Annotated in this window: 101 protein-coding genes and 5 pseudogenes (1 of these 106 only partly in view); 36 read left to right on the forward strand and 70 right to left on the reverse strand. The window is 61.2% G+C overall.

Features of this window, described 5'->3' with window-relative positions; all coding sequences use genetic code 11:
* Positions 1-8 precede the first annotated feature (8 nt).
* Complete coding sequence (locus tag HF257_RS18035; RefSeq protein WP_185712110.1) at positions 9-479, forward strand: DUF1289 domain-containing protein; 471 nt, start codon at positions 9-11, stop codon at positions 477-479.
* 123 nt (positions 480-602) lie between these two features.
* On the opposite strand, the gene HF257_RS18040 is transcribed toward HF257_RS18035, so the two are convergent.
* Positions 603-1466 (reverse strand): universal stress protein, encoded by an 864-nt coding sequence (locus tag HF257_RS18040; RefSeq protein ID WP_185705603.1) that lies wholly within the window; start codon positions 1464-1466, stop codon positions 603-605.
* Positions 1467-1617: 151 nt separating this feature from the next.
* Between HF257_RS18040 and miaE the strand changes: the two genes are divergently transcribed.
* On the forward strand, positions 1618-2220 hold the full coding sequence (miaE, locus tag HF257_RS18045; RefSeq protein ID WP_185705605.1) for a tRNA-(ms[2]io[6]A)-hydroxylase: 603 nt from the start codon (positions 1618-1620) through the stop codon (positions 2218-2220).
* On the opposite strand, the gene HF257_RS18050 is transcribed toward miaE, so the two are convergent.
* Positions 2176-3375: an MFS transporter gene (locus HF257_RS18050; protein WP_185705607.1), complete on the reverse strand. Its 1200-nt coding sequence runs from the start codon at positions 3373-3375 to the stop codon at positions 2176-2178. The two genes, miaE and HF257_RS18050, sit on opposite strands and share 45 nt — an antisense overlap.
* A 156-nt stretch (positions 3376-3531) precedes the next feature.
* Here HF257_RS18050 and HF257_RS18055 point away from each other — a divergent pair, with 156 nt between their 5' ends.
* A complete protein-coding gene (locus tag HF257_RS18055) occupies positions 3532-4239 on the forward strand; it encodes a response regulator (RefSeq protein ID WP_185705609.1) in 708 nt (235 codons plus the stop codon).
* The gene (locus tag HF257_RS18060) at positions 4240-5517 is read left to right on the forward strand and encodes an ATP-binding protein (RefSeq protein WP_185705611.1); all 1278 of its coding nucleotides are present in this window, start codon (positions 4240-4242) and stop codon (positions 5515-5517) included.
* A 36-nt stretch (positions 5518-5553) separates the two neighbouring features.
* Here HF257_RS18060 and HF257_RS18065 read toward each other — a convergent pair whose 3' ends face one another.
* The 4 genes from HF257_RS18065 to ampC form a co-directional block, all read right to left on the reverse strand.
* Positions 5554-6345, reverse strand: a complete 792-nt coding sequence (locus HF257_RS18065; protein WP_185705613.1) for a MipA/OmpV family protein — start codon at positions 6343-6345, stop codon at positions 5554-5556.
* Between the two features lie 17 nt (positions 6346-6362).
* Positions 6363-8186: a serine hydrolase domain-containing protein gene (locus tag HF257_RS18070; RefSeq protein WP_185705615.1), complete on the reverse strand. Its 1824-nt coding sequence runs from the start codon at positions 8184-8186 to the stop codon at positions 6363-6365.
* Positions 8187-8280: 94 nt separating this feature from the next.
* Positions 8281-8769: a GFA family protein gene (locus HF257_RS18075; RefSeq protein ID WP_185705617.1), complete on the reverse strand. Its 489-nt coding sequence runs from the start codon at positions 8767-8769 to the stop codon at positions 8281-8283.
* 102 nt (positions 8770-8871) lie between these two features.
* Positions 8872-10014, reverse strand: a complete 1143-nt coding sequence (gene ampC / locus HF257_RS18080; protein ID WP_185705619.1) for a class C beta-lactamase — start codon at positions 10012-10014, stop codon at positions 8872-8874.
* A 132-nt stretch (positions 10015-10146) separates the two neighbouring features.
* Here ampC and HF257_RS18085 point away from each other — a divergent pair, with 132 nt between their 5' ends.
* Positions 10147-11019, forward strand: a complete 873-nt coding sequence (locus tag HF257_RS18085; RefSeq protein ID WP_185705621.1) for a LysR family transcriptional regulator — start codon at positions 10147-10149, stop codon at positions 11017-11019.
* Positions 11020-11100: 81 nt separating this feature from the next.
* Entirely contained in the window at positions 11101-12285 is a 1185-nt protein-coding gene (locus HF257_RS18090; protein WP_185705623.1) for a DUF2252 family protein, read from the forward strand.
* A gap of 139 nt (positions 12286-12424) precedes the next feature.
* Here the strand turns inward: HF257_RS18090 and yghX are convergent, their stop codons facing one another.
* Positions 12425-13312, reverse strand: coding sequence for a YghX family hydrolase (gene yghX / locus HF257_RS18095; RefSeq protein WP_185705625.1), 888 nt, complete (start codon positions 13310-13312; stop codon positions 12425-12427).
* 44 nt (positions 13313-13356) lie between these two features.
* Positions 13357-13851 (reverse strand): PaaI family thioesterase, encoded by a 495-nt coding sequence (locus HF257_RS18100; RefSeq protein WP_185705627.1) that lies wholly within the window; start codon positions 13849-13851, stop codon positions 13357-13359.
* Positions 13852-13943: 92 nt separating this feature from the next.
* Between HF257_RS18100 and HF257_RS18105 the strand changes: the two genes are divergently transcribed.
* Positions 13944-14510, forward strand: a complete 567-nt coding sequence (locus HF257_RS18105) for a YceI family protein (protein WP_185705629.1) — start codon at positions 13944-13946, stop codon at positions 14508-14510.
* On the opposite strand, the gene HF257_RS18110 is transcribed toward HF257_RS18105, so the two are convergent.
* Positions 14507-15397, reverse strand: a complete 891-nt coding sequence (locus HF257_RS18110) for a DMT family transporter (protein WP_185705631.1) — start codon at positions 15395-15397, stop codon at positions 14507-14509. The genes HF257_RS18105 and HF257_RS18110 overlap by 4 nt on opposite strands.
* Positions 15398-15486: 89 nt before the next feature.
* On the opposite strand from HF257_RS18110, the gene HF257_RS18115 reads away from it, so the two are divergent.
* Complete coding sequence (locus tag HF257_RS18115) at positions 15487-16812, forward strand: aminotransferase-like domain-containing protein (RefSeq protein WP_185705633.1); 1326 nt, start codon at positions 15487-15489, stop codon at positions 16810-16812.
* Positions 16813-16819: 7 nt separating this feature from the next.
* Here HF257_RS18115 and HF257_RS18120 read toward each other — a convergent pair whose 3' ends face one another.
* Complete coding sequence (locus HF257_RS18120) at positions 16820-17251, reverse strand: nuclear transport factor 2 family protein (RefSeq protein WP_185705635.1); 432 nt, start codon at positions 17249-17251, stop codon at positions 16820-16822.
* 244 nt (positions 17252-17495) lie between these two features.
* Here HF257_RS18120 and HF257_RS18125 point away from each other — a divergent pair, with 244 nt between their 5' ends.
* On the forward strand, positions 17496-17723 hold the full coding sequence (locus tag HF257_RS18125) for a DUF6434 domain-containing protein (RefSeq protein ID WP_185705637.1): 228 nt from the start codon (positions 17496-17498) through the stop codon (positions 17721-17723).
* On the forward strand, positions 17720-18457 hold the full coding sequence (locus tag HF257_RS18130; RefSeq protein WP_185705639.1) for a CPBP family intramembrane glutamic endopeptidase: 738 nt from the start codon (positions 17720-17722) through the stop codon (positions 18455-18457). Before HF257_RS18125 ends, HF257_RS18130 begins: the two co-directional genes overlap by 4 nt.
* Before the next feature lie 120 nt (positions 18458-18577).
* Here HF257_RS18130 and HF257_RS18135 read toward each other — a convergent pair whose 3' ends face one another.
* Together HF257_RS18135 and HF257_RS18140 are read right to left on the reverse strand one after the other, a co-directional pair.
* Positions 18578-20287, reverse strand: coding sequence for an amidase (locus HF257_RS18135; protein WP_185705641.1), 1710 nt, complete (start codon positions 20285-20287; stop codon positions 18578-18580).
* A 54-nt stretch (positions 20288-20341) separates the two neighbouring features.
* Positions 20342-21130 (reverse strand): helix-turn-helix domain-containing protein, encoded by a 789-nt coding sequence (locus tag HF257_RS18140; RefSeq protein ID WP_185705643.1) that lies wholly within the window; start codon positions 21128-21130, stop codon positions 20342-20344.
* Positions 21131-21213: 83 nt separating this feature from the next.
* Here HF257_RS18140 and HF257_RS18145 point away from each other — a divergent pair, with 83 nt between their 5' ends.
* On the forward strand, positions 21214-21519 hold the full coding sequence (locus HF257_RS18145; protein ID WP_185705645.1) for a DUF2834 domain-containing protein: 306 nt from the start codon (positions 21214-21216) through the stop codon (positions 21517-21519).
* The gene (locus HF257_RS18150) at positions 21512-21931 is read left to right on the forward strand and encodes an MAPEG family protein (protein ID WP_185705647.1); all 420 of its coding nucleotides are present in this window, start codon (positions 21512-21514) and stop codon (positions 21929-21931) included. Before HF257_RS18145 ends, HF257_RS18150 begins: the two co-directional genes overlap by 8 nt.
* A gap of 48 nt (positions 21932-21979) precedes the next feature.
* Here the strand turns inward: HF257_RS18150 and HF257_RS18155 are convergent, their stop codons facing one another.
* From HF257_RS18155 to HF257_RS18165, 3 genes are read right to left on the reverse strand one after another with little or no spacing between them, the layout of a single operon-like run.
* On the reverse strand, positions 21980-22903 hold the full coding sequence (locus HF257_RS18155) for a sugar ABC transporter substrate-binding protein (RefSeq protein ID WP_185705649.1): 924 nt from the start codon (positions 22901-22903) through the stop codon (positions 21980-21982).
* Between the two features lie 42 nt (positions 22904-22945).
* Positions 22946-24079, reverse strand: a complete 1134-nt coding sequence (locus HF257_RS18160; RefSeq protein WP_185705651.1) for a phytanoyl-CoA dioxygenase family protein — start codon at positions 24077-24079, stop codon at positions 22946-22948.
* Positions 24079-24924: an SDR family oxidoreductase gene (locus HF257_RS18165; RefSeq protein ID WP_185705653.1), complete on the reverse strand. Its 846-nt coding sequence runs from the start codon at positions 24922-24924 to the stop codon at positions 24079-24081. Before HF257_RS18165 ends, HF257_RS18160 begins: the two co-directional genes overlap by 1 nt.
* A gap of 124 nt (positions 24925-25048) precedes the next feature.
* Here HF257_RS18165 and HF257_RS18170 point away from each other — a divergent pair, with 124 nt between their 5' ends.
* Both HF257_RS18170 and iolG read left to right on the forward strand, forming a co-directional pair.
* Entirely contained in the window at positions 25049-26074 is a 1026-nt protein-coding gene (locus HF257_RS18170; protein ID WP_185706318.1) for a LacI family DNA-binding transcriptional regulator, read from the forward strand.
* Positions 26075-26108: 34 nt separating this feature from the next.
* Entirely contained in the window at positions 26109-27113 is a 1005-nt protein-coding gene (gene iolG / locus HF257_RS18175; RefSeq protein WP_185712104.1) for an inositol 2-dehydrogenase, read from the forward strand.
* On the opposite strand, the gene HF257_RS18180 is transcribed toward iolG, so the two are convergent.
* The 3 genes from HF257_RS18180 to HF257_RS18190 all read right to left on the reverse strand — a co-directional run bounded on the left by HF257_RS18180 (position 27110) and on the right by HF257_RS18190 (position 31242).
* The gene (locus HF257_RS18180; RefSeq protein WP_185705657.1) at positions 27110-28276 is read right to left on the reverse strand and encodes a GGDEF domain-containing protein; all 1167 of its coding nucleotides are present in this window, start codon (positions 28274-28276) and stop codon (positions 27110-27112) included. The two genes, iolG and HF257_RS18180, sit on opposite strands and share 4 nt — an antisense overlap.
* Before the next feature lie 87 nt (positions 28277-28363).
* Positions 28364-29494, reverse strand: coding sequence for an ATP-binding protein (locus HF257_RS18185; RefSeq protein ID WP_185705659.1), 1131 nt, complete (start codon positions 29492-29494; stop codon positions 28364-28366).
* Between the two features lie 536 nt (positions 29495-30030).
* Positions 30031-31242 (reverse strand): MFS transporter, encoded by a 1212-nt coding sequence (locus tag HF257_RS18190; RefSeq protein ID WP_185705661.1) that lies wholly within the window; start codon positions 31240-31242, stop codon positions 30031-30033.
* A 97-nt stretch (positions 31243-31339) separates the two neighbouring features.
* On the opposite strand from HF257_RS18190, the gene HF257_RS18195 reads away from it, so the two are divergent.
* Positions 31340-32161, forward strand: a complete 822-nt coding sequence (locus HF257_RS18195; RefSeq protein WP_185705663.1) for an AraC family transcriptional regulator — start codon at positions 31340-31342, stop codon at positions 32159-32161.
* A 160-nt stretch (positions 32162-32321) separates the two neighbouring features.
* On the opposite strand, the gene proP is transcribed toward HF257_RS18195, so the two are convergent.
* Complete coding sequence (gene proP / locus HF257_RS18200; protein ID WP_185705665.1) at positions 32322-33824, reverse strand: glycine betaine/L-proline transporter ProP; 1503 nt, start codon at positions 33822-33824, stop codon at positions 32322-32324.
* A 394-nt stretch (positions 33825-34218) separates the two neighbouring features.
* On the opposite strand from proP, the gene HF257_RS18205 reads away from it, so the two are divergent.
* Entirely contained in the window at positions 34219-35622 is a 1404-nt protein-coding gene (locus tag HF257_RS18205; RefSeq protein ID WP_185705667.1) for an MFS transporter, read from the forward strand.
* Positions 35623-35660: 38 nt separating this feature from the next.
* Here the strand turns inward: HF257_RS18205 and HF257_RS18210 are convergent, their stop codons facing one another.
* From HF257_RS18210 to HF257_RS18220, 3 genes are all read right to left on the reverse strand, one after another.
* Positions 35661-36581: a bifunctional helix-turn-helix transcriptional regulator/GNAT family N-acetyltransferase gene (locus tag HF257_RS18210; protein ID WP_185705669.1), complete on the reverse strand. Its 921-nt coding sequence runs from the start codon at positions 36579-36581 to the stop codon at positions 35661-35663.
* 70 nt (positions 36582-36651) lie between these two features.
* On the reverse strand, positions 36652-37944 hold the full coding sequence (locus HF257_RS18215; protein ID WP_185705671.1) for a PQQ-dependent sugar dehydrogenase: 1293 nt from the start codon (positions 37942-37944) through the stop codon (positions 36652-36654).
* A complete protein-coding gene (locus HF257_RS18220) occupies positions 37941-38354 on the reverse strand; it encodes a DUF2231 domain-containing protein (RefSeq protein WP_185705673.1) in 414 nt (137 codons plus the stop codon). Before HF257_RS18220 ends, HF257_RS18215 begins: the two co-directional genes overlap by 4 nt.
* Positions 38355-38527: 173 nt before the next feature.
* On the opposite strand from HF257_RS18220, the gene uvsE reads away from it, so the two are divergent.
* Positions 38528-39556: a UV DNA damage repair endonuclease UvsE gene (gene uvsE, locus HF257_RS18225; protein ID WP_185705675.1), complete on the forward strand. Its 1029-nt coding sequence runs from the start codon at positions 38528-38530 to the stop codon at positions 39554-39556.
* Positions 39557-39562: 6 nt separating this feature from the next.
* Here uvsE and HF257_RS18230 read toward each other — a convergent pair whose 3' ends face one another.
* Entirely contained in the window at positions 39563-40513 is a 951-nt protein-coding gene (locus HF257_RS18230) for a SphA family protein (RefSeq protein WP_185705677.1), read from the reverse strand.
* A gap of 144 nt (positions 40514-40657) precedes the next feature.
* On the opposite strand from HF257_RS18230, the gene HF257_RS18235 reads away from it, so the two are divergent.
* Entirely contained in the window at positions 40658-41140 is a 483-nt protein-coding gene (locus HF257_RS18235) for an AAA family ATPase (protein ID WP_185705679.1), read from the forward strand.
* Between the two features lie 23 nt (positions 41141-41163).
* Here HF257_RS18235 and HF257_RS33590 read toward each other — a convergent pair whose 3' ends face one another.
* The 3 genes and pseudogenes from HF257_RS33590 to HF257_RS18245 form a co-directional block, all read right to left on the reverse strand.
* Entirely contained in the window at positions 41164-41931 is a 768-nt protein-coding gene (locus HF257_RS33590) for a methyl-accepting chemotaxis protein (RefSeq protein WP_371857077.1), read from the reverse strand.
* Positions 41932-42018: 87 nt separating this feature from the next.
* Positions 42019-43116, reverse strand: a pseudogene (locus tag HF257_RS33595) (cache domain-containing protein); the annotation flags it as partial.
* 125 nt (positions 43117-43241) lie between these two features.
* On the reverse strand, positions 43242-47210 hold the full coding sequence (locus HF257_RS18245) for a molybdopterin-dependent oxidoreductase (protein WP_185712105.1): 3969 nt from the start codon (positions 47208-47210) through the stop codon (positions 43242-43244).
* A gap of 519 nt (positions 47211-47729) precedes the next feature.
* Between HF257_RS18245 and nirB the strand changes: the two genes are divergently transcribed.
* Entirely contained in the window at positions 47730-50270 is a 2541-nt protein-coding gene (nirB, locus tag HF257_RS18250) for a nitrite reductase large subunit NirB (protein WP_185705685.1), read from the forward strand.
* Positions 50270-50605: pseudogene (nirD, locus tag HF257_RS18255) on the forward strand (nitrite reductase small subunit NirD); the annotation flags it as partial. The gene nirB and the pseudogene nirD, both read left to right, overlap by 1 nt.
* 345 nt (positions 50606-50950) lie before the next feature.
* Here nirD and HF257_RS18260 read toward each other — a convergent pair.
* Both HF257_RS18260 and HF257_RS18265 read right to left on the reverse strand, forming a co-directional pair.
* Positions 50951-51520 carry a cysteine hydrolase family protein gene (locus HF257_RS18260; RefSeq protein WP_185705689.1) on the reverse strand — a complete coding sequence of 190 codons (570 nt, stop codon included), beginning with the start codon at positions 51518-51520 and terminating at the stop codon, positions 50951-50953.
* Between the two features lie 130 nt (positions 51521-51650).
* Positions 51651-52280 (reverse strand): TetR family transcriptional regulator, encoded by a 630-nt coding sequence (locus tag HF257_RS18265; protein WP_185705691.1) that lies wholly within the window; start codon positions 52278-52280, stop codon positions 51651-51653.
* Between the two features lie 111 nt (positions 52281-52391).
* On the opposite strand from HF257_RS18265, the gene HF257_RS18270 reads away from it, so the two are divergent.
* Complete coding sequence (locus HF257_RS18270) at positions 52392-53048, forward strand: O-methyltransferase (protein ID WP_185705693.1); 657 nt, start codon at positions 52392-52394, stop codon at positions 53046-53048.
* Positions 53049-53103: 55 nt separating this feature from the next.
* Here the strand turns inward: HF257_RS18270 and HF257_RS18275 are convergent, their stop codons facing one another.
* The 3 genes and pseudogenes from HF257_RS18275 to HF257_RS33785 all read right to left on the reverse strand — a co-directional run.
* Positions 53104-53724, reverse strand: a complete 621-nt coding sequence (locus tag HF257_RS18275) for a LysE family translocator (protein ID WP_185705695.1) — start codon at positions 53722-53724, stop codon at positions 53104-53106.
* An 83-nt stretch (positions 53725-53807) separates the two neighbouring features.
* Positions 53808-54752 (reverse strand): annotated as a pseudogene (locus HF257_RS33780) (methyl-accepting chemotaxis protein); the annotation flags it as partial.
* A 348-nt stretch (positions 54753-55100) separates the two neighbouring features.
* Positions 55101-55373 (reverse strand): annotated as a pseudogene (locus tag HF257_RS33785) (PAS domain-containing protein); the annotation flags it as partial.
* A gap of 162 nt (positions 55374-55535) precedes the next feature.
* Between HF257_RS33785 and HF257_RS18285 the strand changes: the two are divergent.
* Entirely contained in the window at positions 55536-57734 is a 2199-nt protein-coding gene (locus tag HF257_RS18285; protein WP_185705699.1) for an OsmC domain/YcaO domain-containing protein, read from the forward strand.
* A gap of 121 nt (positions 57735-57855) precedes the next feature.
* Here the strand turns inward: HF257_RS18285 and HF257_RS18290 are convergent, their stop codons facing one another.
* The 10 genes from HF257_RS18290 to HF257_RS18335 form a co-directional block, all read right to left on the reverse strand.
* On the reverse strand, positions 57856-59022 hold the full coding sequence (locus HF257_RS18290) for a cystathionine gamma-synthase (RefSeq protein ID WP_185705701.1): 1167 nt from the start codon (positions 59020-59022) through the stop codon (positions 57856-57858).
* A complete protein-coding gene (locus tag HF257_RS18295) occupies positions 59019-60395 on the reverse strand; it encodes a pyridoxal-phosphate dependent enzyme (RefSeq protein WP_185705703.1) in 1377 nt (458 codons plus the stop codon). Before HF257_RS18295 ends, HF257_RS18290 begins: the two co-directional genes overlap by 4 nt.
* Before the next feature lie 128 nt (positions 60396-60523).
* Positions 60524-61471: an alpha/beta hydrolase gene (locus HF257_RS18300; RefSeq protein ID WP_233081305.1), complete on the reverse strand. Its 948-nt coding sequence runs from the start codon at positions 61469-61471 to the stop codon at positions 60524-60526.
* Positions 61472-61630: 159 nt separating this feature from the next.
* Positions 61631-62479, reverse strand: coding sequence for a 4-hydroxy-tetrahydrodipicolinate synthase (dapA, locus tag HF257_RS18305; protein WP_185705705.1), 849 nt, complete (start codon positions 62477-62479; stop codon positions 61631-61633).
* 282 nt (positions 62480-62761) lie between these two features.
* Positions 62762-63739, reverse strand: a complete 978-nt coding sequence (locus HF257_RS18310) for an alpha/beta hydrolase (protein WP_185705707.1) — start codon at positions 63737-63739, stop codon at positions 62762-62764.
* Positions 63740-63816: 77 nt separating this feature from the next.
* Positions 63817-64299 (reverse strand): VOC family protein, encoded by a 483-nt coding sequence (locus HF257_RS18315; RefSeq protein ID WP_185705709.1) that lies wholly within the window; start codon positions 64297-64299, stop codon positions 63817-63819.
* Between the two features lie 33 nt (positions 64300-64332).
* On the reverse strand, positions 64333-64725 hold the full coding sequence (locus tag HF257_RS18320) for an ester cyclase (protein WP_185705711.1): 393 nt from the start codon (positions 64723-64725) through the stop codon (positions 64333-64335).
* A gap of 16 nt (positions 64726-64741) precedes the next feature.
* Positions 64742-65461 (reverse strand): SDR family NAD(P)-dependent oxidoreductase, encoded by a 720-nt coding sequence (locus HF257_RS18325; RefSeq protein WP_185705713.1) that lies wholly within the window; start codon positions 65459-65461, stop codon positions 64742-64744.
* Between the two features lie 155 nt (positions 65462-65616).
* Positions 65617-66066 (reverse strand): GNAT family N-acetyltransferase, encoded by a 450-nt coding sequence (locus HF257_RS18330; protein WP_185705715.1) that lies wholly within the window; start codon positions 66064-66066, stop codon positions 65617-65619.
* Between the two features lie 398 nt (positions 66067-66464).
* Positions 66465-67085 (reverse strand): LysE family translocator, encoded by a 621-nt coding sequence (locus HF257_RS18335; RefSeq protein WP_185705718.1) that lies wholly within the window; start codon positions 67083-67085, stop codon positions 66465-66467.
* A 120-nt stretch (positions 67086-67205) separates the two neighbouring features.
* Between HF257_RS18335 and HF257_RS18340 the strand changes: the two are divergent.
* Positions 67206-67376, forward strand: a pseudogene (locus tag HF257_RS18340) (zinc-binding dehydrogenase); the annotation flags it as partial.
* A 124-nt stretch (positions 67377-67500) separates the two neighbouring features.
* Here the strand turns inward: HF257_RS18340 and HF257_RS18345 are convergent.
* From HF257_RS18345 to HF257_RS18360, 4 genes are all read right to left on the reverse strand, one after another.
* Positions 67501-68091 (reverse strand): hypothetical protein, encoded by a 591-nt coding sequence (locus HF257_RS18345; protein ID WP_185705722.1) that lies wholly within the window; start codon positions 68089-68091, stop codon positions 67501-67503.
* Positions 68092-68153: 62 nt separating this feature from the next.
* Complete coding sequence (locus tag HF257_RS18350; protein ID WP_185705724.1) at positions 68154-68441, reverse strand: hypothetical protein; 288 nt, start codon at positions 68439-68441, stop codon at positions 68154-68156.
* A 26-nt stretch (positions 68442-68467) separates the two neighbouring features.
* Complete coding sequence (locus tag HF257_RS18355) at positions 68468-69010, reverse strand: ATP-binding protein (protein WP_185705726.1); 543 nt, start codon at positions 69008-69010, stop codon at positions 68468-68470.
* A gap of 18 nt (positions 69011-69028) precedes the next feature.
* Complete coding sequence (locus HF257_RS18360; RefSeq protein ID WP_185705728.1) at positions 69029-69862, reverse strand: hypothetical protein; 834 nt, start codon at positions 69860-69862, stop codon at positions 69029-69031.
* Positions 69863-70078: 216 nt separating this feature from the next.
* On the opposite strand from HF257_RS18360, the gene HF257_RS18365 reads away from it, so the two are divergent.
* From HF257_RS18365 to HF257_RS18385, 5 genes are all read left to right on the forward strand, one after another.
* Positions 70079-70426, forward strand: coding sequence for a metalloregulator ArsR/SmtB family transcription factor (locus tag HF257_RS18365; RefSeq protein WP_185705730.1), 348 nt, complete (start codon positions 70079-70081; stop codon positions 70424-70426).
* Positions 70427-70462: 36 nt separating this feature from the next.
* Positions 70463-70933, forward strand: coding sequence for an arsenate reductase ArsC (locus HF257_RS18370; protein ID WP_185705732.1), 471 nt, complete (start codon positions 70463-70465; stop codon positions 70931-70933).
* A 9-nt stretch (positions 70934-70942) separates the two neighbouring features.
* Positions 70943-71641, forward strand: coding sequence for an arsenical resistance protein ArsH (gene arsH / locus HF257_RS18375; RefSeq protein WP_185705734.1), 699 nt, complete (start codon positions 70943-70945; stop codon positions 71639-71641).
* 147 nt (positions 71642-71788) lie between these two features.
* Positions 71789-72841: an alpha/beta hydrolase gene (locus HF257_RS18380; protein WP_185705735.1), complete on the forward strand. Its 1053-nt coding sequence runs from the start codon at positions 71789-71791 to the stop codon at positions 72839-72841.
* Positions 72842-72858: 17 nt separating this feature from the next.
* Positions 72859-73971, forward strand: a complete 1113-nt coding sequence (locus HF257_RS18385) for a (R)-mandelonitrile lyase (protein ID WP_185705737.1) — start codon at positions 72859-72861, stop codon at positions 73969-73971.
* A gap of 145 nt (positions 73972-74116) precedes the next feature.
* On the opposite strand, the gene HF257_RS18390 is transcribed toward HF257_RS18385, so the two are convergent.
* Together HF257_RS18390 and HF257_RS18395 are read right to left on the reverse strand one after the other, a co-directional pair.
* The gene (locus HF257_RS18390) at positions 74117-75028 is read right to left on the reverse strand and encodes a LysR family transcriptional regulator (protein ID WP_185705739.1); all 912 of its coding nucleotides are present in this window, start codon (positions 75026-75028) and stop codon (positions 74117-74119) included.
* Positions 75029-75104: 76 nt separating this feature from the next.
* Positions 75105-75725, reverse strand: coding sequence for a TetR/AcrR family transcriptional regulator (locus HF257_RS18395; RefSeq protein WP_185705741.1), 621 nt, complete (start codon positions 75723-75725; stop codon positions 75105-75107).
* Positions 75726-75841: 116 nt separating this feature from the next.
* On the opposite strand from HF257_RS18395, the gene HF257_RS18400 reads away from it, so the two are divergent.
* The 8 genes from HF257_RS18400 to HF257_RS18435 all read left to right on the forward strand — a co-directional run bounded on the left by HF257_RS18400 (position 75842) and on the right by HF257_RS18435 (position 85712).
* Complete coding sequence (locus tag HF257_RS18400; protein ID WP_185705743.1) at positions 75842-77629, forward strand: ABC transporter ATP-binding protein; 1788 nt, start codon at positions 75842-75844, stop codon at positions 77627-77629.
* Positions 77623-79350 carry an ABC transporter ATP-binding protein gene (locus HF257_RS18405; RefSeq protein WP_185705745.1) on the forward strand — a complete coding sequence of 576 codons (1728 nt, stop codon included), beginning with the start codon at positions 77623-77625 and terminating at the stop codon, positions 79348-79350. The genes HF257_RS18400 and HF257_RS18405 overlap by 7 nt, the downstream gene beginning before the upstream one ends.
* The gene (locus HF257_RS18410; RefSeq protein WP_185706322.1) at positions 79350-80282 is read left to right on the forward strand and encodes an ABC transporter permease; all 933 of its coding nucleotides are present in this window, start codon (positions 79350-79352) and stop codon (positions 80280-80282) included. Before HF257_RS18405 ends, HF257_RS18410 begins: the two co-directional genes overlap by 1 nt.
* Positions 80279-81211 (forward strand): iron chelate uptake ABC transporter family permease subunit, encoded by a 933-nt coding sequence (locus HF257_RS18415; protein WP_185705747.1) that lies wholly within the window; start codon positions 80279-80281, stop codon positions 81209-81211. The genes HF257_RS18410 and HF257_RS18415 overlap by 4 nt, the downstream gene beginning before the upstream one ends.
* Positions 81208-81972, forward strand: coding sequence for an iron ABC transporter ATP-binding protein (locus HF257_RS18420; protein WP_185705749.1), 765 nt, complete (start codon positions 81208-81210; stop codon positions 81970-81972). Before HF257_RS18415 ends, HF257_RS18420 begins: the two co-directional genes overlap by 4 nt.
* An 8-nt stretch (positions 81973-81980) precedes the next feature.
* Complete coding sequence (locus HF257_RS18425) at positions 81981-82913, forward strand: siderophore ABC transporter substrate-binding protein (protein WP_185705752.1); 933 nt, start codon at positions 81981-81983, stop codon at positions 82911-82913.
* Positions 82914-82980: 67 nt separating this feature from the next.
* Positions 82981-85188 carry a TonB-dependent receptor gene (locus HF257_RS18430; protein WP_185705754.1) on the forward strand — a complete coding sequence of 736 codons (2208 nt, stop codon included), beginning with the start codon at positions 82981-82983 and terminating at the stop codon, positions 85186-85188.
* A 95-nt stretch (positions 85189-85283) separates the two neighbouring features.
* Positions 85284-85712, forward strand: a complete 429-nt coding sequence (locus HF257_RS18435) for a TOBE domain-containing protein (protein ID WP_185705756.1) — start codon at positions 85284-85286, stop codon at positions 85710-85712.
* Between the two features lie 20 nt (positions 85713-85732).
* Here the strand turns inward: HF257_RS18435 and HF257_RS18440 are convergent, their stop codons facing one another.
* The 23 genes from HF257_RS18440 to HF257_RS18550 all read right to left on the reverse strand — a co-directional run.
* Entirely contained in the window at positions 85733-86257 is a 525-nt protein-coding gene (locus HF257_RS18440) for an HPP family protein (protein ID WP_185705758.1), read from the reverse strand.
* Positions 86254-87453: an NAD-dependent formate dehydrogenase gene (locus HF257_RS18445; RefSeq protein ID WP_185705760.1), complete on the reverse strand. Its 1200-nt coding sequence runs from the start codon at positions 87451-87453 to the stop codon at positions 86254-86256. The genes HF257_RS18440 and HF257_RS18445 overlap by 4 nt, the downstream gene beginning before the upstream one ends.
* Positions 87454-87567: 114 nt before the next feature.
* Positions 87568-88479 carry a LysR family transcriptional regulator gene (locus HF257_RS18450; RefSeq protein WP_185706324.1) on the reverse strand — a complete coding sequence of 304 codons (912 nt, stop codon included), beginning with the start codon at positions 88477-88479 and terminating at the stop codon, positions 87568-87570.
* Between the two features lie 76 nt (positions 88480-88555).
* Positions 88556-89584, reverse strand: coding sequence for an alpha/beta fold hydrolase (locus HF257_RS18455; protein WP_185705762.1), 1029 nt, complete (start codon positions 89582-89584; stop codon positions 88556-88558).
* A gap of 138 nt (positions 89585-89722) precedes the next feature.
* Entirely contained in the window at positions 89723-92302 is a 2580-nt protein-coding gene (locus HF257_RS18460) for an autotransporter family protein (RefSeq protein WP_185705764.1), read from the reverse strand.
* Between the two features lie 250 nt (positions 92303-92552).
* Entirely contained in the window at positions 92553-93314 is a 762-nt protein-coding gene (locus HF257_RS18465) for a PIG-L deacetylase family protein (protein WP_185705766.1), read from the reverse strand.
* A 177-nt stretch (positions 93315-93491) separates the two neighbouring features.
* Entirely contained in the window at positions 93492-94151 is a 660-nt protein-coding gene (locus HF257_RS18470) for a glycosyltransferase (protein ID WP_185705769.1), read from the reverse strand.
* On the reverse strand, positions 94148-94747 hold the full coding sequence (locus HF257_RS18475; RefSeq protein ID WP_185705771.1) for an SAM-dependent methyltransferase: 600 nt from the start codon (positions 94745-94747) through the stop codon (positions 94148-94150). Before HF257_RS18475 ends, HF257_RS18470 begins: the two co-directional genes overlap by 4 nt.
* The gene (locus HF257_RS18480; protein WP_185705773.1) at positions 94744-95502 is read right to left on the reverse strand and encodes a PIG-L deacetylase family protein; all 759 of its coding nucleotides are present in this window, start codon (positions 95500-95502) and stop codon (positions 94744-94746) included. The genes HF257_RS18475 and HF257_RS18480 overlap by 4 nt, the downstream gene beginning before the upstream one ends.
* The gene (locus HF257_RS18485) at positions 95499-96497 is read right to left on the reverse strand and encodes an acyl-CoA dehydrogenase family protein (protein WP_185705775.1); all 999 of its coding nucleotides are present in this window, start codon (positions 96495-96497) and stop codon (positions 95499-95501) included. Before HF257_RS18485 ends, HF257_RS18480 begins: the two co-directional genes overlap by 4 nt.
* 1 nt (position 96498) lies before the next feature.
* Positions 96499-98658: a glycogen debranching protein GlgX gene (gene glgX, locus HF257_RS18490; protein WP_185712106.1), complete on the reverse strand. Its 2160-nt coding sequence runs from the start codon at positions 98656-98658 to the stop codon at positions 96499-96501.
* 193 nt (positions 98659-98851) lie between these two features.
* Positions 98852-99094, reverse strand: a complete 243-nt coding sequence (locus HF257_RS18495; protein WP_185705779.1) for a DUF2934 domain-containing protein — start codon at positions 99092-99094, stop codon at positions 98852-98854.
* 23 nt (positions 99095-99117) lie between these two features.
* Positions 99118-101853: a malto-oligosyltrehalose synthase gene (locus HF257_RS18500; protein WP_185705781.1), complete on the reverse strand. Its 2736-nt coding sequence runs from the start codon at positions 101851-101853 to the stop codon at positions 99118-99120.
* Entirely contained in the window at positions 101850-103934 is a 2085-nt protein-coding gene (gene malQ / locus HF257_RS18505) for a 4-alpha-glucanotransferase (protein WP_185705783.1), read from the reverse strand. The genes HF257_RS18500 and malQ overlap by 4 nt, the downstream gene beginning before the upstream one ends.
* Positions 103931-105676 (reverse strand): malto-oligosyltrehalose trehalohydrolase, encoded by a 1746-nt coding sequence (treZ, locus tag HF257_RS18510; protein WP_185705786.1) that lies wholly within the window; start codon positions 105674-105676, stop codon positions 103931-103933. Before treZ ends, malQ begins: the two co-directional genes overlap by 4 nt.
* A gap of 20 nt (positions 105677-105696) precedes the next feature.
* Complete coding sequence (gene glgA / locus HF257_RS18515) at positions 105697-107250, reverse strand: glycogen synthase GlgA (protein ID WP_185705788.1); 1554 nt, start codon at positions 107248-107250, stop codon at positions 105697-105699.
* 504 nt (positions 107251-107754) lie between these two features.
* Positions 107755-108708, reverse strand: a complete 954-nt coding sequence (locus HF257_RS18520; protein ID WP_185705790.1) for a D-2-hydroxyacid dehydrogenase family protein — start codon at positions 108706-108708, stop codon at positions 107755-107757.
* Positions 108709-108734: 26 nt separating this feature from the next.
* Positions 108735-109736 carry an alpha/beta fold hydrolase gene (locus tag HF257_RS18525; protein WP_185705792.1) on the reverse strand — a complete coding sequence of 334 codons (1002 nt, stop codon included), beginning with the start codon at positions 109734-109736 and terminating at the stop codon, positions 108735-108737.
* Positions 109737-109780: 44 nt separating this feature from the next.
* The gene (locus HF257_RS18530; RefSeq protein WP_185705794.1) at positions 109781-110224 is read right to left on the reverse strand and encodes a YqaA family protein; all 444 of its coding nucleotides are present in this window, start codon (positions 110222-110224) and stop codon (positions 109781-109783) included.
* A gap of 3 nt (positions 110225-110227) precedes the next feature.
* Positions 110228-110674 carry a DUF411 domain-containing protein gene (locus tag HF257_RS18535; RefSeq protein ID WP_185705796.1) on the reverse strand — a complete coding sequence of 149 codons (447 nt, stop codon included), beginning with the start codon at positions 110672-110674 and terminating at the stop codon, positions 110228-110230.
* Between the two features lie 100 nt (positions 110675-110774).
* A complete protein-coding gene (locus HF257_RS18540) occupies positions 110775-111233 on the reverse strand; it encodes an SRPBCC family protein (protein WP_185705798.1) in 459 nt (152 codons plus the stop codon).
* Between the two features lie 80 nt (positions 111234-111313).
* Positions 111314-113308, reverse strand: a complete 1995-nt coding sequence (locus HF257_RS33790) for a methyl-accepting chemotaxis protein (RefSeq protein WP_185705800.1) — start codon at positions 113306-113308, stop codon at positions 111314-111316.
* Positions 113309-113442: 134 nt separating this feature from the next.
* Positions 113443-113937 carry the 3' end of an aldo/keto reductase gene (locus HF257_RS18550; protein ID WP_185705802.1) on the reverse strand. It continues 501 nt past the right edge of the window, so 495 of the gene's 996 nt are visible here — the last part of the coding sequence; the start codon falls outside the window, past its right edge; it ends in the stop codon at positions 113443-113445.

The raw sequence follows: 113937 nt of genomic DNA on the forward strand, positions 1-113937 counted from the left end.
CGCTGCCCATGTCCAACCAAACCATCAAAACCCCCTGCGTAGGCCTGTGCTCCACGGTTTACGGCGATCTCGTGTGCCGTGGCTGCAAGCGTTTCCACCACGAAGTGATCCAGTGGAACGGCTACAACGAAGAAGAAAAACGTGCGGTCTGGCTGCGCCTGGAGCAGCTGTTGGTGCAGGTGATGGCCGGTAAAGTGGAGGTTTTCGACCCCAAGACCCTGCGCGGGCAGCTGGAGCAGCGCAAGATTCGCTTCGTGCCGCACCAGTCCGAGTACTGCTGGGCCTATCAGTTGATCGCCCGCGGCGCGCGGGTGATCTCCAATCTGGAAGCGTATGGCATGGTGCTGTTGCCAGAGTTTCGTGATTGGGCGCTGCCGGACCTGCGTGATGCGATTGATCGGGAGTTCTTTATCTTGTCCGAGGCGCATTACCAGCGCTACATCGCGCCGGGGTTTCTTAAGGATGCATTTGGCGCCTGACACCACATAAAACACCTGTGGGAGCGGGCTTGCTCGCGAATGCGGTATTTCAGCCAAAGATGTTTCGACTGATCCACCGCTTTCGCGAGCAAGCCCGCTCCCACATTTTGATCTCCATCACTTTCAGGGTTTGTTGGCCAATTCTTCCAGGTGATCCATCAACGCCTGAGGCTTAAGCACCAACACATCACTCTCCACCGCATCCAGCACCACTTCCGCCGTATTGCCGATCAACGCCCCGGATATCCCGGTACGCGCGACCGTGCCGATAATGGTCACCGCCGCCTCCAGCTGGTGCACCGTATGCGGGATCAACACGTCCGCCGGGCCTTCCATGATGTGCAGGTGCGAGTCGTCCACATCGAATTCGGCCTGGAACGCCTGGCACTGTTCGCGATAACGCGCCTCGATGGTCTCCTTGAGCTGAAAGGTCGGGTCCGCCGCCGACAGCATCGGCGACGGATGGGCGCTGATCACATGCAATTGCGCCTTGGCCAGGCTGGCAATGTCAAAGCCATGGTCGATGATCGAGTTGTGCAGCGAACGGTGGTCACTGTCGCTGTTACCCACGTCGATGGCCGCCAGGATCACCCGGCCAGCCCACGGGGCGGAGGTCTTGACCAGCAGCACCGCCGTCGGGCAGTAGCGCAGCAGCTTCCAGTCCGCCGGGGTCAGCAGGGCTTTTTTCAGCGGGCTGTCGGGGAAGTGCTGTTTGATCACCAGGCCACAGCCCTCGGCCTGCTGCACATCGATGATGGTTTCATGCAGGCTGTCATTCCAGGCCTGCTCGGTGGTCACGCTGTAGCCGTCCTCCTGCAAGCCTGCCTTGAGCAGGCTCAACAGCGCCGAGTGCTCATGTTTCTTGTCGCACACCAGCAAATGCAGGTGCGCGCCCGTGACCCCGGCGATCAGCTTGGCGCGCTTGAGGGCCAGGCTTTCCGAATGCTCGGGCTCGATGACCACCAGGATGCTGCGGATAGCTTGCATAGTCGGGATCTCCAGAAAGTAGGGGCATTGAACAACTATAGTTGCTGCCCGCCAGACGGCATGTTGATGCACATCAAGGGCGGTGGCTGGTGGTCTGCGGCGCGGTCGGTATAATCGGCGCCCTTTTGTGATTCTTTTGCCCGTGAGCCCGATGAACCTGCCAGAAATCCACGAATTCCTCGGTTGCCGCACTCCCGACGCCTGGGTCCAGGCCGCGCTGGCTGATCAGGACACCCTGCTGATCGACCACAAGAACTGTGAATTCAAAGCCGCCAGCACCGCCTTGAGCCTGATCGCCAAGTACTACAGCCACGTTGACCTGATCAATATGATGTCGCGCCTGGCCCGTGAAGAGCTGGTGCACCACGAACAAGTCATGCGCCTGATGAAAAAGCGCAAGGTTGAGCTGCGGCAACTGAACGCCGGGCGTTACGCCTCGGGTTTGCGCAAAGTGGTGCGTACCCATGAGCCCGTCAAGCTGGTGGATACGCTGGTGGTGGGCGCGTTTATCGAAGCGCGCAGTTGCGAGCGTTTCGAAGCGCTGGTGCCGCATTTGGACGAAGAACTCGGCAAGTTCTACTTTGGTCTGCTTAAAAGCGAGGCGCGGCACTATCAGGGTTACCTGAAGCTGGCCTACCAGTACGGTGACGCCAAAGACATCGCCCAAGTGATCGAGCGGGTGAGGGCTGCCGAGCAGGAACTGATCGAGTCACCCGACGTCGAGTTCCGCTTTCACAGTGGCGTGCCAGCCTGACGCCACGGCCACGCCGATCAGCACGGTGATCCCGGTCAGTAGCAGGATCACCGTTTGCGTGCCCAACGGCGCGGCCAGCACTGCAATCACCAAGCCCGCCAGCGGTTGCGGCAAGTTGTTCAGCAACGTGATCACGCCCACCGTCTTGCCGAAGTCCTGCACCGGGATCACCTTTTGACGCACGCTGCGCATGTACACGCTGTACATCTTGTCGAAGCCGATCACCAGCAGGAAACCCAGCGCGTAAACCCACAGGTTGGGGCTGATCGCCATGATCAGCGCGCCGACGGTAATCAACCCATACGACACACCACCGAGCAGCTTCAACGGCAGGGTGGCACGGGCCAGGTAAAACAGAATCACGATAGTCACCAGCGCGCCCGCCGCTTGCAGCAAGGCGTAGGCATCCTTGCCCGCGCTGAATTGGCCTATGACAAGGGCGGCGGAGGTCGCCAGGGTGACGCCGATGATCAGGTTCACGCCCACCGTCAGTGCAATCAAGCGTTTCAACCCGGCCAGGTTGCGAATGTGCCCGAACGCAACCCGTAGCGGTTGCAGCCAGATATCCCGATGTTGCTCATACACCTCCAGATTGACCGTGCAGGTGCGCTGCCATACCCGCATCGCCAGGTCGGCCAGCATAAACAGTCCGGCCACCCCCACGACCACCCAATGCCACGGCCACACTTCCAGTATCAGTGCCGCCGCCAGCGGGCCCAGCACCAAGCCGCTCTGGTCGGCGATCTGCGAATAGGACAGGGTCTTGGCATAGCTGTACTGCTGGAAGACATGCGGCATCAACACTTCGCGGGACATGATGCCCTGGGTAGTCAAGATCCCGCACAGCGCCGAGAGCAGCACGATCCAGTAGACCCCGTCGAACACGCCGTACAGCAACACCGCGATCACGCAAGCCAGTGCACGATAGACCTGGCTGATGTGCAGCACGCGCACCGCAGGGTACTTGTCGCACAATGCGCCGCACACCGGGAACGCCAGGAAGCGTGGCAGCGACTCGACAAAAAAAGCCAAGCCGGCCCAGGAAACACTCTGGGTGGTCTGAAACACGATCAGCGGTACGATAAACAGCAGGATCTGATCCGCCAGCCGCGACAGGAACAGCGAAACGAAGAACGCCAGGTAATCCTTGCGCATACAACTCCCTGTGAATGGCGTTAAAGATTGCAGGCTAATTGTTAAAAACTCTTAAAAGCATGAAGCTTCGTCGGTCGATGCTGGCCAACCGCTTCTGCCAACCAGCTTGCCACCTATAATGCCGGCACTTCAATCTGCGTCGCACACTGAGAACTTATGGAAAACCTGGGGCTGGGCAAGGTGTTGCTCGTTGAGGACGACGAAAAGCTGGCTGGGCTGATCGCGCATTTTCTGTCGCAGCATGGTTTCGAGGTGCGGGTGTGTCATCGGGGTGATGAAGCCTTGGCCGCGTTCGAAGCCTTCAAGCCGAAAATCGTTGTGCTCGACCTGATGCTGCCGGGTCAGAGCGGCCTGCATGTGTGTCGTGGGATTCGTGCGGTGTCCGACACGCCCATCGTGATCCTAACCGCCAAGGAAGACGACCTGGACCACATTCTTGGCTTGGAGTCGGGCGCGGACGATTACGTAATCAAACCTATCAAGCCACCAGTGTTACTCGCACGTCTGCGCGCCTTGCAACGCCGCCAGATGCCCGAGCCGACCGTGCGCGGCTCGCTGGAATTTGGCCGGTTGTCGATAGATCGCAGTTGCCGCGTGGTGAGCCTGGGCGGTGAAAAAATCGACCTCACCACCATGGAGTTCGAACTGCTGTGGTTGCTGGCCAGCAGTTCGGGAAAAATCCTTTCGCGTGACGACATTCTTAATCGCATGCGCGGCATTGCGTTTGATGGCCTCAACCGCAGCGTCGACGTGTATATCAGCAAGCTGCGCGGCAAGCTCAACGACAATCCTCGTGAACCGGTGTGCATCAAGACCATCTGGGGCAAGGGTTACCTGTTTAATCCGTTTGCGTGGGAGGTCTAGATGCTGCGGTTATTTTTGCGCCTGTATGTGATCCTGGCGCTGGGTTTGGCGGGCGCGATCTGGCTGGTCAACTACACCTTTGACGAACTGCTCCCCGAGGCCAACGAAGTCTATAACCGCGAAGCGGTGCGCGGCCCGGCCTATGGCCTGGTTGAGCAATTGCGACCGTTGCAGGGGGAGGCACGCGCCGCACGCCTGGCCGAGTTGCAACCCCATTACGGCTTGCGCTTGCAGTTGGTGCAGCGTGACGCACTGGCGTTGAACCCGCGTGAGCAAAAACTCCTGGCAGACGGCCAACTGGTGGTGCGGGGCGACTTCATGGAGTTCCTGGCCACCATCGATGACGGCCCGCAACTGCTGGAAATCAAACTCCCGGAAGAACCCAAGTGGCTGTACTTGTGGGCTTACGGGTTTCTTGGTGTGAGCTTGGCTATCGTCCTGTACTTCTGGGTGCGCCCGCATTGGCGCGACCTGGAGCATATCCGCCTGGCCGCGCAACGCTTTGGCGACAACGATCTCGGTTCACGCATCCTGTTGCCACGCCGCTCCACCGTGCGTGAACTGGCCGGGCACTTCAACCAGATGGCTGAGCGCATCGAAAGCCTGATCGCCAACCAGCGCGAATTGACCAACGCCGTCTCCCACGAACTGCGCACGCCGATTGCGCGTTTGTCGTTTGAGCTCGACCAGCTCAAGCAACAGGCTGACCCACGCCAAAGCCGCGAGCTGATTTCCGATATGTACGCCGACCTCGGCGAGCTGGAAGAAATGGTTTCCGAACTGCTGACTTACGCCAGCCTGGAGCGCGGCGCGACCCAGGTGACCCGGGAAAGTATCGAGGCCCACAGCTGGCTCGACAGCGTGATTGGCAGTGTGGCGCTGGAAGCCGAGGCCGCCGGCGTGCAGTTGTCGCTGCGCACTTGCGAGGTCGATTTTATCCAGATCGAACCTCGTTTCATGGCGCGCGCCGTCATCAACCTGCTGCGCAATGCCATCCGTTACGCCGAACGCCGTGTGGAAGTGTCGTTGGTCAAATTCGGCAGCGGCTACGAAGTGCGAGTCAATGATGATGGCCCTGGCGTACCGTTGGACGGCCGGGCAAAGATCTTCGAGCCCTTCATGCGCCTGGATGCCAGCCGTGATCGCCGCACAGGTGGTTTTGGCCTGGGCCTGGCGCTGGTGCAGCGCGTCAGTCAGTGGCATGGCGGGCAAGTGGAAGTGTTGGATTCGGAATGGGGCGGGGCGTCGTTTCGCATGACGTGGGCGTATGCCGAATAAAGAATCCCGCGCCAATGGCGCGGGATCAATTAACGATTAGAACGTGTACTCGACCATTCCCATGACCGACGTCTGCAACCGTCGCTCTACAATCGGGCTCTTGCCTGCTTCGTCCGCCAGGTACTGTACATCCAGCAAGGTAGAGAACTGGGTGTGTTCGCTGATCGGCAGGCTCCACACCAGGTTCATGCCATTGCTGATGTTGCCGGCACCGGCCTTGTATTCCTTGAAGCGGCTTTGCGCGGCCTGGCCGGTGGTAACGCCGTACCAGGTCTGCAGGTAGTTGCGGTCGCCAAAATGGCTGGTGAGGCTGGCGTCGATGGACCCGTAGTTGCCTTCATACAGATTAGTGCCCAGGCTCAGTTCGACGTGGGTGAATGCCTTGCCGTTTTCCTTATGGTCATCGTCCTTGAGAGCGTGTTCCAGGGTTGCGCCGACAATCACCCCACCCAAGTTGTAACTGGCATTGACGCCTACCTGTCCGCGCGCCTTGATCTCGCCCATGCCCTTGAGGCGTTTTGAGCCGGCATGCATGCTTTCATTTTTATCCTTGCGTGAACCGCTTACGCCCACGTAGGTGCTGAAGCTCAGCGCGTTGCCTTCGTAGCCCCAGCCCAGTCCTTTGCTGGAGTCGAGGAAAATCCCCCATGGGCTGACAATTTTGCCGCCCAGCAATGGCGCGGTCATGCGTTCGTCGCTACCGCTGTAGCGCGGTGCGTTGCCGACACCGGCCTTGAGGCTGTACTGCCAGTCTTCGGCTAGTGCGCGTTCGGCACTGGCCAACAGGCACAGCGAGGTGAGCGACAGGCAAAGGTTTCTAGAGCGCATGAAGGTGTTCGTCCATTTTAAAAAAACAAAGGTTTGTGGGGGGATTGCGTACGTTTGAAGGAGTAGCCGGAGGCACTGAGCCCATTGACCTGCCGGCTCACGGTGTCGCCCAGGCCATAGCCGTTGCCGGCGAGCACCGCATGAGCGTTATCGACTGGCAGCAGGATGTAGTCGGTCAGCGGCTCATCGTGCAGTTGGCCGCGAATCATCAGGAAGCCGTCCTCCAGGCGCACACTGATGCCGCTCAGCGGCGCATCGGGTTCATGGGTGTTGAGCACTTGATAGGTGCCGATGGTGTCTGCCCAGGCCAGTGGCAGGGTTGGTGGTTCCACGCGTTCGCCGATGGCGATGCGCTGGCCATGGCTGCGGGCGGTGAGCATTTGTCGGCCGTGTACGGTGACCACGTCCAGTTGCACACGGCCCAGTTCGCCGAGGTCCTTGAGCCAGAAGCCGAAGACTTTTTTCTGCGCGCGCAGCCAGCCCTGGTCGTCACGCAGCAATTGGAACTGAAGGCCGGCCAACTCGCCGGATAACCGATCGTCCTCATCCTTGATGCGGAACACGCCCCACGCGGTGGCGTAAAAGCCAGACAGGCGCCGGCGGTCGATCGCAGCGGGCACATGGCGCAGCTTCAGGCCCAGGCTCGGCGCCTGGCAGTCGTCGGCGCACACCTGCTCGCCAGTTTGTGCCTGGAGCATCAGGCGCAGCGCGTCGGTGGACAGCGAGACCACCAGGTCTTCGGCATTACTGTCGTTGGCCATGATGATCACGGCCAGTTGTTGGTCTGGCAGCACGGTCAACTGCGCTGCAAAATCATCGCCACCGCCGCTGTGTTGGTAGGTGCGGATGCCGGGGCCGATTGGCTCGTCGCCACAGGGTGCCAGAAACCAAGCCAGGCCTATCTGGCAGTCGAAGTCCAGGGCATTACCGGTGTTTTGCTGGGTGAACATGTCCTCGATCAACGGGTTACCCAGCACCCGGTTGCCCTTGTAGACCCCGTGGGCGAAGAGCATCTGCACGTAGTGGCTGAGGTCTCTTGGGCTCGTCCATAAACCACTGGCGGCGAGGTCACGCACCTGCGCGTCGGTACTGGCAGCGCCGTCTTCGTAGCCCGTGGCGCGGTAGCCCAGTTCGCTGCTCGTGCCAACAAAGCTCGACTGGGTCATTTCCAGTGGTTGCAGCAGGCTGCGTTGCATCTGGGCTTCGAAGTTTCTGCCGGTGGTGCGCTCAATCGCTGCGCCGACCAAGGCATAGCCCAGATTTGAGTAGGCCACCTGGCTTCCGGGCGCGGTGCTTAGCCAGACCCCAGATACACGCGTCGGCATCTGGCCCATGGCAAAGGTGCTGCGCAGGTCGCGCAGGTGTTCGCTGGGCAAGCCCGATTGATGGCTGAGCAGCCGGCGCAACGTGATATCGCGGTCGGCAGTTGCCTGGTCACTGTGGAAACGCGAGCGCACGTAGAACTCGCGCAGCGTGTATTGGATCGGGGCATCCAGTGCCAGGTCGTGGTCTTCCACCCGTTGCAGCGCCGCCGTGGCGGTCAGCAGCTTGGTGATGCCGCCGGCGCGAAACGCTGTGTTAGGCGTTACCGGCACGCCATGGGCCTTGTCGGCCAGACCGAAGCCTTGGGCCCAGATCAGTTCTTGGCCGTTGACCAAGGCAATGGAAAGCCCGGCGACATTTTGCCGTGCGATCTCTTGGGGAATACGCGCCTGCAGGTAACGGATGATCGCGCCGTAATCACCCTTGGAAATCGGCGGCGGGGCAGACGGTTGAACATGGCAACCGATGCTGCCCAGCAGGCAACCCACTAGCGGAATACCGCGCAATGTACGAAACATGAGGAGCACCCGGAAGGCGATGTGGATGCTCAAATGTTAGGGATGGGGGCCCTGGGGGTCTTTGACAGCTTTGTCGGGAAACTGTCAAAGACTGTTAACGGCTCAGCCCCAGCCGCGCATGCCACTGGGCGATGGACTCTTCGGGGTATTCGTCGAACTGCAAATCGCCCTTGCGTACGCTGACCTCAACCCATGGCGCCTTGGAGCCGAGCATCAAGTGCGTGTGCTCCGGCGGCACCGGCAACGGCGTGTCGATGGCCGAGGCGAACGGGTGAATCAGCTCCGGCCACTCCGGGCTGAACAACCACAAGGCGCTCCCGCACTGGGCGCAGAAGTGTCGCTCGGCGGTACTGGCGTGGGCTCGGCTGGCGCCGTCCGGCTTGAGCCGGGCGTGGTAGATCGAAATCTGTTTGCGCCCACGCACCTTCAAGCTGGCAGTGTCGCCGGCCAGGTTGATCGCATAACCACCCCCGCCCTGAGTCTTGCGGCAGATGGAGCAGTAGCAGCGTTGGTAGGGGTAGGGGTGGGCGCTGGTCAGGCTGAACGTGACGGCGCCGCAGTGGCAGGATCCTTCTAAGAGCATGGCAGTCTCCTCTGGCAAGGTGACTGTTGAGCTTAGGCGCTATCGGGCATCAGGGTGGTCATCAAAGCGGGGCGTTTCACCACCCCGCGGCTCGACGCTTGCTCACTGGCCCAGCGCTTCCAGGATCTTATGGGCGATCTTCACCCGCTCCGCATTCGGGTAATTTTTGTTCGCCAGAATCACCACCCCCATGTCCTTGCTTGGCACATACGCCACATAGGCGCCAAAACCACGGGTTGAGCCGGTTTTGTTATACAGCACGTTGGCCGGTTGCGATTGTGCCGGCGTGAGCCATTGCGCCTTGTGCGGTTCCATCGCCATCGGCGTGGAGTTGCCGTCGATCAACGCTTGCAGCTTGATCGGGTAGGGGTAGTACTCCCAGCCCAGGCCCTGGGTCATGCCGTTCACGCGGTAGTAACCGGTGTGCGTGGTGGCGATGGCTTGTTGCAGGGGGCTCTCCAGGGTTTGCGGGTGCAGGTTGAGCATCACGTAGCGCGCCAGGTCCTGGGGACTGGTCTTGATACCGTAGGCCTCGCTGTCCAGCGCACCGGGGCCCACGCGAACAGGGTTCTGGTCTTTGTCATAGCCTTGGGCGTAGCGGTTGGCCTGGTCGGCGGGCACGCTCAGGTACGTGCTCTTCAAGTCCAGTTTGGGCAGCAGGGTTTGTTCCATGGCTACATTGAACGGCTGGCCCAGGCTTTGCGCGCTGAGGTAGCCAAAGAGGCCGATGCTCGGGTTGGAATAAAGACGTTGTGCGCCGGGTGCGTACGCAGGTTTCCAGTGCTGGAAGTAGTCGAGCATGGTCGCGGCGCTGTCGGCGGCGTCGGGAAATTGCAGCGGCAAGCCTCCCGGTGTGTAGGTAGCCAATTGCAGCAGGCTGATGCGGTCGAAAGCGCTGCCCTTGAGCGCTGATAGGTGCTCACTGGCGATGTCCGACAGCTTGAGCTTGCCGCTCGCCTGGGCGTAGCCACCGAGCGTGGCCGTGAAGGTTTTACTCACCGAGCCGATCTCGAACAGCGTGTCCTGCGTGACGGGCTGCTGGCTGGCCTTGTCGGCGACGCCGTAGTTAAAGTATTGCACCTTGCCCTTGTTTACCACGGCCACCGACAGGCCGGCGATGCCCTGTTGCTGCATCAGCGGTTTGACGTTGGCGTCTACGACCTGGCGCAGGTCGGTGGCAGCCAAACAAGTGCCGGAGCTCATGAATAAAGCAGAAATCAGGATGTTTCTTAGAGTGGGGTTCATGCTTGTTCGCGTCCATGTTGATGTTGCACTGACGATGAGAGCCTGCGCAGGCGCCGCAAATCTAGGTGGATTTTGTGCCTTGGACAAACGATCATATCTCGCACCAGCCATTAGAAAAATTTGGGTAAAAGCATGCTGCGCTCACATTTGCCCTTGAATGCCTTGCGCGCCTTCGAGGCCTCAGCGCGCCATTTGAGCTTTACTCGGGCAGCTATCGAGTTATGCGTCACTCAGGCGGCGGTGAGTCATCAGGTCAAAAGCCTCGAGGCGCAACTGAATGTCAGCTTATTCAAGCGCCTGCCCCGTGGCCTGATGTTGACCCGCGAGGGCGAAACCCTGCTGCCGGTGCTGCGCGAGTCCTTCGACCGCATCGCCCATACCTTGGGCCAGTTCGAGGGTGGGCATTACCGCGAAGTGCTTTCAGTGGGCGCAGTGGGTACGTTCGCGGTGGGTTGGCTGTTGCCACGCCTGGCGGAGTTTCAAAGCCGCTACCCGTTCATCGACCTGCGCTTGTCCACTCACAACAACCGCGTGGACGTGGCTGCCGAAGGCCTGGACTACGCGATCCGCTTCGGCAGCGGCGCCTGGCACGGCACCGACGCCTGTCAACTGCTGGAAGCACCGCTCACCGTACTGTGTGTGCCCTCCATTGCCGAGCAACTGCGCACGCCCGCCGACCTGCTGAAACACACCCTGCTGCGCTCCTACCGCGCTGATGAGTGGAACCTGTGGTTTCAGGCTGCAGGCTTGCCCGCCGATACCCTGGTGCCCCGCAGCATCGTGTTTGATTCGTCATTGGCGATGATGGAAGCGGCGCTGCAAGGCACTGGCGTGGCCCTCGCGCCGCCGATGATGTTCTCGCGGCAATTGGAAGCGGACGTGATACGCCAGCCGTTCGACATCGGCATCACGATCGGCAGTTACTGGCTGACCCGCCTGCAATCGCGGGCCGAGACGTCGGCGATGCTGGCGTTCAAGGGCTGGCTGAAGGAAGCGACAGGGTAGGGCTGATATTTTTATTCTTGAAACAAAATGAAACATTCGCCGCGGGCTACCCTCTACCGTATCCCCCATCCGAGTGCATTCATGAAAAGCCCGCGCCCCTCCGCTCGTATTCCCCACCTCACGCAATTGCGCAACTTGAAAATGGCACGCTCCGCCCACGCCTACGTGCGTGGCAGCACCGTGCAGTTCTACGAATGGCTGCACAGCCTGCCGGGTCGCCGTCTGCCCCATGGCCCGGCGATCTGGATCTGTGGCGACTGCCACGCGGGCAACCTGGGCCCGACGGGTGATACCAAGGGACGTATCGACATGCATATCCGCGACCTGGACCAGACGGTAATCGGCAACCCGGCCCACGACTTGGTGCGCCTGGCGTTGTCTTTGGCCACTGCCGCACGCGGCTCGGATCTGCCTGGGGTGACCACCGCGCGCATGCTTGAAGAAATGATGGTGGGTTACGAGCAGGCCTTTAAAGACAAGCCCGACGCCGCGCCGCCGCGTCCGTCCCAGGTCAAGGCCGGCATGCGCAGCGCGGTGGAGCGCACCTGGAAAAACCTGGCCCGCGAGCGTATCGAAAGCGCGCGCCCGACGATTCCGCTGGGCAAGCATTTCTGGTCGTTGTCGCGGGCCGAGAAAAACGCGCTGGAAACCGTGTGTGCATCGGATGAACTCCATCAGTTGGTCACCTCCCTCAAAGGCCGCCCCAAGGACGCCAAGGTCGAACTGCTGGACTCGGCCTATTGGGTCAAGGGCTGCAGCTCGCTGGGGCTGTTGCGCTATGCCGCCTTGCTGGGCGTGGGCGACAAGGACGATCAGGAGTATTGCTTGATCGATATCAAAGAGGCGGTAGGCGCGGCGGCACCTCGCGCGGCACGGGCGAAGATGCCGAGGGACAACGGCCGCCGGGTGGTGGAAGGCGCACGGCAGCTGTCACCGGGACTGGGCGAGCGCATGGTAGCGACGCGGTTTTTGGATCATGGTTTCTTCATCCGTGAGCTGTTGCCCCAGGACATGAAACTGGAACTCGACGAACTGAGTGAGATCGATGCGATGCATGCCGCCGGTTACCTGGCCCGCGTGGTCGGCATTGCCCATGCCCGGCAGATGGACCGGGATACGCGCAAGGACTGGATGGCGGTGCTGCAGGAGAATCGCTCCAGACAACTGGATGCGCCATCCTGGTTATGGACAAGCGTGGTGCAGTTGGTGGGTAGCCATGAGCAGGGTTACCTCAACCATTGCCGGCGGTATGCGCTGGAGCACTGACCTCAACGTAATGAAGATCAACTGTGGGAGCGGGCTTGCTCGCGAATACGGAGTGTCAGACCCGAATGAATTGGCTGACACACCGCATTCGCGAGCAAGCCCGCTCCCACACACGCCAGCTCCCCCCGTTTGACCGGGGCTAGGCGAGGTATTTGCGAAACCACCCCAACGTACGTTCCCACGCCAGATTCGCCGCCGCCTCGTCATACCTCGGCGTCGAATCATTATGGAAACCATGGTTGGCGCCCTTGTAGATATACGCCTCGTAGGTCGTGCCCGCAGCTTTCAACGCCTGTTCATACGCCGGCCAGCCTTCATTGATCCGCGTGTCCAGCTCGCCGTAATGCAGCATGATCGGTGCCTTGATCCGTGCCACATCCTTGGCCTCTGGCTGGCGACCGTAGAACGACACCGCTGCGCCCAGTTCCGGGTAGGCCACGGCCGCCGCATTGGTCACGCCGCCGCCATAACAAAAACCGGTAATGCCAACCTTGCCGGTGCTGCTGTCGTGGTGCATCAGCCATTCGATGGCGGCGAAAAAGTCGTTCATCAGCTTGGTCGGATCGACTTTCTGTTGCAGTTCCACGCCTTTTTCATCGTTGCCGGGGTAGCCGCCAACGGAGGTCAGGCCGTCTGGCGCCAGGGCGATAAACCCGGCCTTGGCCAAGCGTCGGGCGACGTCTTCGATGTAGGGGTTGAGGCCACGGTTTTCATGCACCACGACCACCGCCGGCAGTTTGCCGCTGGCCTTGGCCGGGCGTACCAGGTAGCCGCGTACGGTGCCGTTGCCTTTGGGCGAGGGGTAGGTGATGTAGTCGGCGACGATGTCCGGATCAGTGAATTTCACTTGCTCGGCCAGCGCGTAATTGGGGCTCAGGGCCGCCAGCAGGGCCGAGGCGGTGAGGCCGCCGAAGGTGAACAGTGCGGCGCGGTCGAGAAATTCACGGCGGTTGATCTTGCCGTGGGCATAGCCGTCATACAGTTCCAGCAATTCGGGAGCAAAGTCTTTCGCGGTGAGACGAGTCATCGGTGCAATCCTCGATTAGCGGTGGCAGACACTGTAGACCAGGTTCAACCCTCGCGACCATGGGCGGCGGCGGCCAATTGGCCAGTGTCGACGCGCACGAACAGTGAGTCGCCGATGGCCGTCAGCACGTCGTCGGCGTATACCTCGCAGACCACGCGGCTTTTGCGCCCTACCTCGCCTTCGACGCGGGCGCGCAGGGTCAGGGTGACACCCATGGGGGTCGGTTTGATGAACTTGATGCCCAGGTTACCTGTGACGCAGTCGATACGCGGCAGGCTGCCGGGCTCACGCTGTTCGGCGCGGTAGTGGTAGGCCATGGCGGTCCAGTTGGAGTGGCAGTCCACCAACATGGCGATCAGGCCGCCGTAGACCAGGTCGGGCCAGCCGCTGTATTGGGCCTCAGGCAGATGCTCGGCGACCAGGTGCACACCGTCAGCGTCCCAACGGCTCTTGATGTGCAGGCCGTGGGGGTTGCTGGCGCCGCAGCCGTAGCAAATGCCTTCCGGCGCGGTGGTGTCCTGCAGAGAAGGGGTGTACATGCAAAGTCCTTGTTGTTCTTGGGCGACTACCCTGTGTAACAGGACATGGGCAAGATGGGAATAATGTGTCCTTACTTCTTGTGGAGCGCTGCATGAACTGTCGAACGTTTCCTCTCGTGCTGCTGGCACTTGTCCTCGGTTTTACATCCGGCGCACGGGCCGTCGAGTACAAGGACGTCAACCGCGCCGCCAGCCAGATCAGCTTCACCTTCCAACAGTTCGGGCAGCGGGTGTATGGCACCTTCAGCGACTTTGAAGGCACCCTGAGTTTCGACACGCAAAGGCCTGAGGCGGCCCATGCGTTGCTCAAGATCCAACTCGCTAGCATCGATGCCGGCAGTGAGGACGCCAATACCCAATTGCAGCTGCCGGCCTGGTTCGATACGCAGGCCTACCCGGTGGGCATGTATGAATCCAGCGGCGCCACCGCGTTGGGTGGCAACCGCTACAAGATCACCGGCAACCTGACGATCAAGGGCATCACGCGGCCGGTGGATATCGACGTGCTGCTCAAGGAACAGGGCGGGATCGGCGTGTTCGACGGTGAGTTTGTGCTCAAGCGCGGCGACTTCAAGATTGGCGATGGCGAGTGGGCGGGCAACAGCGTGGTGTCGGACGACATCCACATTAAATTCAAGATGGTGGCGCCCCAACGCTAGCGCGCAAATTTTTTCGCCCCCGCCACGCAGCCGATCACCGCGACGGTCACCAGCACCATGCCCAGGCTGACCTGCTCATGCAGCAGGCCCGCCGCCAGCGCCAAGCCGAAAAACGGCTGCAGCAATTGCAACTGGCCAACAGCCGCAATGCCACCTTGGGCCAGGCCGCGGTACCAAAATACAAAACCGATCAGCATGCTGAACAACGCTACATAGCCCAGGCTAAGCCAGGCGGGCAGGCTGATGCCGCTGAAAGACGCCGGTGCGAGGGTCACGCTCAGCGGCACCACCAGCGGCATCGACACCACCAGTGCCCAGCAGATCACCTGCCAGCCACCCAGGCTGCGCGAGAGTTTGGCGCCTTCGGCATAACCGAGGCCGCACACCAGCACCGCCAGCAGCATCAACAAGTCTCCGGCAGGGGCGGCGCTCAGGCCTTGGGCAAGCGCGTAACCCATCACCAGTGCACTGCCCAGCATCGAAAGCAGCCAGAACACCGGGCGCGGCCGTTCGCCACCGCGCAGCACGCCAAATAGCGCCGTGGCCAGCGGCAATAAACCGATAAACACGATGGAATGGGCGGAGGTCACGTATTGCAACGCCAGTGCGGTGAGCAGCGGAAAGCCGATCACCACGCCGAGGGACACAATCGCCAGGGGCACCCACTGGTTGCGGGCGGGGCGTTTTTCCTTGAACCACCCCAACAACGCCAGCCCTACAGCAGCGGCGATGGCGGCGCGGATCATGGTGAGGAACACCGGGTCGAACTCCATCACCGCCAAGCGCGTGGCAGGCAATGAACCGCTGAAAATCACCACACCGATAAAGCCGTTGATCCAGCCTTGGGTGCTGTTGTCTAGGGTGTTGAATCGTGAAGTCCGTTCCATGAGGAATGCCCGAAAAAGAAAGATTGCGTGCCGGTCATCCTAGGGTTGAAGATTAAGACAATCAAAAAATTGTCATGGATACATCCAATATGCCGCGCGCTCGTTATAAGTCGCTGGTCGACACCTTTGCCGAAGCCATCCGCAGCGGCAAAATGCCCCCCGGTACACGCCTGCCAACCCACCGGCAACTGGCCGCCGAGCATGGCCTGGCGCTGGTCACCGCGAGCCGGGTGTATGCAGAACTGGAAGCCATGGGCCTGGTCAGCGGCGAAACCGGGCGCGGCACCTTTGTGCGGGAAATTTCATTGCCGCCGGGGCAGGGCAGTGGGCAGATGACGTTGGCGACGGGCATGCTCGACCTCAACTTCAACTACCCCTCGTTGCCGGGGCAGGCGGAGTTATTGCGTAGGGCGTTGCGCCAGTTGGCTCTGTCTGGCGACCTGGAGGCATTGTTGCGCTACCAGCCCCATGCCGGTCGCCTGCATGAGCGTACCGTGGTGGCGCGCCACCTGTTGAGCCGGGGGCTGACGGTAGCGGCCGAGCAAGTGCTGGTGGTCAGCGGTGCCCAGCACGGGTTGGCGATCACCATGATGGCGTTGCTCAAGCCCGGGGATGTGATTGCAGTGGATGCGCTGACGTACTCGGGGTTCAAAGTGTTGGCCGAGACCCTGCATCTGGAAATCGTCGCCATCCCGGCCACCGCCGACGGGCCGGATCTGGATTACCTGCACAGCCTGTGTCGCAAGCGCCCCGTGCGGGCGGTCTATAGCATGCCGACCTTGCACAACCCGTTGGGTTGGGTGATGAGCCTGGCGCAGCGTGAGCAGTTGGTCAGCATCGCCCGCCAGCACAACCTGATGATCATCGAGGACGCGGCCTACGCGTTCTTGGTGGAAAACGCACCGCCGCCCGTGGCCATCCTCGCGCCGGAGCGTACGGTGTATGTGGGCGGGTTGTCGAAAAGCGTCGCCACCGGCCTGCGCGTCGGGTTTGTTGCAGCGCCTGCAGCGTGGATGGGCCAGTTGGAGCGCACCATCATGGCCACCACCTGGAACGTCCCCGGGGTGATGAGTGCGATTGCCGTGGCATGGATCGAGGACGGCACGGTGGCGCGGCTCGAAGCACAAAAGCGCGAGGATGCCCAGGCGCGTCAGGTGTTGGCCGCGCAGGTATTGAGCGGGGTGGACTACATCAGTCACCCCTCGTCGTATTTTTTATGGCTGCCCCTGGCCGAGGACGTGCGCGCCGATCAGGTGGCGATGACCTTGCAGCGTGACCACGTCTGGGTTTCCACTGCCGAGCCGTTCGCTGTCTCGACGCATGTGCCCCACGCGTTGCGGCTGGCGTTGGGCTCGGTGGATACCACCGCACTGCGCGAAGCCTTGGGCAAGGTCCGCCAGGTAGTGTCGTGGTAAGCCGGCCTCAGTACTTGTAAGCCTGACGCCCGATCAGCAGCCACTTGCCTTTCTGTTTCTGCCAGACCTGGAAGTTGTCGATATCGGTAGGCACTTCGACGCCGCTGTTCACCGCCAACGCATGGAAATGGTTGCGCACCAGGGCAGTGTCACCGTTGAGGGTGATGGTCTGGTTTTGCATTTCCAGGGTCTTGAATGCACTGGTGTGGGTTTCCAGGTCGGCAATGAATTGCGCCTTGTCCTGCACCTTGCCGCTGGAGTGGCCGTAGGTCAGCTTGTCGGAGGTCAGGGCATGCAGTTGTTTGAGATCCAGGTGCAGCATGGCTTGGGTCAGTTGGTCGACTGCTTGGGCCACGTCCTTTTCGGCAGGAGCAGGCGCGGCTGCGACGTAGCCGGAGAACAGGCACAGAAAACCGATCAACACTTTGACGTTGGGCATAGGTGTTTCCTTATTGTTGTTGGGTATGTACGACGGTTGTAGTCGTCGTACAACCATGCAATATTTTAAGGTGCCTAGGAAAGTGAAATTTGAAATATCTTGAAAAGATTAGGCATCTAGTCGTTTTAAAGGTCTATTTTTCTTGTATGACGTCCCAACACATCAAGCGTAAATCCGGCTTCTTCCTGCCTAGGTGGCATATCGCTATGCTAGCGCCCAAACAACAAGATGCTTGAGGAACACAATGGTTTTTGATTGGCACAGCGATCTCATCACCCGTAGCACTCCCGTCACGCCAGGCTATAAAAACACCCAGAACGTGCGCCGTTTCATGCTTGAGCACTGCGGCCCAGGGTTCAGGTTCGACCGGCCGTTCATGGCCTGGATTCGCAATGACTTGCCCAAGACGCTGGGCGATGTGGTGGATGAATGGCAGCGCCGCAACCCAGACAGCCAGGCGAGCGGAAGATGATCATCGAAGGCGTGCGGGTGCTGGCCAACTACGCCACTCACCTGACACCCGGCTTATTGCTGTTCGGCCTCTGGTTTGCGCTCACGCCTAGGACGCTGACCGTGATACGCATCGTATTGCTGTTGATGGCATTTGTGCTGATGCGCGATGTGATGACACCGCTCGGCCTGTGGGCGCTGGGCAGCGAGGTGCAGATTGCATTCAGTGAGAACGCCTTGGTGCTGGCAGCACTGGGCGGCTTGTCGGTGCTGACGATAATGTTGCTTGCACGCGTCGCACCGGACCTGTGGTCGCTGATTCGCTGGTTCATCGGCAACCCTGGGATTGGCTTGCTGGTCGGACTGGGCGTTGGGTGCCTGATCGGCGTGCCGTTGCGGGTGTACCAGGGGATCGATACGTCGCAGATTCACGGCTATTGGGTGTGGCTGCCGGGTTTGGTGGTGTTGGCATATGGCGCCAATGCGTTGGAAGAAGTGCTGTTTCGCGGGTTTTTGCAGGGGTACCTGGAACAGCACACAGCGCCGTTGCGTGCAGCGTTGATCAGCGGGGTGGCGTTTGCCGCCTGCCATACCTTCCTGGCGTTGAGCGTGACCCAGCTGGGCTGGCCAATTTTGGTGTTTACCTTGATCGAAGGGTTGGCGTGTGCGCTGGTGCGCATGCGCTATGGCGTTCTGCCAGCGACGATTGCGCATGGCACGGCGATACTGCTCATCTCTGTGCCCCACATGGCTTGATTTGAAAAGCGGACGAAAAATGTGGGAGCGGGCTTGCTCGCGAATGCGGTAGATCAGTCAGCGTCTCTGTCACTGAAAAACCGCATTCGCGAGCAAGCCCACTCCCACAGGGTACCGCGTTTATTCAGTGGGCAATGGCGGCGTTCGCGGCGGTACCTGGCGCTTGTTGCCGGTGGCCTCAAAGGCTGCAGCAAACGTCAGCAGCGCCGAATCATCGTAGGCACGCCCGGCAAACGTCAGCCCCACCGGCATGCCAATATCCGCCATCACGCCCATCGGTACGGTAACGGTCGGTACGCCCAAATGGCGAATCGCAAGGTTGCCGTTGGCTACCCATACACCGTTACTCCACGCGATATCAGCCGAGGCTTCATTCACATCGGCATCCGCCGGGCCTACATCGGCTACGGTCGGGAACAGCACGGCGTCGAGGCCGAGCGTGTCCATCCAATCTTCCAGGTCGATGCGCCGGGTGTGTTCCAGGCCGCGCAGGCCATCGGGCACGGTGCTGATTTCATTCCACGGCGTGATGCCGCGCTGGGCCATGCGCACGTATTCGTCCATGCCGGCGGCCAGGTCGTCCTCGCGGTTGGGCAGGGTGCCAGGGTCGTGGGGGAAGATCTTCGGCCCGTCCACGTCGGCCAGGCGGTTGAGGTTCGGGTCATCGTTGGCACGCAGGAAGTCATCGAAGGCCCACGCCGACAGTTCCCATAACTCATCGTGCAGGAATTGCTTGGACACCAGGCCACGGGTGAACACGGTCGGCGCGCCGGGGCGGTCGCCTTCGCAGTTGGACACCAGTGGGAAATCCACCTCGATCACTTCGGCGCCGTAGGCTTCCAAGGCCCGACGGGCGTCTTGCCACAGGTCGATCACGCTGGCGCGGGTGTTGATCTTTTGCCCGGTCGGGCCGCCGATGCCGGGTTTTTCACTGGTACCAGCCTCGTCGTCGGCGTTGATGTACATGCGCGGTACGCCAAAGCGCTTGCCCGCCAGGGATTCGGCGGTGACCGCCAATTGCGCATAGGCAGTCGGGCGCACCGAGGCGACGCTAGGGATCGGCACCCAAGGCTGCAGGCGCCACAGGTCGCCACGGGTGTGCGGGTCTTCGGCGACCACCACGTCGAGCACTTCCAGCAGGTCGGCCATGGTGCGGGCGTAGGGCACCACCACGTCCATGGTCGGCGTGAGCGGCCAGTTGCCACGCACCGAAATCACACCACGGGAGGGGGTGTAGGCGCATAGGCCATTGTTGGAGGCTGGGCCGCGGCCGCTGGACCAGGTTTCCTCCGCCAGGCCGAAGGCCGAAAAGCTCGCAGCGGTGGCAGTGCCCGCGCCATTGGACGAGCCGGAGGCAAACGGGGCGGTCAGGTAGTTGGCGTTGTACGGGCTTTCGGCACGGCCATACACGCCGCGCTGCATCCCGCCATTGGCCATCGGGGGCATATTGGTCTTGCCCAGGCAAATGGCGCCACCGGCGCGCAGGCGCTCGATGGTGAAGGCGTCACGCTGGGCGACCAGGTTCGCAAACGCCGGGCTGCCGGATGCAGCGGTCAGGCCCTTGACCAGGTAGCTGTCTTTGGCGGTGTAGGGAATGCCATCCAGTGGCCCCAAGGTGGCGCCCTTCGCCCGGCGCGCATCGCTGGCCTCGGCTTCCTTGAGGGCTTCGGGGTTACGCACTACTACGGCGTTCAACGCAGTGGCAGTCTGCGGGCCGTCGTAGGCATCAATGCGTGCCAGGTAAGCCTGGACCAGTTCAACGGCCGTGGTCTGGCCGGATTCAAGCGCCGCGCGCAATTGGGCAATGGAGACTTCGGTAACTTGCATCACGTTTTTTTCGCCGCCTTCAAGTGGGGGTATGGCGGCAGTCTACGTACAGATATTTCACAAAACCAGCGCCGCATAATCGGCATAGGCGCCGCGCATTACTTGCCACGTGTGCGCATCAGCAGGAATCAGATGTTCGATGCGCAGGGAGGCGAGGGTGATGTCCTGGGGCATGCCAAAGGTGGTGAAGGTGGACAGGAAATTCAGCTCGCCTCGCTTTGAGCGCAAACGGGTCATCACCAGCAAAGGCATTTCTACGGGCAGGTCGGTGCAGGTGGGCACAGGCAGTCCTGCCAGCACTGTTGCCAATGCGGGGTTGCCCATTGCTTCGCGAGTCGCCCGTTGCCACGCCAGGGTGCGGATCTCTTCGGCATTGACCAGGTGGTCGCCGAGACCACCGGGTTGCAGCAGGGTGGCCAGCAAATTCACGCCGTTGGCGGCGTCCGGCTGGATGCCGAGCAAATCAAATAGCACGCCGGTGCTGGCATTGGCCGCCAGCACGTGCCACTGGCTGTCCAGCAGAATCGCTGGCGCGGGATTGTGGGCGTGCAGCACATGGTCGACCGCTTCACGAACCGCCTCCATGGCCGGTGCGGCCAGTGGGGTCGCGGCGTAGCGCGGGGCAAAACCGGCGGCAAGGAACACGCGGTTGCGCTGCTCCAGCGGGACCTCCAGCGCACTCAACAAATGATGCAAGGTGGCGGGGCTCGGTTTGGCGCGCCCGGTTTCGAGGCAACTGAGGTGACGCTGCGAAACACCCGTGATCAGCGCCAGCTCGAGCTGGCTGAGTTTGGCGTCCCGGCGCAACTGGCGCAGGTGTTCGCCAGCAGTAGAAGGCGTGTCCATGACGTGTTCATGACCTCCGAGGTCATTGCGAGGGGCAGAACCTTATCACTAACGTAGGCCTTCATCACGCCAAGGAAGCAAGCATGCCAAAGCCCTATTTCGCCCTGATCGGATTGCTCGGATTTTCGTTGTACACCCTGTTCACGCTGCTGACGGCCGAGCAGTCGCTATGGGCATTTGGACGGGAACTGATGTCGCGTCCGGACACGGCGCAGGTGGTCATCGACTTGTATTTGATGGCGGCGCTGGCGTGCGTGTGGATGTACCGCGATACGCGGCGGCGCGGGCATTCGCTGGTTTCGCTGGTGCCGTATGTGGTGCTCACGGCGGTGTTCGTGTCGGTAGGGCCGTTGCTTTATCTCGTTGTGAAGGGGTTTCGGGATGAATGACCTTATGCCTGTCTATGTCGCGTGCGTACTGGTGCTGGGCCTGAAGATGTTTGCGATCTCCTGCTATCAAGGGTTCTTCCGAATCCGGGGCAGGGCGTTCACAAATCAAGAGGATGCCGCTTACTTCAACCGTGCCACGCGCCCAGAAGAATTGCCGCAGGTCGTGAGAGCGACCAAGGCCTGGGCCAATGACCTGGAAAATATTCCACTGTTCTTTGTGTTGGGCGGCCTGTGTGTGGTGCTGGAGGGTTCCAGCGGTGTTATCGCGTGGTTGTTCTGCGCTTTTACCCTGGCGCGGGTGGCGCACACCGTTACCTATTTGATGGGATGGCAGCCCTGGCGCACCGTTGCCTATGCCGTGGGCACGCTCTGCCTGTCAGGACTGGGTGCCACGCTCGCCTACCTGTTGTAGTGAGCGGGCGGTGCGACGATTCGACAAGCCCGCTCACTACAAACACCGTTATGGGTTGAGGAAGGCTTGGTAGTTCGCCTTGGTAATCTGCTGATAAGGAATGGTCAGTTCAGCGTCATACGGCTCCTTCTTCACCATCTTCACCGCCAGGTCGATCGAGCCCACGGCCTGGCCTTTGTTGTCCTGGTAAGCCGTGACCAGCAATTGGCCCTTTTTCACCGCATCCAACCCCGCTGCACCGCCGTCGCTGCCGGCGACCAAAATGTCCTTGCCCGGTTGCATACCCGCCTGGCTGATCGCCATGGCCGCGCCGATGGCCATTTCATCCGCGTTCGCCGCCACCGCGTCGATCTTGGTGCCCGACACGATCCAGTTGTTCATCAGGTCAATCGCCTTGCTGCGCTGCCATTCGGCGCTTTGTTCCTCGACGATCTTGATGCCGGGATAGTCCTTGAGCACGTTCTTCACACCTTGGGTGCGGTTATGGGTCGCGTTGTTGGAGAGCAGCCCCAGCATGATCGCCAGGTTGCCCTTGCCGCCCATTTGCTCGGCCAGGTAGCGCATCTGGATTTCACCAGCCTTGATCTCATCCGAGCCCACATATCCCACGCCCGGCGGTACCTCCTTGAACTCGGGGCGGCGGTTGACGTACACCAGCGGGATCTTGGCCTGCTGGGCATTGACGGTCATTTTTGCCGTGGCGGCGGTGTCCACCGCGTTGACGATAATCGCGTCCATGCCCTGGGCCGTGAAGTTCTGCACCTGGTTGAGCTGGCGCACCACATCGCCCTGGGCGTCTTCGAATTGCAGGGTCACACCGGGCAGTTCCTTGGCATGGGCGGCCATGTAGTCACGCATCTGCGCCAGGAACACATCGTCAACCTGGGCGATGCTCACGCCGATACGCATATCGGCCAGCGCCCAAGGCGTCACAGCGAGGGTAAAGAGTGCCGCAAGGAGTTGCTTCTTCATGGTGTTGCTCCGTTATTTTTGTTGTTGTTAAAACAGAGTGATTCACGCTTGGCGCTTCTCCCGCATCTGCTTGACGGCAGCGGCGAAGTCCGAGAAAGGCCAGCTCTCGTTAAGGGCCTGCACCATCAGTTGTTGCCCGGTTTGTGGCGCCAACCCCTGCAAGGGTGGGTCGGTGTCGAGGTTGGTGGGGAAGGAATAGCCGTCTGCCGTGCAGCCGATCACCGCCTCTACGGCCTGGGCATCCAGTGCGGTGTTGGCCAGCAGCACCGGGTAGATCGCCAGCATCATGCGGTCGCGGTCGAGCGCTTCCATGGGCTTGCCGAACGCCGACGAGATTTGCAGTAGGTTGGCCATGCGCTGCCGGTCTGGCGTGCGGTTGGTGCCGGCGGCATGAAACAGCGCCGGGTTGAAGAACAACAGGTCACCCTTGGTCAGTGGCAATTGCACGGCGTGTTGCTGGAAGTAGTCGATAAACTCCGGGCGCCGCCACGCCAGGTAGCCTAAGGCGTACTGCTGGGAAAACGGCAGCAACTGGGTGGGGCCGGTTTCCAGCGGCATATCGGAATGCGCCACCGCGCCTTGCAACGTCAGGTACTGGGACAGCACGTGCAAGGGCAGGGGAAAGCGCTCCACCACATCATGGGTCTGGAAGCCCAGGTGGTAATCCCGATGCGGCTGCTGCGCCTGGCCGCCGGGGTGCACCACGTTGACTTGGGCGGTTACTTGAAAGCTTGGCCCCAGCCACGCCTCGGCGATCAGCCCGAGCAACGGGTTGGCGTAGTACTCGACAAAGGACTCTGGCGACTGCAACGCCGCCTTCTGCAATGAATTCCAGATACGCCCGTTGCTGCCCGCCTTGGCAAAGTGATCGGCCGCCACGCCTTGGGCGGCCTCATGGGCGAAGATCGCCTCAAACACCTGGCTATGGCGGTCCACCACTTCCAGGTCCTCATAAGCGCGGCGCACCACCATTACCCCCGGTCCATCGCGGAACAGCTGATGCAGTTCATTCATCACGACAAGGCGGTCACTGTGGCGCAAGGTGTGGGCGTCATAGATCACCACATTGCTCACCACCTCGGCGCACAGTGGGTAGTCTTCTGCGTGGGCCTGTTGTGCGCAAAGCCGGCTGAAATCCGCTAGTTGTACGTCATCGCGGGTGACAAACGCCGCCATCACACACCTCCCGGCAGGCTCAGCGCCTGATGCGGCTGCGGGCTACCGCCGTCAGTGCAGCCGACCACGCCTTGTTCCAGGTCGATCACCGAACCGGTCATCATCCCCGACTCGCTGGACAGTAGGAACGCCACGCTGCGGGCCACTTCTTCGGGCTTGAGCAGGCGCCCGAAAGGCTGTGCGGCTTCGGCCTTGGCCAGCCAGCCGTCCTCGGCCCCGTGGTATTGGCGTTGAATGTCATCTTCGTGGGGGGTGTCCATCCAGCCGATATTCAAGCCATTGACGCGGATCCGGTTGCGCAACGCGCTGAATGCCACGTTCTTGGTGAGGATCGCCAGTGCGCCCTTGGAGGCTGCATAAGCGCTGAGGAATGATTGCCCGCCGTGCCCGGTGATGCTTTGGATGTTCACCACGGCGCCTTCCACGCCTTTACTGATCATCAGCTTCAAGGCTTCCTGCATCAGGAAGAACGGTGCCCGCACATTCACCGCAAACAGGCGCTCGAACAGCTCCGGCGAGGTATCCAGGATCGTGCCGCGATCCGACATGCCGGCGCAGTTCACCAGCCCGTGCAAGGTGCCAAAGTGGGTGCGCGCCGCCTCGATGATTGCGCGGCAATCCTCGACCTTCTCAAGATCCGCCTCGACAAAGAATGCCTGGCAATCGAGTTGGGCCAGCTGCCGCACCTGTTCTTCGCCCTGGGCGCGACGACGCCCGCAGATGATCAACCCGGCGGCCCCGCGCTGGGCCAAGGTGTGGGCTACCGCAGCGCCCAGGCCTTGAGTGCTGCCGGTGACGACGAAGTATTGGCCGCTGAAAGTGCTGGCGAGATCGGTGTTCGGCATGGGGTTCTCCTGGATTTTTGTTGTTGTGCATCGCCCGACTCGACGGCGGGCAAAACTGAGACTAGCATTGCGAAACCTCAGTAACGCCTAAAAAACACCTCAAAAAGACATCAGGCCCATGCCCATGCTCGAGCGCGCCAAACACTTCTCCATCAAGCAACTCGCCACCCAGGCCGGCGTCAGCAAAGCCACCGTCGACCGCGTGCTGCACCAGCGCGGCAGCGTGCATGCCCAGACACAGCGGCGTATCGAACAGGCGCTGGATGAGTTGGAGTTACAGGAGAAAAACGGCCTGGCGGTGGGGCGCACGTTCCATGTCGACGTGATCATGCACACGCCCAAGCGTTTCAGTGCGGCGGTGCAGGCGGCGATCACTGCGCAGTTGGCGAGCCTCGCGCCGTTTCGGATTGCCCCGCGCTTTCACCTGTTCGAAGAGATCGAGCCCCAGGCCATGCACGATCAGTTGCTGCGCTGCCTCGACACCGGCAGCCAAGGCGTGGTGCTCAAGGCCGCCGACGAGCCGGCGGTGAACCAGGCGGTCAAGCAACTGATTGCGGCCGGTATCCCGGTGGTGACCCTGGTCACGGATTTGCCGCAAAGCGAGCGCATCGGCTATGTCGGCATGGACAACCGCACCGCAGGCCAAACGGCCGCCTACCTGATGTCGCGCTGGTTGCCCTCAGCGCCGCAGGACGTGGCAGTGGTGATCGGCAGCGAACTGTTCCGTGGCGAAGAAGAGCGCGAGATGGGCTTTCGTGCATGGCTGCGCGGGCGTGCGCCGCATCTACGGGTGCTGGACATCAGCGGTGGCTACGGGGTGTATGACCGCACCTTCGAACGGGTCACCCAGGCGCTGAAACAGCAGCCCGAGCTCAAGGCAGTGTACAGCGTCGGCGGTGGCAACCGGGCGATTGTCGACGCCTTTGCGGCCCAAGGCCGTGCGCTGGACGTGTTTATCGGCCACGACCTCGACGAAGAAAACCGCCAGTTGCTGCTGGAAGAAAAAGTCGCCGCGATCATCGACCACAACCTGCAGATCGATGCGCGCCATGTGTTCCTGCACATCCTGCACTACCACCGGCTGTGGAAGGCCGGGCCGATTGCGCCATCTCAGGTGCAGATTGTTACGCCGTTCAACTTGCCGGACTGAATCTCCCTCAACAACACATCCAGGAGTTTTCACCATGCTACGAATCGCCGTTCTAGGTGCCGGGCGCATTGCCAAGATCCACGCCGCCAACGTCGCCGCCCATCCCAACGCCACGCTGGTGCTGGTCGCCGACCCCTGGCGCGAAGGCGTCGATGCGTTAAGCACCCAATTGGGGTGTGAGGCGGCCTACGATTGCGCCGCCGTGCTCACGCGCAAAAACATCGACGCGGTGGTGATCGGCACACCCACCGACACCCATATCGACCTGCTGCTGGCGGCGGTGGCGGAAGGCAAGGCGGTGCTCTGCGAAAAGCCTATCGACCTCGACATCGCCAAGGCCCGCAGCGCCGCCCAGACGGTCGAGCGCCAAGGCGGCAAGGTGATGCTGGGTTTCAACCGGCGTTTCGACCCCGACATGCTGCGCCTGCGCCAGGCACTCGACGCCGGGCAGATTGGTGTGGTGCGCCAGGTGATCATCACCAGCCGCGACCCCGGCCTGGCGCCGCGTGACTACCTGAAACACTCCGGCGGCATCCTGCGCGACATGACCATCCACGACTTCGACACCGCCCGCCACTTGCTCGGCGAAGAACCGGTGGAAGTGACCGCCATCGCCAGCCGCCTGGTGGACCCCAGCCTTGCCGAGATCGACGACTACGACAGCGTGATGGTCTTGCTGCGCACTGCCTCGGGCAAGCAATGCCATATCAACTGCTGCCGCCAGGCGGTGTATGGCTATGACCAGCGGGTGGAAGTGTCTGGCGCCAGCGGCGTACTGCTGACCGACAACCATCGCCCCAGCACGCTGCGCCACTGGAGTGTCGAGCACACCGAAGCGCTGGAGCCGCTGCAGCACTTTTTCCTGGAGCGCTATGCCGATGCCTACCGCAATGAACTGACCCAGTTCATTGATGCGCTGAACAACGGGCAACCGCTGCCCACCAACGTGCGCGACGGTTTGTACGCGCTGCACTTGGCGGATTGTGCGTTGGAATCGGTGAAGACCGGGCGCAGTGTGGCGGTCAACTACGACCTCTAGCCGTAGGAACTGACCCCGGTTCGATCCACCAGTCGAATGCTGTCGCGGCCACCACGCTTGGTTTCATACAGCGTGGTGTCACCTTGTTCGATCAAGGCGCTCAGGCTGGCGGGTGGTAGGTCGAACAGGTTGGCGCCGATGCTCAAGGTCACCGGCTCCGGGGTGGCAAAGGTTTGCGAGGTGAGTTGAAAAAATTGTTCGCGCAGGCGGCTGCCCAGGTCGACGATCTGCTCGGTCGAGGCGGTGTTGAGCAGGATCACGAATTCGTCACCGCCCAGGCGTGCGGCGAGCGCGCCATGGGGGACCACGGCGCGGATCATTTCGCTCAGGGCGATCAGCAGGCGGTCGCCGGCGGTATGGCCGAACAGGTCGTTGACCGACTTGAAGTTGTCGATATCGATCAACAACAGCGCACCCGGCTGTGCCGGTGACACTTGGGCCAGCAGGCGCGGTGCGCGCAAGTCCAGTGCGCGGCGGTTGTACAGGGCGGTCAGCGGGTCGCGGGCGGCGAGGCGGGCGATTTGCTGCTCGCGGCGGTAACGTTCGGAGCCGGTCATCGACAGGGCAATCAGCATGATCGCCATCGCGCCTTCCACCAGGGACACCTGGATGATTTCGCCCTTGAACGAGGCCAGGTCGATCAAGGTGCCGGGGATCAATACCGACAGCGCCTTGGCCACGTAGAAAGACCCATGGAACAACAGCACATAACGCAGTTGCACCGCGCCGATGCTCAAGGATTTGCCATGTGGCCGCAGCAGGAAACTGGCACGCAGGGTGGGCAGGGCGACGAGCAGCGACTGCACCCCCAGCATGGCCTTGGACCACGGCAGGTCGGTGGGTAGCATCAGCATGCCAAACCAGATAATCACCATCAGGGCCCAAAGCCGCGATACGCGCACCTGGGTAAACCGCGCCACCCCCAGCAGAAACAGGAAGTGCGCGGTCACCAACAAGCCATTGGCGAACCAGATGCCAATCATCAGGAAACCGTTGGTGCGCAGCAGGGCCAGGATTGAGCCGAGGGTGATGGTGGCGAAACCCGCACTCCAGAACAGCAGCGAAGGTTCGCGCACACTGCGCCATTCAATGGCCAGGTACAGGGCCGCAGCGGCGGCGAGCGCCACCGTGAGGGCTAAAATCGTTGGAGGATCGAGCGTCATGTGCTGCCAGGCGTGCGTTGAAAAACGCGATTGTAAGCGTTCACAGAGCGTTTTCGGAGCCTTACTGGCGAACGGCTATCTTTGTTTTCAAGCGGCAGACAACGGCACGCTCACCTGAAACACCGTACCGGTTTCTGCGCAAGACTCCACTTCTATCGAACCCTGGTGGGCCGAGACGATTTCCGAGGCGATAAACAGACCCAGTCCAAGGCCCGCTGTAGGACCATGCTCAATCACCGAGCGCTGGGAAAAGCGCCCCATGGGATTGAAGATAAACGGCAGCACATCGACCGGAATCGGCTCGCCCAGATTGTGAACCGTGAACACCACCGTCTCAGCCGTGGCCGTCAGCTCTACGTTGATCGGTAAGCGAGCGCCGCCGTGTTGCACTGCGTTGCTGATGATGTTGGAAAACACTTGCTCAATGCGCGGGCCGTCAAACAGCCCAAACGCCTGGGTCTTGGTGTGAAGGATGATCTCTGCGTCAGGATGAAACGCCCGGATTTCCTCGACGATGCGCTCGCAGATGGGTGCCAGATCGACGGCCACCCGTTTCACCGGAATGCCGGGGCCCATCTGGCAACGGGTCAAGTCCAACAAATCGCCGACAATCTGACTGGCGCGCTGCACACTCGTGTAGATCTGCGTGGCGACGCGGGTGCCGCGCTCGCCGATGCTCTCTGAGCGCCGGAGCATGTCGGCGCCCAGCAGAATTGCGCCCAGCGGTGTACGCAAATCGTGGCCGAGGATGCCTAGGAATACGTTTCGCGAGGCCTCGACCGCCCGCGAATAACTGGCGATCGACTCGGCCAGGGCCTGATCGATGGCCTCGTGAAAGCGGTTCATGTCGTCGACTTCCAGCGGCGTGCCGTGTTTGACCTGGTCGAGCCACTGGCTGAGCACACTGGTGCGCAACGCGCGGTATTCAGACACCATTTGATCGATGGAAAACCCGGCCATCAAACGCGTCATGGCGTGGGTTTCAGCCGGCGTTTCATCGTCATGCTGAGGGGCCAGACCTTGGGCCTTGTCGATTTGTTCCTGCACGGTCTGGGTGGTACGCAGGTCCAGCACAATAGCGCGCAACATTTGCTCGGCGTGATCGCGCAGGCCCTCGCGGTCCAAATCGGTGCCGGGGGTATGGATGGTGCGGGCAAAGTCTTCCCAGGCCTGCAGGATCGGCTCAAGGTTTTGGAGGATGAAGTCTGGCAGGCGCATGGGGGAAGTCCTTGAGGGGCGGCGAGCACAGACGCTTGCGAAGCTGCCAAACAAGGATTTAAGCATGGATCGGTGTGTTGCATGCTGAGCGGACGTGTGAGACGGAGTCCCGACATAACATTTGGCTAAAAAACCTGCGAACACGCCGCCGTTGCTTTGCTTTGCTTTGGATCTTGATCTTGATCTTAAGCGCCCCGTTAAACACGCTGGCCGAACGCAGGCTTGAATCCGTGGGTAACCCGGCAGGACGCCGGGTTAGCCGTCCTGGGCCAAGGATGGCCCATGACGGCGGCCCACGGATTCAAGCCTGCGTTCGGGCACACCGAGCCTAGGCGAGGTGCCGAGTGTTGGGGCAAGAGCCCTTTTGGTTACTTTTGGGGCTCTTTTCCAAAAGTGACCCGCTGTAAGAGCGGAACCAATAGTAGCCGTCACCGAAACAACGGATATGCACTCCGACCAAAAAACTCCAGCGCCCAACACAAAGCCATCGCAGCGATGCGGCGACCCGGCAAGCCAGCTCCCACAGACGAGTGCGGTCAGATGCCCTTGGTCGAAGGCAGCAAGATCGTCAGGATGCCCACCAACGGCAGGAACGAGCACAGCTGGTATACGTACTCAATGCCGTGGCTATCGGCCAACAAGCCCAGCAACGCCGCGCCAATACCGCCAAAGCCGAACATCAGGCCGAAAAAGATCCCGGCGATCATGCCCACATTCCCCGGCACCAGTTCCTGGGCAAATACCACAATGGCCGAGAACGCCGACGAGAGGATGAAACCGATCATCACGCTCAGCACCGCCGTCCAGAACAGGTCCACGTAGGGCAGGGCCAAGGTGAATGGCGCAGCACCCAGGATGGAGAACCAGATGACCTTTTTACGGCCGATCCTGTCGCCAATCGGCCCGCCCGCAAACGTACCGACGGCCACCGCGCCCAGAAACAGGAACAGGTACATCTGGGAACTGGCGACGGACAGGTGGAATTTTTCAATCAGGTAGAACGTGAAGTAGCTGGTCAGGCTGGTCATGTAGAAGTACTTGGAGAACACCAAGACTGCCAACACCACCAGGGCAAACGTCACGCGGCCTTTGGACAGGCCGTGGGTGGCCTTGCTGCCTTGCTTGAGCTTGAACAGGTTGAGGTGGTTGCGGTACCAGCGGCTCAAGCCGTACAGCACCATGATCGCGAACACTGCGAAAAGCCCGAACCAGGCGATATGGCCTTGGCCGTAGGGAATGATGATCGCTGCCGCCAGCAACGGCCCGAACGCACTGCCGGTGTTACCGCCCACCTGGAAGGTCGATTGCGCCAGGCCATAGCGACCGCCGGAGGCCAGACGCGCAACACGCGAGGTTTCCGGGTGGAAGGTGGATGAACCCACGCCCACCAGGCCTGCCGCCAACAATATCAGCGGGAAGCTGCCGACAAACGCCAGCATCAGGATGCCGATCAAGGTGCACACCATGCCCGCCGGCAGTAGCCAAGGCTTGGGATGACGGTCGGTGTGGTAGCCGATCCACGGCTGTAGCAGCGATGCAGTCAGCTGGAACGTCAGGGTGATCAGGCCGACCTGGGCGAAGCTCAGGCCATAGTTGGCCTTGAGCATCGGATAGATAGACGGCAGCACGGCCTGGATCAGGTCATTGATCATGTGGGCCAAGGCGCAGGCGCCAAGGATGCGCATGACCAAGGGGCTTGTCTGGGGTGTACTGGTTGCAGCAGCGGGTGACGCAGTGAGGGTCGACATGCAGGCATTCCATACAAGGCAGCAAACAAAGATGGCGAGTACTTGAGCCCGCCATCTATTTCAAAATGATTCGGCGTTCATGCTAGATTTGCAGCAAATGCCTGTCTCGCGAAATTCGGGCAGCAATCATCGCAAAAAGGGCGAAATGATCAAATCACTGGATATATTTTTGCAGGAGATCAATGAAGGCGACTGGGCTGTCATCAGTTCGGCCACCGACTACCCCGAAAACTGGGTGATCCCCGACCACAGCCACGAAAAGCACCAACTGCTCTATGCCATTGAAGGCGTGATGGTGGTGTATTCGGCGCTGAACCAATGGACCGTGCCGCCCAATCGCGGCATCTGGATGCCCAGTGGGCAGGTGCATTCTCTGCGCTGCGTGGGCACCCTGAAAATGCGCAGCGTGTTCGTGCGCCCGGACCGCTTCCCGAACATGCCGAGCGAGCCCAAGACAGTGAGTATTTCGCCGCTGTTGAGCGAGCTGATCAAGGCGTCAGTGAGCTTGAAACCGCCGTATGCCGAAGACTCGCGCGACGCTCGGATCATGCACCTGATCCTCGATGAACTGGCCATTCTGCCGGCCTTGCCGCTGTCGTTGCCGCAGCCCGCCGACGCGCGGGTGAACCGCATTTGCCAGGCGTTGCAGCAAGATCCCGGGGATGCCTCCACCGTGGCGGACTGGAGTGAGCGCCTGGGCCTGGACCAGAAAACCATCCAGCGCCTGTTCCGTAAGGAAACCGGCATGACCTTCGGCCAATGGCGCCAACAGGCACGCTTGCTGCTGGCCTTGGAGCGCATTGCGGTGGGGGAGAAGATTATCGACGTGGCCCTGGAGTTGGGCTACGAAAGCCCCAGCGCCTTTACCAGCATGTTCAGGAAACAGTTTGGCAAGACGCCGAGTCATTTCTTCCGCTAGGAGACGTTCTGTAGTGAGCGGGCTTGTCCCGCGCTGGGTGGCGAAGCCGCCCCAACCGAGTCACCGCGGTATTTCAGCAAAACCGAGGTGTCTGGGTTTAGGGCGGCTTTGCCCCCCAGCGCGGGGCAAGCCCGCTCACTACAAGGCTCGTATCAGGGCGTCAGTTAATCCTTGGGTGCTGTTGTACGAGGTTCTTGCGCTTGGCCTCCAACTCGGCAATCTCGGCATCGATGTCTTCGATTTTCTGCTCGATATTGTCGTGATGTTCCTGCAGCAATTCCTTGGCCTCCTCCATGTCCGACGCCGCGGGTGCGGCGCCACGCAGTGGTTTGTTGGCGGTTTCCTTCATGGTCAGGCCAGTGATCAGGCCGACCACGGCAAACACCATCAGGTAGTAAGCGGGCATGTACAGGTCGTTGGTGCTTTCCACCAGCCAGGCCACTGCTGTTGGGGTTACGCCAGCGATCAATACCGAGACGTTGAACGCACTGGCCAGCGCGCTGTAGCGCAGGTGCGTGGGGAACATCGCCGGCAGGGTTGAAGCCATCACGCCGATAAAGAAGTTCAGCACCACGGCCAGGATCAGCAAGCCGGCGAAGATCAGGCCGGTCTTGCCGCTGGTGATCAGCATGAACGCCGGGATAGCCAGGAACAGCAGGCCGATGCTGCCCGCAATGATGAAGGGCTTGCGGCCGATCTTGTCGCTCACAAAACCAATGAATGGCTGTACGAACAGCATGCCGACCATGATCGCGATGATGATCAGCACACCGCTGTTTTCGGCGTAGTGCAGGTTGTGGGACAGGTAGCTCGGCATGTACGTGAGCAGCATGTAATACGTCACGTTGGTGGCGGCGACAATACCGATGCAGGTCAACAGGCTGCGCCAGTGCTTGGTGGCGATCTCCTTGAATGACACTTTTGGACCGTGGCTCAGGCCTTCGCGGTCGCCTTGTTCGAGCTTGTCGACATGCTGTTGGAACGCCGGGGTTTCTTCCAGCGCATGGCGCAGGTACAAGCCGATGATGCCCAGCGGCAGGGCGAGGAAGAACGGCAGGCGCCAGCCCCATGCTTCAAATTCGGCTTCGCCCAGCACACTGGAAATCAGCACCACCACGCCGGCACCCAGCACGAAACCGGCGATGGAGCCGAAATCCAGCCAACTGCCCAGGAAGCCGCGCTTGCGGTCTGGCGCGTATTCAGCGACGAAGATCGAGGCGCCGGTGTATTCACCTCCGACCGAGAAGCCTTGGGCCATTTTGCACAGCAGCAACAGGATCGGTGCCCAGATGCCAATCGACGCATAGCCGGGGATCAAGCCGATGGCAAAGGTGCTCAGGGACATGATCACGATGGTGGCGGCGAGGACTTTTTGCCGCCCGTATTTATCGCCCAGTGCGCCGAAAAACAGGCCGCCCAGGGGACGGATCAGGAAGGGCACGGAGAAGGTCGCCAGTGCGGCGATCATTTGTACGCTGGGGGACGCGTCCGGGAAGAACACCTTGCCGAGGACGTAGGCGACAAAACCATAGACGCCGAAGTCGAACCACTCCATGGCGTTGCCTAGTGCAGCGGCGGTAATTGCCTTGCGCATCTTGGCGTCGTCGACAATCGTGATGTCTTTCAAGCCGATGGGGTTGACGCTTTTCTTACGTGATTTCATGCGGACCACTCTAAATCTGAACAGGGGAGGTGCCATCGCCGCGATGGCACCGCTCTGTCAGTTCAGATACAAGCGGACACGAAATAATTCACCACTCATTTCGATTTTTTGCACCGCACGTTGGAACGGGCCTTTGTAGTGAGCGGGCTTGCCCCGCGCGGCGTCCTTCCTGGTGAAATCCGCGTGACTGTATTGGGGCCGCTTCGCAGCCCAGCGCGGGGCAAGCCCGCTCACTACAATAAGTGGCGTCATCCTACAACTGAGTTTCTTGCCTTCCAACAAAACTGAATCTTTCCGATTGACACCGCTCAGGCGCCTCGATATAAAAGCCATAGTTGTACGACGACATATGACGTTACATATGTCCTACCTAACAAAAATAAAAAGTGATGCCATGAACTTGAACGAGCCCATCAACGCCCATCGCGTTGGCCAAGCTGTAGGCAACTATCGCTGGACCATCTGCGCGATGCTGTTCTTCGCCACCACCGTCAACTACCTCGACCGCCAAGTGCTCAGCCTCCTGGCGCCGCAGCTGTCCACGCAATTTGGCTGGAGCAACACCGACTACGCCAACATTGCCGCGGTGTTCCAGTTCGTCTACGCCATCTCGATGCTGTTCGCCGGGCGCTTTGTCGACAAGATCGGCACCAAGGCCGCCTACGTCGTTGCGATTGGCATCTGGTCCACGGGCGCCATCATGCACGCGTTTTCGGTGCAGATGGGCGAGGGCATTGCTGCCGTGAGTACCGCCGTCGGACTGGCGGTGATCCCGGTGTCGATTGCCGGTTTCATGCTGTCCCGGGCGGTACTGGCGATTGGCGAGGCGGGTAACTTCCCGATTGCGATCAAGGCCACTGCCGAATATTTCCCGAAGAAAGAGCGCTCCCTGGCCACCGGTATTTTCAATTCCGGTGCCAACGTCGGTGCGATCCTGGCGCCGATCTGCGTGCCGCTGATTGCCGGCATGTGGGGCTGGGAAGCGGCCTTTATGGTGATCGGCATGCTGGGCTTCGTGTGGGTCGCAGTGTGGGCGGCCATCTACGAAAAACCGGATCAGCAAAAGCGCCTGTCGGCCGAAGAACTGGCCTACATCCGCAGCGACCAGACCGTACAGCCTTTCACGCCACCGGTTGCAGGGGCGGTGCAGAAAAAGGTGTCCTGGTTCAAGTTGCTCACCTACCGCCAGACTTGGGCCTTCGCCTTCGGCAAGTTCATGACGGACGGCGTGTGGTGGTTCTTTCTGTTCTGGCTGCCCACCTACCTATCGGCGCAATACGGCATGAAAGGCGCCGATATCGTGATGCCGCTGGCGGTGCTGTACAGCATGACCATGGTCGGCAGTATCGGTGGCGGCTGGTTCCCCAGCTATTTCATGGCACGCGGTGACGCTCCGTATGACGGCCGCATGAAAGCCATGCTGGTCATCGCGCTGTTCCCGCTGGTGGTGCTGCTGGCGCAGCCGTTGGGCTATATCAGCTTCTGGGTGCCGGTGTTGCTGATTGGTGTGGGCGCTTCAGCGCACCAGGCGTGGTCGTGCAATATCTTCACCACCGTGTCCGACATGTTCCCGCAGAAAACCGTTGCCTCGGTGGTCGGTATCGGCGGCATGGCCGGTGGCTTGGGCGGGGTGGTAATGACCAAGATCGGTGGTTGGGTGTTTGACTACTACAAGTCCATCAACGATATCCACACCGGCTACATGATCATGTTCGCGATCTGTGCGCTGGCCTACCTGGTGGCGTGGAGCGTGATGAAGACGCTGGTGCCGCGCCACAAGGAAATCACTGACTTGTAAGCAATGCTCTCCCGCGCTGACGGCAGCGCGGGAGACGGTCAGAGGTCACGGGTCCAGGTTTCACTGATCAGCGTCTTGCCGAAGCTCACCGTAGCTTCCTCTTCAACCAGCTCGAACCCGGCTTTTTGGTAGAGCTTGCGCGCATCGGTCAGGATGTTCACCGTCCACAGCATCATGCTTTTGTAGCCCGCCTGCCGGGCAAACCGCAGGCACTCGTCCACCAATCGTTGGCCGATACCCATGCCCCGCGCGCTGGCATCCACATAGAGCATGCGCAACTTGGCGGTGCTGTCGTCATGACGTACCACGAACACCGAGCCCACCACCTCGCCATCCTTTTCGGCGATCCAGCAGCGCTCGCGCGTCGGGTCGAACTCCCTCAAGTACTTGGCGACAATCTCCGCTACCAGCGCTTCGAACTCCCAATTCCACTGGTACTCACGGGCATACAACGCCGATTGCTGTTGCACCACCAGGCCCATGTCCCCCGGCTGCGGATCGCGCAGCAGGTAGCTGGGCGGCGTGCCTTGCAGCAGGGCCTGGATGCGTTGCATGGAGGCAGCCAGTTGTTGCTGCTGCTGTTCGGGCAAGGCTTGTAGCAGGGCGATGACTTCCTGCTGGGTCTGCTGCTCCAACGGGGTCAGTACCGAGCGGCCCAGGTCGCTGAGGTGCAGTTGCACCGCACGCGCATCGGTGACGGAGCGGACTTTCTGGATCAGGCCTTTCTTTTCCAAACCGCCCACCAACCGGCTCAGGTAACCCGCGTCCAGGCTGAGCATCTGGCACAGATCGGCACTGGTCAGGTCGCCCCGTGAAGACAGCTCATACATCACGCGGATTTCCGTCAGGGAGTAATCGCTTTGCAGCAGGTGTTCCTGCAGCACGCCGATCTGATGGGTATAGAAGCGGTTGAAACCGCGCACGATGCCGGCGCGTTCGACAAGCAGAGGAGTGGACATGGGAGATGCTCGGTATGGTTGCCTGAGGCAATTATATTGTTGCCTCAGGCAAGCATGTCAAACATTTTGCTTAGTGGTTCCGCGTCACCCGCCAAATGGTATTGGCCAGGTCATCGGCAATGATCAGCGCGCCTTTCGGGTCCACCGTCACACCCACCGGACGGCCACGGGTCTTGCCATCGTCACCGCGAAAGCCGGTGGCGAAGTCGATGGGTTCGCCGGAGGGCTTACCGTTGCTGAACGGTACGAAGATCACCTTGTAACCCACGGGATTGTCGCGGTTCCAACTGCCGTGCTCGCCGACAAATACGCCATCAGCGAATTTTTCACCCATTTGCGGGATGGAAAAGTCCACCCCCAGCGCCGCCACGTGGGAGCCGAGGCTGTAATCGGGCTTGACCGCCGACGCGACTTTGGCCGGGTTCTGCGGTTGCGCGCGCGGGTCGACGTTCTGGCCCCAATAGCTGTAGGGCCAGCCGTAGAACGCACCTTCACGCACTGACGTCAGGTAGTCCGGCACCAGGTCGGGGCCCAGTTCGTCACGTTCGTTGACCACCGTCCACAGTTGCCCGGAGTCGGGCTGGATAGTCAATGCGGTCGGGTTGCGCAAGCCCGTTGCGTAGGGTTTGTGCGCGCCGGTCGCGGCGTCGATCTGCCAGACCATCGCCCGGTCGATCTCCACTTCCATACCGCGCTCGGTAATGTTGCTGTTGGAGCCGATGCCCACGTAAAGCTGGCTGCCATCGGCGCTGACGGCGAGGGACTTGGTCCAGTGGTGGTTGATTTGCGCTGGCAGGTCGGTGACTTTCGACGGCGGCCCGCTGGCCTTGGTCTGCCCATCGGCGTAGTCGAAGCTCACCAGGGCGTCCTGGTTGGCGACGTACAACTTGCCATTGGCGTAGGCCAGGCCGTAGGGCGCATTGAGGTTGTCGGCGAACACGGTTTTCAGTTCATAGGTGCCGTCGCCGTCCGCATCGCGCAGCAAAGTCAGGCGGTTGCCACTCTTGACCTTGGTATTGCCCTCGGCCTTGATCAGGCTGGCGATCACGTCCTTGGGCTTGAGTTTGGCCGCGCTGCCGCCACGGCCTTCAGCCACCAGAATGTCGCCGTTGGGCAGTACCAGGGTCTGGCGCGGAATCGCCAGGTCGGTGGCGATGGCGGTAACACTGTAGCCCTCCGGAACCTTGGGTTTCTGCTCGCCCCACGGCGCGGGCTCGGCGATTTTCATGCTCGGCAGCAGGCTGCTTTGCTGTTCCGGCAATTTGGGGTCAGGTCCGCGCGACTGGGTCTTGTCGCCTTCGCCACCGCAGGCAGTCAGCAGCAGTGCTGCACTCAATAGGGTCAATGTGCTGGACGTTTTCATTTGGCACCTCCGCTGCGCAGGCCGGTCCATGTGGCCGCCAGTGTCAGCAGCAAGACGATGGCCGACAGCACCAGGCCGCCGGGCATCGCGGCGTAGGCGTCCTTGGCATGTTGGAAGGCATTCACCAGGCCCAATACCCAGGTCACCAGCAACAGCAGGACATAACGAGCCGGTTGCCCGGCCCTGAGTCCGGTGCGGAACAGATTGATCAGTGCAAACAAGAATGCGAACCCTGCAAACACCAGCGCCCCGGCAATTAGCCAGGACGCGAAGTTGGCCCACTGAATCTGGTAGGTCTGGGTGTAGGCAATGTCGCTGAGCAACGCACCGAGAAACAGCGGCACGGTGCCGGCCAGCAAGGTCGTATGCAACGGGCCTGGATGGGTTCGATAAACGGGAAGGGTAGTCATAGGGACGGCGGCTCCTTGTTGTACAACGCCCCTGGGCGGGGCAGCGCATAGGAGATGAACGCACCGCGTGTCAGAAAGTTCAGCATGAATCATGTCGAAATATTATGAACCCCCTGGGGCGGCCCCGGCCTAACGCCGTATCATCCCGCACTTTCCTATCGCCAGGCGCTTCCATGACCCACCCCCGCATCGGCTTCGTGTGCCAATACAAGCATCCCGAGCGCCTGCTCTCGGCCAGCGCCCTCAAATTGATCGAAGGCCCGTTAAACCCGCGCACCACCACCTTGCGCTGGATGGAAGGGGTCACGCCGCAAGTGGCGCGTGACAAGCTGGTTGAAGTGGTCACCCACAACCTGGCGGCGCAAATGCGTCTGCTGGCCTATGTCGCCACGTTGCCTGCCGCGCTGCGCATGCTGCGCCTGAGCAGTGACCTGTTGCCGTTCTACAGCCACCCGAAAGTCGCTGCTGTTTATAAGGACCCGGCCATCGAGCGTCAGTTGGTGGAAGGTTTTGCCGCCATCGGCGAACTGGCACGCGCATCGGATATCCGCCTGTCATTCCATCCCGGCCAGTACTGTGTGCTGGGCTCGGAAAACCCAAGTGTGGTGGAAAACAGCGTGGCCGAATTCGAATACCACGCCGACATGATCCGCATGATGGGGTACGGCCAACGCTTCCAGGACCTCAAATGCAACGTGCACATCGCCGGGCGTCTAGGTGTTGAAGGCACCCGGGCGGTGTGGGCGCGGCTGTCGGAGGTGGCGCGTAACTGCATCACCTTCGAGAACGATGAAAAAACCTACGGCCTCGACGACTGCCTGCAAATCGCTGACCTGGCGCCCGTGGTGCTCGACATCCACCACTGCTGGATCCATGAAAACGACTACATCGACCCTCACTCTGAGCGGGTTGCCCGAGTCATTGACAGCTGGCGCGGCGTGCGCCCGACCTTGCATTACTCCCAGCCCCAGGAAAGCCTGCAAGAGTTGGGCTTTGACGCCGAGCACAAACTGGAAATGGACGCGCTGATGAAGGTGGTGTCCAAGCGCGACCTGTATGGCCACAGTGCGCAAATGTGGAACCGCTGGACCAACGACTACGCGCTGCAGTTTCTTGATCGCTTCGACATCATGCTCGAAGCCAAGGACAAGAACGTCGCGTCCCTGGCGTTTTACGAGCATTGGCAACGGCGTAAGGCATGAGCCCGGCTATTTCTTGCCTTCCAGCGGAATCACCAGGGTTGCCCACAGGTTCCAGCCATCGGGACGGTTTTTTGCGTCGAATTCGTAATAGCCCTTGATGTTGGCGTACCACTGTTCATCGCCCACCTTGAAGAAGTGCCCCACCTGCGGCCCGATCCCCGCCACGCGTGACTTGAAGTCACCCAGTACCGCGCCGCTGCCGCTGTCACCGGTGACTTGCTCGAAGTAATAGCCAACCAGGCCGACCAGGGTCTGCGAGGTCAGGAACCGTGACGCGCTCAGATCAATGTGGGCGTCGATGCCATTTTTATAGTGGGTGTCGGTGTTTTCCCAGTTGTAGGTCATGCCGGCCACGGCGGAGAACTCGTAGGTCTTGTCGAAGTAGGTGTAGCCACCCCCGGCATCCAGGGCCGCATGGCCCAGGCCAATGTTCACCAAACGGTTTGGGTCGTAGGCGCCAATGGGGATGTTGCCCATGGAATAGGCCATGAAGTTGTGCACGCCATGGTTCCACTTCAGGGTGCCGAGCAGGTAGAGATCACTGCCGCCTTTGAGGCTGTCGTTAGTGCTGCCGGAGAATGAACGTCCGCGTGGCCCGGTGATGGTCGCGTCGATACTGGCTTCGGAACGTCCAACGGCGGCGACGGCGGAAATCGCCGCCTGCGCACCGCCCAGCACCGGGGTTTCGAAGGTGTAGGTGGGGCTTGCGAACAACAAGTCGGCCTTGGCGTCCAGGCCAACCACCGTGCGCCCGCCACGGGGTACGACGGCGTTTTTGTTATCGCTGGCGCTGACGTGGTAATACACCAGCGGCAGGCTCCAGCCGGGTGCGACCGGCGCGGCGGCCAGTGCGCCAAACTGTCCGGGCAGCCAAAAGCTGATGCCGCCGTCGTCTGCCTGCGCCATGGCGATGGGGAGCAGGGTAAGCAGGCTCAAAACACGGGTTGTCGTGGTCATAGGACTTCCTATCCAAAGGGCCGAACCGTGCGCTCTGGGGTGGGGCGCCCCACAGGCTGCTTGAGCATAGTCCAGGGATGGCAGAGTGTTGTGTTCTCGAACTTCTGCCTGCATTCTCCCAAGCCCGACACAAGGAACCGTCCCATGCCAACCCTGCATCTGCTGTGCGGCAAAATCGCCTCCGGCAAGTCCACCCTGGCCCAGACCCTCGCTGCACAGCATGGCGCTATTGTGTTCAGCGAAGACCACTGGCTCGCCACGCTCTATCCGGCTGAAATCCGCTCCATCGCCGATTACCTGCGCTGCGCCCAGCGTGTTCGTGGAGTACTGGGGCCATTGGTCATCAAGGTGCTGCAGTCGGGTGTCAACGTAGTACTGGACTTCCCCGCCAACACCCTTGCCAATCGCGAGTGGCTGTTGGGCTTGGCGCACGCAGCCCAGGTTCCCCACTGCCTGCATTACCTCGAGCTGGACGACGCCACCTGCCGTGCGCGGCTGCATGCGCGCAATGCCCAGGGCGAGCATGACTTTGCTGCGACCGATGCCGAGTTCGACCTGATCACCCGCCACTTCAGTGTGCCGGGTGAGGAGGAGGGATTGGTGATTGAGGTGCATCGTCCACAGTGAACGCCGTCAGTGCGCCACAGGTTTCAGGACTTGAACCGCCCCACCAACCCATTCAGTTCATCTGACAGGTTGGACAAGCGCCCCGAGTCGTCCTGGGCCGAATTGGCCAGGCTTTCCACCAGCCGTGCTTCGTCGTAGATCTGCTGGATGTGCCGGTTGATCTCCTCGGCGACGCTGTGTTGCTCCTCGGCGGCGGCGGAGATTTGCAGATTCTGGTCGCGGATCTCGTTTACCGAGGTCTGGATGCCTTCAAAGCTGTCCCGTGCGCTTTCGATGGACGACACACTGGCCCGTGACAGGTCCAGGCAACTGCCCATTTTTTGCGTGACTTCCTGGGTTTTGTTTTCCAGGGTGCCGAGCAGTTGTTCTATTTCGCCAGTGGAGTCGGAGGTGCGCTTGGCCAGCGCGCGCACTTCGTCGGCGACCACCGCAAAGCCGCGGCCTTGGTCGCCCGCGCGGGCGGCTTCAATGGCTGCGTTGAGTGCCAGCAGGTTGGTCTGCTCGGCAATCGCGCGGATAGTGCCGAGGATCTGGTTGATGCTGCGGCTACCGGCTTCCAGCTCGACCATGGCCTGGGACGATTCGGTCAAGCGACGCCCCAGGCGGTTGACGTTATCGGTGGTCACTTCGATCTGCTGCTTACCCTCGGCCACACGACGGTGGCCGTTCTCGGCTGACTCCGCCGCGCCGCTGCACGAGCGCGCTACCTCGTTGGCGGTGGCGACCATTTCATTGAACGCGGTAGACACCAGCTCCACTGCCTCACGCTGGCGCCCAGCGGCTTCGTTCATGTTGTGCGCCACTTCGCTGTTGACCTTCGACGCGTTTTGCAAGTTGGTCGAGGCCGCGCCGATGTGCTGGATCAGTTGGCGAATCGCTGCGAGAAACTTGTTGAACCAGCCCGCCAGCTCAGCGGTTTCGTCCTTGCCTTGCACCTGCAGTTCATGGCGCAAATCGCCTTCGCCCTGGGCGATGGACTGCAAGCCCGTGCTGACCTGGCCGATGGGTTTGACGATGACTTTGGAAAACGCCGCGGCGATCAGCCCGAAGATAAGTACCAGCACGCCGACGATGATCGCGGTGAGGTAGGTCATGCGTGTGGCTTCGGCCATGACTTCGCCGTGTTCGATCAAGCCGATATAGCGCCAGCCCAGGCCGGGCGAGGTCCAGATATTGGCCATGTATCGCACGCCGTCGATGACCACTTCGGTGGAGCCCTCTGGGGTCTGCGCCAAGTGTGCATACGGCGCCCCCAGCTCCTTGAGGGGCTTGAAGCTGTGGGCAGCGTCGCGCGGGTCCACCAACACCACGCCGTCTTCCACCAGCATCACGTAGCCGCTTTGCCCCAGCTTGATGCTCTTGACCAGTTCGGTGAGGTTTTTCAGCGACACGCTGACCACGAACACACCCTTGGCCTTGCCGGCGTTATCCAGCAGCGCCCGTGCGGTGCCCACCAGGGCCACGTCGTCCTTGTCGTAGTAGTAAGCCGGCGTGCGCACGGTCTTGCCGGGGCTGGCCATCGCGGCCTTGTACCACGGGCGGGTGCGCGGGTCGTATTTGGACAGCTGCGGGTCATCCGGCCATTTGGCGTAGGTGCCGTCTTCCATGCCGATAGACAGAATCGCCGCTGCCGGGTGTGTGGCGCCGAAGCGGGCGAAACGGTCGATCACGTCCTGCGCGGCCGCTGGCATCGACTGGCTGGCCGCGTCGGCAGGTTGGTAATTCTTGAGCGTGTTGACGGACGTGTATACAGGATCGGTGGCCATTTGATCGACGTTCTGCAACGTGCCATCGAAGAATTGGCGGATATTGCCGTCGATCTGGCGAATTTCTCGCGTGCTGCCGTCGATGAACTGGTCCACCGCCTGGGTCCGTGTGTTCATGACGGAGATCACTGCCACCAGGCTTACTGGAATAAAAGCGACAGAGACAAAAGCCAGTACAAGCTTATTTTTTATTTTCATCAAGACGACCATCAGCTAGAGGGCGGCCAGACCACCGAAGACTTGGCGATCTGCTATCACTGCTGTTTCGGCTCGACGCCGGCAAATCTTTAGGGTTTTTTGTACACAATACAAATAGGTGATTGTTCTGTATCCAATCAGTACACATCACGCAGATAACGCTTTTGCTCGCTCAAGCCCCGCCAATACTCCACGGCGCCTTCAACGCCAAGCCCGCCGTGGCTTTGCGCGATTTCACGGAGTGCCTGGTCGACGTCCTTGGCCATGCGGCTGGCATCGCCGCAGATATACAGCCGGGCGCCGTCCTGCAGCCAGCGCCACAGCTCGGCACCGTATTCGCGAAGGCGGTCTTGTACATAGATTTTCTGTGCCTGGTCGCGGGAAAACGCCAGGCTCAGGTGGGTCAGCAAGCCGTCGCGCTGCAGTCCTTGCAGCTCGTCCTGGTAGTAGAAGTCGCTGGCGGCGTGCTGCTCGCCAAAGAACAACCAGTTACGCCCCTGATGGCCCAAGGCACGGCGCTCTTGCAAGAACCCACGAAACGGCGCCACGCCGGTGCCGGGGCCGATCATGATCATTGGCACGTCACCGTCGGTGGGCGTACGGAAATGCTTGGAAGGCTGTACGAATAACGGCACGTCGCCGTCGTCCGCGCGGTCGGCCAGGTAGGTTGAGGAAACGCCCTTGCGCTTGCCATACCGCACGGCGGCCACTGTGAGATGCACCTGCTGCGGGTACGCCTTGGCGCTGGACGCGATGGAATACAGGCGCGGTTGCAGGCGCTTGAGGGTGCCGAGCAACTCATCTGCCGCACATTCAATGGGGTATTCCTGCAGCACGTCCGCCAACTGGCGGCCCCACAGCCAGTTCTTCAGGTCTGCCTTGCGCTCCGGTTCAAGCAATTGTTTAAGCGCGGGATTGCGGCTGCGCTCGGCGATGAACGCCAGGGTGTCGCTGCTGGGCCGGGCGATTTCGAAGTGTTGGGTCAATGCCTGTTGCAGCGGTACGTCGCCGAAGGTGTCGATGTTCACGTGGGTGTCGCCACCCAGGCGGGTGAGTTCAAGCAGTTCGCTGACCAGTTCCGGGCAGTTGCGCGGCATCACGCCAAGCGCGTCACCGGCTTCATAGCTCAGGCCGGAGTCGGTAAGGTCCAAGGCGAATTGGCGGGTTTCCTTGTGCAGGCTGTGCGGGTTCAGGTGCCGATTAAGCAGCAGGCGTGACCCGTGCAGTTTGGTTTTGCCGGCGGGCGTGGCCGGGGTGATGGCTTTTGTCGGGCTGAGGGTTTGTTGGAGTCGCGCCAGCCAGGCATCGGCAGCGGCTTCGAATTCGGTGTCGCAGTCGACGCGCTCTAGCAGTCGCGTAGCGCCCAATGCCTGGAGGCGCTGATCGAGTTGTTTGCCGTGATGGCAGAACTGATCGTAGTTCGGGTCGCCCAAGGCAAGCACCGCAAAACGCAAGGATTCCAAACGTGTTTCGCTGCTGTTCAGGCCGCGCCAGAACCCTTCGCCATTGTCCGGCGGATCACCATCGCCAAAGGTGCTGCTGATCAACGCGAGGGTGTGCGTGGTCGCCAGCTTGCTGAGCGGGAAGTCGGCCATGGCGCTCAGTTCCACCGCAATACCGGCATCGCCCAGGCGTTTGGCGAAGCGCTCGGCGAGGGCTTCTGCGTTACCGGTCTGCGAGGCCCATAACAGCGTGACTGCCGGGGAGTGCGCCGGTAAGTACTGCGCGCGGCTGAACAAGCCGCCGAGCAAGCCGTCCAGCCACAAGCGCGAGACCTTGGCCAGCGGTGCGCTGTCCGGCATCACTGGTACGCCTAGCGTAGCTGCGCTCGATTGCAGGCCGCTCAGGAAACCGGCGAGGTAGGTGCGTTCACTGTCGCTCAATTGCGGCGGTGGCACGTTGCGGATGCCGGCGATGTCGGCGAAGGCGTCGAGGCGCGACAAGGTGGAGTCCTCAGTATTAGGGGCAGGGCGGTCGAGAAACTGATGGTCGATCAACTCGACCCGCGCCAAGGCAACGGCGCAAAACTTGAATTCTGGCTGCAAGGAAATCGGGTCCACCGCATCGTTGGTCACTGCGTTGATGGCCAGGTGTTCGCCGAACACATCGTTCCAGTGAAAGGGTGCAAAACAGTTGCCTGGGCGCACCCGGTCGGTGACCACGGCGGGCAGCACGGCGCGGCCGCGTTGGGAGCGGACCTCTACCGAATCCTGGGTCTTGATGCCCAGGCTCGCGGCGTCTTCGGGGTGCAGTTCGATGAACGGGCCGGGGTTGAGTTTGTTCAGGGTGGCAACCTTGCCGGTCTTGGTCAGGGTGTGCCACTGGTGTTGCAGGCGACCGGTATTGAGGACGAAAGAGAAGGCGTCATCGGGCATTTCCGCCGGCGGCATATGTGGGCGAGCGAAGAAGCGGCCCTTGCCGGTGTCCGTCGCGAATCTGAGCGCGCCGTCATTGAGGTAACGGATCGGATTGCGGTCCGCGCCATCGTCGGATGCGCAGGGCCATTGCAGCGGTTGCTCGCGCAGGCGTGCATGGCTGGCGCCGCGAATGTCGTAGCCGGTCTTGGGGTTCCAGGCGCGCTTGATCTCATCGAATACGTCGGCGGCCGAGGCGTAGCTGAACGCGTCGGCAAAGCCCATTTCGCAGGCGACCCTGGCGATGATCTGCCAATCCGGCAGGGTTTCGCCCGGTGCGTCGACGGCCTTTTGCATCAGCGTCAGGTTACGCTCGGAGTTGATCATCACGCCTTCGGCTTCGGCCCACAGGGCGCCCGGCAACAGGATGTCGGCGTAGCGGTTGGTCTCGGTGTCGAGGAAGGCGTCCTGGGTGATCACCAGTTCGGCGGCTTGCAACGCTTCGATGACGGTACGGCGGTTGGGCACGCTGGCCACTGGGTTGGTGCAGATGATCCAGCACGCCTTGATCTGCCCGGCGGCCATCTGCTCAAACATCGCCACGGTGCCGCCGCCCACCTGGTGCGGCAGGCTGTTCTGGGGCAGTTGCCACAGGTCTTCGATAAATGCGCGGTCGGCGTCCACCAGCACTGAACGCTGGCCTGGCAGGCCCGGCCCCATGTAGCCCATCTCGCGACCGCCCATGGCGTTGGGTTGGCCGGTGAGGGAAAACGGCCCGCTGCCGGGGCGGCAGATGGCGCCGGTGGCCAGGTGCAGGTTGCACAGCGCGTTGGTGTTCCAGGTGCCGTGGGTGCTTTGGTTGAGGCCCATGGTCCAGCAGCTCATCCATTCGGCGGCTTGGCCGATCCACTCGGCGGCTTGGCGGATATCGGCTTCGGCGAGGCCAGTGAGTTCGGCGACGGTGTGCGGTGGGTAGTCGTCGAGGAAGCCGGGCATCGCCTCCCACCCTTCGGTGAAGGCGGCTATAAAGACGGGGTCGGTGTGGCCGTTTTGCACCAGCAGGTGCAGCAGGCCGTTGAGCAGGGCGAGGTCCGTGCCGGGCTTGATCGGCAGGAACAGGTTGGCCTTGTCTGCCGTGGCGCTGCGCCGGGGGTCGACCACGATCAGCTTCGCCCCGGCCTTGACCCGGTCCATTATGCGCAGGAACAGGATCGGGTGACAGTCGGCCATGTTCGCGCCGATCACGAAGAACAGGTCGGCGCGGTCGAAGTCTTCGTAAGAGCCTGGCGGCCCGTCCGCGCCCAGTGAAAGCTTGTAGCCGCTGCCGGCGCTCGCCATGCATAACCGTGAGTTGGATTCGATGTTGTGGGTGCGCACAAAACCCTTGGCCAATTTGTTGGCCAGGTATTGGGCTTCCAGCGACATCTGCCCCGATACGTAGAATGCCAATGCATCCGGCCCATGGTTGTCGAGGATCTGACGCAAGCGCGTCGCGGTCTCGCTGATGGCGTTGTCCATGGCGATGCGCACCGGGTCGTGGTCCCGGGCGTGGCGCAGATAGGCATGTTGCATGCGCCCGGAGTCGGCGATGGCCTGCCCGCAGGTCGTGCCCTTGGTGCACAAGCGGCCGAAGTTGGTGGGGTGGGCTTTGTCGCCGATCACCTTGACCACTGTGTTGTGCTCGACCTGCATGACGATGCCACAGCCCACACCACAATAAGGACACACACTGCGTACGCTGTTGCTTGCCATCCGACATCCTGTAGACAAAAAAAGGCGCCTTGCGACCTTCCGTTGAAAACGGGGATCGCACGGCGCCTTTGTCGTGAGAGGGCAGTCTGCGTTGACTGCTTGATGGGAGTGTTGCTCGCAAGTCACGTGCCACCTTGTGTTGTAGTGAGCGGGCTTGCCCCGCGCTGCGGTGTATCAGGCACATCACGCTAGCCTGACACACCGCAGCGCGGGGCAAGCCCACTCACTACACGTGCACATTTATGAGGCGAGGTGCACCAGGGAGAGGCGCCATGTGAGGTCGTTGGCAGGTTGGAGTATCACCTGAAGCTGCCGACACGGGTCTTAGGCCAATTGGCACGCCGCCTGCAAGCTCTCCAACCATCCCACCTCGGTCAACGACGATCGACAGGCCAACACCGGTCATGGGCATAAGCGGCAAGACCGCATAAGAACAGGCAAAGACGCCTGGAACCGCAAGGTTTCAGGCGTTTTTTTTTGCTTTTTTTAAACCGTGATGAGCTTTGTCAGGTGCTAACTATGAACACTCTCAAAACCCTGATCGTCGTCGGCAATGGCATGGTCGGCCACCACTGTGTGGCGCAATTGATCGAGCGCGGCGCGCTCGATCACTACCGGCTGCATGTGTTCAGCGAGGAGCCGATGCGTGCCTATGACCGTGTGCACCTGTCGGAGTACTTCACCGGTCGCGATGCGGAGTCGCTGGCGTTGTCCGAGGCGTCGTTGTACCAGACGCCGGGCGTGACCTTGCACCTGGGCGTGCCGGTGCTGGAAATCGACCGCGCCCGTGGCGAGGTGATCACCGCTGACGGGTGTGTGGCCTATGACAAGCTTGTGTTGGCCACCGGCTCTTATCCGTTCGTGCCGCCGATCGAAGGCGCCGAAGGCGATTCGCGGTTGGTGTATCGCACCCTGGAAGACTTGGACGCCATCCGCACCGCCGCTGCCAATGCACGCCGGGGTGTGGTGGTGGGCGGTGGCCTGCTCGGGCTGGAAGCCGCCAACGCGCTGAAAAGCCTGGGCCTGGAAGCGCATGTGGTGGAGTTCGCGCCGCGCTTGATGCCGGTGCAGTTGGATGATTTCGGCGGTTTGGCGCTCAAGGCACAAATCGAACGACTGGGCGTCGGCGTGCATTTGTCCCGCGCCACCCAGTCCATCAGCACGGGCGAGCAGTACCGCTACCGCATGAATTTTGCCAATGACGAATTCCTTGAAACCGACCTGATCGTGTTCTCCGCCGGTATTCGCGCCCAGGACGCATTGGCCCGTCAGGCGGCGCTGGAGATCGGTCCGCGCGGCGGTGTGGTGATCAACGATGAGTGCAAAAGCAGCGACCCGAATATCTACGCGATTGGCGAGTGCGCCTCTTGGAATGGCAGCCTGTTCGGCCTGGTCGCGCCAGGCTACCAAATGGCCCGAAGCGTTGCCGCGTTGTTGTGCGAGCAGGCCGCCGAGCCCTTTGTCGGCGCGGACATGTCGACCAAACTCAAGCTGCTCGGCGTGGACGTGGGCTCCATCGGCGATGCCCACGCGCACACCCCCGGCGCACGCAGCTATCAATTTATCGACGAGGCCAGTGCCAGTTACCGGCGCCTGGTGGTGAGTGCCTGCGGCAAGCATGTGATCGGTGCGGTGCTGGTCGGTGATAACAGCTACTACGACACCTTGCTGCAATACATGCAGAACAGCATCGCGCTGCCCCCGGAACCGGCCAGCTTGATTCTGCCGTCGTCTGGCGGTGCACCGACCCTCGGCCCCGGCGCCTTGCCGGACTCGGCTACCGTGTGTTCCTGCCACAACGTGACCAAGGGCGCGATCTGTTCGGCCATCGACGGCGGTTGCAGCGACCTCGGGCTGCTCAAGACTCAGACCAAGGCCTGCACCGGCTGTGGGGGCTGTGCCGGGTTGCTCAAGCAAGTGTTCGAGCATGAGCTGATTGCACGTGGCGTCAGCGTCGATAAAAGCCTGTGCGAACACTTCGCCTACACCCGCCAGGAGCTTTACGCCCTGGTGCGCGTGGAAGGGCTCACGACATTTGATGAGCTGCTGGCCAAGCATGGCCGTGGCCATATCGGTTGCGACGTGTGCAAACCCGCGGTGGGGTCGATTCTGGCATCGTGCTGGAACCAACCGATCATGGACGCGTCGCTGGTGCCGTTGCAGGACACCAACGACACGTTCATGGCCAATATGCAGAAGAACGGCACCTATTCGGTGGTGCCGCGCATTCCGGGGGGTGAGATCACCGCCGACAAACTGATCGTGATTGGCGAAGTCGCGAAGAAATACGACCTCTACACCAAGATCACCGGTGGCCAGCGCATCGACCTGTTTGGCGCACAGTTGCATGAGTTGCCGGACATCTGGGGTGAGCTGATCGCAGCGGGGTTCGAAACTGGCCACGCCTATGGCAAATCCACGCGCACGGTCAAATCCTGCGTGGGCAGCACCTGGTGCCGCTACGGGGTGCAAGACAGCGTCAAAATGGCCTTGCTGATCGAGGACCGCTACAAAGGCCTGCGTTCGCCGCACAAGCTCAAGTTCGCAGTGTCTGGCTGCACCCGTGAGTGCGCCGAAGCCCAGAGCAAAGACGTAGGCGTGATCGCCACGGAGAAGGGCTGGAACCTCTACATCGCTGGCAACGGCGGCATGCGCCCACGCCATGCCGAACTGTTCGCCACCGACCTGGACGACGCGACGTTGATCCAGTACATCGACCGCTTCCTGATGTTCTACATCCGCACCGCCGACAAGTTGCAGCGCACCTCGGTGTGGCGCGAGAGCCTGGAGGGCGGGTTGGACTTCCTCAAGGACGTGATCATCCACGACAGCCTGGGCCTGGGTGCCGAGCTGGAAGCGCAGATGCAGCTGGTGGTGGACCGCTACGAGTGTGAATGGGCCAACGCGCTCAAGGACCCGGAAAAACTCAAGCGTTTCCGCACCTTCGTCAACGATAAACGCGCCGATCCAGACATCCAGTTTGTCCAGGAGCGTGGCCAGCGCCGGCCCGTCATGGCCAACGAACTGCCCCTGATTCCAGCCGTTGAGGAGATTGCCTGATGAGCCAGACCACTTGGAAAACCGTGTGCTACGAGCAGGACCTTGTCACCAACTCCGGCGTGGTGGTGTGGCTGGACGGCGCGCAGGTGGCGCTGTTTTACCTGCCCGCTGCCGGGCATCAGACCCTCTACGCCATCGACAATCACGACCCGGAATCCGGCGCCAATGTGATCGGTCGCGGGTTGATTGGCAGTATCAAAGGCGACCTGGTGGTGGCCGCGCCGATCTACAAGCAGCATTACCGGCTGCACGACGGGCAATGCGTGGAGACGCCGCATCAGCGCTTGCGCGTATGGCCGGTGCGGCTCACGGCTGGGGTAGTGGAGGTGGCGGTAACGCGTGCGGACGAGTCCGACATCGAGGCCTGGGCCAAGGGAAGCAACGTGCATGGGGCGATTTCCACAGTCGAAATGGTTGGCACTGATTAGCGCCGATCCAATGTGGGAGCGGGCTTGCTCGCGAAGAGGGTGTGTCATTCAGCAAATGCATCGGCTGAAAATCCGCTTTCGCGAGCAAGCCCGCTCCCACAGGGTTGACCGAGTTCGGCTTACTATGCCGCCTGTATTTAGCAACTGCCGCATGCCCCAGCATGGGCCCTCATGGGCGATATTAACGACTTAGATACCGAAGCCCGCGCCGTCTGCCTGCGTAGAAAAAATCTCTGTGTTGTTAAACGAGCATCAACCCGCCGTGAACTGAGCCAGGATTTCTTCGGTCTCCACCACCTTGGCATAGTCCATCGCCAGGTTGCTCAGCGACAGCGCATGCACGTCTTCTGCCGGCCAGAGGCGTCCCGACAGATCGGGTTGATCAAAGGTGTAGCAGGCATCGGCGACCACGCTCACGTCAAAGCCCAGGTTACCTGCGGAGCGTGCGGTGGACTCGACGGAGTTGTTGGTGATCACCCCGACAATCACCAACTGCCTGATCGCACGCGTATGCAGCCACCGCTCCAGCCCGGTGGCGGCGAAGGCATCCGGAACGTTCTTCTCTACTACATGCTCATGGGGCAGTGGGGACAGGGCGGGCTGGAATTCGCATCCGGGTTGTCCGGGCCAGAATACCGAGCCGTGCGTGCGGGAGATGTGTCGGATATGGACGATGGGCCGACCGGCATGGCGCCAAGCGTTCAGCAGGTGCTGCATCTGCACCTCGGCGCCCAGGTTATTGCGTCGTCCCAGCGTTGGCTGATTCATGCCTTGCTGCATGTCGATGATCAGCAAAGCGGGGTTTACGACTGACGGTTCCATGGCACATCCCTAGGCTGGAAAGGCCTGGAACATATCAGGTTTATCTGGAGCGCCAACAGCGGGATAAACCCGCTCACTACAAAGTATTGCAAGCAATAGGGCACCGTCGACTTCCTGGACGGCCAGGCACTTATCCGTTCAAAGCATTTACGTAAGCATGAAACATATCGGCCATCCCATTGGCGTACGCCACAATCTCGGCGGGCGTCCTGGGGCTTGAGGAAAAATCCTTGCCCGCCGAACTCAGCGTGCCGAGGATCAAATCACACGCCAGTGCGCGTGCGTCCGGCAGCACGTCGGGCAGTAACTCCAGCATGAACACTTCAAAGGCCTGCTGCCCGGTTGCACGTACTTCCTGGGCTTGCGGTGCGTCCCGATACAGCGGCGCGGCGTCGTTTAGTGCGCCGCGCATTTGCGCTTCTTCGCACTCTGATTGAATGAAGGCTTGCACCAAAGTGCGCAGCCGATCCAGGGGCGCAGAGTCGGTTCTTTCCAGGATGGCGCATAGCATTTGCGTGGTTTGTTGCCATTCGTCACTTTGCAGGCGGAACAGTATTGCGGCTTTGTTGGGAAAGTACTGGTACACCGACCCCACGCTCACACCGGCCTTTTCCGCGACCCGTGCCGTGGTGAAACGCGTAGCGCCTTCCTTGGCCAAAACCTGAATAGCCGCTTGCAGGATCGCCGCCACCAGCTCTGTGGAGCGGGCTTGTTGTGGGTGCTTTCGCGAGGTAATACGCGGGGGCTGGCGCGCTGTCATGAGTGGCTCCGGGGGTGGGGCGAATGCGAATAGCGAAGGCTGTGAATCACTCGCATACTTTTAATGCGACGAATTAGTCGCATCTTAGCCCTAACCTGACGGAAAACCATTATGTCCAGCCTGACTACCGCGCCTTTGGCGCCCCTGATCGAACGTCTTTACGCCCAAGCCAGCGCCGCCACCAGTCCGGTACTGGCCTCGGTCTCCAGCGAAGAGCGAGACCGCCTGATGCACAGCAAAACCGAATACCTCGCGCTCTATTCGATGCTCAAGGACCTATGGCTGCCGGTCTCGCGGGAGACCGGTGCCTTGCTTTACATGTTGGCGCGCAGCACCCAGGCACGGACGATTGTGGAGTTCGGTACCTCCTTCGGCCTGTCCACCTTGCACCTGGCCGCCGCGCTGCGGGACAACGGCGGTGGGGTGTTGATCGGCAGCGAATTCGAAGCCTCGAAGGTCGAGCTGGCGCGCGAGCATTTTATCGAGGGCGGGGTGAGCGACCTGATCAATATTCGCGAAGGCGATGCACTGGTCAGCCTGGCCAGCGACCTGCCAGACCGCGTGGACTTGCTGCTGCTCGATGGTGCGAAGGCGCTGTATGGCGATGTGTTGAACCTGGTGGAAAGACACCTGCGCCCCGGTGCGTTGGTGGTGGCCGACAACACCGATTACTGCCCTGAATACTTGGTCTATGTGCGCGCGCCCGAGAACGGCTATCTGTCGGTACCCTTTAGCGACGACATCGAGCTTTCCATGCGCCTGGGCTAGTCGGGGTTCCATTTCATGCAGGCCTTTTGGGCATGCCGGTGGAGCCCCTGTCGATTTATCGCTTGCTGAACGCCAACCGAGCCGCAAACAACACAAAGATCATCCCGGTGGTGCGGTCCATCCACTGGATGACCTTTTCGCGGCGCAAGAACCCGGACAGCGGTTGCGTGGCGCCAATCAGCACCAATGACCACAACAGCCCAAGCACCACATGGATGCTCACCAGGCCAAACGTCCACACGATCAACGAGCTGCCCTGGGGAATGAACTGCGGCAGGAAGGACACGTAGAAAATCCCCACCTTGGGGTTGAGCACATTGCCCAGCATGCCTTTGATAAACCAGTTGCCGGCGCGCTTGCCGTCGGTTTCGGCGGGTGCCAGTGAGCGACGCGGGCGCAGCAGCATGTTCAAGCCGAGCCAGGCCAGGTACGCCGCGCCGCAATACTTGAGCAGGTTGAAGGCTACCTCCGACACGGCAATCAACGCACCCAGGCCGAAGGCAACGGCAGCGCCCCAGATCAGGCAGCCTGCGTTGATGCCGAGGGTAGCCTGCAAGGCCTGGCGCTTGCCTTCTACCGTGGCAGTCCTGAGGACCAAGGCGGTATCGAGCCCCGGTGTCAGCGTCAGCAGGGTGGCGGCGAAGGTAAAGGCGATGAGGTTATCGGCGATGGACATGGGCGCGGGTATCCAAGGGAAGGCGAGGGTGGACGTTAGCGCAAGCCGAGGCGCCCTGTAAAAGGGCGCGTGATGAGTGTGGATCAGCGATTGAAACGTTCAACCAACGCATATTGGGTGGACGCGGTGTTGGTCAGCTCTTTGCTCAAGTCGGTGGATTGATGGGCCTGGATCGAGGTCTGGTCGGCCAGTTCGGCGATGGTGGTGATGTTGCGGCTGATCTCCTCGGCCACCGCGCTTTGTTCTTCGGTGGCGGCGGCAATCTGGGTGGTCATGTCGGTGATATGGGACACCGCTTCACTGATGCCCACCAGTGCCTGGTCCGCTTCCAGCACCCACGCCACGCCTTCCTGGGCTTGGCGTTGACCGTGCTCCATGCATTGCACGGCATTGTTGGATGAGGTTTGCAGTTGAAGGATCAGCGCATGGATCTGCGTGGTGGATTGGGCGGTGCGCTGTGCCAGTTGGCGCACCTCGTCAGCCACCACGGCAAAGCCACGTCCTTGTTCGCCGGCGCGGGCGGCTTCGATGGCCGCATTGAGGGCCAGCAGGTTGGTCTGGTCGGCGATGCCCTTGATCACGTCAACCACGCTGCCGATTTCGTCGCTGTCCCGTGCCAGTTGCGCCACGGTGGCACCGGTTTCGCCGACAACCGTCGACAGGCGCTCAATGGCTTCTCGGGTGTCCCGCGCTACCTCACGCCCGCGACCGGTAAGCGCGTTGGCCTGCTGCGTCGCGTCGGCGGTGCGTTGTACGTGGCTGGCGACTTCCTGGGTGGTGGCGGCCATCTGGTTGACCGCAGCCGAGACCTGTTCGGTTTCGACGCGCTGGCGGTCGAGGCCCCTGGCGCTGGCCGTGGCCAACAGATCGGACTGCCCGGCCAGGGCGCTGAGTTGTTCGGCGCTGTCCTGCAGGCGGGTGAGGCAGGTCTTCAGGCGTGCGGCCTGGCTGAGGAACGCGGTTTCCAAGCGTGCCTGGGGGCCACTTGCGTCACTGTACATCTGGGCGATCAAGGCGTCCGATGTCGAGGGTTCTACTCCGTCGAGCAGGCGCAAGGTGCGACTGTGGCGCGCGCGTGAGCAAAGCACACCCACGGGGATCGCAACGGCCACGGCCACCGCGAGGGCTATGGGAGCACTCAGGTAGAGTCCGGCGAGGGCGCCCGCGATACCGGTTGCCGCATACGGTACGCAACTCAATACGGCCGGCAGCCAGGCGTCCTGGCGCGGCACACCGGGCTTGCCTTGGCTGATACGTTGATACAGGGCCTGGGCGCGGCGGATCTCATCGGCGCTGGGCTTGACCCTCACCGATTCGAAGCCGACCACCGTGCTGCCGTCGAATATCGGCGTGACGTAGGCGTTGACCCAATAGTGGTCGCCATTTTTCGAGCGGTTCTTGACGATGCCCATCCAGGGCTGGCCTTGCTTGAGCGCATTCCACATATGAGCAAAAACGGCGGGGGGCACATCCGGGTGCCGGACGATATTCTGCGGTGCACCGATCAGGTCGGCGCGGTCAAAGCCGCTGATATCGACAAAGGCATCGTTGCAATACGTGATCACCCCCCGAACATCGGTGGCAGAGATGAGTTTTTGCTGCGGCGCGAGTGAAATCTCGCGCTGGGTTACTGGCTGGTTGTTGCGCATTCGAGTACTCCATGATTGCACTCAGCCAATCGGCGCCAACTGCGAAAAGATTAATGCACTTTTGTCATTTCGCCAGCCGCCGGTCAAAAGCCTGAAACTTCCCGATGAAAAACCCCATAATGGCGGCCATTTTTGTTTAGCCCGTTATTCTGGTGTGCCCGCATGGAAATCAAGGTCAACTTTCTCGACAACCTTCGACTTGAAGCCAAGTTCGATGACTTCACGGTGATTGCCGACCAGCCCATTCGCTACAAAGGCGATGGCTCGGCACCGGGACCGTTCGATTACTTCTTGGCTTCGTCGGCGTTGTGTGCGGCGTACTTCGTGAAGTTGTACTGCCAGACGCGCAATATCCCCACGGACAATATTCGTCTGTCCCAGAACAACATTGTCGACCCGGAAAACCGCTACAACCAGATCTTCAAGATCCAGGTGGAGTTGCCGGCGGACATCTCCGATAAAGATCGCCAGGGCATCCTGCGTTCCATTGACCGTTGCACAGTGAAGAAAGTGGTACAGGCAGGCCCTGAGTTTGTTATCGAGGAAGTTGAAAACCTCGACGCGGATGCACAAGCCCTGCTGATGCCCAACTCTACCTCCGAGGGCGGCACCTACATTGCCGGCAAGGACCTGCCCCTGGAGCAGACCATCGCCAACATGTCCGGCATCCTCGCCGGGCTGGGCATGAAGATCGAGATCGCGTCGTGGCGCAACATCGTGCCCAACGTCTGGTCGCTGCATATCCGCGATGCCCATTCGCCGATGTGCTTCACCAACGGCAAGGGCGCGACCAAGGAAGGCGCGCTGGCGTCGGCACTGGGCGAGTTTATCGAGCGGCTCAACTGCAACTTTTTCTACAACGATCAGTTCTGGGGTGAGGAGCTGGCCAATGCGCCGTTCGTGCACTACCCGGACGAGCGCTGGTTCCAGCCGGGCCCCAAGGATGAATTGCCGGCTGAAATCCTTGATGCCTATTGCCTCAAGGTCTATAACCGCGAAGGCGAACTGCGTGGCTCGCACCTGTTCGACACCAACTCCGGGAATGAAGAGCGCGGCATTGTCTCGCTGCCGTTCGTGCGCCAGTCCGATGGCGAAGTGGTGTATTTCCCCTCCAACCTCATCGAAAACCTCTACCTCAGCAACGGCATGAGCGCGGGCAATACCCTGGCAGAAGCCCAGGTGCAGTGCTTGTCGGAGATTTTCGAGCGGGCGGTGAAGCGCGAAATCATCGAAGGTGAATTTGCCCTGCCGGATGTACCGGCCGACGTACTGGCCAAGTACCCAAGCATCCTCGCCGGCATTCAAGGCCTGGAAGCCCAGGGCTTCCCGGTATTGGTCAAGGATGCCTCCCTGGGCGGTGAATTCCCGGTGATGTGCGTGACCCTGATGAACCCGCGCACCGGCGGCGTTTTCGCCTCGTTCGGCGCCCACCCAAGCCTGGAAGTGGCGTTGGAGCGCAGCCTCACCGAGCTGCTGCAAGGCCGCAGCTTCGAAGGCCTGAACGACTTGCCGCAACCGACGTTCGAAGGCCAGGCCGTGACCGAGCCGAACAACTTCGTCGAGCACTTCATCGACTCCAGCGGCGTGGTGTCGTGGCGCTTCTTCAGTGCCCAGTCGGACTATGAGTTTGTCGAGTGGGACTTCACAGGTGAAGGCGAAGATTCCAATGCCCAGGAAGCCGCGACGCTGTTCGGCATTCTGCAAGGCATGGGCAAAGAGTCCTACATGGCGGTGTACGAACACCTTGGCGCAACCGCCTGCCGCATCCTGGTGCCGGACTACTCTGAAATCTACCCGGTGGACGACCTGATCTGGGACAACACCAACAAGGCGCTGTTTTTCCGTGCCGACATCCTCAACCTGCACAGCCTCGACGAGGAGGCGTTGCAGGCGTTGGTCGAGCGTTTGATCGAAAGCGAGCTGGACGACTACACCGACATCACCACCTTGATCGGCATCGAGTTCGATGACAACACCGCTTGGGGCCAACTCACCATCCTGGAGTTGAAACTGCTGATCTTCCTGGCCCTGAAGCAATATGAAGAGGCCAAGGAATGCGTGGAGATGTTCCTGCAGTACAACGACAACACCGCCGAACGTGGCCTGTTTTACCAGGCGATGAACGCCGTGCTGGAGATGGAACTGGACGACGACCTGGAACTGGCCGACTACGAGACCAACTTCCGCCGCATGTTTGGCAACGAGCGGATGGACGCAGTGATTGGCTCGGTCAACGGTGACGTGCGCTTCTACGGCCTGACGCCGACCAGCATGAAGCTGGAAGGCCTGGACCGGCATCTGCGGTTGATCGAGAGCTACAAGAAGCTGCACGCAGCTCGGGGCAATGTAGCGTCAAGCTGACACAAGTCCTCTTGTGGGAGCGGGGTTGCTCGGGAAAGTGGCGTATCAGTCAGCAGATTTATTGACTGACCCACCGCATTCGCGAGCAAGCCCGCTCCCACAGGTTGTCCGGTGCAGGTCGCTAGATTTTCCTGAGGGCCTGGGCCAAATCTGCCCTCAAATCTTCCACATCCTCAACCCCCACCGACAACCGCACCAACCCATCACCTATCCCCAACTGCGCCCGCGTGGCGGCTGGAATACTCGCGTGGGTCATGATGGCGGGGTGTTCGATCAGGCTTTCCACGCCGCCGAGGCTTTCGGCCAGGGCGAAGATTTGCACGTTTTCCAGAAACCGCGTGGCGCCGGCCAGGTCGCTGTTCAGGTCGATCGAGATCATCCCGCCAAACCCGCGCATCTGCCGGCGGGCCAGTTCGTGCTGTGGGTGAGACGCCAGGCCTGGGTAGTAGACCCTTGCCACTTGCGGCTGTTGTTCCAGCCAGGTCGCCAGGTCGAGGGCGTTGCTGCAATGGCGCTCCATGCGCAGTGCCAGGGTTTTCACGCCGCGCAGGGTGAGGAATGCATCAAATGGCCCGGCGATGGCGCCGACGGAGTTTTGCAGAAAACCCAGGCGTTCAGCCAACTCGGGGTTGTCGCCGACAATGGCGATTCCGCCGATCACATCCGAATGGCCGTTGAGGTACTTGGTGGTGGAGTGCACTACTACGTCGAAGCCCAATTCCAGCGGGCGCTGAATCCAGGGGCTGGCAAAGGTGTTGTCGGCCACGCAGATAATCCCGCGCGTCTTGCAGATACGGGCAATAGCGCTCAGGTCGGTCAGGCTCAGCAGCGGGTTGCTCGGGGTCTCGACCCAGACCATGCGCGTATCGTCTTGCAGGCTCGCTTCAAACGCCGACAGATCGCTCAGGTCGACAAAGCTGAAACGGTGCCCGGCGCTGCGTTGGCGCACCTTGTCGAACAAGCGGAACGTGCCGCCATACAGGTCGTTGCCGGACACGATATGCGCACCGGCGTCCAATAACTCCAGCACCGTCGAGATCGCCGCCAGCCCGGACGCAAAGGCAAACGCCTGGCTGCCGCCTTCCAGGTCCGCCACGCAACGTTCCAGGGCAAAGCGCGTCGGGTTGTGGGATCGGCCGTAGTCGAAACCCTTGTGCACGCCGGGGCTGTCTTGCAGGTAGGTGGAGTTGGCGTAGATCGGCGGCATCAGCGCCCCGGTGGTTGGGTCGGGGGATTGCCCGGCATGGATCACACGGGTGGCAAACGCAGCTTTATCGGACTGACTCATGCAAGGGATCTCCGTAGGTGGTTGAGCAGGTCGACGCGGGTGATCAGGCCATGGAAGCCGGAGGCGTCGGCGATGATGGCGACCAGGCCGCGATCCAGTTCTGCCTGCAGTTCCGCCAGGCTGGCGCTGGGGTCCAGGGTGTGCAGGGTGTTGGTCATGGCGCTGGCGACAACCATTTTGAAATCCGCCGCGTCGTGGTGCAGGCCCAGCAGGATGTCGGATTCGTCGATCACGCCGACCAGATCCACACCGTCGACCAACACCGGCAGTTGTGACACATCCGCCAGGCGCATGCGCTGGAAGGCCGTGAGCAACGTATCGTCGGGGCTTACGCTGATCACGCGGCCGTCTTCAAAGCGGCGGGCGATCAGGTCGCGCAGGTCGCCGTAGTGTTTGTATTGCAGCAGGCCCGCGTCATTCATCCACTGGTCGTTGTAGACCTTCGACAGGTAGCGCGTGCCGGTGTCGCACACGAAGGTGACCACGCGCTTGGGCTCCGTTTGCTCGCGGCAATAGCGCAGCGCGGCGGCTAACAGGGTGCCGGTGGACGAGCCGCCCAGAATGCCCTCGGCGCGCAGTAGTTGGCGGGCATGGTCGAAGCTTTCTTCGTCGCTGATGGAATAGGCGTGACGTACGCTGGACAGGTCGGCAATCGAGGGGATGAAGTCCTCGCCAATGCCTTCCACTGCCCAGGAACCGGGGTTGATCAGCTTGCCGCTGCGGCTGTACTCGGCCATCACCGAGCCCACCGGGTCAGCCAGCACCATGGCCAACTCGGGTTGCACGCGCTTGAAGAAGCGAGTCAGGCCGGTGAGGGTGCCGGCGGAGCCTACGCCCACCACAATCGCGTCCACATCATGCTGGGTTTGTGCCCAGATCTCCGGCGCGGTGCTGGTTTCGTGGGCGAGGGGGTTGGCCGGGTTGTTGAACTGGTCGGCGAAGAATGAATCCGGAATGTCCTTGGCCAGGCGCGCCGCCACGTCCTGGTAATACTCGGGGTGGCCTTTGCCCACGTCGGAGCGGGTGATGTGTACTTCGGCGCCCATGGCCTTGAGGTGCAGCACCCTTTCCGTGGACATTTTGTCGGGCACCACCAGCGCCACGCGGTAGCCCTTGGCACGGCCGACCAGTGCCAGGCCCAGGCCGGTATTGCCGGCGGTGGCCTCGATGATGGTGCCGCCCGGACGCAGGCGACCGTCACGTTCGGCGGCGTCGATCATGGCCAGGCCGATGCGGTCCTTGATCGAGCCGCCGGGGTTTTGCGATTCAAGTTTGAGAAACAGCGTACAGGGGCCGGTATCGAAGCGGCTGACCCGAACCAGTGGCGTGTTGCCGATCAGTTCAAGTACGGCGGGACGGGGGAGGCTGGGCATGGTGTCACCTGGTACGGGTTGGCGTAGGTGGGACAGCAAAGTGCAAAGCATGCCTTGGACCATAGGCCTGGATCGCACCGCTCGCAACCGGGCAGTCGGCTGTCTGTCTGTTTTTGGCGCATTGCCTGTCAGGGTGGGTTTGGTGTTCTTGGCAAGGCTGATAAAGCCGCTTGCATTACACGGTCCATGACCTGGGCCTGCCAGTCGAAGTAAGGGTTGAACGTGAGCCGTGCGTGCACCTTACCCGCCTCGCGGTAGCCCCAGGCCGAGTACCAGAGCGGGTCGCCCGCCCGGCAACGTTGAAAGTCTTCATCGGTTTGGCCGTTGAGGCATACGGGCTGGCTGCCATTGCGGCCGTACAGCGGATTGTCAGGGGCGAACAACACGCCCATATGGGAAAACTGGCTGATTCGCTCGGCGGGCAGGTGATCGCTGCGCGCCAGTAGGCGGGGTGATTGCTGCACCGCTGGCAGGTCGCCATACCAAATCATCCGTGAGTCGGGATGGGTGAAGCGGTCGGTAAATACCTCTCTCACAAATTGCACGTCCACCACGGAGTCGTGGGCGGCACTGACGACCAGCACCGGGCGGTCGAAGGTCGCAGTGGCGAGCTTGTCGCGCACCGCTTCACTGGTTCGGTAGAACTGGGCAAAGCCGTTGGTGGGAACGTTCTGGTAGCGCAGCGGTGTCTGTTGCTGCCGGGGGCCGTCGGGGGCGCGCAGCCAGGGTTTTACCTGCGCCAGCCAAGGCAACAGCCAGATAAAACGATTGCGTGCCCTGAGCGCAGGAGAAAACATCAGCAGCCCGGCAATGTCCGGTTCGTCCATCGCGTATTCCAGCACCAGGTTGGCACCGGTGGAGAAGCCCCCCAGGTAAACCTGATCGACTTCCTGACGCAACAGGGCCACTTGCTGCGCTACCGTCGTGCGCCATTCGTCGATATCCACATCCAGCATGTCGGCCGGCTGCGTGCCATGCCCCGGTAACAGCAGTGTTCGCACCCGATAACCGCGCGTGGCCAATTGCGCGCCGATATCGCTGAAAGAGCCCGGTGAATCGCCCAGCCCGTGTACCAATAGAACGCCATGAGGCGTTCGCAGAGTGCAGCGACCTTACGCGGCTGCCCGGACTGCATCCAACCGCCAAGTGCCCGAACGGCAGGGAAATATATGACGATTAGTAACGGCCGTTAGAGGCGGTCAGGCGATGTGCCGAACGCCTCTGTCAGCACCGTCCTACAACCGCTGCAGCCGGGCGACAACCGCTGCACTGGCGGGCTGCATCGGCGCCCGCAACTCGCTGCTGGTCAAACCTTGCAAAGCCAGTGCGGCTTTTACCGGTGCAGGATTGGGCTCCACAAACATTGTGTTGATCAATGGGAGCAAACTGAAAAACGTCGCCCGCGCCTCGGCCAGCTGGTTGTCCCGTACTTGCTGCCACAGCGTTACAAACTGCTCGGTACGCACATGAGCAGATGCCGCAATTGCACCGCTGGCGCCCAGGGTCAGTGCGTTGAAGATCTGGATGTCCTCGCCACACAACACATCCACTTTGCCACTGGCCAGCAGCGCCAAGGTATTGCCGAGGTTGCCGCCGCAATCCTTGATCGCCACGATCCGCTCATGGGCAACGATGTTCAGTAAGGTGGCCTGTTCGAAGGTTGCGCCGGTGCGGTAGGGAATGTCGTACAGAATGATCGGTGCACTGGAGGCATCTGCCATCGTGCGAAAGAACGCTTCAAGGCCGGCCTGGGACGGGCGGATGTAACTGGGGGCGGGCACCAGTAATCCGGCGACCGGGCGCTGCAGGACTTCACGTTGAAACTGCAGCAATTCAATCTGGTTGTTGCCCGCCAACCCCATCACCACGCGATGTGCCGGCACCCATTGCAACACGGCATCCAGCACCGCCAGTTGCTCCTGGCGACTCAGCGACGCTGCTTCTCCGGTGGTGGTGCACACCATGATCCCCGCCACGTGTTTTTCCAGCAGGTGGCTGACCAGACGGTGCAGGCCGATAAAGTCGATGGCACCCTCATGGAACGGTGTGACCACGGGAACCCAGATACCTTGAAACGCTGACATGCACTTTCTCCTGATGATTGACCGTATAAGTCACCGTCAGAAGGGCAGAGGGAATTGTGCAAGGGAGGGAGACCGTCGCGCTCAATGTCCTGTCAGCTCATCTGACGGGACAGCGCGCCCCGGTCACATGAGCGACTGTTTCTTCGATTTGAGGGCGTGCGCAACGCAACCTTGCGCCTTGGCAATCAAGCCAATGACGGAAAGGTTAACGAAAGAGGTTGCGGACATTGGCTGATACACCCTGAAGAAGGCGTTCATCTTCAGGGGATGTAAGAGCGTGTGTCAAGCCCGCCGCAGGTGTTGACGCACAAATTGCGCGACTTCTGCTGCTAGCTCCCTGTCTTCCGGTGCGCCCATGAAACCGCCGTGGGGCATGGCTTCGAAAACATGCAGCACCGCTGTCACCTGTGCCTTGCGCAAGGCGCGGTGCAGACGCACGGTGTTGGACAGGAACAGGTCCCGTGTGCCGCTTTGCAGGAAGGTGGGAGGGAATCCCAGTGTGAAATCACCAAACAGCGGCGAAAGGTACGGATGGCACACATCTGCGCCAGCGGCATACAACAGATTGGCGCTTCTCAGCGAGTTGGGTAGCACCACGTCGACGGTACGGTTGACCTGGAAGCTATCACCGGATTCGGTCAGGTCCACCTCCGGCGACAACAGCACCAGCGCCGCCGGCAGCGGCAAACCTTCGTCACGGGCACGCAACACCATCGCCGCCGCGAGGTTGCCACCCGCCGAACGGCCGCCGATCACAATGTGTTCCGGGGCGTGGTGCTTGAGCACATGACGATAGGTGGCCATGCAATCATCCAGCGCCGCAGGGTAGGGATGATCGGGTGGCATGCGGTAATCCACGCCATAGCAGACCACATCGTGCAAGTCGGCCTGTTTACCGGCTGCGATACGGCAGTTTTCACCCCCGCCGAACACCAATGCGCCGCCATGCAGGTCGATGTAGGCAAAGCCCGTACCCGTCGTTGGGGTTGCCACGTGCACGGTGGTGCTTTCAAGGTGCAGCGTGTGAAGGTTGGCGCGCAGGGTTTCGGCCTGACCGGCGTTGGCACTGGCGTAATGCTGGGCCACGGCGGCTTGCATCTGACGCCAGCCAGTGTGGTCCTCGGGTGCGGGCAGGGCGTGCAAGGCGTTGAGTGGTACGCCGTCCGCCCCGACCAGGCGTTGAAGAGTTGCCTGGGCTTCGGGGCTGATGGACGACGGGACCGGAATCGTCCGTGAGTCTAGTTTGACGCCTGTGTTCATGGGCTGACAGCTCGCGTTCGACGACTGGGGGGCGTAAGCATGCCAGCCCTGATATGCGGCTCGCAATGGGCGTGAGTTCAGTGCCCTGCGACAGCTGCCTTAATGGCGGCAATGTCGATTTTGGTCATGGTCATCATCGCCTCGAACGCCCGCTTGGCCGTGGCCGGATCGGAGTGGGTCACTGCGTCGGTCAACACCCGTGGCGTAATTTGCCACGACAATCCCCACTTGTCCTTGCACCAGCCGCAGGCACTTTCCTGGCCGCCGTTGCCGACGATGGCGTTCCAGTAGCGGTCGGTTTCTGCCTGGTCGTCTGTGTGCACCTGAAAAGAAAACGCCTCGGTGTGCGTGAACATCGGGCCGCCATTCAAACCCAGGCACGGGATGCCCAGCACGCTGAACTCCACGGTCAACACATCGCCTTGTTTGCCTGACGGGTAGTCACTCGGAGCCTGATGCACGGCTTTCACCTGGCTGTCAGGGAAGGTCATGGCGTAGAAGGTAGCGGCCTCCAGGGCCGTGCCGTTGTACCAGAGGCAAAGGGTGGTCTTGTGGTTCATGGTTACTCTCCACAGAAAATGGGTGTGTGGAGTCTAGTCAACCAGTTGCTGTTCGATGGCTGCCTTGTCGATCACCGACCACACGTGGGCGAATCTGCCGTCGACGCATTCGTAGAACACATTCTCGTCAAACGTGACCCTGCGGCCATTGATCGGCAGCCCGAAAAATTCGCCCCGTGGCGTGACTTTGAAGTTCAAGCGACTGGCAACAGTGGGTGGGTGGGCGACCAGCAAGTGGATGCGGAACACCAAGTCGGGGATTTCACGGAAGTCGCGCTCCAGCATCGCGCGGTAGCCGGCGAGGCCGACCCGGGTGCCGTTGTAGGTGACGTCCGGGTGGACGAAGTGACCCAGGTGTTCCCAGTCCTGGCGGTTCAGGCAGGCGATATAGCCTTGGTAAAGGGTGGCCAGTTCGTCTCGGGTCATGTCGCGATCTCCTTCGTTAAAAACGCTCATCCAGAATGGCCGGCAAGGTGATGTCCTTGACGAAGCTGGCCGAGGACAGGCTCAACGCCATACGCACCACCTGCACCACATCGTGCACGGGAATCGAGTGGCCTTCATCGCGTTGCTCGGCCTGCGCACGGGGTGTGCTCAACGGGTCTTCGGTGTTGAGGTAACCCAGGTTCAGGCACGTCACACCAAGGCGGTGCTGGCGATAGCCTTCGCGCAAGGCATCGGCGATACCTCGCAGGGCGAACTTGGACGCGCCGAAAGCAACTTCCGGTCGACCGCTCTGGGGCAATCCGGAGGTAGAACCGGTGAGGATGATCCTGGGGTTGGCGCTTTTGAGCAGCAGAGGTAACAGGCGCTTGATCAACAGCAGGGTCGAGGTGATGTTGCAGGCGACGATGGCTTCGATCTGATGATCATCGTCTGAAAGGAAGTTGTAGGCCGGATCGAAAGCAAACTCTTCCCAGATACCCAGGTTGTAGAGCAGCGTGTCCAACCCGTCCGCCGCCACCGCTTCCTCAATGATATGCGCAGCCTTGGCAGGTTCACCCAGGTTAGCTTCGACCCAATGCACCTCAACGCCGGGCGCGTGGTCCAGGTGTTCCGGGCGGGTGCGGGAGACGCCGATCAGGGTATCTCCGGGTTCACCGAGGCCTTCGATCAGGGCTTTGCCCAGGCCTTTGCTTGCGCCGATTACCAACGTTCTCATTAACGTGTCTCCTTGACCGGGGGTTTGTGTTCAAAGTGGCTCTTCGTGGGTTACATCACCAAAATGCAACAGCACACGGTGCCAACGATACGTAAGCGTCCGCCAAATACGCCTCGCGCAATCTGCCGGGCGCCCATCTAACCGTCTCGGTACCTTTATTCTCGTTTTACTATCAGTTGCTTCTCAAAACGAACGTCACCTTCGGGTAGGTTCTTTACGGGCTGCCAGCCAAGGTTTCTATAGAATCCGCTCGCACGGCTTGCTTCAGCGGTTTCTAACCATATCTTCTGATGGCGTTGAAATAGAAAAGACTCTGCTTTGTGCATCAGAGTGCGCCCCAACCCGTACCCTTCGAATTCCGGCAAGACGAAAACCGCGAATACGCAACCATCTTCAATATCGGCCATCGAAAAACCGACTGCAACACCACTGACCTCCGCGACCCAAGCGCACGGAGTTTCTGAAATTGCCTGACTTATCGCTTCAGGCGTTATGCCTATCTCCGTTAACTGATGTTGAGATAAATGATTTTCCCGAACACTGGTACGAATCTTAAAAATCGAATCGATATCGGCAAGTTTGGCAAGCCGGATGACTGCGTCCATGGCACCTTCCTTTTTTCTATCCGTGTGATGAAAGCATCCTTACATAGCCTGGCTATCAAGGGTGATTCCAATTGCATGGCGACAACTCGTTGCCCTAGAACCGCTTCTCGCAAAGCATCAACCAGTGCCTGAAGCGGTACACCGGTCTGTCCGGCCCATTGGGCCAGGTCGGCCGCGTTATCGCCATGGCGCAGGCGTTTGCGCAACCAGCTCGGCAGCCAGGTGTGATGATCGATATGTAGCGCACGGATATCCGCGTGAGGGGCTGGAGGAGTGGATGGCGACGACACTGAAAGCCTCTGCAAGAACAAAGTGCATTTGAGAAGTTATCGAGTTTTTGTGGTGGTCGGACGTGGACAGCAAGTAGGAGAGGTGTTTATTCCTCGCCCGCCTGTGACTTATGCCCTACGCGCCATCAACAACACCGTCGCCGCTGCCGACAACAACCCCGCGCAGCAACGATTGAAAATCCGCTTGCCACGCGGCTCGGCAAACCAACGACGCATATGCAGGCCCATGTAGGCGTAGGCGCTGATGGCGATCCACTCCAGCGCCAGGAACATCGCGCCCAGCAACGCAAATTGCGGTGTGATCGGCTGACCGGGAACCACGAATTGCGGGAGGAACGCGGTGAAAATCAGGATGGCTTTCGGGTTGCCCGCCGCCACCAAAAACTCCTGCCGCGCCAACGCCCATAACCCCACCTTGGCCGCCGTCGCTTCCGCCTCCGCTTGCGGGTTCGCTCGCCACAGCTGATACGCCAGGTAAAAGAGATACGCCGCCCCCAGGATCTTGATCCCGTAGAACAACAACTCCGAGGTTTGCAGTACCACCGCCAACCCCGCAGAGGCGAGGGCGATCATGCCGGCAAACGCCAGCAGGCGACCGATACCGGCCAGGCACGAGGTGCGATAGCCGTAGCGCGTGGAGTTGCTGACCGACAGCAGGTTGTTCGGGCCGGGCGCCATGTTCAGGGCGAAGCAGGCGGGGAGGAAGAGTGAGAGGGTGGCGAGGTCCATGGCGGCTCCGTGTGCGCAGGGGGACGGGTAGGGGGAGGATAATGGGAGTGGAGTGGGTTGGACAATGTGTGCGTTGGGTTGGCGAACCGGTATCGGAGACCCGGCAGACCCGAACGTCTCCCACGCACAGCCGCTATATTCGACCGAATGAACAGGTTCCTCAACGAACACAAGATTCGTCCCGTGATCGATCAGGTATACCCGTTTGAGAAAGCACGAGAAGCTTACGAGCATCTCGCCAGGGGCGCATTTGGAAAGGTGGTGATCAACGTTGCAACACAGCCTTTGTAGTGAGCGGGCTTGCCCCGCGCTGGGCTGCGAAGCGGCCCTAAAAACGCACGCCGCAGGGTGCCTGACGCAACTCGGCGTGCTTATTGGGGCTGCTTTGCAGCCCAGCGCGGGGCAAGCCCGCTCACTACAAATCTGTGTGTGAAGCGGGTTGCGTGTAGATAAATTTATAATCGGAAATGTAGGAGCCGATTTTATTGCTGTGCGCAGTGACCCAGACGGCCTGCATGCCAGGGGTGATTTGGTTGTGCAAATCAGATTTGGTTGTGCACAGTTGGATGCGTCGTTCAGTCGTTAAGTCCTTGATCCACAAGCCTGCCTCGCAGCGGTTGGATTTACCAATGGCCGGTCCCGGGAAGGTTGTTTCATAGGCTGATTCGTAATGGACCGTGTCGCCAGGCAACAGGTAGACGCCGACATTGCAGCTGTTTATGGACAACACAAAACCAGCGCAAAAACCACTGAGAAAGGCATCTGAAACGCGCTTCAAGGCTTTCTCAGTTGGGCGTTGATAGAGCGCTCTACCTGCGAAGACCAGCCCCACCAAAACGCTGACGGCCACATAGGTGGTCCACTCTGGAATCCACGGCATCAAAACGGTTTGTCTTGCAATGCGAGTCGCCCACAGCATGTAGGAAAACAGCGTTCCAACCACCAATAGGGTGATGGCCAAGACCGTTATTTTCTTGCCTGTGCTCACGGGTAAGTGATGTTTCATTGATTGCTTCCGTGCAATTGAATCCGTCGCTGACAATGTGGCGAGAAGCCCCGATTTACATCTCAAACGCTGAGCTGATGGAACAGCGCTTGCAGAAATACATCAGCCGCAGCGGATTCAGAAAGCAAGTAGTGCCCAAACCAGGTGTCCCACCCGGCGGCAAGACTAAACTGCGCGCACGTGAAACCTTGGTGAATGGTTTCGTCAAAGCCGAAGACGGGTGAGCCTACTCGTTTGAACCCTTCGTGTTTGACCAGATCCTCAGCCAACGATAGCCAATAATCATCCGGACACTCGTTGAGATTGAATTTCAGATGACCATTGGCTGCGGTGGAGAGAGTGGGTTTCATGGCTCACCATTTGATCTGCTGTCGAGCTACCGCGATATTTGCGAAAGCGCCTGAATCACATCAGCTGCCATCTGCTCAGCAGTGTTCGTCCCGTCGATCCGCAGGATCGGCGCGGTTTGCCTGGACAGCCACGCTTCGTGCCAGGCCCGGTTGCGTCCAGAAAAACTCGGGTCGTCATACTGCGAGGCCCATTCCCTGAAGGCCAGGTGTATTTCATGCATGTCGCCACCGGGGGCGATGCGATCGCCAAAGCGTTGCGTTTCTCGTGCGGTCAGCCGCTCAAGGCGAACGGGTGTGGGCGTGGCCACGAACACAATCAGGTCCGCACGGGTAATCAGCGCATCACCCCAGCCCATGCAGGATCCGGTCAGCAACCAGTCGCCGTCACCGAATGCTTGCTGAATCAGCGTCACCCGGTCATCAGGAGGACGTTTGGTGGTGAAGGGCGGGTTGGTGGGCATCCAGTAAAAATCATCGACGTCGAGGTGTTTTACGCCGAGCAACGTCGCCAGGTTTTGACCCAGCGTGGTAACGCCCGCACACGAGGCGCCTGTGATGTAAATGCTCAATTTTTGCTCCATCGGGAGTTATCGAACGGCCTCCAAGGGCGGCCCTTTGATCAGCGCCTTTAATCGTTCATCCCTCACATACTTTGCCACCCTCATGAAATCTTCGCGGCAGCCTTGTGCAAACGCCAAATTCAGGAAGTTCACTCTTTGCTCGTCGATCTCGGTACGCATGGCGAGGATGTAATACCCTTCTGCGCGAAAATCGCCGGCACTCAAGGCCAGGGGGCGAGCATTATCAATCACCCATTGAATCGCATCTTCGTCCGGTTTTGGTGGGGGCTTGTGCTTGGGGAAGCAGCTGGGAAAGGCGGTCAGCAATGGGTACTCCGATTCGTAGTAGTCATGACCCTGGACTGTCGCTTGAAGAAGGGTAAGGCGCCTCTCGTACTCAGCACTGGGGGGATAGAAGGGTATGCAATTAACGTACTCCACAGCCCCTGCAATCAGGCCTTGCTCGGCGGCCCGGCCGTAGAACTCGCAGGCGGATTGTTTATTCTTGAGAATTGATGCCGCCAACAACACCTTGGCTTTTTGGTACATGGCGACGGCATGCCCACCCGCGATTGCAGTGTCCAGGTGCGCGTTGAGTCGACTCATTATTTGCGCGCTTTCAGTCGCTAACGCCTCTGGCTCGGCAGGGTCCACGGGTTGATCGGTTTTGACGATTTCGAGCACGCGGTCGGACACGCGCTTTGCATCGTCCAGCGCGTCCAGGGCGGCGTGATAGTGCGTGACAGCTTCGGGCGTGGGGGGCTGGGCGAGTGTGTTCAGCGGGAAAAAACAAAGCCCTAAAACGTATATGAAGCGCAGGGTCAAAAGGACCTCCTTGTTTGTCGCCATGGCCCGTTCCATCAGGTCTGATCCATCAAGTACGCCAGCGGCATTAATGTTCCTATTTGAGCGTATCGCCTTTGTGCGTCCGAACTTTAATCACTGCAGGTCGAGCAAACTCAGGAGCGGGGCAGGCGCTATCACCCTAGCGCGCAAAAACGGCAATCAACAAAACAACTGCTTGCATGATACATGTGGATATCCGTATATTCGTATTTCCAAATGTAAGGAGCCGTCATGATCACCCCCCCCGAGGTCTTCAAAAGCCTGGCCGACGAAACCCGCACCCGCGCCACCCTGCTGATTGCTGATCAGGGCGAGCTGTGTGTCTGCGAGTTAATGTGTGCCCTGGACGACAGCCAGCCAAAGATCAGCCGCCATTTAGCGCAACTGCGCAGCAGTGGCTTGCTGCTCGACCGCCGACAGGGCCAGTGGGTGTATTACCGCCTTAACCCGGACCTACCGAAGTGGGTTCACGAAATCCTGCAGGTGACGTCAAAAGCCAACACCGATTGGCTCAAGCAAAACGCTGCTCGCCTGCGGTGTATGAACGGCCGGCCTGTACGGGAAGCCGATTGCATCTGATCCTCAAACGTCCGCCAAAAGCGGCAGGAGCAATCCATGCGAGTCCTGTTCATGTGCACCGCCAACAGTTGCCGCAGCATCCTTTCAGAAGCGGTTTTCAATCACTTCGCGCCGCAGGGCATCGAGGCGATCAGTTCCGGGAGTTTCCCCAAGGGCCAGGTGTTGCCACGCAGCTTGTCCACGTTGCAGCAGGCCGGTATCGCTATCGATGGCCTGTACAGCAAAGGCAACGACGCATTCGAAGGCAACCCGCCAGACATCGTGATCACCGTGTGTGACAAGGCCGCTGGCGAAAGCTGTCCGGTGTATTTCGGCCCGGCGCTGAAAGCCCATTGGGGGTTGGAAGACCCCTCGGATGTGACGGGAGACGAGGCCGCGATCGACGCAGCGTTCAACGCCACATTGGCGCGCATTGAAAAACGCTGCCAAGCCTTCCTCGCCCTGTCCCTCGGCACCATCAGCCGTGACGCGCTCAAAACTGAGCTTGAACGAATTGCCACGCTCTGAGGAGGATTTATGTCTGACTATCTACCCAATGTGGACCTGAGCCTGTTCGACGATGTACGACCGTCGACGCTGGACCCACACAAACCACGCATTCTGTTGCTCTACGGGTCGACCCGTGAGCGCTCGTTCAGCCGCCTGTTGGTGGAAGAGGCCGCGCGCCTGCTGGAACATTTTGGTGCCGAGACACGCATCTTCAACCCCTCCGGTTTGCCGTTGCCAGACGACGCCCCGGTCGATCACCCCAAGGTGCAAGAGCTGCGCGACCTGGTGTTGTGGTCGGAAGGGCAGGTGTGGTGTTCCCCGGAGCGACACGGCGCGATGTCTGCAGTGTTCAAGGCGCAGATCGACTGGGTACCGCTGGAGCTGGGAGCCGTGCGCCCGACACAGGGCAAGACGTTGGCGGTGATGCAGGTCTGCGGCGGCTCGCAGTCGTTCAATGTGGTGAATCAGCTGCGGGTACTGGGTCGCTGGATGCGTATGTTCACCATCCCCAACCAGTCATCGGTGCCCAAGGCTTATATGGAATTCGACGAGGCTGGGCGGATGAAACCGTCGCCGTTTTATGATCGTGTTGTCGACGTGATGGAAGAGTTGGTGAAGTTCACCGTGCTGCTGAGGGATCGCCAGGCGTTCCTGGTGGACCGCTATTCGGAGCGCAAAGAGTCGGCTGAGCAACTGATGGCGCGAGTAAACCAGCGTTCCATTTGAGCGGCAGCGTGACTCGCTCTCCGTTATGCGCATTTATGCGTTTTTGATATCAGTCCTATACGACTTACCCCATTTATCCATCAATGCCGGACCCGTTAACGTGCTCCCCACGCCATTACTCAATGATCGACCGGGAGCACTCACACGATGCGAACCACCCTGAAAGCCTCTTTCATGGCTGCCATGATCGGCATGTCGGGCGCCGAACTCCAGGCGGCTGACTACAAGCAAAACCCCTTCACCCTGGTCTACGACGGCGCGTTGAAAAAGAACGAGCCGGGCAAGGTCAACATTCACCCCGTGAGCTACACGCTCAACGGCCTGGTCATCGCCGCCAACGTCTACACCCCAGCTGGCTATGAGGCGAGCAAGACGTACCCGGTGATCGTGATCGCGCACCCCAACGGCGGGGTAAAGGAGCAGGTCGCCGGGCTGTATGCCCAGCGTATGGCCGACCAAGGCTACATCACGATCACGGCAGATGCGGCGTATCAAGGCGCCAGTGGCGGTGAGCCGCGCAATGTCGACAAGCCGGCCTCACGCATCGAGGACATCCATGGCATGGCCGACTTCATCGCCAATTATCCCGGTGCCGACGCTTCGCGCCTGGGCCTGTTGGGGATCTGTGGCGGCGGTGGATATTCCTTGGCGGCCGCGCGCACCGACAAGCGTTTTGCGTCGATTGCTACCGTGAGCATGTTCAACTCGGGGTTGGTGCGCCGCAATGGCTACCAGGACTCACAAGTGGACACGATCCAACAGCGCTTGCAGCAGGCGTCGGCAGCACGTGCGCAGGAAGCTGCGGGTGGCGCGGTGGTGTACACCGGCGATGTGCAGCTGACTGACGAACAGGTCGCCAAGCTGCCGTTCGACCTGTATCGCCAGGGCTTTGAGTACTACGGCAAGACCCACGCCCACCCGAATTCCACCTTCAAGTACACCCTGAGCAGCCTGCTGGATTTGATGAGCTTTGACGCCACCGACCAGATCGAACTGATCGATAAACCGTTGCTGATGATCGCAGGCAGCAAGGCCGACAGCCTCTACATGAGCGAGCAGGCCTTCGCCAAGGCAACCGGTACCCAGGACAAGCAGTTGTTCAAGATCGACGGCGCAACGCACATCGAGACGTATTGGGTGCCCGCGTATGTGGATATTGCCATCGCGCAACTGAGCGCCTTCTACGCCAGAACCCTTTGATTCGGAGAGCCCGCACCATGAATAAGACCCTTCTTGGCCTCGCGATGTGCGCGACGGCACCGTTTGCCGCAGGCGCGGACAGCCTTGCCGAATCCCAGCAGATTCGCCGTGCCAACAGCCAGGCTTCGGTGGCCGGCCCCGAGGACTATTTCTCTGGGCAGGTGCGCGTCGATCCACTGTTTCCGGCCACGGATGAGCTCAGCGCTTCAGGTGCCTACGTCAGCTTCGAGCCGGGCGCACGTTCGGCGTGGCACACGCACCCGGCGGGTCAGCGGCTGGTGGTGATGTCGGGCGTTGGGCTGACTCAGGAGTGGGGCAAGCCGGTGCAACGGATCTTGCCGGGCGACGTCATCGTTTGCCCGCCAGGCGTCAAGCACTGGCACGGCGCGGCGCCGAACAGCGCGATGACGCACCTGGCGGTGACCGGCACGGTGGGCGGTAAAAACGTCGACTGGCTGGAAAAAGTCACCGACGCCGAGTACGGCGCCTCGCTAAACAGACCCGCCAGCAGCGAGACCGCGCTGTCGGCCAAGCAACAGTCGATACCCTTGATTGCTGCAGCGATGGCCACCAGCAATCTGCCCGCACTTAATACGGCACTGAATCAAGGTCTGGACGCTGGGTTGTCCATCAGCGAGGCGAAGGAAATTCTGGTGCAGCTTTACGCCTACGTCGGCTTCCCTCGCAGCCTGAACGCGCTGGGTGAGTTGATGCGGGTAGTAGAGGCGCGCAAGCAACGGGGGATCAAGGATGAGCAGGGGCGCGAGCCGATGGCGGTTATTCCCGTCGGCGAGCAGTTGCTGGTGCTGGGCAAGGCCAACCAAACGAAAATCGCCGGCGCAGAGGTGAAGGGCCCGTTGTTCGATTTCGCCCCGGTGATCAATCAATACCTGCAGGCGCATCTGTTCGGCGACATCTTTGCCCGAGACAACCTCGACTGGCAGAGCCGCGAGTTGGCGACGGTTGCCGCGTTGGCCGCCACACCGGGTGTAGAGTCGCAGTTACGTTCCCACGTCGCCGCCAGCCTGCGGGTGGGGGTGACGGTGGAGCAATTGCGCCAACTGGTGCGATTGCTCGAAGAGCAGGGCAACGTCGAAGCGGCCCGACGTGCCAGCGCAATGCTGGAATAGTTATTCCGGTAGTTTGTAGTGAGCGGGCTTGCCCCGCGCTGGGTGGCGAAGCCGCCCTAAACCCGGCCTACGCGGTTTTGCAGTAAGAACTGCGGTGACTGGATTTAGGGCGGCTTCGCCACCCAGCGCGGGACAAGCCCGCTCACTACAAACCCGGCATTAGTGACGGGGGGTAGCGCAAGGTCTCGCGCAGCAAGGTGAATGCCGGTGAGCTCTGGCGCCGGCTCGGGTAGTACAAGTGGTACCCCGAGAACGGCTCGCACCAGTCTTCCAGCACCCGCACCAGACGGCCCTGCGCCACATGTTCCAGCACCAGGTCTTCGGGCATATACGCCAAGCCCAAGCCCTGCAGCGCTGCTTCCATGCGCATGGCGATGGTGTTGAACACCAGTTGGCCTTCGACGCGTACGTTCAATTCCTGTCCGTTCTTTTCAAACTCCCATACATACAAGCCGCCATGGGTCGGCATGCGCAGGGTGATGCAGTTGTGGGTCATCAAGTCGTTGGGAATTGTCGGCAGCGGGTAGCGGGCGAAATACGCTGGCGAGCCGACCACCGCCATGCGCATGTCCGGGCCGATGCGCATCGCGATCATGTCCTTGGCCACTTGCTCCCCCAATCGCACGCCTGCATCGAAACCTTGCGCCACGATATCGGTGAAGCCGTAGTCGACGATGATCTCGATATTGAGGTCGGGATTGTCCGGAAGCAGCTTGGCCAGCACTGGATGCAGCACGCTGATTGCACAATGTTCGCCTGCCGTGATGCGCAGCTTGCCCATCGGCTTGTCGCGGTATTCGCTGAGAGAGGCCAGCTCGCTGTCGATCTCCTCGAACCGCGGCGCGATCACCCGCAGCAGATGCTCACCGGCCTCGGTCGCCGACACGCTGCGCGTGGTGCGGGCCAGCAAGCGCACGCCGAGGCGCTCCTCGAGCTGGCGCATGGCGCGGCTCAAGGCGGGCTGCGACATGCCTAGCCGAGCGGCCGCGCGGGTGAAGCTGCGCTCCTGGGCCACGATGGCGAAGAGTGCCAGTTGGTCGTAGCGTTCGGTGGTCATTGATGCGTCTCTGGTATGAACAGAGTGTGATTATGCCTGTTGTAGCGAGGTGCTCTCACAATTTGTAGGCCTTGGGTCACTCGGCGGACGAGCCTTCCTTCAACATCACCAGTGCCCCCACGATCAGGGCCTGCATCCCTTGTTCCAGCTCAATTTCCATCTCCGCTTCTTCGGTAGCGCGATCCGTTTCCACCACGGGCTCCCGTTGGGTGACCGTATACACCGTGTCGGCCACGGCCATGCAGTGGAACGCCACCGTGGCGAGCAACCAGCGCGCCTGATCCTGGCTGACGCCAAATGCCTGGGCGATAAGCGCTTGGTGGCCGTGGATCTTGGCCAGCATCGGCTCAGTCGCGGCCGCCCTGCGGATGACGAAAGGCGTGAGCCCCGGGTGCGCCTTGACGAACTCCCGGACCGAGGTGGCGAACACGATCAGGTACTCGCGCAAGCCACCGTCCTTGTCGCCGCAATCCTGGGGAATCTGCCAGCGCGTGAAGATTTCCTCGGCGACCAGCGCTTTGAGCGCCTCGAGGTTGGCCACGTGTTTATACAGCGCCATATGGCTCACACCCAGCGCCGCCGCGAGGCCGACGAAGGTGATGTTGGGCAGGCCCATCTCTATACCGGCTTCGACGATTCGCTCCCGTGTGATGCTCGGCGGGCGTCCGCGGGTGGCCGGTTTTTTTGCGGGTTCCATAGGTATTCCTTAATCACTGAACACAAGGTTGTAGCTGTCTTGTCGGGTTTACGCAAATTAGTTTATAGTCATGCAACTAAATATGATTCTGATTCTCAAACGGACCTTTTCTCGCAATGGACTCTCCTGACACGGCCTCGGCCAACCCCACTGTCGAAGGCACGCTTAGCCGGGTATTGACGCCTATCCGTGGGCGCCTGATGGTTGCCGCGCTGTTGGCCGCCGTCGGTGCGATGCTGACCCTGGTGCCCCTGGCCGGTATCGCCCATATCGCTCGACGCTTGCTCGGCGATGCTGGCAGCATATCCAGTGAACTGTGGTGGGTGGCGGGCTTGAGCATCGCGAGCCTGTTTGTGGGCATGGCGCTGATTTTTGCGGGTGAACTGCTGGCCCACCTGGCCGACAACCGCCTCACACACCACTTGCGCCAAGCCATCACGCAACGCCTGAGCCGGGTGCCGCTGGGCTGGTTCAGCAGTCGCGCGTCGGGTGAAATCAAGCGGGCGGTGCAGGACGACATCAACACCCTGCACAGCCTCACCGCGCACTTCTATACCACCACCGGGCGAGCAGGCGGCGCCGTACTGATCTCGATGGTCTACCTGTTCGCCATGGACTGGCGCCTGGCGCTGATTGCACTGCTGCCATTCGCCGGTTATTTCCTGTTCCTTAAACGGGCCATGCGCGCCAGCGGCGCGAGTATGCAGCAATTTATCGGCGGCATGGACCGCATCAGCAATGCGGTGGAGGAGTTCGTCAAAGGCATTCCGGTGGTCAAGGCCTTCGGTGTCAGTGGCAAGGCGCACAGCGCTTACCGCCAAGCGATCGATGCGTTCGCCGAAGCGTTCATCGACTTCACCCGTCCGCTGGTGGCTTCGATGGCGAATGCCAACGCGATGATTGCGCCGGTCACCGTGCTCTGCGTGGTGCTGGTGGCGGGCACGCTGTTTGTCAGCCTGGGTTGGATAATGCCGCTGGATCTGCTGCCGTTTGTGCTGGTGGCGCCAGGCTTGAGTGCGCCGTTGTTGCTGTTGCACTACATCACCCACGACCTCAACAACGCCACGGGCGCCGCCCAGCGTGTGCACGCGCTGCTCGACACGCCAACGCTGTCGCAGCCATCGGTGCACACACAGCAACTGCCGAGGGGCAGCGAGATCCGCTTCGAGCAGGTCGGTTATGGCTATGGGCCCGACAATCCGGTGCTGACAGATATCAGCTTCACGCTGCAACCGGGTACCACCACAGCGGTTGTCGGGCCGTCGGGTGCCGGCAAGTCGACACTGGCGCGCCTGCTGCTGCGTTTCTTCGACCCCGGCTCCGGGCGTATCACCCTCGGTGGCGTGGACCTGCGAAACATCGAGACCGAGCGGCTTTACCAACGCATCGGGTTCGTGTTGCAGGAGGTACGCCTGATCAACGCCAGCGTGCGCGACAACATCGCCCTCGGCAGGCCCTCAGCTACAGCGCAAGACATCGAAGACGCCGCACGCACCGCGAATATCCACGAGCGCATCCTGTGTCTGCCCCGGGGCTATGACTCGGTCATCGGCGAAGACGCTCAGCTTTCCGGCGGCGAGCAGCAGCGCGTGAGCATCGCCCGTGCGGTGCTGGTGAACCCGCCGGTGCTGATCCTCGATGAGGCCACTGCCGCTGCGGATGCCGAGAACGAAGTGGCGATCCAGCAAGCCCTGTCGCGCTTCGCCCAGGGCCGCACGTTGTTGGTCATCGCCCATCGGCTCGACACCGTGATGCACGCCGACCAGATCCTGGTCGTTGATCAAGGCCGCGTGGTTGAGCAGGGGCGGCATGCCGACTTGCTGGCTCGTGAAGGGCTCTACGCACGCCTTTGGCACCTGGGCGACTACGCCCGCGACGAACAACCGGTGGTGCAACCATGCTGAAGACGTTTGTGCGCCTGCTGGGCGAAGACGCCCCGACCTTACGTCGCTATGCCTGGATGGCGGCGTTCTATGGCCTGCTCTGCGGGCTGACCATTACCGCGCTGGTGCCGGTGATCAGCCGCCTGCTGCGCGGCGATGTAAGCGGCGCCGCGTGTTGGCTGGTTGCGCTGCTGGTGGGCATGCTTGCCTGTGGCATATGGCGGCGCAGCGTGGACAAGGCGGGTGTGGCGGTCGGCGTCGCAGTGCTGCAAGGCGCACGCCAGCGTATCGGTGATCACGTTGCGCGCCTGCCCATCGGCTGGTTTACCCCACAAAACAGCGCTCAGCTCAGCCATGTGATTACCCAGGGCATGATGGCGGTGGCCCAGTTACCGGCCCACGTGTTCACCCCGGTGATCAGTGGCGCGGTGACGCCGTTGGTGATCGTCGTCGCACTGTTTACGCTGCACTGGACGTTGGGGCTAGTCGCATTGCTGGCACTGCCGCTCCTGGTCGTCGCGATGTTACTCACGGCCCGTCTGGGCCAAGCGACCGACGCCACTTATCAGCAGCACTTCGCCTACACCAGTCAGCGTATGGTCGAGTTCGCCCAGGCCCAATCGGTGTTGCGCGCCTTCAATGGCGAGGGCGGTGGCCTGCGGCTGCTGGGGCAAGCCATCGACCAACAGCGCCAATCCGGCATGCGCTTGATCTATCAGTCGTCATTGTCGGCGGTGCTCAACGCGTGGGTGGTGCAGGCGATTTTCTGTGCGCTGCTGGTGGCCGTGGCGCTGTGGGCCGAGCTGCTTGAGCAGGACGCCGCGATTGCTGCCTGTGTCGCGCTGGTGCTGGTGTGTCGCTATATCGAACCGTTGCTCGACGTGGCCAGTTATGGCGAAATCCTGCGCAGCGCCAACGGTCAGCTTGACGCGGTCCAGAGCATCCTGGCGGTGCAGCCCTTGCCAGTGATGGAGCCAGCGCAAACGCCGGCGGACAACACGGTGGAACTGCGCAGCGTGAGCTTTCGTTATGGGCCCGACGCGCCCCAGGTGCTGCGCGGTGTGAACCTTGAAATCGCTGCGGGTAGCATGACGGCATTGATCGGTGCGTCCGGCTCGGGCAAGACCACGCTGGTGCGTTTGCTCGCGCGTTTTTTCGATGCAAGCCGGGGCAGTGTGCTGATCGGTGGCGTGGACGTGCGGCAACTGTCCGAGGCGGATCTTGCGGCGCAGGTCAGCCAGATTTTCCAGGACACCTACCTGTTCCAGGGCAGCATTGCCGACAACATCCGGCTCGGCAAGCCGACCGCCACTGAGGCTGAACTGGTTGAGGCGGCGCGCCAGGCCGGCGTGGCCGAGATCGTCGCACGCTTGCCCCAAGGCCTGGACACGCCGGTGGGCGAGGGCGGTGCGCGGCTATCGGGTGGCGAGCGGCAACGCATCGCCATTGCCCGTGCCTTGCTCAAGGGCGCACCGATTCTGCTGGTGGACGAAGCCACCGCCGCGCTGGACGCGGAAAACCAGGCGGCCGTTGCCGAGGCGTTGGCCAGGCTGCGCGGCCAATGCACGTTGATTGTGATTGCACATCAGCTGTCCACTGTGGCCATGGCCGACCAGATCGTGGTGCTCGATGAGGGCCAGATTGTTGAGCAAGGTACCCCGGCGAGCTTGGCGGCCAGTGGTGGGCGTTACGCGCAGTTCCTGGCTCAACGGCAGGCGGCAACGGGCTGGCGCATTGCATGATGCGCTTAGCTTGGAGTGGGCTGTTTGCGGTGCTGTGCGGGGTTTCGCTACTGGTCGGTGCGCGTGAAATCGACGTGTGGACATTCTCCGGCGACGCCTGGCTGACGCTGACCGCCAGCCGCTTGCCGCGCCTGGCCGCGTTGATACTGACCGGCGTGGGGTTGGCGGTGTGCGGGGTGATCCTGCAGCACATCCTGCGCAACAAGTTTGTCGAGCCGGGTACCACGGGCGGGCTGGACGCGGCCAAGCTCGGCATCCTCGTGTCGCTGGTGCTGATGCCCGCCGCCAGCCCCATGACGCGCATGCTGTTTGCATTGATGTGCTGTTTCGCCGCGAGCCTTGGGTTCCTGGCGATCATCCGGCGCATTCGCTTTCAGAACACGCTGCTGGTGCCGGTCATTGGCCTGATGTACGGCGGGGTACTCAGTGCCATCGCCGAGTTCTTTGCCTACCGCCACAATATCCTGCAAAGCATGCAAGGCTGGTTGCTGGGTGACTTTTCCAAGGTGGTGCAGGGCAATTACGAAATCATCTATTTGATCTTGCCCATTGTTGCACTGACCTACCTGTACGCCCATCGCTTCACGGTGCTGGGCATGGGCGAGGGCATGGCCACCAGCTTGGGGCTGAACTACGCGGCGACTGCCGCGCTGGGGTTGTTACTGGTGGCGGTGACGGTGGCTGCGACGGTCATCACCGTCGGTTCGATTGCGTTTGTCGGGCTGGTGATCCCTAACCTGGTGGCGCTGCACTACGGCGAAAACCTGAGCCGCACGCTGCCCATCGTCGCCATGGGCGGCGCCGCATTGCTGCTGGCCTGCGACATTCTTGGCCGGCTGTTGATCTTTCCGTTCGAAGTGCCGATTGGCCTGACCGCCGGCATCGTCGGTGGGGTGCTGTTCCTGGCGCTGATCGTCTGGAGGCACCGATGAAGCGCCTGTGGGCTTTGGTGCTCGGCTTGGCCGTGGCGTTTGTGCTGTATGGCTCGGGCCTGGACTTCGACTACGTGATCCCCAAGCGCCTTATCCGGCTCTCGGCCATGTGCATTGGCGGGGTATGCGTGGCGTGGTCGTCGATCATCTTCCAGACCCTCACCGGCAACCGCATCCTGACGCCGGCAATCATGGGCTACGAAGCGGTTTACCTGTTGTTCCAGGCGCTGCTGGTGCTGGTGCTCGGCACCGCCAGCCTGGTGTTGCTGGGCAGCCAGGGCAACTTTGTACTGTCGGTGTTGTTGATGCTGGGTTACTCCTGGGCGATTCATCGCTGGTTGCTGCGCGACGGCAAGAACAACGTGTATTTCCTGCTGCTGTTGGGCTTGGTGCTGAGCATGGTGATCGGCACCATCACGCAGTTCGTACAGCTCAAGGTCAGCCCCGGCGAGTTCTCGATTTTGCTCGGGTTCAGCCAGGCTTCGTTTGGCCGCGTGCAACCCCAGCAACTGGTGTATTCGGGCCTGCTTGTGGCGCTGTTGTGCCTGGCGTTTGCGCGAACCTTGCCAACCTTGGATGTGCTTGCGTTGGGTCGCGATCAAGCGGTGTCCCTGGGTGTGGACTACCCGCGCACCGTGCGTCTGCAACTGGCCCTGGTCGCCACGCTGGTGGCGGTGTCCACTGCGTTGCTGGGGCCGACGGCATTCATGGGCGTGTTCGTCGCCAACACCACGTATGCGCTGGCGCGTACGTTTCGCCATCGGGTCACGTTGCCGATGGGCAGCGCGGTGGCCATCGCCATTTTCATCACGGCCCAGCTGCTGGTGGAGCACGTCTTCAACTACAAGACCACCGTCGGCATTCTCGTGAATCTGCTGTGCGGCGCGTATTTCCTCGCACTGATGCTGCGTACCCGAGGCACCCCATGATCACTGTGCAAAACCTCAGCAAGGCGTACGGCGCCAAGACCGTGCTGTCCAGCGTAAGCACTGGCTTTCCCGCGCAGCGGCTGACGTCGTTGATCGGCCCCAATGGCGCGGGCAAAACCACGCTGTTGATGATGATCGCGCGGCTGATGCAACCCAGCGGTGGCGACATCTTGCTCGAAGGTCGCAGGGTGGGTGACATCCCCCTCCGTGACTACGCCAAGCGCGTGGCCACCTTGCGCCAGGCGCCGGATTTCAACCTGCGGCTCACCGTCGAGGAACTGGTCGCCTTCGGGCGCTTTCCCTACAGCCGTGGCGCGCTCACGGCAGAGGACCGACGCGTTATCGACGAAGCCCTGACATTCCTGGAACTGCAACCGCTGCGCCACGCCTACCTTGAGGAACTCAGTGGCGGGCAGCGCCAGATGGCGTTCCTGGCCATGACCGTCGCCCAGCAAACCGAGTGCCTGTTGTTGGATGAGCCGCTCAACAACCTCGATATCAAGCATGCCGTGCACATCATGCGTGCGCTGCGAAGGCTGTGTGACGAGCAGGGCCGCACGGTGATCCTGGTGGTGCATGACATCAATTTTGCCGCCCATTACTCGGACCACATCGTCGCCATGAAAGCGGGCGCAGTGCACTGCACCGGCAGCGTGGCCGAGGTGGTCACCGAAGCGCGCTTGCGCGAACTGTACGACCTCGACTTCCAGATCACCCACAGCGCGCGCGGGCGCCTGTGCAACTACTTCAATCCCGCATGAGAGAACCCATGAAACGTCATCACACCCCCTGGGCGTTTGCCCTGTTGCTGAGCGTGTTCGTCACGGGGCAGGCAGCCGCTGCGGCGCCAATCAGCGTGACCCACGCGCTGGGCACCACACAGATCCAGCCACCGGTGCAGCGCGTGGTTGCCCTGGACATGAATGAAGTCGATTTCCTCGACCAATTGGGCGTGCCCGTGGCTGGTATGCCCAAGGACTTCGTGCCGCAGTTCCTGCAGCGCTACAAGGACGATGCGGCGGTGGTCGACACCGGCGCCATCGTGCAGCCGAACCTGGAGCGGGTGCACGCGGCCAGGCCGGACCTGATCCTCATCACCTCGTTGCAGGCCCAGCATTACGGCGAACTGAGCGAGATTGCGCCGACCGTGCATTTTGACGTGGATTACCGCGACAGCGAGGCGCGGCATATTGAGGTGATCAAAAACCACCTGCTGACGTTGGGGCAGGTCTTCGACAAGCAGGCACTCGCGCGCCAGCAGGTCGCCGCGCTTGACGCAAAAGTCGAGCAGGCGCGGCGTATCACCCAGGCGCGGCCCGAGCGCGCACTGGTGGTGCTGCATAACAACGGCGCGTTCAGCTCGTTTGGCGTGCAGTCGCGCTACGGCTTTGTGTTCACCGACCTGGGCGTGAAACCGGCAAGCCCGACCGCCGAGACCGGCTTGCATGGGCAACCGATTTCCAGCGAGTTCATCCAACAAGCCAACCCGGACATCCTTTACGTGGTGGACCGCACCGCCGTGATTGAGCGCCGACCGACGCTGGACGCGCAAAGCCTGGGCAACCCGTTGTTGCGCCAGACCAATGCCTGGAAGAACGGGCGCGTGGTGTTCGTCGATGCCCAGGCCTGGTACGTCATGGCCGCCAGCCCGACGTCGATCAAGCACGTGATCGACGATGTGATCAAAGGTTATCAGCCCTGATTCCAGGCGTTTAACCCGCTACACACTGCCAACACTAAAAAATACACACACCCTTACGGAGCCTTCCATGACTCACCGTACACGTACCCCTGTGCCCGCTCGTCCAGGCTTTGCCCTCAAACGCAGTGCCGCTGCCGTACAGATTGCCTTGCTGGGGCTGGCGATCAGTGCCGCGCCGGTGTTCGCCGAAGAGGCGGAACGCACTGAAGAAAAAACCGTCTCCACCTTGCCTTCCATCCAGGTGGACGGCGAAATAGCCACCGCCGAATTGCCGCCCACCTATGCCGGTGACCAGGTGGCGTATGGCAGTCGTATCGGTCTGCTGGGCAACAAAGACTTTATGGAAACGCCGTTCAGCACCATCAGCTACACGGAAAAATTCATTGCCGACCGCCAGGCCCAAACCGTCACCGATGTGATCGCGGCCACCGATCCAGCGGTGTTCAGCAATGGTTTGAAAGGCACCTACAGCGAGAACTATTCCATCCGTGGTTTTGCCACCAGCATCAGTGACGTGACCATCGGCGGGCTGTTCGGCGTTGCGCCGTACTACCGCATCTCGCCGGAAATGTACGAGCGCATCGAAGTACTCAAGGGCCCATCGGCGTTGCTCAACGGCATGCCTCCCGGTGGCTCGGTAGGCGGCACCGTCAACCTGGTGCCCAAGCGTGCCGGTGCCGAGCCGCTGACCCGTTTCACCACCACCTACAACTCCGATGCGCAATACGGCGGCCACCTCGATGTGGGGCGTCGGTTTGGCGAAGAGCAGCAGTTTGGTGTGCGGTTCAACGGCGTTTATCGCGACGGCGATACGGCCACCGATCATCAACAACAGAAAGCCCAGTTGAATGCCCTCGGCCTGGATTGGCGTGGCGAACGTGCACGGTTGTCGGTGGACCTCTACAACAGCGAGGACCGCGTGCGCGGGCAGAACCGTGGGATCAGCCTGGCGCCTAACGTGTCGGTGCCCAAGCCACCCAAGTCCGACACCTTGCTGAACCCGGACTGGGCGTTTGTCGAGACCAAGGACAAAGGCGCGATTGTGCGCGGCGAGTTCGACTTGAGCGACCAGTTACTGGCCTACGCGGCGTTTGGTGCCAGCGAGACCCACTATCGCTACAGCGGGGCGATGTCGGCGACGGTCATCAATAACGCGGGCGATTTAAGCACCACCATGGGCCAATTGAAGATGGATATCGAAAAGACCTCAGGCGAGGCCGGGCTCCGTTGGCAATTGCAAACCGGGCCGGTGGCACACCAGTGGGTGGTGAACGCCACGCGCTATGCGGACAAACAGAAAGACTACGGTCGTCGTTCGGTGCCAGGCGCCAATTGGGTCACCAATATCTATCACCCGACCTGGGGGCCGCAGGCGGCACAAAGCTTCCCGGCAGTGGCTCACACTGAATCCGAGCTGACCAGCTATGGCGTGGCCGACACCCTGTCGATCCTAGACGACAAGGTGCAACTGACCCTTGGCGTGCGTCGCCAAAACGTTGTCACCGACACGTTCAGCGTCACCACCGGCGCCCGCAACAAACCCGGTTATGACGAGGGCGCCACCACTCCGGCTGCCGCGCTGGTGGTCAAGGTCACAGAGCAGGTGTCGGTGTACGCCAACTACATCGAGGGCTTGAGCAAGGGTGCCATGGCGCCGATGACAGCGGCCAACTACGGTGACGTGTTTGCGCCGTACAAAACCAAGCAAAAGGAAGTGGGCCTCAAGCTGGACCTTGGCACGTTCACCCACACCCTCAGCCTGTACCAGATCGAACGCCCCGGCAGCTTCACCGACCCGGTCACCAACGTGTTTTCGTTTGGTGGCGAGCAACGTAACCGTGGGATTGAGTGGGGCTTCTTCGGTTCGCCGCTGGATGATGTGCGCTTGATGGGCGGCGTGGCCCATGTCGACCCCAAAGTGACCAAGTCGGTCGGTGGCCGCTACGACGGCAACACAGCAACCGGCGAGCCCAAGCTGCAAGGCAAGCTCGGCGCCGAGTGGGACACACCAGTCCTGCGGGGGTTGACCTTGACCGCCAACGCCACCGCGATCTCGCGGCAATACATCGATGCCGACAACACTCAGACCATTCCCGGCTATACCTTGTTTGACGTCGGCACGCGCTATGCCACGCAAATCGCCAGTCGCCCGGTGACCCTGCGCGGCACGGTGACCAACGTGACGAACAAGGCCTATTGGGGCATGCCGTTGACGTCGAGCCTGGGCCTGGGAGCGCCACGTACGTTTGAGCTGTCGGCGACGGTGGACTTCTGAGGGCTGGGCGGGTCGCTATAGTTGTTTTTACACACCGCCTCGTTTAATCATGCGCGGCGTTTCCTAACCTATAAGTCAAGAAAGGAGCTCCTCCCATGAAAGTCAGTGCCCGCAACGTGTTCAAAGGCCAGGTAAGCCAGGTACAGGAAGGTTCCGTCAACGCCGAAGTCGTCCTGACATTGCCAGGTGGCGAGCAGTTGGTTGCCGTGGTGACCCTGGAAAGCGTGCGCAACCTGGGCATTGCCGTGGGCAAGGAGGCTGTGGCGTTGATCAAGGCGCCGTGGGTAATGCTGATGACTGAATCCAGCGACATTCGCTTGTCGGCGCGTAATTGCCTGGAAGGTAAGGTGCTCAGCGTGAATGACGGTGCGGTGAATGCCGAAGTGGTGATCGAGTTAGCCGGTGGTTCGAAGGTGTACTCCATCGTTACCCGCGATGCCGTGGCCGAGTTGGGCCTGGTGCCGGGTGTCAGCGCTACTGCGGTGATCAAGGCATCGCACATTATCCTGGGTGTGCCAGCCTGATAAAAAACGCGGTGGTCCGGTTACTCCCGGACCACCGCGCTAGGTTTGAAACGTTGTTCCAGCCAGCGAATACCCTTCCAGTACAGCCATGCGCTGAGCATCAAGAAGCACGCTCCGCCCAAGGTCGGCACCAACAGGAACGTCCAGCCCGGTTGTGTCATGAACACAATCACCGGGTTACCGCCTGCTGGCGGATGCACCGTCCGCGTGACCACCATCAATACCGTCGCCAGCCCTCCCGCAAACGCCATGGGCAGCAGGCCAGGGCCCAATACCTGCAAACAGCAAAGCCCCACCAGTGAGGTCAGCACATGCCCACCCACCACGTTGCGTACCTGGGAAAACGGTCCTTGCGGGTAGGCAAACAGCAGCACGCCGCTGGCGCCAAACGAACCGATTACCCAAGGTTGCCCGCTACCCTTGGCAATGGCACCCAACCCAACCAGTGCCAGAAAAGCCCCAAGCCAGATCCATAGCAAGGACAAGGCCAGCAGCCGCCGAAGTGGGCCAGTTGCCTGGCCCGTCTGCGCTGGGCTCTGTTTCATTTCTTGAAGCGCGCCGCTTCTTCCGAACCTTTGGTGGCGTTGCCCGCGCTGTAGGAGTGCGCGCCCACGCCGGCCAAAGCGCCACCCTGCACGATGAGGTATTCATCGCGGATCGGTCGGTTGTCGAAATAACATTCGAGAATTTCCCGCGTACCCGCCGCATAACGCGCCTGGGCCGACAGGCTGGTGCCGGAGATATGCGGGGTCATGCCGTGGTGCGGCATGCTGCGCCATGGGTGGTCTTCCGGCGCGGGTTGCGGGAACCACACGTCACCGGCGTACCCGGCGAGTTGGCCGCTTTTGAGTGCTGCAGCGATTGCATCCCGGTCGCACAACTTGCCGCGCGCGGTATTGATCAGGTACGCGCCGCGCTTGAAGTGCTTGAGCGAATCGGCGTTGATCATGTGCTCGGTTTCAGGGTGTAGCGGGCAGTTCAACGTCACCACATCGCAGGCTTTAGCGAGGCTTTCGAGGGTTTCGTGGTAGGTCAGGTTCAGCTCTTTTTCCACCGCTTCCGGCAGGCGGTGACGGTCCATGTAGTGCAGGTGCATGTCGAACGGCTTGAGCAGGCGCAGTACGCGCAGGCCGATGCGCCCGGCAGCCACAGTGCCCACGTGCATGCCTTCGACATCGTAGGAGCGTGCCACGCAGTCAGCGATGTTCCAGCCGCCATTGAGCACCCATTGGTGCGACGGCAGGTAGTTACGTACCAGCGCCAACACGCTCATCACCACGTGCTCGGCCACGCTGTTGCTGTTGCAGTAGGTGACCTCGGCCACGGTGATGCCGCGGTCCATCGCGCCCTGCAAGTCGGTGTGGTCTGAACCAATGCCTGCGGTGACGATCATCTTCAGCTTCGGCGCCTTGTCCATGCGCTCGGCGGTCATATAGGCCGGCCAGAACGGCTGGGAGATGACGATTTCAGCGTCGTGCAGCTCGCGCTCCAGCACGCTGTCGGCGCCGTCCTTGCTGGAGGTCACCACCAATTGATGGCCGTTGGATTCCAGGTACTTGCGCAGGCCCAGCTCGCCGGAAACGCTGCCGAGCAAGGTGCCGGGCTGGAAGTCGATGGCCTTGGGCGTGGGTAGGGTCTGGCCATCGGGGTAGCGCTCAAGATGAGGCAGGTCATCGCGGGCATAGGTTTCGGGTTGTCCAGTGATGGGGTCGTCGTAGAGCACACAGATAATCTTCGCCATGGGACCTTCCTTCTTATTGGATTGAGGCAGATCTGTACTGCCTGATCCGCATATTCCAGCGTCGGGAAAGCCACGGCCAATCGCTTGGGCTGATCTATAGATCAGTTGCGGTTATCAGCAGTGCAGGAAGGCGTCGACCCGGCGTTGCAGGTCCAATGTGCTGAAAATCGCCAGGGCGCTGCCCAGCAGCAACGGTTGCGGATTGCGCTTGAGCATCACCAGGCCGATCTCTCGTTGCAGCTCCGGCATGATCGGCACAGCGGTAATCTCCTGGCGCATTTCGATCAGTGACAACGCGCTATGGGGCACCACGCTGCACAGTCCCGAACAGCGCACGTGGGCGTAGAGCACGGTCATCGAGTCGGTTTCCACCCGGGGCGAGATGCGTACGCCAGCCTTGGCGAACGCCGCGTCGATCCCTTGGCGGCACTGCATATTGGCGGTGAGCAGGCACAAGGGCAGGGCGGCGACGTCTTCCCAGGTCAGCTCGGTGGCGCCTTGCAGCAGGCTGTCGTCGCGGGTGATCAGCACGTAGCGTTCCTTAAACAGCGGCAACGTCTGGAACTCGCGTAGACGCCCGTCCGACAGGTAGGTCATGCCCAGGTCCAGCTCGAAATTGGAGATTTTCTGCAGCATCTGCGAGGTGGCCAGGGTGTAGACCTCGTGGCGCATGTCTGGGTACGGGCGCAGGCAATAGTCCGTGAGCATTGGCACCATCGACAGGGTCGTGGGAATTGCGCCGAAACGCAGCACACCGCTGGGGTGATGCTCGCCAGTGCCGACCTCTTGGCGCATCGAATCGCAGTCCGACAGGATGCGCCGCGCCCACGCCAGCACCCGCTCTCCGTCGGCTGTGAACCCTTCGAAGCGCCGGCTGCGCTGGACCACACACACGCCCAATTCCTGCTCAAGGCTGCGGATGGCACCCGACAGCGCCGGTTGGGAGATATTGCAGCGTTCGGCGGCACGCCCAAAGTGTTGCTCCTGGGCCAGGGTCACGAGGTAGTTGAGTTGGCGCAGCAACATGGGCATCGGGCTCCTTCGGCGGGGAGCCCTAAGCTACGCAATTGATCGCTATGTAGTAAAGGGTATAGCGATGCGCTCACAGATGATCCGCATCAATCACTGCCTTGGCGAACGCTGCGGGTGCTTCCTGCGGCAGGTTGTGGCCGATGCCGCCATTGATCTGGCGGAACTGGTATTTGCCGGTAAAGCGTTTGGCGTAATCCTCGGGCAAAGGGTGCGGCGCGCCGTTGGCGTCGCCCTCCAAGGTGATGGTCGGTACACGAATGGCCGGGGCCTGGGCGAGTTTCTGCTCCAGCGGCGCGTAGTGGGGCTCGCCTTGGACCAGGCCCAGGCGCCAGCGATAGTTGAACACCGTGATGGCGACGTGATCCGGGTTCTGTAGGCCCTTGGCGCTGCGCTCGAAGGTGGCGTCGTCGAATTTCCATTGAGGCGAGGCGGTTTGCCAGATCAGCTTGGCAAAGTCATGGGTGTTTTTCTGGTAACCGGCGGCGCCCCGCTCGGTGGCGAAGTAGAACTGGTACCACCATTGCCGCTCGGCCTCTGGCGGCAGTGGATTTTTACCTGCGGCCTGGTTGCCGATCAGGTAGCCGCTGACGGACACCAGCGCCTTGACCCGCTCCGGCCACAGTGCCGAGACAATGTCCGCCGAGCGTGCGCCCCAGTCGTAGCCGCCGAGCACCGCTTGCTTGATCTTCAGCGCGTCCATGAAGTCGATCACGTCACTGGCCAATGCCGCCGGTTGCCCATTGCGCAGAGTCTTGTCCGAGAGGAAATGCGTGTCGCCATAACCCCGTGCATAGGGGATCAGCACGCGATAACCCTTGGCTGCCAGCAACGGCGCAACCTGGGCGTAGCTATCGATATCGTAGGGCCAACCGTGCAGAAGGATCACCGCCTGGCCGCTCGCTGGGCCGACTTCGGCGTAGGCCACATCCAGCAAGCCGGCCTTGACGTGCTTGAGCGCGCCGAAGGCCGATTGGGTGACGGGGGCGGGGATGTTGATCTCCGGCATTTCGGCGCTGGCCCTGCCGATGATGCCCAATTGAAATAGCGCAAAGGCCAGGAAGAGGGGACGTTTGGAGCGGCGATTCAACTGAGCGTGCATGGCGAGCCTCCTGCGGCTTGATGTGTGCCTGGCCGTCAGTTGAACGCGGTGCTGTGTCTGCTCTGTTTCAAAAAAGCGCGAGAGTTAAAGGCTCTGTATCGCAATGGTCTGCGTACACACTGCGATACAGACGGGGGGTCAAAACTGCATTCGCAACCCCACTGTGCCCTGGCGACCGTTGAAGGTATTGCTGTCCAGGTTGCGGTTGTAGCCGACCTCGCCGTACAGGCTGATACCGGATGCCACTTTAAGATTGGCGCCAAGACTGACCCCCATCGTGGTGGATTTCTGCTCGGTCACGATGTCTGTAACGTCTGCAAACGTCACCGTATTTTGCCCACCTTTTGTATGCCAGACGTTGGCACGCGCATAGGGTTGCAGGAGCATGCCACTGAGTGGGTAGTCGCCGCTCAGGCGCACGCCCAGCCGGGTGGTCACCAGAGTGTCGGCGTCGTAGGACACGTCGGAGATGCCGTCGTTTTGGCTATCCAGTTTGGTCTTGCTGACGATTACCTGGGCCTGGGGCTCGATCATCCATTGCTGTGTGAGCGGCAGCGGCCAACCCACCTCAGCCGAAGCGGCCACGTTATGGCCACGTGTCTTCATTTTTACACCACGGTCTGACTCGTTGTGACCGTCGAAGCGGGTACCCATCACGACCAGGTCCAGGTAGGCCCGGTTGGGGTTGATCAGCGTCCAATACACGCCCAGGCTATCGCCGCGCAAGGTGGTGCTGCCAGCGTCCTTGTTTTGCCAGCCGCCGTTGAAACCCTTGATGTCACCGGTTAAACGGCTATGGCCGACGAAGAACCCGACGTGTTGGGTCAGGCCGTTGCCCAGGGTGTTGGCAAACACGTCACTGCCCACCTGAAACCCGGTCATCGAGCTGTCCAGCGTGGGGTTGACCGTGCCTGCAAAGCTTTGCCGGCTATTGCTGCCATACACCCGTCCCCAGCCCGCCGTGAGGGGGCTTGTCTGTAGCTGTTGGCCCTGGTCGCCCATGCGTTCGTGATAAGTCCCCAGCATGGCCTGGACGACTTGTTGTGCGGCTGGAAACACCGCCGCGTAGATCGGTACTTCCCGGCGGTAGATTGGAAGCGGTGTGACGCCCGGGTTCGGTGGCAACGGCGGCGTTCCCTCCACGGGCGTCGGCAGTGGCACGATAATCGTAGGGTCAGGGTCGGGCGGCGGGACGACAGGCACGGTAGAGCGCAAGTAGTAGTTTTCTGCGGTACCGGCAGTGACTCCGCCCTTGAACAGGTAGTAATCAAACGCACCGGCCGAGGCGGGTGCCGCCAGGGTGAAGGCGCTTGCGCCACCGGTAGCACCGTTGGTGGCGAGCACGACTTGAATACCGTCCTGAAGCGTCGCCGCCCCAGTGCCCCCGAGGTTAGTGATATTAATCCCCGTATTGCCTTGGATCGTGCCTTGGCTGACCACCAGTTTGTCGCTGGCCGAACCATCGGCGCCCAGCACCGTTTGCAAGGCAAGCGTGCCGCCGGTGCCGTTGTAGTTGCCATTGACGGTCAGCGTATCGGTAGCGGTGGAACTGCCGGTGGTCATGTCGATGCTGCCGCTGTTGTTCAGCGTCACCAATTGCCCAGCGGTGTAAGCGCTGAGAATGCCGGTGTCGACCAGCAATTTACTGCTGCCGCCAAGCGTCATGGTGCCCGTGCCTGTGCCTGGGTCACCGAGCACAAAGGTGCCGCCAAGTCTGAAGCTGGCGTTGTTTTGCAGCGTCACTTGCTCCCACTGGGTATAGCGTCCCGGTGTATCAGCCTGGGTATTGTCGAGTATGAGCGTGTCGGTCCCCAGGCCGCCGTCAATCAGCGGCGTCGTGGACAGTTGGGTTGCAGTCAGGTTCTGGAGAAGTGCGGTGTCAGTACCGTCGCCCATCAAAATAAGGCCCCGGATGACACCGCCGCCGATCCAATTGAACTGGTCGTTACCGGTGCTGGCAAGGATCTGCCCCCCGATAGTGCCACCCGTGACGGTGATAACGTCGTTGCCACCACTGGTGCTGACGTTCCCGACGATAAGGCTGGTGCCCGAGATCAGAATCGTATCGTCGTCAAAGCCGGTCACCAGGTTGCCGAGGATCGTCCCGCCGCGCATATCGAACAGGTTTTTATCCAGCCTCATGTCGACGCGGCCAATGGTGCCGCCAGTCATCAAGGCGTCATCCCCATTCAGGAAGGCCCCGGTGATGGTGCCCGCGTTCATGACAAACGTGTCGTGGGCGTCGCCCTGGTCCAGCGATGCAATGGTGCCCCCGCTCATTGAAAAGCTGTCCCTGCCGTCTCCCTGAAACACGTCGCCAATTTGCCCGCCACTGATCTGCACAATATCCGCGCCCGAACCCTGTGTTAGCGATCCGCTGATCGAGCCGTTGTTCATCTGAAAAATGTTGTTTCCGTTACCCTGATTCAGGGAACCGTTGATGTGCATGCCTGTGCTGTTGGCGTCAAGGAAGGTCACGACGTCGATACCTGCACCAAACGTGACATTTCCCGCGATGGTCCCGGTTCCCGACATGCTCAGCGTATTGTTGCCGCCATTGTCAGTGAACCCGGCAGCGATGCCACTGTTGCACGTATAAGTGTCATCCCCGGCGGTGGGGACGATAATACAGGCACCCTGGCTGATAGCAGGCCAAATGAAAATGGCTACCGAGCAGGCGAAATACAGGGAGAGAGAGGGTGTTGTCGGTGCGCGCATGATCCGTCCTTGTTCAAGGGGGATGTGTCCTGACCGGCATAAGCAGGGCTCGGACCAGACCATGACAACGTTATGCGCAGTACGGATCAGGGACAGCGGGTTACCTGTTTCGGAAAACAGCGGCCAATGCAGAGAGTTGGCATGGATTTCTCGACTGCACATCAACCAGTGCAGGGCTTTTTGCACCTTAGACGCTGTTCGATAAGGCCGCTACTGTCAGAAGTAACAGGTACAGACGAGTGGGAGCGTTCTACGAAAGCACAATCTCGTAAGGTTCGCGCATCCGCTCCAGCAGCACCTGCGCCAACATCGGTGCGAGGCCGATTTGCGGGTCACCCACCAGTTGGCTGGCGTATGCATGCACTGCGTGAAGCTTGCGTGCCACGCTCCAGGTGTCCAGGCGCACTTTACGCGCGCGTTGCCAGGGGATCACCGCGCCTTCACGGGCCGGCCAGTGCCAGGCCCAGATCGGCAACTCATACAGCTGTGCGCCCACCAGGCTACAGGCTTTGGCACTGGCCCGGCCCACGGCGTCGTGGTCTTCATTGCCGTCATCGCGCCAAGTGGAAAACACCACATCGCCGGGTTGCAGGTAACGCGCAATGAACTGGCTGAGCTGCGGCTCACGAGCGGCCAGGGCGTTGTCGCAAAAACCGCCACGAATCCACTTCAAACTGTGCAACGGCATACCCAGGCGGCGCAGTGCTTCGGCACTTTCCTGTGGGCGTACCACGCTCAGCCGGCTGACCGGCCACACCTGGGAGCCCGGATGGCTGGCGCTGCCGTCAGTGATGGAGATCAGTTGCAGAGGGTGTTCCAGGGTACTGAGCAGTTGTAGCAAACCGCCGCAGGCCAGCACTTCATCACCGGGGTGGGGAGCGATAATCACCACGCGCGCACCGGGCGGTACCAGTGAGGAAGTCGAGATAGGGGGGATTTGCGCCAACTGCGGGGCGCTGTTCCAGATTTGCGCCGGGCCGCGGCGGCCTTCGCTTAACGAGGCAGGCTTCATGGGTGTCACATCCTTGTCGATTGATGCGGGGTCGTGCCCCGTTGACGGGACGACTCTCTTTTTTCCACTACAGGCTCCGCTGCGGTGGTTGCGTGGCACTCCAACCCTGGATTACCAGCAAGGCGTTGTCAGCATAGACAAGGTTCCGTTGCTTTCACATGACGTAACGTCGTTTTTTTACGACGCCTGCACCAGGCTCTTCAAATAATCACCAAACCCACCTTGGGCCCGCGCCTCCAGCCGCGCGCTGGTGACGACCTGCGGGCTATGGCTCCAGGCGATCAGTGCGCCGCAGCGTTCGAGATCGCGCACCAATTGCACATCTTCATGGCACGCTAACGGTTCAAAGCCACCGGCACGTATATAAGCACCCGCGCTGATACCGAGGTTGGCGCCGTGGATGTGGCGATGACCATCGCACGCTTGATAGCCCTGCAGGTAACGGATCTGCGCCGCCGAGTCGAAGCCTTCGCTCCACGTATCGACGGTGACGGTGCCGCACACGGCGTCGGCGTTCAGTGCAAGCTGCGCTACCAGCCAGTCCGGCGCCACGCGGCTGTCGGCGTCGGTGCAGGAGATCCAGCGCGCCCCCTGGTTAAGCAGATGCCGCGCACCCACACCACGCACGTGCCCGACATTGCGCGCCTGTACTTCCAGGCGCTGAACGGCAAAGGTTTGGGCAATTGCGCCGCTGGCGTCGCTGCAACTGTCGAGCACCACCAGAATCTGCACCGATTCGCCCAACAGTCCCGGATGGCGGGCGGCGATCAGCGCTGCCTCAAGGCATTCGCCCAACAGCGCTTCCTCGTTATGTACCGGGATCAGTATGCCGATCATCGCAAGCCCTCAAGGGTGGCAACCGAAGTGCCGTCGCGGCCCCACAGGTCGAGAAGAAAATCAGCTTCGTGATGGCGGGCTAACAGTGGCATTTCGAGCCGCTCCTGAAGTAACCCGTGCACGTGTTCGCCGGTTTGCGGACAACCCGCAATGGCGGGGCGCCAATGGCAGGCGAGCAATTGGCCGTCGTCGGTCAAGCTGTCGAGGGCGCGGTCGATCAATACGTTCAAGTCGTCTGGGTCGAGGTAGTAGCAGAGTTCGCTCAATACGATCAGGTCGAAGCGGCCCGCTGGCCATTGCGCCGGCAAGTATCCTTGCTGCACCTCGGCATGGGGGAAACCCAGGAGGCGGCCGCGCGCCAACGCGACGGCTGCGCAGGCCGTGTCACAACACATCAAACGATCACAGCGTGGCGCCAGTTCAAAGCTCAACTCGCCATTGGCGCAACCCGGCTCAAACACCGACGTATAGCGGGGACGGGTCAGCATCGCCATGGTCAACGCACGCTTGCGGCGCTCATACCAACGTTGGCGAAAAGCCCAAGGGTCGTCGTTATCGGCAAACAGTTGGTCGAAGTAGGGCGTGGCCACGCTCATACAAACACCACTTCGAAAGGTTGCAAAAGACGCTCCACCACATAGGGCGCCAGCACGGGCGGCAGGCCGATCTGCGGGTCGCCCTCCAGTTGGCTGGCAAAAGCATGGATGGCATGACGCTTGCGTGCCACGGCGTCGCAACTCAGTGGGATTTTTCGCGCGCGGTGCCAGGGCACAAGGCTGTCCTCGGGGGTCGCCCAATGCCACGTCCACACGGGCAGTTCATACAGGGTGGCGCCTGCCGCCAGAGCAGCCTGGGCACTCGCGCGACCGACGGCTTCATGATCACAGTGACCGTCTTCGCGCCAGGTGGTGAATACCACGTCGGTGGGCTTGAGGTAGCGTTGGATAAATGCGGCTAACTCTTGCTCTCGAGCGGCGACCTGGCTGTCGGCAAACCCCGCCCGCAACCATTTCAATCGGTTCATTGGCACACCAAGACGGTGCAGGGCCTGGGCCGACTCCTGCGGGCGCACCACGCTCAAGCGCTCCACCGGCCAACGTTGCGAACCGGGATGGCTGGCGCTGCCATCGGTGACCGAGATCAGCTGAATCGGCCGGTCCAGCGCCGTCAGGCCTTGCATCAGGCCGCCGCAACCCAGCACTTCATCATCCGGGTGCGGCGCAATGATCACCGCCCGATGGCCTTCAGGCACCAACTGCTCAATGCTGATGGGGGCCAGTTCGGCGATCAGTGCCGAGGCCTGCCAGCGATGCAACGGCGTGCCCTGGCCCACAATTGGATTGGGTTTCATAGCTGCCACCTCCCTGTGGAATCGTCGGCGACCTGTTCGCCCAAGGCCGCCAAGTCGCGTTCGGCGTGACTCTGGCGCACATACACCGGCAGGTCCGCCATCAACTGCGCAAAGTGCGGATCCTTGCAATAGGGACCGGCGCCCACGGCACGGCCGACATGCCGCATCACTTGCTCGACCGTGTCTTCAATGCTGGCGCGTGCCTGCTGGGCCAGTTGCCTGGCATCGGCCTTGGGGTCGCGGTCGATGTGTTCTGCACTTGCCCGCAACACACAGGCAGCGCTGTTCAACGCACTGTCGACGGCCCCCAGGTGAGCAAGGGCATGGGGCTCAGGACGCTTGCTGCATTGTTCGCGCAATACCTCTGCCAGACGCTGCGCCGCGCCGTACCAGCAGGCTGCGATGCCGATGCCGCCTTGCCAGAATCCGGGTCGCGCCAGGTAATCACCCGGTGCGCCCACTGCAATTGCACTCACACCCTCGAATACCACCTCGACGCTGCCGGTGGCGGCCATGCCCACGGCATTCCAACCCGTGTTGGTAACGGTGATGCCCGCCTGATCCATCTGTACCGCCATCAGTTGCTGGCGATCCTGCTCATCCCATGCGGTCAACAAACCATGGCTGACCACTGCCGCGCCGGAGCACCAGGCTTTGCGTCCGTCGAGGATCCATCGATGACCGTCGTGCCGCGCCCGCACCTTGGCATTTGGCGGCTCGGCGGCCCACATGCCCCACGTGCTGCCCAGCGGCGGCAGCGGACTATGGAGCTCGGCGATGATCGCCAGCGCGTCGGTGTGACCTTCGAACAATTTGCACAAGCGCAAGTCGTGCCCGGCGACCTGGGCCAGGCCACTGAAGCGTTCCAACGTCTGGCCGCTGCCGGGCAACGGTAGTTGGTCCAGGCCTTCTTCCTGAAGCGCCTTCAGGGCCTCGCCCAGGGCCTGCGTGTCCGCGTAGCCCCGGTAGCCTTGAAGGAATCCATGCAGTGCCATGTCACACCTCTTCCTCGTATTGCAGTTCAAACAGCAACAGTGAGCGGCCGGTGACGGCGTACTCGTGATCGAACTCAAAGCGCTCCTGGCCACGTACCGACGGTTGATTGGTGTCGAGCATGCAGGTCCAGAAACCACCTTCAGGCACCGGCGGCAGACGGAAATTGACCATGTCATGGTGGGCGTTCACCACCAACAACAAGGTTGCATCGGCGCCTGGGCGGCGAATCCCGGTTTCCTGGGCGCGGCCATCCATCAGCATGCCCAGGCAACGTCCGTGACTGTCTTCCCATTGTTCAGTCGTCATCTCGTCGCCCGCAGGTGACAGCCAGGTGACGTCTTTTACACCGATATCCTCGTTATAGTCGCCAACCAGGAAACGGCCACGACGCAGGATCGGGTAAGCCAGGCGCAGCTTGATCAGGCGCTTCACAAACTTGAGCAGCGCTTTGCCGTCATCGTCCAGGTCCCAGTTGACCCAACCGATCTCGCTGTCCTGGCAATAGGCGTTGTTATTGCCGTGCTGGGTGCGAGCGAATTCATCACCCGCAACGATCATCGGCGTGCCTTGGGCCAGCAGCAGGGTGGCGAAAAAGTTACGCATCTGGCGCAGGCGCAGCGCATTGATTTCCGGGTCGTCAGTGGGGCCTTCAACGCCGTGGTTCCAGGACAGGTTGTTGTTGCTGCCGTCCTGGTTGTTTTCGTCGTTGGCTTCGTTGTGCTTGTCGTTGTACGAAACCAGGTCGTGCAGGGTGAAACCGTCGTGGGCGGTGATGAAGTTCACCGAGCTGTAGGGCCGACGGCCACGATGGTTGAACATCTCGCCCGATGCGGTCATGCGCCCGGCAAAGTCCGCAAGCTGACCATCGTCGCCTTTCCAGAAGGCCCGTACGGTATCGCGGAAGCGGTCGTTCCATTCCACCCAACCCGGTGGGAAGTTACCGACCTGGTAGCCTCCAGGGCCGCAATCCCAAGGCTCGGCGATCAGTTTGAGCTGGCGCAACACCGGGTCCTGGCGGCAGGCAACGAGAAAGCTGTGGCGCTCGTCGAAACCGTCGCGGTAGCGGCCGAGAATGGTCGCCAGGTCGAAGCGGAAGCCGTCGACGTGCATCTCGTTGGCCCAGTAACGCAGAGAGTCGGTGACCATTTGCAACACGCAGGGGTGGCTCAGGTCCAGGGTGTTCCCGGTGCCGGAGTCATTGATGTAGAAGCGCTTGTCGTCAGGCATGAGCCGGTAGTACGAGGCATTGTCGATGCCGCGCATGGACAGGGTCGGCCCGCGCTCGTTGCCTTCGGCGGTGTGGTTGTAAACCACGTCCAGGATCACTTCGAGCTTCTGCTCATGCAGGTGCGCGACCATCTCCTTGAACTCGGCGATCTTGCCGCTGGCCAGGTAACGCGGGTCGGGGGCAAAAAACGCGATGCTGTTGTAGCCCCAATAGTTGGTCATGCCTTTTTGCAGCAGGTGCTGGTCGTTGACGAAGGCATGCACGGGCAACAGCTCAACGGATGACACGCCGAGCTGGCGGATATGCTTGAGCACATCATCTTCCATCAAGCCGGCACAGGTGCCGCGCACCGACTCACCCACCGAAGGGTGGCGCATGCTGATGCCGCGCAGGTGGGTTTCGTAAATGATCGTGCGATCCCACGGCACGCGCACCGGTTGGTCATTGCCCCAGGTGTGGGCAGGGTCGATCACCTTGCACTTGGGCACGAAAGGCGCGCTGTCACGTTCGTCGAAACTCAGGTCGTCATCGGGGTGGCCGATGGTGTAGCCAAAGAGCGCCTCGGACCACTTGAGCTCACCGACCAGTTGCTTGGCATAGGGGTCGATCAGCAATTTGTTGTGGTTAAAGCGGTGACCATTGGCCGGGTCATAGGGACCGTACACACGGTAGCCGTAGATCAGCCCTGGGTGGGCGTCGGGCAAGTAGCCGTGGAAGGTCTCGTCGGTGTACTCGGGCAGCTCGATACGCTCCAGTTCCACTTCGCCGGAGTCGTCGAACAGGCACAGTTCAACTTTGGTGGCGTTGGCCGAGAACAGTGCGAAGTTGACGCCCAGGCCATCCCAAGTGGCGCCGAGAGGGAAGGGCAAACCTTCACGAATCCGCGACGGCTCGTTGCTCGGCGTCGCTTGGTTTTTGTCGGGTTTGCTCATTGAAGTGCTCCTGCAAGGGTGTTTTTTCGGGCCGAACGCGGCCGTGCCGACTGAGTGTCAGTGAATGATCTAGTTCGGATTGCGATACCCCTGTGGGAGCGGGCTTGCTCGCGAAGGCGGTATATCAGTCAGCGCATGTGGTAGCTGACCCACCGTATTCGCGAGCAAGCCCGCTCCCACAGGAGAGAAGTGTTCAGCTAGCAGGCTTGCGTGGGGCCTTGGGCTTTTTCTCGGCGGCCGGCTTGGCGGGCGCTGGCTTGGGCTTCGGCGCGGCCTTGGGCTTGGTTGGTGCCTTCGGTTTACTCGGCGTCAGCGCCTCGGCCTCCGCCAATTTACGCGCCATCGCCCAGTGACGCGCATCCTCACCATGAGGTTTACCCTCAGACTCCCAGATCTGATGCGCCAACTCGCGTATACGTTTGTCTTCAGTGCTCATCACAATGCTCCTCACAGAAAATTTCAGCTTTCTTGATCATCAGGATTGATAAAGACATTGACCGGGAAATCCCCCAGGGCAGTGCTGACCAACAGCTCCTTGTTTGGTGTGACTGCGCCCGTATGAAAAAGTCCCTTCCAGTTTTGTGTTGGCACGGCGAACGGTAATTTCACCCGAGTATCGCCCCAAACCTGCGCATTGATCTGGGGGTACACACCGTTTTCCAGCAAGTGATGGGGCCAGCGCGGCACCACCACCCACAGCGTTTTGCCTTGGTGCTCGCGACTGAACGCGACCACCCGTTCCGCATATTTTCCCACCACTTCCAGTGGTGTGTAGGTACCGCTGCGGAACACTTCGGGATAGGCCTTGCGCAAGGCCAACACCTGGGCAAGCAATGCCTGCTTGATACGCCCGTCACGCCAGTTGAACAACAGTTCACCGATATCCGGCGGGATATTCAACGCCTGTTGCCGCGCGTTGAAGCCCACCGGACGACGGTTGTCCGGGTCGACCAGGCTGAAGTCCCAGAACTCATCGCCCTGGTACAGGTCTGGCACACCCGGCACAGTGTTACGAAGCAAGGTTTGCGCCAGGCTGTTGAGCGCACCCGCTGGGGCGATGATTTGGGCGGCGTGGCCGATGGCCGTGCGCAGTGCGTGACCTGTGTCGCTGAGCAACAGGCGTGACAGGAAACCCTCGACACCTTGTTCATACGCCTCGTTGGGCGCGCTCCAGCTACTCTGCAACTTGGCTTCACGCAGGGCTTTTTGTTGCCACTGCCAGAGGCGCTGTTGGTAGCCGTCGAAGTCGTCTGTCTGGTCCAGCGGCCAACTGCCCAACAGCACTTGATACAGGATCAATTCATCGCCGGCCGACGGGCTGCCTTCGGCGCGCAACGGCTCGGCAAGGGTACGCCACTGCTCCACCTGCTCGACAAACCACGGTGCACATTCGCTGAGCACCGCCAGGCGTGCACGGGTGTCTTCGCCGCGTTTGTGGTCGTGGGTGGCAGTGGCCAGCAGGTTGTCCGGGAAGGTCTGCAAACGCTGTTGATTGACCGCGTGAAAATCCGCCAACGGCGCGCTGAACTGTTCGGTGCTGAACCCCACATCGTTACGCGACAACAGTACCGCCGAGCGATAGAACGCAGTGTCCTCCACGGCCTTGGCGGCGGCGGGCGAAGTCAGCTGCTGGAAGCGTACGCAGGCATGCTTGAGGATCTTGCGCTCGCGGCCCACCGGGCGATTGCGCCAGGGTTGGCCACCCAGCCAATTCGCCAGGTGGTCGAGCACCGGCCAGTCGCCTTCGCCCAGGGTGCTGCGTGCACCTTCCATGGCTTGCTGGAACAGTGCGTCGTCGGCGGCGCTGCGGCCACGGGCACTGATATAAGTGCGATACACCGGGAAGTGCACGATCAGTTCCTGCAACGCCCGACGGATCGCGCCCAACGTTAGATCGCGGGTCATCACGTCGTCGCGGGCCACTTGCAGCAGGGCTTGGGCGACGCTTTCAAAGTCGCCACCGAGGGAGCCATTGAGGATTTGCTGACGGGCCAACCGGGCCTCTTCGATAAACGCCGAGGGGCGTTCGCTGTGGCGTGTCCATAAGTCGGCCAGTGGTTCGAAGCCATCCGGATGATGTTGCAGCAACGACAGCTGGTTCATGAATTCGTAGCCGGTGGTGCCGTCCACTTGCCAGTCTTCACGCAGGGTTTCGCCTTCGCCGAGGATTTTCTCGACGAAGATCGGCAGGTGGCGGTCAGGCACCAGCGAATCCACGCGGCGGCGCAATTTGCGGCAATACCCACGTGGGTCGGCCAGTCCGTCGATATGGTCGATGCGCAGGCCATCCACCAGGCCTTCGCTGATCAATTCGAAGATCTTGCCGTGGGTGGCTTCGAACACCGCGCTGCGCTCCACGCGCAGGCCGCCCAGTTCGTTGACGTCGAAGAAGCGCCGCCAGTTGATATCGTCCGCCGCCGTGCGCCAACTGGCCAGGCGGTAGGCCTGTTGCTCCAGCAACCGATGCAGGCGGTCAAAGTCGAAGGCCGCCACTTGGTGCTCGATGGCTTGGCGCACATCGTCTTCGGTCGCGCGCTCGGCCAGCGCCTGTTTGAGCCACGCCGCCTCGTGGTAAGCGTCGTCCTGATAAGCCAGGGCGCTGAAACGCTCGGACAACGGCTTCAGTAATTCATCCTGACCCAGGATCTGCGCGTAATCCCTTGGACAGATCGGGAAGCGGTGCTCGTAGTGCTCGACATGAAACGCGCCTTGGCTGGCGTCGAAGCGCAGGGCCACGGTGCCGGTCTGCAACGCTTCGCCATAATCGCTACCCAGGAAGGGCATCAACAATTGGCCCTTGAGCAGCGGGTCGGGCGAGTGCCATTGGATGTCGAAGAACTCGCTGTAGGGACTCAACCGGCCCCATTCCAGCAGGTCCAGCCACCACGGGTTATCAGCGCCACCCACGGCCATATGGTTGGAGACGATATCGAGGATCAGCCCCATATCGTGTTCACGTAGCGCAGCCACCAGACGGCGTAATGCCGGCTCGCCGCCCAACTCCGGGTTGACACGGGTCGGGTCGACCACGTCGTAGCCGTGCATGGAGCCAGAACGAGCGCTGAGCAGTGGCGAGGCATACAGATGGCTGATACCCAGCTGGGCAAAGTACGGCACCAGCGGCACCGCATCGTCCAGGGTAAAACCCTTATGGAATTGCAGGCGTTGAGTGGCACGTAGCGGCAGCGCCTTCATCGGTCACGCTCGTGGGCCTGGTTGCGCGCAACGGCCAGCAGTTCGAGGCGGCGTGCGGCATTGTCATTGTCGAGCAGGGCAGAGGCCTCACCCGGCAGGCGGCGGCGCCAATTGGGATGCGTGTCGAGGGTGCCGGGCAGGTTGGCCTGTTCTTCGATGCCCAATGCATCTTCCAATGGCAGCAGTACCAGCGGCGCACGGGTGTGGCCGAGGTAGCGCACGCTGGCGTCGATCATATGGTCGGTTTCATTGCGGATCTCATCGACGAAGTTCTGCGGGTCTTGGCTTAGCGCCTGGCGCAGTGCCTGGCGTTCGCGCAGGCGGTGTTCGCTCCACTGTTCGACGGTGGGCGCATCGATCAGGCCTAGCTGGATATTCCATTCGATATCGCGGCTGTGCCACCACCCATTGAGGGTGGGCAGGTCGTGGGTGCTGGTGGTGGCCAGGGCGTTGTCCGGCCAATCGAGAATCGGCTTGAAATGACCCTCGTGGTTTTGTTCGAACAGCAGCACGCGCATGCCGAGAATCGAACGCGCGATCAGCTTTTCGCGCAGGCCGTCGGGCACGGTGCCGAGGTCTTCACCGAGCACAATCGCCTGGTGAAGATGGGATTCCAGCGCGAGCAAGCGCAGCAGGTCGTCCACCGGGTAATACAGGTAAGCGCCTTCACGTGGCGAGGCGTCCATGGGGATGACCCACAGGCGTTGCAGACCCATCACATGATCGATACGCAGGCCACCGGCATGCGCGAAATTGGCGCGCAGCATTTCGATGAAGGCACGAAAACCGTGGCGTTTCAGGCCTTCGGGGGAAAATGCCGAGATGCCCCAACCTTGCCCGGCACGGTTGAGAATATCCGGTGGTGCGCCCACGGTGAGGTTGGCGAGCAATTCATCCTGGCGACTCCAGGCCTGACTGCCACCACCATCGGCGCCCACCGCAAGGTCGGCGATCAGGCCGACGCCCATGCCGCTGCCCCGCGCCGCCTGTTGCGCACGGTCCAGGCAACGAGCGATCAGCCATTGGCAGAAGGCGAAGTAGCCAATCTGCTCGGCGTGCTCTTCGGCAAAATGCACGAGGGCAGGGCTTTGAGGGTTACGCCATTCTTCGGGCCAGTGGCGCCAGTCAAGGTCTTCACCGGCCGCTGCACGTAGCGCTTGGACGGCTTCGAAGCGGCAGTGGTTTTCCAGGGCTTCACCGCCTGCCTGGCGAAAGCTCAGGAAGTCGGCGTGTTGCGGGTGGTGGCCGTGGCGGAAGTCTTCATAGAGTGCACGCAGCAGGCGTTGCTTGGCCTGGGCAGCAGTGGGCCAATCAATCAGGGTGTGTTGTTCGAGGTTGTGTAGTTCGTCCGTGAGGCCGATGGCTTCAATGGCGTTACGCACTTCGCGTTCGCCGAGGATACAGCCCGGTGAGGCATACAGGCTGTTGAGAAACAGCCGGCTGGATGGGGAGTACGGGCTGTAACGCCCGGTGTCAGCGCTGAACATCGCGTGCATCGGGCTGATCGCCAAGGCATCGGCGCCGCGCTCGGCAGCCGAACGGGCCAGGTGTTCCAGCGCCAAGGTGTCACCGAAGCCACCATCGCCCAAGCGGCGCAGGGCATAGAGCTGGGCGCTGAGGCCCCATGCGCGGGCGGGGTGGCTGTCGACGGCTTCGGCGACGCTGTAGCAGTGAGTGGGGGCGACTGCCAACGTGAAGGTTTGCCCGTTGATATGCACTTGGTGGTAACCCAGCGCAACCACGCCGGGCAACACACCGTCGCTATCAAGCCGCAACTCAAGGGTGTCGCCGCCTTCCAGGGTGACCCGGCACTGCGTATCGGGCTCGAAGTAGCGGGCCAGGTCGAGGCCTTCGCCGCTGTCGATGGTCAATAGCGGCGGCAGGTGCTTGTCTTGTTGCGCCTGCTCCAGTTCCAACAGGCTGGCGTCGATCTCTGCATCGCTGTCGGCCGGGTGGCCCAGGCCTTTGAGAACGGCGCGCAAGGCGTCGGGTTTCACTCGTTGCGGGCGGCCGTTTGCGTCGATCCAATCGACGGCCAGGCCCGCTCGGCTGGCGAGGATTTCCAGGTTCGCTTCGCTCAAAGGTGCTCTCCAACAGGGGATAGGGTGACGCGTGCGCTATAGGCCGGCAGGTGTGCGCCTTGATGGGCAGGCGTTTCGAATAACACGTGTGCAGACGTTGGATGGTCCAACGCGGCGGCGCTCAGGTTCAGGTCGATCTGCAGAACGCTGCCGTCGCCCAGGCGCCAGCGCGCAGTGACGGCGCCGTCGGCCAGCACCCGCGCGCCCAGCGCCATGCTACCGGGCAGGTGCGGCACGATATGCCGGTGGCGCAGGCTTAATAGCTGGCGGTAAAGCCGGGTGTGTTCGCTGTCGGTAAACGACGGTGCAGAGTGTTGAAAGGTGGACAGGGCGTTGGGGTCGGGAATGCGTTCACGCCGCTCGGGGTCGTGGAACGCTGCAAAGTCGGCAAATTCGCTGCGCCGGCCTTCACGTACCGCTTCGGCGAGTTCGCCGTGATGATCTGTGAAGAATAAAAACGGTTCGCTGGCGTTCACTTCATCACCCATGAACATCAGCGGAATCATCGGCGACATCAGCAATAACGTGGTCGCCGCCGCAAGCGCCTGGGGTGAGCAGAGCTTGTGCAGGCGTTCGCCGAGGGCACGGTTGCCAATCTGGTCATGGTTCTGCAAGAACAGCACGAAAGCAGTGGGCGGAAGATGGCCGCTGGGCTCGCCACGGGTGTGCCCATGGCGGGTGGTATCGCCCTGGTAGATGAAACCCTCGCTTAGGCAAAGGGCCAGCTTGGCAGTGGTGTCGCTGGCGAAGTCACTGTAATAGGCGTCGGTCTCGCCGGTAAGCAGCACGTGCAGGGCGTTGTGGCCGTCGTCATTCCACTGCGCGTCAAAGTCGTGCTCCAGCAGGTTGGCCTGGTTGAATTCGTTTTCCAGCACCAGCCAGACGTGGCGGCCGATATCGACTTGCTGGCGTACCCGTTGGGCCAGTTCCTTGAGGAAATCGGGGTTATCGATGGCGTGTACTGCGTCCAGGCGCAGGCCGTCGAAGCGATACTCCAACAGCCACATGAGCGCGTTATCAAGAAAGAAATCGCGGACTTCCCGACGATCAAAATCGATGCCCGCGCCCCAAGGGGTGTGTACGTCTTCGCGGAAAAAGCCTTGGGCGTATTGACCCAGGTAGTTGCCGTCGGGGCCGAAGTGGTTGTAGACCACGTCGAGAATCACCGCCAGGCCATGTTCGTGGGCGCTGTCGATCAGGTGCTTGAGTTGCTCGGGTGTGCCGTAGGAGGCTTGGGGGGCGTAGGGCAGTACGCCGTCGTAGCCCCAGTTGCGCTCGCCGGGGAAGTGCGCCAGTGGCATCAGCTCAATGGCGGTGACGCCGAGCTCGGCCAAGCGTGGCAAGTGTTTTTCGACCCCGGCGTAGCCCCCCAGCGCGCCGACGTGCAGTTCATAGATCACCGCTTCGTGCCACGGGCGGCCTTGCCAATGGCTATGGCGCCAGGAATAAGCGAGCGGATCGACCACCACGCTCCAGCCGTGGACGTCCGAGGCCTGGGCTCGGGACGCCGGATCCGGAACATCCTGTTCCCCGTCGATATTGAAGCGGTAGCGCGTGCCCGCCGGGCACGCCAGTTCTGTTTCAAACCAGCCTTCCGGCTGGGGGAGCATGGCGACGGACTTGCCGTTTTCCAATTCAACGCTGACATAAAACGCGTCTGGCGCCCACAAGGCAAAACGCGTGTGTTGCGCGTCCAGCATGATTGCGCCGTGGGGCCAGGTTTCCAGAGTCCGTGACGGCATCTACAGAGACCTCCCTTGGATTATTTAGCGGATTTCCCCTGTGCTTTAACCACCAGTTGTTCATACAGTTCGGCGTAGGGTTCTACCGCCTGGCACCAGTTGAAGGGTTGGGTCATGGCACGGCAGCGCATGGCGTTGAGCAAACGCGGGAAGGCGAACACCTTGAACGCACGGCTCAGGGCTTCTTCATAACTTTCCACGGTGGATTCGTTAAACAGGAACCCGGTGACGCCATTCTCGATGGTGTCCGCCAGCCCGCCGGTATTGCGCGCTACCGGCAGCGAGCCGAAGCGTTGCGCGTACATCTGGCTCAAGCCGCAAGGCTCGTAGCGCGAGGGCATCAGCAGGAAGTCGCTGCCAGCGAACATACGGCGCGCGTCGGTCTCGTTGAAGCCGATGCGCACACCGACCTGGCCGGGGAAACGCAGGGCCAGTTCGCGCATGGCCTGTTCTTCTTCCGGCTCGCCACGGCCGATAATCGCGATCTGGCCGCCATTTTCGACGATAAAGCGGGCAACGGCTTCGGTCAGGTCCAAACCTTTCTGATAGACCAGGCGTGACACCACAGCGAACAGTGGGCCGGTGGAGTCATGCAGGCCAAACAGCTCGCGTACATGCGCGGCGTTGATCGCCTTGCCGTCCCAATCGCCGATGTTGAAGTTGTGGGTCAGGTGCGTGTCCGTCGAGGTCTCCCAGCTTTCATCGATACCGTTGGGAATACCGCTGAGCAAACCTTGCTGGGTCTTGCTGGCCAGGAAGCCATCAAGGCCACAGCCGAATTCCGGTGTGGTGATTTCCTGGGCGTAGGTAGCGCTCACGGTGGTGATATGGCTGGAGTACGCCATGCCAGCCTTGAGGAACGACATCTTGCCGTAGAACTCCATGCCTTCCTGTTGCAAGGCATGGGGTGGAATGCCCAGCTCCGGCGTCGAGGCCAGGCTGACCACGCCTTGGTACGCCAGGTTGTGGATGGTGAACAGGGTTGGGGTGCGTGACCCACGCCAGTGCATATAAGCGGGGGCGAGGCCTGCTGGCCAGTCATGGGCGTGCACCAGGTCCGGGCACCAGTGGATCTGTGCCAGGTTGGCGGCCATGTCGGCGGCGGCCAGGCCCAGGCGGGCGAAGCGAATGTGGTTGTCCGGCCAGTCGCGACCGTTGTTGGCGCCGTAGGGCGTGCCTTCGCGCTCGTAGAGTTCAGGGCAGATCAGTACATAAATGACCAGGCCGTCCTTGAGGTCCATGCGCCCGATCTTGCACGGCGGCAGCGCTGCATGGCCGCCCAGTTCGCCGATGATATGGATCGGGTTGTCGCTTTCCATCACTTGCGGGTAGCCGGGGATCAGCACGCGCACATCATGCAGGTGCGCCATGGCGCGGGGCAGGGCGGCAGAGACGTCGCCCAGGCCGCCGGTTTTCACCAGGTCGGCAAATTCCGAGGTCACAAACAGGACTTTTTTGCGATTAGGGTTCTGACTCGCGATCGGCCGCACAGTGGTGGGCAGGTCGACCAGTGAAGATCCCCCTACCGGCTGACTGACACGCTCTCCCTGAATATCTACAGCGGCACTGATCATAGTTCTCTCCCACATGTTGGTCGGCTAATGGCCCGCTGCCATCAGCTCCGATGACCGCATCCTGCGGCCAGGCGCACAAGCACTGTACAAACTGGCAAGGCGTATGCCAGTTGCACGGTTAGCTGAAAAAGATTGGATGGACGGGCATTGGGCGTGAACGCCGGCTGCTCGCCTTACCTTAAAACTGGACCTACGGCAGAGTTGGAAAGTTTCGATTTTTTGCGGGGTTTTTGTTTTCGATCGGACCCATCGGTCATCAGTCTAGGACAGATCCTAGAGCCTGTAGGGTTTGTGAGAAGATTTTGTAGGACAAAAAACTTGTAACCATATGCAGCTTTGAAAACATGCGTAGATTTGTAGTGAGCGGGCTTGCCCCGCGCTGGGGTGCGCAGCAGCCCCAATAGGGGCGCTGCGGTATTTCCAGAAAAACTGCGTTGCTTGGTTTGGGGGCGCTTTGCGCCCCAGCGCGGGGCGAGCCCGCTCACTACAAGGGCATTGCGTGCGTTAGGCAAGCACGCGAATGGGCGCGCCGTTGGCCCAGGCTTGGATGTCTTCGATCATCTGGGCGTAGAACTGCCGGTAGTTCTGCTCGCTCACATACCCCACGTGAGGTGTGGCCAACACGCTGGGCAGGCGGCGGAACGGGTGATTCGCGGGTAACGGCTCTTCGGCAAACACATCCAGTGCTGCGCCGGCCAGGCGGCCACTTTCCAGTGCCTGCACCAACGCTTGCTCATCCACAATCGGTCCGCGGGCGGTATTGACCAAACGAGCGCTTGGTTTCATCCAGCCCAACGCTTCGGCATCCACCAGGCCGCGGCTGCGGTCGCTGAGTACCAGGTGCACGGTGAGAATATCGGCCTGTTCAAACAGCTGTTTTTTGCTGACCCACGTCACGCCGGACTCGGCTGCGCGCTCCGGCGTGAGGTTTTCACTCCAGGCAATCACACGCATGCCGAACACGTGGGCGAATTGCGCGACCTTCTGACCGATGCTCCCCAACCCCAGGATCCCCAGCGTCTTGCCATGCAGGTCGCCCCCCAGTCCAACCTGCCAACCGCCGGCGCGCAGGGAATTGGCTTCCGCCAGCAGGTTACGGGTCGAGGCCATGATCAATGCCCAGGTCAGTTCCGGCGCTGCCTGTTTATAGCTGTCGGTACCGCAGACCGTAATGCCCAGTGCCTTGGCGGCGGGGAGGTCGATGGCTGCGTTGCGCATGCCTCCGGTCACCAGCAACTTGAGCTTGGGCAGTCCTTGCAACAAAGCCTTGCCGAAGGTGGAGCGCTCGCGCATCACGCAAATTACCTCGAACCCCTGCAAACGTTCGACCATCGTGGCAGTATCTGCCGGGTAGTCGTGCAGGAAATGCACCTGGCCTACCGACTCAAGGGCTGACCAGTCCACCACGCCACTGGCCACATTCTGCCAATCATCAATGACTGCGATCTGTACCGACATTTACGCGTGCCTCGAAAAAGGTTGGATTAAAGGGCGTTCAAACCCTGCAACAGCGCTTTATGGAACTGAGCCGGTTCTTCCATTTGCGGCGCATGCCCCAATCCCGGGAATTCCACCAGGGTTGCATGGGGGATCAGCTTGGCGGCTTGTTTGCCCAGTACCTCGTAGCGCCCCAACTTGGCCTTGACCGCCGGCGGCGCGATGTCGCTGCCGATGGCGGTGGTGTCGGACGTGCCGATCAACATCAGGGTTGGCATCTGCAAGTCCTTGAACTCGTAGTACACCGGCTGGGTGAAGATCATGTCGTAAATCAATGCCGAGTTCCACGCCACCTGGGTATGACCGGGGCCGCTGTTGAGGCCGGCGAGCATGTCGACCCAGCGCTCGTACTCGGGCTTCCAGCGGCCGACGTAATAGGTGTTGAGCTCATATTTGCGGATGCCGTCGGCGCTCAGTTTCAATTCACGCTCATACCACTGGTCCACACTGCGATAGGGCACGCCCAGGGCTTTCCAATCTTCCAGGCCGATGGGGTTCACCAGTGCAAGCTGTTCGGTTTGTGCGGGGTAGAGCAAAGCGTAGCGGGTGGCGAGCATGCCGCCGGTGGAGTGGCCGACAATCGTCGCTTTTTGAATGCCGAGCTTTTCCAGCAATTGATGGGTGTTGATGGCCAGTTGTTGGAAGCTGTATTGGTAATGGTCGGGCTTGCTGGAGGTGCAGAAACCGATTTGATCGGGCGCGATCACGCGGTAGCCAGCGTCGCTCAGGGCTTTGATCGAATCCTCCCAGGTGGCACCACAGAAGTTCTTGCCGTGCATCAGCACCACGCTGCGGCCGTTGGGTTTGCCTTTGGCGGGGACATCCATGTAGCCCATTTGCAGGGATTTGCCCTGGGATTGAAAGGCGAAGTGTTCGACGGGATAGGGGTATTGGAAGCCTTGCAGCTCGGGACCGTAACTGGCAGCGAAGGCAGGGGCGGCAGTGGCGGTTAGCAGGCCGGCAATACAAAAGGCACGGATCAGAGGCATCGGCAGGGCTCCGGGAAAGATGCTCGGATGCTGTTTCGGGGGGATTAAGCAGGGATTAACACCCAGTGCAGGGTCAAGGCTGCGAGCACGCCATAGCGCACGCTTTTGGCCAGGGTCACCAGGAGCAGGAACCGCCACAGTGGCTCGCGCATCACGCCAGCCACCAATGTCAGTGGGTCGCCGATAATCGGCACCCAACTGAGTAACAAGGTCCAGTGACCCCAACGGGCGTAGTGGCGGCGGGCTTTATCCAGTTGCTTGTCACTGACTGGAAACCAGCGCCGCCCCTTGAAGTGCTCCAGCCAGCGCCCCAGCCACCAGTTCACCACCGAACCCAGCACATTGCCCAAGGTGGCGATGCCCAGCAGTAGCCACAGGCTGTAGTGCCCGCTGACCAGCAGGCCCACCAGCACGGCTTCCGATTGCAGGGGCAATAAGGTCGCAGCGCCAAACGCCGCGACGAACAGCCCCAGGTAGCCCATCAGCACGGGTCAGTGGGCCGGGTAGTCGGCCACCACTACGTCTTTACCGTCACGCGTCAGGCCGATGACTTGGTAGGCCTCACTGCGACCTTCCACTTCCATCCCCGGCGAGCCCATGGGCATGCCCGGTGCGGCGACACCCAGCAGATCATCACGCTTGCGCAGGGCCAGCACTTGCTCGGCGGGTACATGGCCTTCAACGAACTTGCCGTCGATCACGGCGGTATGGCACGAACCCAGGCGTGGCGCTACGCCGAGGCGTTGCTTGACGACGCTCATGTCGGCTTCGACATGGTCATTGACCTTGAAACCGTTGCTTTCCAGATGGCTGATCCATTTTTTGCAGCAGCCACAGTTGGCGTCGCGGTGCACGTCGATGGGGATCAGGTCGGCGGCTTGGGCGAGGGTGGTGGTGAAAAGGGCGCAAAGCAGGGTCAATCGCAATGGGGTTTTCATGGGCTGGCTCTTGACGAGGGAGAGGTCATTCGGATCGGAGGCGATCATGACGACCTCATCGCAGGCAAGCCAGCTCCCACAGGGTGGTAATGTTTCAAGATTATACGAAAGGCGGGTTTTCCAGGCGGTGCTTGAGCTGATCCAACGCGATGGTCGAGAGTTCGATCATGCGCTCATGCAACGTGGCCAGTTGCAGTTCGGTTTCGTAGGTCAACACGCGTTTGAACAGCGTGCCGCCTTGATGCTCGCGCAAAAAGTAATGGATGGAGCCATCGACGGCCAATGAGGTAAACACAGTCTTGAATTCTGCAGGACGCCGGGCGACCTGCACGCGGTAACTCATGGGAACCCGCACGCCCAGCAGGTCAATGAACTCTGTAAATCGGGTGCCGGCGGGGAGTGAGCCGGTGGTGCCCGTGTCGGCACTGAGTGACGTGGGGTGCCACTCGTGCCAACGGTCCGGCTGGGTCACATAGTCATAAACGGCATCGATGGGGGCCTTGATAAAGCGTTCCTGGCTGATCCGCTCCAAGCGGACCGACTGCTCGGCTGCGCGCATGGCACACCTCCTTGTGGCGACTAGGAGTTGTCAGAATAGTCCTACTCCCGTGCTTTGCACGGGAGTGTTCCAGCCATTTATCAGCGCACCTTGAATCGACTCATCAATGAAATCACCCGACCGTTCGCCGCCAGCAGGCTTTGGGTATTGGTTTCAGTGGCGTGGCCGCTCTGCACCAGCTCCTCAACCATTTGTCGGATCTGCACCATGCTGCGGTTGATCTCCTCGGTCACTGCGCTCTGCTGTTCGGCGGCCGTGGCGATCTGGGTGCTGAGGTTATTGATATGGCTGACGGAGCCGGCCATCTCATCCAGCCCGCTGTTGACTCGCGCCGTGGCGTCCGCCGCAGACTGGCAACTGGCCTGGGTGTTTTCCATGGCCGCCACCGATGAGCTCACGCCCGTGGTCAGGCGTGCCAGCATCTCGTTGATTTGTGACGTGCTGGCCTGAGTGCGAGCGGCCAATGCGCGAACTTCATCGGCCACCACTGCAAAACCACGGCCTTGTTCGCCGGCGCGGGCCGCTTCGATGGCGGCATTGAGGGCAAGCAGGTTGGTCTGGCCGGCAATCGCGCCGATGACGCCGAGGGTTTCGGTGATGCGTGCAGCGTCCTGGCGCATGTTTTCAACGGTATGGGTTGCGCTGGACACTTCGCCGATCAATGCGCTGACGCTGCTGGACGCTTCACCCACTACCACGCGGGAACGGTCGGCATGCTCATTGGCACGCTGGGTGAAGGCTGCGGTTTCGGCGGCATTTTGCGCGACGGTGTCGGCGGTGGAGCTCATTTCGGTGATAGCGGTGACGGTCTGATCGGTTTCAGAGGCGTGGCGCACCAGGATGCGGTTGGTCTGTGCCGAGGTGTGTTGCAACTGCTCCAAGCCCGACGACATGGCGCCCGTGGCCTGGGTCACCTCGCCGATCATGTTCTGCAGGTAGACAATAAACCGGTTAACCGAGTGACCGATGGCTCCCAGTTCGTCTTCGGCGCGGATAGTAATGCGTCGCGTCAGGTCGGCGTCGCCGGCGGACAGCGCGTCGATATTGGTTTTCAACGATTGCATGCGCTGCATCAATTGGCGGATCGCATACGCCGCGAGCAGTACCAGCAGCAACACCATGGGAATTTGCAGCAGGGCCAGTGTGCCGAGCACGTCATCGCGCTGGGCGGTGATCAACGTAGTGGGCAGGGCGGTCGCAAGCAACCAGGGAGTGCCTTCGATGGGGCGCATATAGAACGTGCTGGCCACGCCGCCATTGTCGAACTCGCTGCGTTGCAGTGCCTGGTCGCGGTGGGCCAGGGCTTTGCTGACCTGGCCTGCAAATGCCGAGGTGCTCGTCAGTTCGCTGATGTTCTTCAACACCACCGGACCACTGATGCGCGAGCTGTTGCTGATGATCTTGCCGTCGCCTTCGACGATCAGCATTTGCCCGCCGATGTCTTTTTCCTTGCTGGCCACCAGGTCATTGAAGAAGCCCAGGGTCACGTCGATGGTGGCGACGCCATACGGCACGCCGTCGCGCTGGATGGCCATGGCGCAGTTGGTGCGTGGTTCCTGGCTGGCATCGTCTTTGTAAGCAGCGGCCCAGGCGCATTGGCCGCGCGGTGAGGCGAGCCCGCCTTTGTACCAGCTCTGGTCGTAATAATTAGGCGCAGGGTCGCTGTTCCAGAACGTATTAACGGCGAGCTTGCCCGAAGCGTCGCGGTGCCAGAACGTGCTGTGTTTGTTGCGCCCCGGCGTGCGTTGGTTCGGCAGCGGCCAGATACCTCCGCCGAAGACTTTCAACTCGCCGTATTGGTCGACCAGGCCGGGCAGGACCTTGTCGATGGCATCGCTGTCGAGCAGCGGGATGGTCTGGGTGATGCTGCGTTGCTGGGCCTGAACCTTGTTCAGTTCGCCCTGGATCTGTTCGGCCACTTCGGCGACGCGATTGAGCACCACCTGTTCTTCGGTTTGGCGCAGTTTGGGCGCGACCAATTGGCCGATACCCACCACGGTCAACACAAATAACACCAGGACGAACAGCACCAGAAACAATGTGTAACGGGCTTGGATAGAGCGCAGTGGGGGCATGAAGGGTCGTCCTTACGAAGCGTTTATTGTCGACGCGGCTGTGTTAGAGCTTCGTCGGGCTATCGGCTTGGCAAGGAGGAGCTTTAGGTACGTTCGTGCAAGAAAATAATGGCGCCTTTGCAGGCGCCTTCTTGCTAGATGTCGAGCATCGCCATCACGGCTTGCGGGTAGCGCAGGCCGGCGGTTGCGTCGGCGGGGAAGATCGCGTCCAGTGCCGCCAACTCTGTCGGGCTGAGGCTGACGGAGACGGCTGCTACGTTTTCTTCCAGGTACTTGCGTTGTTTGGTGCCGGGAATCGGGATGATGTAGTCGCCTTGCGCCAGCACCCACGCCAGTGCCAGTTGCCCGGCGGTGACGCCTTTGTCGTTTGCCAGGGTCTGGACTTGCTTCACCAATCGGAGATTCTTTGCGAAGTTCTCACCCTGGAAACGCGGACTGAATCGACGGTAATCGTCGGCCGCGAAGTCGTCCGGACTTTTCAACGCGCCGGTCAGAAAGCCCCGGCCCAGCGGGCTGTAGGGCACAAAGGCGATGCCCAGGCGTTGGCAGGTTGCGAGGCAGCCGTTGTCGTGTTGGTCGCGGCTCCACAACGAGTATTCGCTTTGCAAGGCGCTGATGGGGTGCACCTT

The organism is Pseudomonas cremoris (genome assembly GCF_014230465.1).

Excerpts from the sequence above, each read along its gene's own strand:
- HF257_RS18035 (WP_185712110.1), top strand. The coding sequence starts at position 9 with ATGTCCAACCAAACCATCAAAACCCCCTGCGTAGGCCTGTGCTCCACG.
- HF257_RS18040 (WP_185705603.1), bottom strand. The coding sequence starts at position 1,466 with ATGCAAGCTATCCGCAGCATCCTGGTGGTCATCGAGCCCGAGCATTCG.
- miaE (WP_185705605.1), top strand. The coding sequence starts at position 1,618 with ATGAACCTGCCAGAAATCCACGAATTCCTCGGTTGCCGCACTCCCGAC.
- HF257_RS18050 (WP_185705607.1), bottom strand. The coding sequence starts at position 3,375 with ATGCGCAAGGATTACCTGGCGTTCTTCGTTTCGCTGTTCCTGTCGCGG.
- HF257_RS18055 (WP_185705609.1), top strand. The coding sequence starts at position 3,532 with ATGGAAAACCTGGGGCTGGGCAAGGTGTTGCTCGTTGAGGACGACGAA.
- HF257_RS18060 (WP_185705611.1), top strand. The coding sequence starts at position 4,240 with ATGCTGCGGTTATTTTTGCGCCTGTATGTGATCCTGGCGCTGGGTTTG.
- HF257_RS18065 (WP_185705613.1), bottom strand. The coding sequence starts at position 6,345 with ATGCGCTCTAGAAACCTTTGCCTGTCGCTCACCTCGCTGTGCCTGTTG.
- HF257_RS18070 (WP_185705615.1), bottom strand. The coding sequence starts at position 8,186 with ATGTTTCGTACATTGCGCGGTATTCCGCTAGTGGGTTGCCTGCTGGGC.
- HF257_RS18075 (WP_185705617.1), bottom strand. The coding sequence starts at position 8,769 with ATGCTCTTAGAAGGATCCTGCCACTGCGGCGCCGTCACGTTCAGCCTG.
- ampC (WP_185705619.1), bottom strand. The coding sequence starts at position 10,014 with ATGAACCCCACTCTAAGAAACATCCTGATTTCTGCTTTATTCATGAGC.
- HF257_RS18085 (WP_185705621.1), top strand. The coding sequence starts at position 10,147 with ATGCTGCGCTCACATTTGCCCTTGAATGCCTTGCGCGCCTTCGAGGCC.
- HF257_RS18090 (WP_185705623.1), top strand. The coding sequence starts at position 11,101 with ATGAAAAGCCCGCGCCCCTCCGCTCGTATTCCCCACCTCACGCAATTG.
- yghX (WP_185705625.1), bottom strand. The coding sequence starts at position 13,312 with ATGACTCGTCTCACCGCGAAAGACTTTGCTCCCGAATTGCTGGAACTG.
- HF257_RS18100 (WP_185705627.1), bottom strand. The coding sequence starts at position 13,851 with ATGTACACCCCTTCTCTGCAGGACACCACCGCGCCGGAAGGCATTTGC.
- HF257_RS18105 (WP_185705629.1), top strand. The coding sequence starts at position 13,944 with ATGAACTGTCGAACGTTTCCTCTCGTGCTGCTGGCACTTGTCCTCGGT.
- HF257_RS18110 (WP_185705631.1), bottom strand. The coding sequence starts at position 15,397 with ATGGAACGGACTTCACGATTCAACACCCTAGACAACAGCACCCAAGGC.
- HF257_RS18115 (WP_185705633.1), top strand. The coding sequence starts at position 15,487 with ATGCCGCGCGCTCGTTATAAGTCGCTGGTCGACACCTTTGCCGAAGCC.
- HF257_RS18120 (WP_185705635.1), bottom strand. The coding sequence starts at position 17,251 with ATGCCCAACGTCAAAGTGTTGATCGGTTTTCTGTGCCTGTTCTCCGGC.
- HF257_RS18125 (WP_185705637.1), top strand. The coding sequence starts at position 17,496 with ATGGTTTTTGATTGGCACAGCGATCTCATCACCCGTAGCACTCCCGTC.
- HF257_RS18130 (WP_185705639.1), top strand. The coding sequence starts at position 17,720 with ATGATCATCGAAGGCGTGCGGGTGCTGGCCAACTACGCCACTCACCTG.
- HF257_RS18140 (WP_185705643.1), bottom strand. The coding sequence starts at position 21,130 with ATGGACACGCCTTCTACTGCTGGCGAACACCTGCGCCAGTTGCGCCGG.
- HF257_RS18145 (WP_185705645.1), top strand. The coding sequence starts at position 21,214 with ATGCCAAAGCCCTATTTCGCCCTGATCGGATTGCTCGGATTTTCGTTG.
- HF257_RS18150 (WP_185705647.1), top strand. The coding sequence starts at position 21,512 with ATGAATGACCTTATGCCTGTCTATGTCGCGTGCGTACTGGTGCTGGGC.
- HF257_RS18155 (WP_185705649.1), bottom strand. The coding sequence starts at position 22,903 with ATGAAGAAGCAACTCCTTGCGGCACTCTTTACCCTCGCTGTGACGCCT.
- HF257_RS18160 (WP_185705651.1), bottom strand. The coding sequence starts at position 24,079 with ATGGCGGCGTTTGTCACCCGCGATGACGTACAACTAGCGGATTTCAGC.
- HF257_RS18165 (WP_185705653.1), bottom strand. The coding sequence starts at position 24,924 with ATGCCGAACACCGATCTCGCCAGCACTTTCAGCGGCCAATACTTCGTC.
- HF257_RS18170 (WP_185706318.1), top strand. The coding sequence starts at position 25,049 with ATGCTCGAGCGCGCCAAACACTTCTCCATCAAGCAACTCGCCACCCAG.
- iolG (WP_185712104.1), top strand. The coding sequence starts at position 26,109 with ATGCTACGAATCGCCGTTCTAGGTGCCGGGCGCATTGCCAAGATCCAC.
- HF257_RS18180 (WP_185705657.1), bottom strand. The coding sequence starts at position 28,276 with ATGACGCTCGATCCTCCAACGATTTTAGCCCTCACGGTGGCGCTCGCC.
- HF257_RS18185 (WP_185705659.1), bottom strand. The coding sequence starts at position 29,494 with ATGCGCCTGCCAGACTTCATCCTCCAAAACCTTGAGCCGATCCTGCAG.
- HF257_RS18190 (WP_185705661.1), bottom strand. The coding sequence starts at position 31,242 with ATGTCGACCCTCACTGCGTCACCCGCTGCTGCAACCAGTACACCCCAG.
- HF257_RS18195 (WP_185705663.1), top strand. The coding sequence starts at position 31,340 with ATGCCTGTCTCGCGAAATTCGGGCAGCAATCATCGCAAAAAGGGCGAA.
- proP (WP_185705665.1), bottom strand. The coding sequence starts at position 33,824 with ATGAAATCACGTAAGAAAAGCGTCAACCCCATCGGCTTGAAAGACATC.
- HF257_RS18205 (WP_185705667.1), top strand. The coding sequence starts at position 34,219 with ATGAACTTGAACGAGCCCATCAACGCCCATCGCGTTGGCCAAGCTGTA.
- HF257_RS18210 (WP_185705669.1), bottom strand. The coding sequence starts at position 36,581 with ATGTCCACTCCTCTGCTTGTCGAACGCGCCGGCATCGTGCGCGGTTTC.
- HF257_RS18215 (WP_185705671.1), bottom strand. The coding sequence starts at position 37,944 with ATGAAAACGTCCAGCACATTGACCCTATTGAGTGCAGCACTGCTGCTG.
- HF257_RS18220 (WP_185705673.1), bottom strand. The coding sequence starts at position 38,354 with ATGACTACCCTTCCCGTTTATCGAACCCATCCAGGCCCGTTGCATACG.
- uvsE (WP_185705675.1), top strand. The coding sequence starts at position 38,528 with ATGACCCACCCCCGCATCGGCTTCGTGTGCCAATACAAGCATCCCGAG.
- HF257_RS18230 (WP_185705677.1), bottom strand. The coding sequence starts at position 40,513 with ATGACCACGACAACCCGTGTTTTGAGCCTGCTTACCCTGCTCCCCATC.
- HF257_RS18235 (WP_185705679.1), top strand. The coding sequence starts at position 40,658 with ATGCCAACCCTGCATCTGCTGTGCGGCAAAATCGCCTCCGGCAAGTCC.
- HF257_RS33590 (WP_371857077.1), bottom strand. The coding sequence starts at position 41,931 with ATGAACGAAGCCGCTGGGCGCCAGCGTGAGGCAGTGGAGCTGGTGTCT.
- HF257_RS18245 (WP_185712105.1), bottom strand. The coding sequence starts at position 47,210 with ATGGCAAGCAACAGCGTACGCAGTGTGTGTCCTTATTGTGGTGTGGGC.
- nirB (WP_185705685.1), top strand. The coding sequence starts at position 47,730 with ATGAACACTCTCAAAACCCTGATCGTCGTCGGCAATGGCATGGTCGGC.
- HF257_RS18260 (WP_185705689.1), bottom strand. The coding sequence starts at position 51,520 with ATGGAACCGTCAGTCGTAAACCCCGCTTTGCTGATCATCGACATGCAG.
- HF257_RS18265 (WP_185705691.1), bottom strand. The coding sequence starts at position 52,280 with ATGACAGCGCGCCAGCCCCCGCGTATTACCTCGCGAAAGCACCCACAA.
- HF257_RS18270 (WP_185705693.1), top strand. The coding sequence starts at position 52,392 with ATGTCCAGCCTGACTACCGCGCCTTTGGCGCCCCTGATCGAACGTCTT.
- HF257_RS18275 (WP_185705695.1), bottom strand. The coding sequence starts at position 53,724 with ATGTCCATCGCCGATAACCTCATCGCCTTTACCTTCGCCGCCACCCTG.
- HF257_RS18285 (WP_185705699.1), top strand. The coding sequence starts at position 55,536 with ATGGAAATCAAGGTCAACTTTCTCGACAACCTTCGACTTGAAGCCAAG.
- HF257_RS18290 (WP_185705701.1), bottom strand. The coding sequence starts at position 59,022 with ATGAGTCAGTCCGATAAAGCTGCGTTTGCCACCCGTGTGATCCATGCC.
- HF257_RS18295 (WP_185705703.1), bottom strand. The coding sequence starts at position 60,395 with ATGCCCAGCCTCCCCCGTCCCGCCGTACTTGAACTGATCGGCAACACG.
- dapA (WP_185705705.1), bottom strand. The coding sequence starts at position 62,479 with ATGTCAGCGTTTCAAGGTATCTGGGTTCCCGTGGTCACACCGTTCCAT.
- HF257_RS18310 (WP_185705707.1), bottom strand. The coding sequence starts at position 63,739 with ATGAACACAGGCGTCAAACTAGACTCACGGACGATTCCGGTCCCGTCG.
- HF257_RS18315 (WP_185705709.1), bottom strand. The coding sequence starts at position 64,299 with ATGAACCACAAGACCACCCTTTGCCTCTGGTACAACGGCACGGCCCTG.
- HF257_RS18320 (WP_185705711.1), bottom strand. The coding sequence starts at position 64,725 with ATGACCCGAGACGAACTGGCCACCCTTTACCAAGGCTATATCGCCTGC.
- HF257_RS18325 (WP_185705713.1), bottom strand. The coding sequence starts at position 65,461 with ATGAGAACGTTGGTAATCGGCGCAAGCAAAGGCCTGGGCAAAGCCCTG.
- HF257_RS18330 (WP_185705715.1), bottom strand. The coding sequence starts at position 66,066 with ATGGACGCAGTCATCCGGCTTGCCAAACTTGCCGATATCGATTCGATT.
- HF257_RS18335 (WP_185705718.1), bottom strand. The coding sequence starts at position 67,085 with ATGGACCTCGCCACCCTCTCACTCTTCCTCCCCGCCTGCTTCGCCCTG.
- HF257_RS18345 (WP_185705722.1), bottom strand. The coding sequence starts at position 68,091 with ATGAAACATCACTTACCCGTGAGCACAGGCAAGAAAATAACGGTCTTG.
- HF257_RS18350 (WP_185705724.1), bottom strand. The coding sequence starts at position 68,441 with ATGAAACCCACTCTCTCCACCGCAGCCAATGGTCATCTGAAATTCAAT.
- HF257_RS18360 (WP_185705728.1), bottom strand. The coding sequence starts at position 69,862 with ATGGAACGGGCCATGGCGACAAACAAGGAGGTCCTTTTGACCCTGCGC.
- HF257_RS18365 (WP_185705730.1), top strand. The coding sequence starts at position 70,079 with ATGATCACCCCCCCCGAGGTCTTCAAAAGCCTGGCCGACGAAACCCGC.
- HF257_RS18370 (WP_185705732.1), top strand. The coding sequence starts at position 70,463 with ATGCGAGTCCTGTTCATGTGCACCGCCAACAGTTGCCGCAGCATCCTT.
- arsH (WP_185705734.1), top strand. The coding sequence starts at position 70,943 with ATGTCTGACTATCTACCCAATGTGGACCTGAGCCTGTTCGACGATGTA.
- HF257_RS18380 (WP_185705735.1), top strand. The coding sequence starts at position 71,789 with ATGCGAACCACCCTGAAAGCCTCTTTCATGGCTGCCATGATCGGCATG.
- HF257_RS18385 (WP_185705737.1), top strand. The coding sequence starts at position 72,859 with ATGAATAAGACCCTTCTTGGCCTCGCGATGTGCGCGACGGCACCGTTT.
- HF257_RS18390 (WP_185705739.1), bottom strand. The coding sequence starts at position 75,028 with ATGACCACCGAACGCTACGACCAACTGGCACTCTTCGCCATCGTGGCC.
- HF257_RS18395 (WP_185705741.1), bottom strand. The coding sequence starts at position 75,725 with ATGGAACCCGCAAAAAAACCGGCCACCCGCGGACGCCCGCCGAGCATC.
- HF257_RS18400 (WP_185705743.1), top strand. The coding sequence starts at position 75,842 with ATGGACTCTCCTGACACGGCCTCGGCCAACCCCACTGTCGAAGGCACG.
- HF257_RS18405 (WP_185705745.1), top strand. The coding sequence starts at position 77,623 with ATGCTGAAGACGTTTGTGCGCCTGCTGGGCGAAGACGCCCCGACCTTA.
- HF257_RS18410 (WP_185706322.1), top strand. The coding sequence starts at position 79,350 with ATGCGCTTAGCTTGGAGTGGGCTGTTTGCGGTGCTGTGCGGGGTTTCG.
- HF257_RS18415 (WP_185705747.1), top strand. The coding sequence starts at position 80,279 with ATGAAGCGCCTGTGGGCTTTGGTGCTCGGCTTGGCCGTGGCGTTTGTG.
- HF257_RS18420 (WP_185705749.1), top strand. The coding sequence starts at position 81,208 with ATGATCACTGTGCAAAACCTCAGCAAGGCGTACGGCGCCAAGACCGTG.
- HF257_RS18425 (WP_185705752.1), top strand. The coding sequence starts at position 81,981 with ATGAAACGTCATCACACCCCCTGGGCGTTTGCCCTGTTGCTGAGCGTG.
- HF257_RS18430 (WP_185705754.1), top strand. The coding sequence starts at position 82,981 with ATGACTCACCGTACACGTACCCCTGTGCCCGCTCGTCCAGGCTTTGCC.
- HF257_RS18435 (WP_185705756.1), top strand. The coding sequence starts at position 85,284 with ATGAAAGTCAGTGCCCGCAACGTGTTCAAAGGCCAGGTAAGCCAGGTA.
- HF257_RS18440 (WP_185705758.1), bottom strand. The coding sequence starts at position 86,257 with ATGAAACAGAGCCCAGCGCAGACGGGCCAGGCAACTGGCCCACTTCGG.
- HF257_RS18445 (WP_185705760.1), bottom strand. The coding sequence starts at position 87,453 with ATGGCGAAGATTATCTGTGTGCTCTACGACGACCCCATCACTGGACAA.
- HF257_RS18450 (WP_185706324.1), bottom strand. The coding sequence starts at position 88,479 with ATGTTGCTGCGCCAACTCAACTACCTCGTGACCCTGGCCCAGGAGCAA.
- HF257_RS18455 (WP_185705762.1), bottom strand. The coding sequence starts at position 89,584 with ATGCACGCTCAGTTGAATCGCCGCTCCAAACGTCCCCTCTTCCTGGCC.
- HF257_RS18460 (WP_185705764.1), bottom strand. The coding sequence starts at position 92,302 with ATGCGCGCACCGACAACACCCTCTCTCTCCCTGTATTTCGCCTGCTCG.
- HF257_RS18465 (WP_185705766.1), bottom strand. The coding sequence starts at position 93,314 with ATGAAGCCTGCCTCGTTAAGCGAAGGCCGCCGCGGCCCGGCGCAAATC.
- HF257_RS18470 (WP_185705769.1), bottom strand. The coding sequence starts at position 94,151 with ATGATCGGCATACTGATCCCGGTACATAACGAGGAAGCGCTGTTGGGC.
- HF257_RS18475 (WP_185705771.1), bottom strand. The coding sequence starts at position 94,747 with ATGAGCGTGGCCACGCCCTACTTCGACCAACTGTTTGCCGATAACGAC.
- HF257_RS18480 (WP_185705773.1), bottom strand. The coding sequence starts at position 95,502 with ATGAAACCCAATCCAATTGTGGGCCAGGGCACGCCGTTGCATCGCTGG.
- HF257_RS18485 (WP_185705775.1), bottom strand. The coding sequence starts at position 96,497 with ATGGCACTGCATGGATTCCTTCAAGGCTACCGGGGCTACGCGGACACG.
- glgX (WP_185712106.1), bottom strand. The coding sequence starts at position 98,658 with ATGAGCAAACCCGACAAAAACCAAGCGACGCCGAGCAACGAGCCGTCG.
- HF257_RS18495 (WP_185705779.1), bottom strand. The coding sequence starts at position 99,094 with ATGAGCACTGAAGACAAACGTATACGCGAGTTGGCGCATCAGATCTGG.
- HF257_RS18500 (WP_185705781.1), bottom strand. The coding sequence starts at position 101,853 with ATGAAGGCGCTGCCGCTACGTGCCACTCAACGCCTGCAATTCCATAAG.
- treZ (WP_185705786.1), bottom strand. The coding sequence starts at position 105,676 with ATGCCGTCACGGACTCTGGAAACCTGGCCCCACGGCGCAATCATGCTG.
- glgA (WP_185705788.1), bottom strand. The coding sequence starts at position 107,250 with ATGATCAGTGCCGCTGTAGATATTCAGGGAGAGCGTGTCAGTCAGCCG.
- HF257_RS18520 (WP_185705790.1), bottom strand. The coding sequence starts at position 108,708 with ATGTCGGTACAGATCGCAGTCATTGATGATTGGCAGAATGTGGCCAGT.
- HF257_RS18525 (WP_185705792.1), bottom strand. The coding sequence starts at position 109,736 with ATGCCTCTGATCCGTGCCTTTTGTATTGCCGGCCTGCTAACCGCCACT.
- HF257_RS18535 (WP_185705796.1), bottom strand. The coding sequence starts at position 110,674 with ATGAAAACCCCATTGCGATTGACCCTGCTTTGCGCCCTTTTCACCACC.
- HF257_RS18540 (WP_185705798.1), bottom strand. The coding sequence starts at position 111,233 with ATGCGCGCAGCCGAGCAGTCGGTCCGCTTGGAGCGGATCAGCCAGGAA.
- HF257_RS33790 (WP_185705800.1), bottom strand. The coding sequence starts at position 113,308 with ATGCCCCCACTGCGCTCTATCCAAGCCCGTTACACATTGTTTCTGGTG.